The sequence below is a fragment of the Rhizobium sp. 2MFCol3.1 genome (genome assembly GCF_000377565.1).
Classification (GTDB): Bacteria; Pseudomonadota; Alphaproteobacteria; order Rhizobiales; family Rhizobiaceae; genus Rhizobium.
Window position 1 is genome coordinate 1 of the sequence record NZ_KB898365.1, and the last position, 115,343, is coordinate 115,343.

The 115,343-nt window shown below is 55.5% G+C and carries 98 protein-coding genes, 1 tRNA gene and 2 pseudogenes; 43 read left to right on the plus strand and 58 right to left on the minus strand.

Going from position 1 to position 115,343, the window contains the following annotated elements; translation table 11 throughout:
* The first annotated feature begins 171 nt into the window (after nucleotides 1-171).
* Entirely contained in the window at nucleotides 172-1,725 is a 1,554-nt protein-coding gene (gene istA / locus D460_RS0121915) for an IS21 family transposase (RefSeq protein ID WP_026282616.1), read from the plus strand.
* Between the two features lie 11 nt (nucleotides 1,726-1,736).
* On the plus strand, nucleotides 1,737-2,513 hold the full coding sequence (gene istB, locus D460_RS0121920) for an IS21-like element helper ATPase IstB (protein WP_018896424.1): 777 nt from the start codon (nucleotides 1,737-1,739) through the stop codon (nucleotides 2,511-2,513).
* Here istB and D460_RS36460 read toward each other — a convergent pair.
* The 7 genes and pseudogenes from D460_RS36460 to D460_RS0121955 all read right to left on the minus strand — a co-directional run bounded on the left by D460_RS36460 (nucleotide 2,500) and on the right by D460_RS0121955 (nucleotide 8,999).
* Complete coding sequence (locus D460_RS36460; protein WP_018900740.1) at nucleotides 2,500-3,270, minus strand: nucleotidyltransferase; 771 nt, start codon at nucleotides 3,268-3,270, stop codon at nucleotides 2,500-2,502. The genes istB and D460_RS36460 overlap by 14 nt on opposite strands.
* Before the next feature lie 2 nt (nucleotides 3,271-3,272).
* Nucleotides 3,273-3,779 (minus strand): SLATT domain-containing protein, encoded by a 507-nt coding sequence (locus tag D460_RS0121930; RefSeq protein WP_018900741.1) that lies wholly within the window; start codon nucleotides 3,777-3,779, stop codon nucleotides 3,273-3,275.
* 337 nt (nucleotides 3,780-4,116) lie between these two features.
* Nucleotides 4,117-4,833 (minus strand): peptide-methionine (S)-S-oxide reductase MsrA, encoded by a 717-nt coding sequence (gene msrA, locus D460_RS0121935; protein ID WP_018900742.1) that lies wholly within the window; start codon nucleotides 4,831-4,833, stop codon nucleotides 4,117-4,119.
* Nucleotides 4,834-4,840: 7 nt separating this feature from the next.
* A pseudogene (locus D460_RS33505) lies at nucleotides 4,841-5,818 on the minus strand (thioredoxin family protein); the annotation flags it as partial.
* Nucleotides 5,819-6,434: 616 nt separating this feature from the next.
* Nucleotides 6,435-7,316 (minus strand): ABC transporter substrate-binding protein, encoded by an 882-nt coding sequence (locus D460_RS0121945; RefSeq protein ID WP_018900744.1) that lies wholly within the window; start codon nucleotides 7,314-7,316, stop codon nucleotides 6,435-6,437.
* 49 nt (nucleotides 7,317-7,365) lie between these two features.
* Nucleotides 7,366-8,157, minus strand: coding sequence for an amino acid ABC transporter ATP-binding protein (locus tag D460_RS0121950; RefSeq protein WP_018900745.1), 792 nt, complete (start codon nucleotides 8,155-8,157; stop codon nucleotides 7,366-7,368).
* Nucleotides 8,154-8,999 (minus strand): amino acid ABC transporter permease, encoded by an 846-nt coding sequence (locus D460_RS0121955; RefSeq protein ID WP_245267783.1) that lies wholly within the window; start codon nucleotides 8,997-8,999, stop codon nucleotides 8,154-8,156. The genes D460_RS0121950 and D460_RS0121955 overlap by 4 nt, the downstream gene beginning before the upstream one ends.
* A 346-nt stretch (nucleotides 9,000-9,345) precedes the next feature.
* Between D460_RS0121955 and D460_RS0121960 the strand changes: the two genes are divergently transcribed.
* The gene (locus D460_RS0121960) at nucleotides 9,346-10,266 is read left to right on the plus strand and encodes a LysR family transcriptional regulator (RefSeq protein WP_018900747.1); all 921 of its coding nucleotides are present in this window, start codon (nucleotides 9,346-9,348) and stop codon (nucleotides 10,264-10,266) included.
* On the opposite strand, the gene D460_RS0121965 is transcribed toward D460_RS0121960, so the two are convergent.
* The 4 genes from D460_RS0121965 to D460_RS0121980 all read right to left on the minus strand — a co-directional run bounded on the left by D460_RS0121965 (nucleotide 10,263) and on the right by D460_RS0121980 (nucleotide 14,219).
* Nucleotides 10,263-11,237, minus strand: coding sequence for a hypothetical protein (locus D460_RS0121965; RefSeq protein WP_018900748.1), 975 nt, complete (start codon nucleotides 11,235-11,237; stop codon nucleotides 10,263-10,265). The two genes, D460_RS0121960 and D460_RS0121965, sit on opposite strands and share 4 nt — an antisense overlap.
* An 8-nt stretch (nucleotides 11,238-11,245) precedes the next feature.
* Nucleotides 11,246-12,025 carry an aldolase/citrate lyase family protein gene (locus D460_RS0121970; protein WP_018900749.1) on the minus strand — a complete coding sequence of 260 codons (780 nt, stop codon included), beginning with the start codon at nucleotides 12,023-12,025 and terminating at the stop codon, nucleotides 11,246-11,248.
* 202 nt (nucleotides 12,026-12,227) lie between these two features.
* Nucleotides 12,228-12,683: a RidA family protein gene (locus D460_RS0121975; protein WP_018900750.1), complete on the minus strand. Its 456-nt coding sequence runs from the start codon at nucleotides 12,681-12,683 to the stop codon at nucleotides 12,228-12,230.
* 21 nt (nucleotides 12,684-12,704) lie between these two features.
* Nucleotides 12,705-14,219 carry a M81 family metallopeptidase gene (locus D460_RS0121980; RefSeq protein ID WP_018900751.1) on the minus strand — a complete coding sequence of 505 codons (1,515 nt, stop codon included), beginning with the start codon at nucleotides 14,217-14,219 and terminating at the stop codon, nucleotides 12,705-12,707.
* Between the two features lie 189 nt (nucleotides 14,220-14,408).
* Here D460_RS0121980 and D460_RS33510 point away from each other — a divergent pair, with 189 nt between their 5' ends.
* From D460_RS33510 to D460_RS0122000, 4 genes are all read left to right on the plus strand, one after another.
* On the plus strand, nucleotides 14,409-15,323 hold the full coding sequence (locus D460_RS33510; protein WP_018900752.1) for a LysR family transcriptional regulator: 915 nt from the start codon (nucleotides 14,409-14,411) through the stop codon (nucleotides 15,321-15,323).
* 190 nt (nucleotides 15,324-15,513) lie between these two features.
* Nucleotides 15,514-16,797: an epoxide hydrolase family protein gene (locus tag D460_RS0121990; RefSeq protein ID WP_026283399.1), complete on the plus strand. Its 1,284-nt coding sequence runs from the start codon at nucleotides 15,514-15,516 to the stop codon at nucleotides 16,795-16,797.
* Between the two features lie 104 nt (nucleotides 16,798-16,901).
* The gene (locus tag D460_RS33515; RefSeq protein ID WP_018900754.1) at nucleotides 16,902-17,114 is read left to right on the plus strand and encodes a DUF3311 domain-containing protein; all 213 of its coding nucleotides are present in this window, start codon (nucleotides 16,902-16,904) and stop codon (nucleotides 17,112-17,114) included.
* 87 nt (nucleotides 17,115-17,201) lie between these two features.
* On the plus strand, nucleotides 17,202-18,431 hold the full coding sequence (locus D460_RS0122000) for an MFS transporter (protein WP_026283400.1): 1,230 nt from the start codon (nucleotides 17,202-17,204) through the stop codon (nucleotides 18,429-18,431).
* Between the two features lie 99 nt (nucleotides 18,432-18,530).
* Here D460_RS0122000 and D460_RS33520 read toward each other — a convergent pair whose 3' ends face one another.
* Nucleotides 18,531-19,328, minus strand: coding sequence for an SDR family NAD(P)-dependent oxidoreductase (locus tag D460_RS33520; protein WP_018900756.1), 798 nt, complete (start codon nucleotides 19,326-19,328; stop codon nucleotides 18,531-18,533).
* A 1,746-nt stretch (nucleotides 19,329-21,074) separates the two neighbouring features.
* Entirely contained in the window at nucleotides 21,075-21,812 is a 738-nt protein-coding gene (locus D460_RS0122015) for an alpha/beta hydrolase (protein ID WP_051110822.1), read from the minus strand.
* Nucleotides 21,813-22,139: 327 nt separating this feature from the next.
* On the opposite strand from D460_RS0122015, the gene D460_RS0122020 reads away from it, so the two are divergent.
* Complete coding sequence (locus D460_RS0122020; RefSeq protein WP_196809354.1) at nucleotides 22,140-23,342, plus strand: acyl-CoA dehydrogenase family protein; 1,203 nt, start codon at nucleotides 22,140-22,142, stop codon at nucleotides 23,340-23,342.
* A gap of 24 nt (nucleotides 23,343-23,366) precedes the next feature.
* Here the strand turns inward: D460_RS0122020 and D460_RS0122025 are convergent, their stop codons facing one another.
* Nucleotides 23,367-24,254, minus strand: a complete 888-nt coding sequence (locus D460_RS0122025) for a LysR substrate-binding domain-containing protein (protein ID WP_026283403.1) — start codon at nucleotides 24,252-24,254, stop codon at nucleotides 23,367-23,369.
* A gap of 105 nt (nucleotides 24,255-24,359) precedes the next feature.
* Between D460_RS0122025 and D460_RS0122030 the strand changes: the two genes are divergently transcribed.
* Nucleotides 24,360-25,544 (plus strand): PLP-dependent aspartate aminotransferase family protein, encoded by a 1,185-nt coding sequence (locus D460_RS0122030; RefSeq protein ID WP_018900761.1) that lies wholly within the window; start codon nucleotides 24,360-24,362, stop codon nucleotides 25,542-25,544.
* A gap of 77 nt (nucleotides 25,545-25,621) precedes the next feature.
* On the opposite strand, the gene D460_RS0122035 is transcribed toward D460_RS0122030, so the two are convergent.
* The 3 genes from D460_RS0122035 to D460_RS0122045 form a co-directional block, all read right to left on the minus strand.
* The gene (locus D460_RS0122035; RefSeq protein WP_018900762.1) at nucleotides 25,622-25,999 is read right to left on the minus strand and encodes a DoxX family protein; all 378 of its coding nucleotides are present in this window, start codon (nucleotides 25,997-25,999) and stop codon (nucleotides 25,622-25,624) included.
* Nucleotides 26,000-26,020: 21 nt separating this feature from the next.
* Nucleotides 26,021-26,560, minus strand: a complete 540-nt coding sequence (locus tag D460_RS0122040; protein WP_245267782.1) for a GNAT family N-acetyltransferase — start codon at nucleotides 26,558-26,560, stop codon at nucleotides 26,021-26,023.
* 215 nt (nucleotides 26,561-26,775) lie between these two features.
* Entirely contained in the window at nucleotides 26,776-27,879 is a 1,104-nt protein-coding gene (locus D460_RS0122045) for an FAD-dependent monooxygenase (protein WP_155947814.1), read from the minus strand.
* Between the two features lie 233 nt (nucleotides 27,880-28,112).
* Here D460_RS0122045 and D460_RS0122050 point away from each other — a divergent pair, with 233 nt between their 5' ends.
* Both D460_RS0122050 and D460_RS35285 read left to right on the plus strand, forming a co-directional pair.
* A complete protein-coding gene (locus D460_RS0122050; protein WP_018900765.1) occupies nucleotides 28,113-29,042 on the plus strand; it encodes a homocysteine S-methyltransferase family protein in 930 nt (309 codons plus the stop codon).
* A gap of 350 nt (nucleotides 29,043-29,392) precedes the next feature.
* Nucleotides 29,393-30,100, plus strand: a complete 708-nt coding sequence (locus tag D460_RS35285; protein WP_081619946.1) for a redoxin family protein — start codon at nucleotides 29,393-29,395, stop codon at nucleotides 30,098-30,100.
* Between the two features lie 81 nt (nucleotides 30,101-30,181).
* Here D460_RS35285 and D460_RS33525 read toward each other — a convergent pair whose 3' ends face one another.
* Complete coding sequence (locus tag D460_RS33525; RefSeq protein ID WP_018900767.1) at nucleotides 30,182-30,463, minus strand: hypothetical protein; 282 nt, start codon at nucleotides 30,461-30,463, stop codon at nucleotides 30,182-30,184.
* 177 nt (nucleotides 30,464-30,640) lie between these two features.
* Between D460_RS33525 and D460_RS0122065 the strand changes: the two genes are divergently transcribed.
* The 3 genes from D460_RS0122065 (at nucleotide 30,641) to D460_RS0122075 (ending at nucleotide 33,770) form a co-directional block, all read left to right on the plus strand.
* Nucleotides 30,641-32,080 (plus strand): IS200/IS605 family element transposase accessory protein TnpB, encoded by a 1,440-nt coding sequence (locus tag D460_RS0122065; RefSeq protein WP_018900768.1) that lies wholly within the window; start codon nucleotides 30,641-30,643, stop codon nucleotides 32,078-32,080.
* Between the two features lie 290 nt (nucleotides 32,081-32,370).
* A complete protein-coding gene (locus tag D460_RS0122070; RefSeq protein ID WP_026283406.1) occupies nucleotides 32,371-33,078 on the plus strand; it encodes a glutamine amidotransferase in 708 nt (235 codons plus the stop codon).
* Nucleotides 33,075-33,770 (plus strand): MOSC domain-containing protein, encoded by a 696-nt coding sequence (locus tag D460_RS0122075; protein ID WP_018900770.1) that lies wholly within the window; start codon nucleotides 33,075-33,077, stop codon nucleotides 33,768-33,770. The genes D460_RS0122070 and D460_RS0122075 overlap by 4 nt, the downstream gene beginning before the upstream one ends.
* Here D460_RS0122075 and D460_RS0122080 read toward each other — a convergent pair.
* The 3 genes from D460_RS0122080 to D460_RS0122090 all read right to left on the minus strand — a co-directional run bounded on the left by D460_RS0122080 (nucleotide 33,767) and on the right by D460_RS0122090 (nucleotide 37,821).
* Nucleotides 33,767-34,975: a cytochrome P450 gene (locus D460_RS0122080; protein ID WP_026283407.1), complete on the minus strand. Its 1,209-nt coding sequence runs from the start codon at nucleotides 34,973-34,975 to the stop codon at nucleotides 33,767-33,769. The genes D460_RS0122075 and D460_RS0122080 overlap by 4 nt on opposite strands.
* Nucleotides 34,976-35,070: 95 nt before the next feature.
* Complete coding sequence (locus D460_RS0122085) at nucleotides 35,071-36,384, minus strand: epoxide hydrolase family protein (RefSeq protein WP_018900772.1); 1,314 nt, start codon at nucleotides 36,382-36,384, stop codon at nucleotides 35,071-35,073.
* A gap of 114 nt (nucleotides 36,385-36,498) precedes the next feature.
* Entirely contained in the window at nucleotides 36,499-37,821 is a 1,323-nt protein-coding gene (locus D460_RS0122090; RefSeq protein WP_026283408.1) for an acetamidase/formamidase family protein, read from the minus strand.
* Nucleotides 37,822-38,122: 301 nt separating this feature from the next.
* Here D460_RS0122090 and D460_RS0122095 point away from each other — a divergent pair, with 301 nt between their 5' ends.
* The 4 genes from D460_RS0122095 to D460_RS0122110 are packed head-to-tail and all read left to right on the plus strand — an operon-like array spanning nucleotide 38,123 to nucleotide 42,668.
* On the plus strand, nucleotides 38,123-39,640 hold the full coding sequence (locus tag D460_RS0122095) for a sodium:solute symporter (protein WP_018900774.1): 1,518 nt from the start codon (nucleotides 38,123-38,125) through the stop codon (nucleotides 39,638-39,640).
* Nucleotides 39,641-39,651: 11 nt separating this feature from the next.
* Nucleotides 39,652-39,993: a hypothetical protein gene (locus D460_RS0122100; protein WP_018900775.1), complete on the plus strand. Its 342-nt coding sequence runs from the start codon at nucleotides 39,652-39,654 to the stop codon at nucleotides 39,991-39,993.
* Nucleotides 39,994-40,020: 27 nt separating this feature from the next.
* A complete protein-coding gene (locus tag D460_RS0122105; RefSeq protein WP_155947815.1) occupies nucleotides 40,021-41,340 on the plus strand; it encodes an LLM class flavin-dependent oxidoreductase in 1,320 nt (439 codons plus the stop codon).
* 8 nt (nucleotides 41,341-41,348) lie between these two features.
* Entirely contained in the window at nucleotides 41,349-42,668 is a 1,320-nt protein-coding gene (locus D460_RS0122110) for an LLM class flavin-dependent oxidoreductase (RefSeq protein WP_018900777.1), read from the plus strand.
* 22 nt (nucleotides 42,669-42,690) lie between these two features.
* Here the strand turns inward: D460_RS0122110 and D460_RS33530 are convergent, their stop codons facing one another.
* From D460_RS33530 to D460_RS0122130, 4 genes are all read right to left on the minus strand, one after another.
* The gene (locus tag D460_RS33530) at nucleotides 42,691-44,313 is read right to left on the minus strand and encodes an MFS transporter (RefSeq protein WP_018900778.1); all 1,623 of its coding nucleotides are present in this window, start codon (nucleotides 44,311-44,313) and stop codon (nucleotides 42,691-42,693) included.
* The gene (locus D460_RS0122120; RefSeq protein ID WP_026283409.1) at nucleotides 44,313-45,434 is read right to left on the minus strand and encodes an HlyD family secretion protein; all 1,122 of its coding nucleotides are present in this window, start codon (nucleotides 45,432-45,434) and stop codon (nucleotides 44,313-44,315) included. Before D460_RS0122120 ends, D460_RS33530 begins: the two co-directional genes overlap by 1 nt.
* Before the next feature lie 236 nt (nucleotides 45,435-45,670).
* Nucleotides 45,671-46,636 (minus strand): quinone oxidoreductase, encoded by a 966-nt coding sequence (locus D460_RS0122125; protein WP_026283410.1) that lies wholly within the window; start codon nucleotides 46,634-46,636, stop codon nucleotides 45,671-45,673.
* Nucleotides 46,637-46,684: 48 nt separating this feature from the next.
* Nucleotides 46,685-47,251 carry a TetR/AcrR family transcriptional regulator gene (locus D460_RS0122130; protein WP_018900781.1) on the minus strand — a complete coding sequence of 189 codons (567 nt, stop codon included), beginning with the start codon at nucleotides 47,249-47,251 and terminating at the stop codon, nucleotides 46,685-46,687.
* Between the two features lie 184 nt (nucleotides 47,252-47,435).
* Between D460_RS0122130 and D460_RS0122135 the strand changes: the two genes are divergently transcribed.
* Nucleotides 47,436-48,449 carry a 2-dehydropantoate 2-reductase gene (locus D460_RS0122135; RefSeq protein ID WP_018900782.1) on the plus strand — a complete coding sequence of 338 codons (1,014 nt, stop codon included), beginning with the start codon at nucleotides 47,436-47,438 and terminating at the stop codon, nucleotides 48,447-48,449.
* A 38-nt stretch (nucleotides 48,450-48,487) separates the two neighbouring features.
* Complete coding sequence (locus tag D460_RS0122140) at nucleotides 48,488-49,372, plus strand: alpha/beta hydrolase (protein WP_018900783.1); 885 nt, start codon at nucleotides 48,488-48,490, stop codon at nucleotides 49,370-49,372.
* Between the two features lie 47 nt (nucleotides 49,373-49,419).
* On the opposite strand, the gene D460_RS0122145 is transcribed toward D460_RS0122140, so the two are convergent.
* Nucleotides 49,420-51,009, minus strand: a complete 1,590-nt coding sequence (locus tag D460_RS0122145; protein WP_018900784.1) for an ABC transporter substrate-binding protein — start codon at nucleotides 51,007-51,009, stop codon at nucleotides 49,420-49,422.
* Nucleotides 51,010-51,028: 19 nt separating this feature from the next.
* Complete coding sequence (gene msrA / locus D460_RS0122150) at nucleotides 51,029-51,502, minus strand: peptide-methionine (S)-S-oxide reductase MsrA (protein WP_018900785.1); 474 nt, start codon at nucleotides 51,500-51,502, stop codon at nucleotides 51,029-51,031.
* Nucleotides 51,503-51,956: 454 nt separating this feature from the next.
* On the opposite strand from msrA (D460_RS0122150), the gene D460_RS33535 reads away from it, so the two are divergent.
* Nucleotides 51,957-53,150, plus strand: a complete 1,194-nt coding sequence (locus D460_RS33535) for an efflux RND transporter periplasmic adaptor subunit (RefSeq protein WP_037111886.1) — start codon at nucleotides 51,957-51,959, stop codon at nucleotides 53,148-53,150.
* Between the two features lie 98 nt (nucleotides 53,151-53,248).
* Nucleotides 53,249-56,443, plus strand: coding sequence for a multidrug efflux RND transporter permease subunit (locus D460_RS0122160; protein WP_018900787.1), 3,195 nt, complete (start codon nucleotides 53,249-53,251; stop codon nucleotides 56,441-56,443).
* A gap of 617 nt (nucleotides 56,444-57,060) precedes the next feature.
* Here D460_RS0122160 and D460_RS0122165 read toward each other — a convergent pair.
* Nucleotides 57,061-57,570, minus strand: coding sequence for a cytochrome P460 family protein (locus tag D460_RS0122165; protein ID WP_018900788.1), 510 nt, complete (start codon nucleotides 57,568-57,570; stop codon nucleotides 57,061-57,063).
* Nucleotides 57,571-57,881: 311 nt separating this feature from the next.
* On the opposite strand from D460_RS0122165, the gene D460_RS0122170 reads away from it, so the two are divergent.
* Nucleotides 57,882-59,147: an MFS transporter gene (locus D460_RS0122170; RefSeq protein ID WP_018900789.1), complete on the plus strand. Its 1,266-nt coding sequence runs from the start codon at nucleotides 57,882-57,884 to the stop codon at nucleotides 59,145-59,147.
* Nucleotides 59,148-59,155: 8 nt separating this feature from the next.
* Here D460_RS0122170 and D460_RS0122175 read toward each other — a convergent pair whose 3' ends face one another.
* From D460_RS0122175 to D460_RS0122185, 3 genes are read right to left on the minus strand one after another with little or no spacing between them, the layout of a single operon-like run.
* Entirely contained in the window at nucleotides 59,156-61,702 is a 2,547-nt protein-coding gene (locus D460_RS0122175) for a two-component system VirA-like sensor kinase (RefSeq protein ID WP_155947816.1), read from the minus strand.
* Nucleotides 61,659-62,696, minus strand: coding sequence for a cytochrome c peroxidase (locus D460_RS35290; RefSeq protein WP_081619948.1), 1,038 nt, complete (start codon nucleotides 62,694-62,696; stop codon nucleotides 61,659-61,661). Before D460_RS35290 ends, D460_RS0122175 begins: the two co-directional genes overlap by 44 nt.
* Nucleotides 62,693-63,415: a winged helix-turn-helix domain-containing protein gene (locus tag D460_RS0122185; protein ID WP_018900792.1), complete on the minus strand. Its 723-nt coding sequence runs from the start codon at nucleotides 63,413-63,415 to the stop codon at nucleotides 62,693-62,695. The genes D460_RS35290 and D460_RS0122185 overlap by 4 nt, the downstream gene beginning before the upstream one ends.
* A gap of 483 nt (nucleotides 63,416-63,898) precedes the next feature.
* Here D460_RS0122185 and D460_RS35295 point away from each other — a divergent pair, with 483 nt between their 5' ends.
* The 7 genes from D460_RS35295 to D460_RS33550 all read left to right on the plus strand — a co-directional run bounded on the left by D460_RS35295 (nucleotide 63,899) and on the right by D460_RS33550 (nucleotide 69,878).
* The gene (locus D460_RS35295) at nucleotides 63,899-64,045 is read left to right on the plus strand and encodes a DUF1127 domain-containing protein (RefSeq protein ID WP_081619949.1); all 147 of its coding nucleotides are present in this window, start codon (nucleotides 63,899-63,901) and stop codon (nucleotides 64,043-64,045) included.
* A gap of 314 nt (nucleotides 64,046-64,359) precedes the next feature.
* A complete protein-coding gene (locus D460_RS0122190) occupies nucleotides 64,360-65,826 on the plus strand; it encodes a sodium:solute symporter (RefSeq protein WP_018900793.1) in 1,467 nt (488 codons plus the stop codon).
* A 461-nt stretch (nucleotides 65,827-66,287) separates the two neighbouring features.
* A complete protein-coding gene (locus D460_RS0122195) occupies nucleotides 66,288-67,328 on the plus strand; it encodes an alpha/beta hydrolase (RefSeq protein ID WP_018900794.1) in 1,041 nt (346 codons plus the stop codon).
* Nucleotides 67,329-67,465: 137 nt separating this feature from the next.
* Nucleotides 67,466-67,651: a twin-arginine translocase TatA/TatE family subunit gene (locus D460_RS0122200; protein ID WP_018900795.1), complete on the plus strand. Its 186-nt coding sequence runs from the start codon at nucleotides 67,466-67,468 to the stop codon at nucleotides 67,649-67,651.
* 35 nt (nucleotides 67,652-67,686) lie between these two features.
* Nucleotides 67,687-68,424 (plus strand): response regulator, encoded by a 738-nt coding sequence (locus D460_RS0122205; RefSeq protein ID WP_018900796.1) that lies wholly within the window; start codon nucleotides 67,687-67,689, stop codon nucleotides 68,422-68,424.
* Nucleotides 68,425-68,894: 470 nt separating this feature from the next.
* The gene (locus D460_RS36465) at nucleotides 68,895-69,542 is read left to right on the plus strand and encodes an ATP-binding protein (RefSeq protein ID WP_196809355.1); all 648 of its coding nucleotides are present in this window, start codon (nucleotides 68,895-68,897) and stop codon (nucleotides 69,540-69,542) included.
* A 120-nt stretch (nucleotides 69,543-69,662) separates the two neighbouring features.
* Nucleotides 69,663-69,878 carry a DUF3311 domain-containing protein gene (locus tag D460_RS33550; protein WP_018900798.1) on the plus strand — a complete coding sequence of 72 codons (216 nt, stop codon included), beginning with the start codon at nucleotides 69,663-69,665 and terminating at the stop codon, nucleotides 69,876-69,878.
* A 76-nt stretch (nucleotides 69,879-69,954) separates the two neighbouring features.
* Here D460_RS33550 and D460_RS0122220 read toward each other — a convergent pair whose 3' ends face one another.
* The 3 genes from D460_RS0122220 to D460_RS0122230 all read right to left on the minus strand — a co-directional run bounded on the left by D460_RS0122220 (nucleotide 69,955) and on the right by D460_RS0122230 (nucleotide 71,794).
* Nucleotides 69,955-70,500, minus strand: coding sequence for a cupin domain-containing protein (locus D460_RS0122220; protein WP_018900799.1), 546 nt, complete (start codon nucleotides 70,498-70,500; stop codon nucleotides 69,955-69,957).
* 166 nt (nucleotides 70,501-70,666) lie between these two features.
* Nucleotides 70,667-71,167 (minus strand): peptide deformylase, encoded by a 501-nt coding sequence (gene def, locus D460_RS0122225; RefSeq protein WP_018900800.1) that lies wholly within the window; start codon nucleotides 71,165-71,167, stop codon nucleotides 70,667-70,669.
* Between the two features lie 216 nt (nucleotides 71,168-71,383).
* Nucleotides 71,384-71,794, minus strand: a complete 411-nt coding sequence (locus D460_RS0122230) for a cupin domain-containing protein (RefSeq protein WP_018900801.1) — start codon at nucleotides 71,792-71,794, stop codon at nucleotides 71,384-71,386.
* A gap of 294 nt (nucleotides 71,795-72,088) precedes the next feature.
* Here D460_RS0122230 and D460_RS0122235 point away from each other — a divergent pair, with 294 nt between their 5' ends.
* Complete coding sequence (locus D460_RS0122235) at nucleotides 72,089-72,805, plus strand: TetR/AcrR family transcriptional regulator (protein WP_018900802.1); 717 nt, start codon at nucleotides 72,089-72,091, stop codon at nucleotides 72,803-72,805.
* 838 nt (nucleotides 72,806-73,643) lie between these two features.
* Here D460_RS0122235 and D460_RS33555 read toward each other — a convergent pair.
* The 3 genes from D460_RS33555 to D460_RS0122255 all read right to left on the minus strand — a co-directional run bounded on the left by D460_RS33555 (nucleotide 73,644) and on the right by D460_RS0122255 (nucleotide 75,983).
* Nucleotides 73,644-74,534, minus strand: coding sequence for an alpha/beta hydrolase (locus D460_RS33555; RefSeq protein WP_018900804.1), 891 nt, complete (start codon nucleotides 74,532-74,534; stop codon nucleotides 73,644-73,646).
* A gap of 102 nt (nucleotides 74,535-74,636) precedes the next feature.
* Nucleotides 74,637-75,059: a cupin domain-containing protein gene (locus tag D460_RS35305; protein ID WP_037111856.1), complete on the minus strand. Its 423-nt coding sequence runs from the start codon at nucleotides 75,057-75,059 to the stop codon at nucleotides 74,637-74,639.
* 90 nt (nucleotides 75,060-75,149) lie between these two features.
* A complete protein-coding gene (locus D460_RS0122255; protein ID WP_026283412.1) occupies nucleotides 75,150-75,983 on the minus strand; it encodes a class I SAM-dependent methyltransferase in 834 nt (277 codons plus the stop codon).
* Nucleotides 75,984-76,233: 250 nt separating this feature from the next.
* Between D460_RS0122255 and D460_RS0122260 the strand changes: the two genes are divergently transcribed.
* Nucleotides 76,234-76,626: a hypothetical protein gene (locus D460_RS0122260; protein WP_018900807.1), complete on the plus strand. Its 393-nt coding sequence runs from the start codon at nucleotides 76,234-76,236 to the stop codon at nucleotides 76,624-76,626.
* A 108-nt stretch (nucleotides 76,627-76,734) separates the two neighbouring features.
* Nucleotides 76,735-77,280, plus strand: coding sequence for a hypothetical protein (locus D460_RS0122265; RefSeq protein WP_155947817.1), 546 nt, complete (start codon nucleotides 76,735-76,737; stop codon nucleotides 77,278-77,280).
* 95 nt (nucleotides 77,281-77,375) lie between these two features.
* Here D460_RS0122265 and D460_RS0122270 read toward each other — a convergent pair whose 3' ends face one another.
* Together D460_RS0122270 and D460_RS0122280 are read right to left on the minus strand one after the other, a co-directional pair.
* The gene (locus D460_RS0122270; protein ID WP_037111857.1) at nucleotides 77,376-78,287 is read right to left on the minus strand and encodes a fructose bisphosphate aldolase; all 912 of its coding nucleotides are present in this window, start codon (nucleotides 78,285-78,287) and stop codon (nucleotides 77,376-77,378) included.
* A 206-nt stretch (nucleotides 78,288-78,493) separates the two neighbouring features.
* Nucleotides 78,494-79,249, minus strand: a complete 756-nt coding sequence (locus tag D460_RS0122280; RefSeq protein ID WP_018900811.1) for an alpha/beta hydrolase — start codon at nucleotides 79,247-79,249, stop codon at nucleotides 78,494-78,496.
* 937 nt (nucleotides 79,250-80,186) lie between these two features.
* Here D460_RS0122280 and D460_RS0122285 point away from each other — a divergent pair.
* Nucleotides 80,187-80,885 carry a LuxR C-terminal-related transcriptional regulator gene (locus tag D460_RS0122285; protein ID WP_018900812.1) on the plus strand — a complete coding sequence of 233 codons (699 nt, stop codon included), beginning with the start codon at nucleotides 80,187-80,189 and terminating at the stop codon, nucleotides 80,883-80,885.
* A gap of 93 nt (nucleotides 80,886-80,978) precedes the next feature.
* Here the strand turns inward: D460_RS0122285 and D460_RS0122290 are convergent.
* Nucleotides 80,979-81,054, minus strand: a tRNA-Ile gene (locus D460_RS0122290).
* A gap of 223 nt (nucleotides 81,055-81,277) precedes the next feature.
* Complete coding sequence (locus D460_RS0122295; protein WP_018900813.1) at nucleotides 81,278-82,783, minus strand: class I adenylate-forming enzyme family protein; 1,506 nt, start codon at nucleotides 82,781-82,783, stop codon at nucleotides 81,278-81,280.
* Between the two features lie 546 nt (nucleotides 82,784-83,329).
* Here D460_RS0122295 and tsaA point away from each other — a divergent pair.
* On the plus strand, nucleotides 83,330-83,821 hold the full coding sequence (gene tsaA / locus D460_RS0122300) for a tRNA (N6-threonylcarbamoyladenosine(37)-N6)-methyltransferase TrmO (protein ID WP_018900814.1): 492 nt from the start codon (nucleotides 83,330-83,332) through the stop codon (nucleotides 83,819-83,821).
* Nucleotides 83,822-83,925: 104 nt separating this feature from the next.
* Here tsaA and D460_RS0122305 read toward each other — a convergent pair whose 3' ends face one another.
* The 13 genes and pseudogenes from D460_RS0122305 to D460_RS0122365 form a co-directional block, all read right to left on the minus strand.
* On the minus strand, nucleotides 83,926-86,568 hold the full coding sequence (locus D460_RS0122305) for a hypothetical protein (RefSeq protein WP_155947818.1): 2,643 nt from the start codon (nucleotides 86,566-86,568) through the stop codon (nucleotides 83,926-83,928).
* Nucleotides 86,565-87,398, minus strand: a complete 834-nt coding sequence (locus D460_RS0122310; protein ID WP_018900816.1) for a hypothetical protein — start codon at nucleotides 87,396-87,398, stop codon at nucleotides 86,565-86,567. Before D460_RS0122310 ends, D460_RS0122305 begins: the two co-directional genes overlap by 4 nt.
* Before the next feature lie 42 nt (nucleotides 87,399-87,440).
* Nucleotides 87,441-88,319: a hypothetical protein gene (locus tag D460_RS0122315; protein WP_018900817.1), complete on the minus strand. Its 879-nt coding sequence runs from the start codon at nucleotides 88,317-88,319 to the stop codon at nucleotides 87,441-87,443.
* 57 nt (nucleotides 88,320-88,376) lie between these two features.
* On the minus strand, nucleotides 88,377-90,113 hold the full coding sequence (locus D460_RS33565) for an AAA family ATPase (protein WP_051110819.1): 1,737 nt from the start codon (nucleotides 90,111-90,113) through the stop codon (nucleotides 88,377-88,379).
* Nucleotides 90,114-90,227: 114 nt separating this feature from the next.
* Nucleotides 90,228-91,739: a hypothetical protein gene (locus D460_RS34645; RefSeq protein WP_018900819.1), complete on the minus strand. Its 1,512-nt coding sequence runs from the start codon at nucleotides 91,737-91,739 to the stop codon at nucleotides 90,228-90,230.
* A gap of 1 nt (nucleotide 91,740) precedes the next feature.
* Nucleotides 91,741-93,873, minus strand: coding sequence for a DUF87 domain-containing protein (locus tag D460_RS33575; RefSeq protein WP_018900820.1), 2,133 nt, complete (start codon nucleotides 93,871-93,873; stop codon nucleotides 91,741-91,743).
* Between the two features lie 5 nt (nucleotides 93,874-93,878).
* Nucleotides 93,879-94,892 (minus strand): DNA adenine methylase, encoded by a 1,014-nt coding sequence (locus tag D460_RS33580; protein WP_348625645.1) that lies wholly within the window; start codon nucleotides 94,890-94,892, stop codon nucleotides 93,879-93,881.
* A gap of 475 nt (nucleotides 94,893-95,367) precedes the next feature.
* A pseudogene (locus tag D460_RS36835) lies at nucleotides 95,368-95,518 on the minus strand (IS701 family transposase); the annotation flags it as partial.
* Nucleotides 95,519-96,107: 589 nt separating this feature from the next.
* On the minus strand, nucleotides 96,108-98,339 hold the full coding sequence (locus D460_RS0122345; RefSeq protein WP_018900823.1) for a DEAD/DEAH box helicase: 2,232 nt from the start codon (nucleotides 98,337-98,339) through the stop codon (nucleotides 96,108-96,110).
* Nucleotides 98,320-99,642 (minus strand): ATP-binding protein, encoded by a 1,323-nt coding sequence (locus tag D460_RS0122350; protein ID WP_018900824.1) that lies wholly within the window; start codon nucleotides 99,640-99,642, stop codon nucleotides 98,320-98,322. Before D460_RS0122350 ends, D460_RS0122345 begins: the two co-directional genes overlap by 20 nt.
* Nucleotides 99,639-102,740: a TerB N-terminal domain-containing protein gene (locus D460_RS0122355; RefSeq protein ID WP_155947820.1), complete on the minus strand. Its 3,102-nt coding sequence runs from the start codon at nucleotides 102,738-102,740 to the stop codon at nucleotides 99,639-99,641. Before D460_RS0122355 ends, D460_RS0122350 begins: the two co-directional genes overlap by 4 nt.
* 203 nt (nucleotides 102,741-102,943) lie before the next feature.
* On the minus strand, nucleotides 102,944-103,678 hold the full coding sequence (locus tag D460_RS0122360; protein ID WP_018900826.1) for a DUF3800 domain-containing protein: 735 nt from the start codon (nucleotides 103,676-103,678) through the stop codon (nucleotides 102,944-102,946).
* 207 nt (nucleotides 103,679-103,885) lie between these two features.
* Nucleotides 103,886-105,637 carry a sensor domain-containing diguanylate cyclase gene (locus tag D460_RS0122365; RefSeq protein ID WP_348625646.1) on the minus strand — a complete coding sequence of 584 codons (1,752 nt, stop codon included), beginning with the start codon at nucleotides 105,635-105,637 and terminating at the stop codon, nucleotides 103,886-103,888.
* A 424-nt stretch (nucleotides 105,638-106,061) separates the two neighbouring features.
* Between D460_RS0122365 and D460_RS0122370 the strand changes: the two genes are divergently transcribed.
* The 3 genes from D460_RS0122370 to D460_RS0122380 all read left to right on the plus strand — a co-directional run bounded on the left by D460_RS0122370 (nucleotide 106,062) and on the right by D460_RS0122380 (nucleotide 107,379).
* Nucleotides 106,062-106,304: a DUF982 domain-containing protein gene (locus tag D460_RS0122370; protein WP_018900828.1), complete on the plus strand. Its 243-nt coding sequence runs from the start codon at nucleotides 106,062-106,064 to the stop codon at nucleotides 106,302-106,304.
* Nucleotides 106,305-106,460: 156 nt separating this feature from the next.
* The gene (locus D460_RS0122375; protein ID WP_155947821.1) at nucleotides 106,461-106,745 is read left to right on the plus strand and encodes a hypothetical protein; all 285 of its coding nucleotides are present in this window, start codon (nucleotides 106,461-106,463) and stop codon (nucleotides 106,743-106,745) included.
* A 430-nt stretch (nucleotides 106,746-107,175) separates the two neighbouring features.
* On the plus strand, nucleotides 107,176-107,379 hold the full coding sequence (locus D460_RS0122380) for a hypothetical protein (protein ID WP_018900830.1): 204 nt from the start codon (nucleotides 107,176-107,178) through the stop codon (nucleotides 107,377-107,379).
* A 183-nt stretch (nucleotides 107,380-107,562) separates the two neighbouring features.
* Here the strand turns inward: D460_RS0122380 and D460_RS0122385 are convergent, their stop codons facing one another.
* On the minus strand, nucleotides 107,563-108,024 hold the full coding sequence (locus tag D460_RS0122385; protein WP_155947822.1) for a hypothetical protein: 462 nt from the start codon (nucleotides 108,022-108,024) through the stop codon (nucleotides 107,563-107,565).
* A 117-nt stretch (nucleotides 108,025-108,141) separates the two neighbouring features.
* Between D460_RS0122385 and D460_RS0122390 the strand changes: the two genes are divergently transcribed.
* The 3 genes from D460_RS0122390 to D460_RS0122400 all read left to right on the plus strand — a co-directional run bounded on the left by D460_RS0122390 (nucleotide 108,142) and on the right by D460_RS0122400 (nucleotide 109,943).
* Nucleotides 108,142-108,780: a hypothetical protein gene (locus D460_RS0122390; protein WP_018900832.1), complete on the plus strand. Its 639-nt coding sequence runs from the start codon at nucleotides 108,142-108,144 to the stop codon at nucleotides 108,778-108,780.
* A gap of 210 nt (nucleotides 108,781-108,990) precedes the next feature.
* Nucleotides 108,991-109,269, plus strand: coding sequence for a hypothetical protein (locus tag D460_RS0122395; RefSeq protein WP_196809356.1), 279 nt, complete (start codon nucleotides 108,991-108,993; stop codon nucleotides 109,267-109,269).
* A 113-nt stretch (nucleotides 109,270-109,382) separates the two neighbouring features.
* Nucleotides 109,383-109,943 (plus strand): nucleotidyltransferase family protein, encoded by a 561-nt coding sequence (locus D460_RS0122400; protein ID WP_018900834.1) that lies wholly within the window; start codon nucleotides 109,383-109,385, stop codon nucleotides 109,941-109,943.
* Between the two features lie 223 nt (nucleotides 109,944-110,166).
* Here D460_RS0122400 and D460_RS0122405 read toward each other — a convergent pair whose 3' ends face one another.
* Nucleotides 110,167-110,904, minus strand: coding sequence for a hypothetical protein (locus D460_RS0122405; protein WP_018900835.1), 738 nt, complete (start codon nucleotides 110,902-110,904; stop codon nucleotides 110,167-110,169).
* A gap of 65 nt (nucleotides 110,905-110,969) precedes the next feature.
* Between D460_RS0122405 and D460_RS0122410 the strand changes: the two genes are divergently transcribed.
* Complete coding sequence (locus tag D460_RS0122410; protein ID WP_081619953.1) at nucleotides 110,970-112,184, plus strand: IS701 family transposase; 1,215 nt, start codon at nucleotides 110,970-110,972, stop codon at nucleotides 112,182-112,184.
* Between the two features lie 154 nt (nucleotides 112,185-112,338).
* Here the strand turns inward: D460_RS0122410 and D460_RS35315 are convergent.
* Both D460_RS35315 and D460_RS0122420 read right to left on the minus strand, forming a co-directional pair.
* A protein-coding gene (locus D460_RS35315) for an IS5 family transposase (protein ID WP_245267785.1) occupies nucleotides 112,339-113,114 on the minus strand; the annotation gives its coding sequence in 2 pieces (ribosomal slippage) (nucleotides 112,339-112,788 and nucleotides 112,791-113,114; 774 coding nt in all).
* Nucleotides 113,115-113,178: 64 nt separating this feature from the next.
* Nucleotides 113,179-114,102 (minus strand): site-specific DNA-methyltransferase, encoded by a 924-nt coding sequence (locus D460_RS0122420; RefSeq protein ID WP_018900838.1) that lies wholly within the window; start codon nucleotides 114,100-114,102, stop codon nucleotides 113,179-113,181.
* 561 nt (nucleotides 114,103-114,663) lie between these two features.
* Between D460_RS0122420 and D460_RS33585 the strand changes: the two genes are divergently transcribed.
* Nucleotides 114,664-115,056 (plus strand): hypothetical protein, encoded by a 393-nt coding sequence (locus D460_RS33585; protein ID WP_155947825.1) that lies wholly within the window; start codon nucleotides 114,664-114,666, stop codon nucleotides 115,054-115,056.
* Nucleotides 115,057-115,343 lie beyond the last annotated feature (287 nt).

Genomic DNA, 115,343 nt, shown 5'->3' on the forward strand with positions numbered 1-115,343 from the left:
TGCGGGTTTCACAAAGTCGCGGACAGGCATTTCAGTAAGTCGCGGACACCGATTTCACTAAGTACGGGACAGTGATTTCAGTAAGTCGCGGACAGTTCTTGCGGCGGATTTTGATCGATTTTCGTGAGCGCCGATCTGGCACATTCCCCTCGTGGTTTGAGCGAGGACATGATGCCCAGGCGGAAGCAAGCGAGACATACTGACGTGAAGGATATCCGATCGATCCTGCGGCTTACCTTCGAGCAGGGATTATCGATACGTGCCGTTTCCGAGCGGCTGAAGATCAGCAAGACATCGGTTTCGACGTACCTACTGCGGGCAAGGGAAGCTGGGCTTGCGGTCTGGCCTCTACCTGCGGGCCTGGACGAGGACGACGTTCTCGAGCGTCGACTATTCCGGCGTATGGGACGGCCTCCACGCGATACCGTCGAGCCAAACTGGCCAAAGATGGCCAGCGAGCTGAAGCGCAAAGGCGTCACGCTCCATTTGCTTTGGCAGGAATATCGGGAAGCTCATCCGGATGGCTATGGCTATACGTGGTTTTGCGGCCGGTTTGCCGATCATGAAAGCCGAGCCAGGCCCACCTACCGCAGCCGTCACGTTGCTGGTGTCGCGATGGAATGCGACTATGCTGGCCATACGATCCCGATCATCGATCCATCGACTGGCGAGATCCGCGCAGCTCAGATCTATGTCGCGGTTCTGAGCGCGTCGCAACTGACGTTCGCCTATGCCAGCTTCAGCCAAAAGCTGCCCGACTGGATTGAGGCCAATCAGCGGGCCTTTAGTTACTTTGGTGGCGTTACGAAGACGACGATCTGCGACAACCTCAGATCGGCTGTTGCCAAGGCTCTTTGGTTCGAACCCACACTGAATTCGACGTTCGCCGCTTTCGCCGAGCATTACGACACAACCGTTGTTCCGGCACGCCCGCGACATCCTCGCGATAAGCCGTCTGCTGAAGGGACGGTCTTGATCGTGGAACGGTGGGTTCTAGCGAGGCTTCGCAACGAGCGCTTCTTCAGCCTTGTCGATCTTAATATCCGCATCAGCGCTTTGATCGAGGACCTCAATACCCGAACCATGCGGCGATATGGAAAATCTCGCCGCGCATTGTTCGACGAAGTCGAACGCTCTCAACTCAAACCTTTGCCGTCAACGCCGTTTGAGTATTCGGAATGGAAAACCGCAAAAGTCCATCCCGACTACCATATCGAAGTCGACAAGACCTTTTATTCCGTACCGCATGGGCTGATCGGACGACGGGTCGATGTCAGGCTGACGTACCGGGCGGTTGAGATCTTCTTCGACCACAAACGTGTCGCAAGTCACATCCGGAGCTCGCAGCGTTCAGGCCACGTCACCGTCAATGAACACATGCCTAAGGCGCACCAGCGCTATGCAAACACGACACCCCACTCGTTGCGCAGCGAAGCAGCAAAGGTCGGGGTTAATACGGCGACGTTCATCGAGCGTCTCCTCAGTGATCGCCCCCACCCGGAACAGGGCTACCGATCTGCTCAAGGCGTTCTTTCCCTGGCGCGTCGCTACCAATCCGATCGGTTGGAGTTGGCTTGCGAACGGGCGCTGGTGATCAACGCGCTGAGCTATTCGTCTGTCGCCAACATTCTCAGATCTGGTCTCGATCAGGCTCCGGCCATGACCGAGGCTGTGAAGCCGGCCCCGCCGCACGGCAATATCCGCGGCAAAACCTACTATCAATAAGAGGACATCAGATGCTGACACATCCAACACTTGAGCAAATGAGTGCGCTTGGTCTGGCCGGTATGGCAACGGCCTATCGCGAGCTCCTGGAGCAGGCTCATGGAAATGATCTGAGCTTCGACGAACGACTGGGGTTGATGCTTGACCGCGAGATCGCTCTCAGAACGGACCGTAGACTGACAAACCGGCTCGCCACCGCCAAACTCCGTTTTGCCAATGCTTCCATTGAAGACATCGATTTTGGAGCGCACCGGGGACTGGATCGCCGAAACGTCCTGTCTCTGGCGCAGGGTGCATGGCTCAAGGCAAATGAAAACTTGATCCTGACAGGCCAGACGGGCACCGGAAAGACGTGGATCGCGTGTGCCTTTGCACGCCAGGCGGCCCGCCTCGACCACTCCGTTCTTTACGTTCGCATGCCACGGTTATTTGAGGACCTCGCGCTTGCCAGACTGGACGGACGCTTTCCGCGCCTCATCGACAAGCTTGCACGCGTTCATCTGCTGGTGCTTGATGACTGGGGAACCCATACCCTGAACGATCGGCAGCGCCTCGATCTGCTGGAAATCTTTGAAGAAAGATACCGTCGGAAATCCACTCTGATCACGGCCCAGCTTCCTGTGGCCGCATGGCATGAGATGATCGGCGAGGCAACTCTAGCGGACGCGATCCTGGACCGTATTGTTCACAATGCCCACCGTATAACGCTCGAAGGCGACAGCATGCGGAAGCGGAAAACACCAACGCTCTTGACCGGCGCCGAAATAAACGAAATCAATCACCCATAACAGCAACCAGGCTGGCGGAACTCGATCGAGCACGCTGTCCGCGACTTAGCGAAATGCTTGTCCGCGACTTGCTGAAATCGCTGTCCCGATTCATTGAAATCCGCACGCTGCCCGAAGGAAGTACCAAGTTGTCCATCAGCCTGAAGAAGTGCGACATTACAGTGTCTGCACATCCGCTATAGCTAATCCCGGCTGCTTGGCGCTCCATCGGATAGCTAGCAAAAGGGTAACCGCGATCTGCATTCCAAATCTTAGCAAGGCGAATGGCGGGCTTTAGCCTACTGTTGGTCGCCTTATTTTTTTCTGTCAGGGCAGTGTTGAAGGTGTTCGGGGTTGTCAGTATCCAACCGCCAGATCCATCAGGAATACTGTAGCCCGATGCGTGATCAAGAGCTGGCACCAACTCGAAACGGATGTGGTTCAGGTTCAGGACAAGAGTCGGACTCGACTGATAAATCTCTGATCGGTTGTAACGATATTCTGTGAAACGCTTCAAACGATCAAGATACGTCTGCGGGGTGTATCCGCCCTCCGCGAACACCGCCATGTAGTCGACATCGGATTCAGCATCCAAAGCGCGCGGGAGAATCGTGTTTCTAGTGTAGGAACCGAAAGCGAAATGTTGGAGCAAGTTGCCATCAAAATATGCATTCAATCGGCTCTTGAGCGTAGCGATCGATTTCACAATGCTCGACTTTTCATCATCAGAGAGCACAGCGTTTGTTGCGCGATTGTAAAGGTAAGATTGAGCGGTCATGACTAGCGGCCATCGACCGCATGCTTGGCTTCGCCAGCATCGATCCCTTTTTTAGCTTTTTGAAAGTCTCGCGCGCCCACTTGGGGGCTGGAGGCATTGAGGTCGTTCCTTCGCTTGACCATCACCTCCAGCGCAGTGACAGCCTCCTGTGAGTCATCTATGAGGCCAACTTTGATCTCGCGCATCAGTCGGGCGTCATTCCTAAGGGCAAGGAATTGGTCACCGGCCGCCTTATGAGCGGCTGCCTGCTCCGCCGGCTTCATGAAAGTTTGCAAAGCCGCCAACACAGCCACTGCAATGCTGATGAGCCCCGCCGCGATCTCCCACTGTCCCGAAAATGACGCTGCACCTGCAAGTGCGCTCAAGGCGGAAGCTGGGACACCGAGCCATACATGCCTTGAAGAGTAACGCTCGCCGGCGTTGTATTGAGACTTGCTGCTGTGAAGAGTGTCTTCTTCTATTCTGGACAACTCGATTTCGATTTTTTCCCGCAAATCTAAGTCGATCATGACCACCTCATAACAAGCAGATATTGGTTGGTTGCTCGGAACAAAAAGTCAAAGGTAGACTAGGTATATCCACAGCTTTAGGCCGCCTGATATGGGAGAAGCTAGCCCTGTCAGACGTTGAAATACTGCAACGTGAGCATATGGTTGCGGTGAACAAGTGCCGTGCGAGCCGACTTCGGCCTTGCGCTTCACGCCTCCGCGAGTTCACCGAACACATTGGGGCCAAATCTCCGCTCAAGGGCGGGGGGGGCGGGCTCCTGAGACACGGCATGCGAAAAGGTCGGCGGGCTTACCGAATCCTACCGACCTTGTTGCAAGCGCTTCTGTCCCTCTAGACTCAAAGTTGGGGCTCGTCTCGCCAGAATGCGGGAAACATGTCCTTGAGCGCGTTGACCTTAGGTTGTTCGACGAAGGCGATATAGGGCTGAGTAGGATTGTTCACGAGGTAGTTCTGGTGATAGTCCTCGGCTTGATAGAATGTCTTTCCTGGCTCGATTTTTGTGACGATCTTCGAAGCGAACGATTGAGCCTTATCGAGTTGACTGATGTAACCCGACGCCACGTCCGCCTGTTCCTCATTCTGAGGGAAAATCGCAGAACGATACTGGTTTCCGACGTCCGCGCCCTGGTAATCCAGCTGAGTTGGATTGTGCGCCACTGAGAAGAAAACCTGAAGCAACTCGCCGTAAGTCACCTTGCTCGGATCGTAGACGATCCTGATCGCTTCTGCATGCCCGGTTGTCCCTGTCTCCGTCAACTCATATACTGCGGTCTGGGCACTACCACCGGCATAGCCAGCTTTGACGGCGATGACACCGTTCACGTGCTGGAATACACCCTGTGTCCCCCAGAAGCAGCCGCCAGCAAACACGGCCGTTTGAGTAGAGGACTTGTCCACGACGTCGCTTAGCGGAGCGGGCAGGACTTTTGGCTGTTCGGCGGCAGATGGATAGCCGGTAAACCAAGTTGAATAGAAGATTGCGACAGCCGCACCAGCCGCGGCTAGCGGCAGTGTGCCAGTAGTTTGTTTGAGAAGTTTTCTGAAGTTGAACATGATTTTCCTATCCGAAAGTGAAGACGTAGGCACTCACGCCAGCGTCAAGGAATCTGATTGTGAAGGTACGTTTGGTGGGAACGCCGCTTTGTCGGACGAGTTGGTAGAGGCGCGTCTCTGTGACGGTTCCCACACCGTGCTCGTCGATATCCGCGCCGTGATCTTTGCCAGGCGGCGCGCCGTCGATCAGGACTTGGAACCGAATCGCCTTCTTTTCAGGTCCGCTGCCCATTACCAGGTGGAGATCGCGAGCATTGAACCGGAACGCGATCTCGCCAAATGACCGATCAAGGAAGGCGGAGTCCGCCCCGACAGTCCACTCGCCTGTTAGTCCCCAGTCATTGAGATCAAGGCGATCCCAATAATACTTCTTCGGGGTGTCCTGCGCCGCACCGCCAATGGAGGCGAAGTTCCGCGCCTGCTCGTAGCCAAGGTAGGTTTCATCAGATAGGGCGGGTTGAGCGCTCGCCGGGATCTCAGCGCCGGTGGCTGCTGAGGGAGATGAATACTCCGGTGATGGTCTGGAGCCAGCCTCGCGGATCAGGTCGCGGATGGCTGCTTCCATCTCCTCGTAGGATCCCTCACCAAACTGGTGATGGCGAATTCGACCCTCCGCATCGATCAGATAGAGCGCAGGCCAGTACATGTTTTCGTAGGCCCGCCAAATGCGGTAGTTGCTATCTAGGGCTACCGGGAAGTCGATCTTGAAATTCTCAACTGCATCCCGGACGTTATCCAGGCGCTTTTCGAACGCAAACTCAGGAGCGTGGACGCCAATGACCTCAAAGCCCATGTCCTTATATTTGTCCCGCCACGCTTTCACATAAGGCAGGGTACGGATGCAGTTGATGCATGAGTACGTCCAAAAATCGATGAGAACGACTTTGCCTTTGAGCTTATCGAGCGACAAGGGTTGAGTGTTAATCCAATCTGTTGCGCCGGCGATGGACGGGGCAGGGCCCTCGACGGGCAAGGCACTTCGAAAGGACGCTCGGATGTTCGACGTGACTTCGGTGTTGCCTGTACGGCTTTTCGCGGCGGGATTGCCCGGTCCGCGAACGTCAGCTGCCGCGGCAGAATTCAAGGGTATTACTGCAAGTAGCCCAATAGCCGCAATCGCCGAAGATGCACGGCTAGACGCAGAACCAGCGAGATGGCGTACTGGTACCAATCGCGTTGTTGCAATGACTTGCGTGAGAACAACGCAGAGGTTGACTAACGCTAGCGTCCATAACGGACCGTCGATACTTATCGGTGTCATCTTTGAACTCCTTCGTTGAATGGAGCTCACACCCTGGAAGTATCCCCAATGTGTCGAGTTAGGTGTGGTTTTGTAACGTAATGCAAATCTGCGACGGCGCGGAACTGCGGCGCTCCGCCGCCGATACACTGAAATGCAAATCTAGGCTTTTCCCGAAATACTGCGGATACAAGTATGCCGCTGAATGTGCCTGACGGCGCTACCGATCGGTATGCAGTGGAAGCGATAATTAAAAAACGAATTCCGGCCCGGCGTGTCTGGCGTTTGGCGTCGGTAAGGCTATCCGAGGATCACCCCTCCCTCCTCGGATAGCCACCCCGTTCCTCCGGCCTCGCCGAACCTATTTCGCTAGGTTGATGCCCGGCTTGGGCAGCATGTTCCCCTCGAGCCCCCACTTCTTCATCACGGCTTCGTAGGTCCCATTCTCGAATAGGACTTCGAAACCAGCGAGAAGTGCCGCGCTTAAAGGCGAGCCCTTGGGAGCGATTGTCCCTTGGTAAATGTCTCCGAAACCGTTGGGCAGGTTCGCGGCTGCGAGACCCAACTGGCTCGAAGATTGTGAGACAAAATATGTCAGCGGTGCCTGACCGGAGAAGAATCCATCTGAGCGGCCAGATCGAACGGCGAGGATGGAGGTGTTCTGATCGGGGAAAGACTGCACTTGGACAGGTTTTCCCGACGTCTCGCATTCTTGCGCCTTCGCTTTAAGCACCCGCTCGGCCGAACCGGCGGCCATAACCGCAATCCTCAAACCACAGACATCTTCCAGGCTGCCAATGTTTTTTGGATTCCCGTGCGGTACGGCAAACGCTACATACTCCTTAACCCAATCAATGAAGTCGATTTTACCGCGGCGGTCCGGGAAATCTCCGCTCGGACCGATGGCCATGTCAAAGCGACCGGCATCAAAACCAGCCAGCATTGCCGCTAGACCGCTTACCGTCTGGTGCTTCATTTGGACACCAAACAGCTCTCCGAAGGCCGTGGCAAGTTCGGCACTCGCGCCTTCTAGCTCGGTAGGGCTCACTACGATTTCATACGGTGGGTAGGAGCCCCAGTTGACTGCAACTATGTAGCCACGCTCCCGAATATTCTCGGGCAGCATTGCCCGTAGCTTCTCATTCAATTGTTGTTTGGGAATTGTGTTATCGGTTGCCGACGCGGGTATGGCTCCCGCCATGAGCGCGAGGATCAACGCAGCACTAATGGTCTTCTTCAACATGATCTGTTCCCTTGGTTAGGCGCGATGCGCTCTTACTTTTCTTTTGCCTTCAGATGAAACGATTGAGAAACGCGCGTGTCCTTTGATGCTTTGGATTGACGAGGACATCCTGCGGGCTTCCCTGCTCGACGATTTTGCCGCCGTCCATAAAGACCACGCGATCGGCCGCCTCTTTCGCGAATCCGATCTCGTGAGTGACCACGATCATGGTCATCCCCTCTTTCGTGAGGTCACGCATAACCGCCAACACCTCTCCTACCAATTCGGGATCTAGCGCTGAGGTCGGCTCGTCGAACAGGATCAGCTTCGGCTTGATGGCGAGCGCTCGCGCGATCGCAACTCGTTGCTGTTGCCCGCCGGAAAGCTGACGGGGATACGCGTTCGCCTTGTGTCGGAGACCGACCCGCTCCAAGAGTGTGTAGGCGTATTCCTCGGCATCCGACCGTCGCTCCTTGTATACGCCGATCGGGGCCTCGGTAATGTTCTCGAGTGCGGTTAGATGCGGGTAGAGATTGAACTGTTGGAACACCATCCCGATTCCCTTGCGCTGGCGCGCCAAAGTGGATGGAGGTGCATGATACACACGGCCGTTGCGAACCTCGTAGCCGACCTGAACGTCACCTACTCTGATGGCTCCTTGCTGTATTCGCTCGAGATGGTTGATACACCGGAGAAATGTGGATTTCCCAGAACCGGAAGGGCCCAGTACTACAATCGTTTCGCCCGCCCGAACTTCGAGATCGATCCCTTTTAGAACTTCCAGGTCGCCGAAGGACTTGTGGACGTTGACTGCGCTAACCAGCGGCTTGGATGTCTCTGGACTGACTGAATGCGTGATCATCGTACACCCTCCTCGTTCAACTCAGCTATCTTTTCGGTCGCAATCGCGCTTCTGCTTCGATCACCACGGCCGTAGTAGGCCTCGATCCTGGACTGTCCGATGTTGAGTATGGACGTGACGAGCAGATACCAAAGCACAGCGACCAGCAGCAACGGGATGATCTCGAATGTGCGGTTGTAGATTGCTTGGACAGAATAGAGCAGGTCGTTCATGGCAATGACACTGACCAGCGATGTTCCTTTGATTAAGCTTATGAACTGGTTCCCTGTCGGCGGAATGATAGCGCGCATGGCCTGTGGGATTATGATGCGTCGAAGCGCCCGAGCCCTGGTCATCCCGAACGCCTGTGCTGTCTCCCGTTGCCCTGGATCAACCGATAGAAGTCCACCGCGAATGACCTCGGCCATGTACGCGGCCTCGTTTAGGGCCAGCCCCACGATCGCAGCGGTCAGAGGAGTGATAACGGTGTTGGTCTCCCAACTCAGAAATGTCGGTCCGAAGGGGACGCCGATCGACAATGTGGGGAAGAGGGTAGCAAGGTTGTACCAGAAGATAAGCTGCACTAGCATTGGAGTACCACGGAAAAACCAAATGTAGAGTCCCGAGAGTGTTCGGGCGAGTGTGCTTTCTGACATTCGTGCTATCGCAAGGAGAAGTCCGATTGCGGTTCCGATGAGCATAGCTGCTACGGCTAGACCAAGGGTTACGGAAAGGCCCTGCATCACGGACGGATCAAACAGCCAGTGGAGCACTGTTTGCCATTCGAGGTTCGGGTTTGTGGCTAACTGCCACGCGAATTGTGCCGCGAAGGCGATAACCAGCAAAAGAAGAATCCAACGCATCGGGTTTGCGCGCTCTGCCGCCCGCGACACATCGCATATTCCCTCGTTAGAAACCTGCTGCGCGGGTGTGTCTCCCGCTTGGATTGCTACCGACATGAACTGTCCTCCTCTGAAGCCGCACCCGCCTCTCTTTTCCTTAACTGTGGAGGCTCATCGCAGGTCGGCGTTTTCACTGTTGGTATTAGATGGATTCAACACAAATCTTGAAAGGCCAATTCTTTTGGAGCTACATAGGGAAAAGCTATGGGGCGTCTCGATCAATAGTCAGTGCGTTACTTGATCGGAAGCTAAATGCAGCGGATTGTGGGAACCATTGCTATCCAGGAGGCTGATAGGGGAGTAGGTGTTGGCTGCTATCGCATCTTTAGGCAACCTGAGTTTAAGGCAACTGGAGGTCTTCTATGCAGTTGTGGAAGCAGGCAGCGTCACCGCCGCGGCGGAGAACCTTCATGTCTCCCAACCTACTGTCAGTGCAATGCTCAAACGCATGGAAGATCAGCTTGGTCTTGCGTTGTTCAGGAAGGACCGCGGACGTCTGGTGCCGACGAACGAAGGAATGATCCTCCACGGCGCGTTACAGAGTAACTTCAGGTACCTGCATTCGGTATCCGACGCCATTTCTCAGATACAGAGAAACGTCTCGCAGCTCATGAGCATTGCCGCCATCCCGCCGCTCGGGAATGGGCTTGTTGCCGAGGCAGTGAAGACTTTCCTTGAAGAGCGCCCAGATGCCAGGGTACACTTGCTCGTCAGGCCAAAGAGAGCGGTTTATCACGCAGTAGCTGCGGAAGGTGTCGATCTGGCCGTCTCCTTTGGAACAGGCGAAGCCGAACAGGAGGGCCTGCAGGTTGAGACGGTTTCTTCGGGTCGGCTCTTCTGCATCATGCCTAAAGGGCATCCGCTTGAGAGCAAGGATGTCGTCAATCAGTCAGATCTCCAGCACCACGCGCTTATCTCCTATCCCCCCGGCCATCAATGGCTCGTCGCCCAGCTGGAGAAGGCTATCGAAAACGGGCTGCCGCGGCCCGATCAGATTCTAACTGTCGACAGCGTTGTGCACGTTTATCCCCACGTCGAGAATGGCCTTGGGATCGCATTGGTCGACGAATACTCGCTTTACTATCACTCGCAAGAACGAATTACCGCGCGGCCGTTCGTTCCTGCGATTGATGTCACCCTGCAACTCATTTACCCCAACCGCCGTCCATCTCAGCTTACCCAGATATTCGTGCAGCACTTCAAGGCAGCGTGCGTGAAATTCGGCTAGCGCGTGGCAAGCTTTTCGAAATCAGAGAACAGCGCTTCCGGATCTGCGGGAGCGGTGACCAGATTCTGTTGGAGCTGTTCGTCGCAGACCGCTCGAAGCATTCGGCGATGGGATGCCGACTGAGTGCCAAAGGGAAAGACGTCATCGGGAAACAGATTCAGCATGGTTTCAGCCTCCTCGATCGCCCACGGAGATGATTCACCGAAGTTTTTCGTCTTCGTCCACCACATATTCCAGGAGTCCTGAAGCGTTTGGTAAATCGCTCGGACCGCGTCGGGGAACGTTTCGGCAAACGAGCGCTGAACGGCCATGATGTGGAAAACCGGATAGATTCCAGTTTGGTGGTGATAGACAAGCTCGGCTTTTCGAAAGTCCGTAATCAGACGGCGGAACTCTCCGTTTCGCTCGTAAACGGCAGGCGGCATGAAGGCAGTCGTGACGGCGTCTAGACTGTGATCGCGCAAAGCACCTAGCAAAGTCTGTCCCTCGCTGAGGTAAAGAGTGTCGGCGGGAGGCTTGGCATCTGTCGGCGCTCGGGGCTTGAGCTTGGTGACGTCGTCGAGATCGCCAAGGACCCAACTGACATCGCTGACCCCCACACCAGATTCGCGCAGCGCGGCGCGGGACCACATTGTTCCGGTATCACCCCACGAGTTGGTACCAATCCTGCCGCCCTTTAATTCCGAGAGACTGGTGAGGGGCGAGTCACGTCGGACGATGTAGTTTCGGTGCCGGAAGCCGCGTAAAACGAAAGCTGGGAGTCCAATCAGGTTCCGTTCTCCTCTCGCATGCCCAAGAACATACCTGTTGAAGGAGATCTCCCGCGCATGAAAACCGGACGAGAAGTCGTCGGATAGTGGGGCACGGAAGTCTACATCGAACTCGAATTCGGGATGGCTGACAGCACCGTTGATCAACGGGCAGAATTGATCATAGGCGCGAAGGGCGATTTTTACTCTGGTTCTCGACATCGTATCCCTCAGCGTCCCGTGATCTTGCTGAAATTGGCAACGTCGGCAACGCACGCTGCACGAAGCCTCGTGGAGTCGCTCCCGGTTGCGACCATCAGGTAGCCGCGCGCGTACGCGTCTTCCAACGCCATGTCAGGACGAAGGACGGTACCAAGCGGGACAGCGGCAGCGTTAGCGTGGAACTCGATCTGGTCGATCAGAGCCAGCACTTCCGGGTGATCCATCTCACCCATTCTGCCCGCGGACGCGGATAGATCGTAAGGACCCACGAATATCATATCGACGCCATCGACTGCGGCGATTTCGGCGGCGTTCGTCGCGCCTTGAACCGTTTCTATTTGGCAGACCACCAGCACGTTCTCATTGGCTGTCTTGGCGTATTCCTTGGCCGCCGCACCAAAACCTGACGCACGTATCGTGCCAGGGGCCGCGCCTCGAATTCCACATGGGGCATAGTAGCTGGCAGCGACAACAGCACGTGCCTCGGCCGCGGTGCCAACCGCGGGAACAACGATTCCCTCGGCACCGAGATCAAGTACACGCCGGATGTAGCTAACATCGTGTCCCGGCACGCGAACCAAAGACGTCGCAGGGCTAGCGCCCAGCACCTGTAGCTGGTGCGCTAGCGTTCCGAGATCGCCGACGCCATGCTCGTGATCGATTATTATGAAATCAAAGCCCGAGTATGCCATCACCTCGGTTGCAAAGCTGCTAGCCAGAACATTCCAGCTTCCAAACGCCTTTTCGGCGTTCTTCAATCGGCGCTTGAGGACATTTTCTCTATACACTTGACGCTCCCAGTTCGGTTGTTAACCGTCACTGTAGTCATCGAGCCCGTGCGGAAAATCGAAATGATCTAGGGCAGGCATAGTCTCCGGCTATGTACCGCTGACGCATCGCCGGGCAAAGTTTGAAGGTGCGAAATTGACAACTCACAGCGCAGAAGAGGGCATCGGTTGCGCGATGCCCTCAGTCTCAGGTCGCTAAAAGTCAGGCAACCTGCGCGATCAGCTCGATCTCCACGCATGCGCCCAAGGGCAACTGCGCCACTCCGAAGGCGGAACGAGCATGGCGACCTTTGTCGCCGAACACCTCGGCAAGCAAGTCGCTTGCACCGTTCGTAACCAGATGCTGACTATCGAAACCACCTGTCGAGTTCACCATCGAAGTTAGCTTAACGATCATCTCCAGCTTGTTGAGGTCGCCGGTCGCGTGATGGAGTGTGGAGATCAGATCGATCGCGACTGCCCTCGCAGCTTGAGTACCTTCCTGCATCGAAATCTTGTCCCCAAGCTGCCCGGCCCAGACGAGGCCACCACGCTTCGCGAGATGTCCCGAGAGGAAAAGCAGCTTTCCCGATCGGATGTAGGGGAGATAAGAGGCGGCCGGCACCGCCACGTCACCAAGTTCTATATTTAGGTCTCTCAGCCGGTCGTAAACGCTCATTGCACCGATCCTTTGTCTGTCTTATTCGGCTGCCTGATTGGCCGCGACTTCTTTCGCAAATGCTTTTCCGTTCGGGCTCAGTCGAATGCCCTCACGCAGATTGCGCCAGGGCAAATCTGCAGGGTTCGCCGAAAACGGCCCCGGTGCTTCCACCACGATGATCTGTTCTGCTATCGCAGAGAAATCAGCGCGAAAATGAACCGAACTCTTATTTACCAGGATGCTCATATTTTCGGGCTCGATGCCTACTGCGCGATACATGTTTCTATCTAGCAGCTGAGCTTTGTTCGATGTGACCACGATGCGGACACCATCGATTTTCAACTGAGCCGATGGACCGAGCTCGGCCTGCTTTCCGTGCATCATAGGCCCTCCGTAGACGAGCTTTCCGTCGGAGAGATTTTCCACCGTGAAAGTTGCGACAAGAGGCGTGTCACCTGGTACTTGTGCGCAGCCGCCGAGCGCGATCTCGATCTGCGCACCAACGCCGGCTTTATGGGCTGCAGCAGCTGCAACAGGATCACACATCAATCCGAGAGCGGCATTTTTTGCACCGTTCCGGAGCAATGACTTCAAAATCCCGGTGGTATTGGAGGTCCCTCCCACACCTGGATTGTCCTGCGTGTCTGCCAGAATGACGGGTTTTCCTGCGGACGCCGCAACATGCATCGCGTGAAGTACCGCGTCATCGGGCTTCTCAAACTCGACACTCCAAGCAGTCTCGGCATCTAGGACGCGATTATATAATGCCTCGACAGCGGTATCGATTTTGCCGCTATCGTCGTCATATCCCCATACGGTAGGACCACACTCGGCGAAATCGGACGCAGGGAAGCCGGGTGCAAACGACAAGGAAACGACGTCGGTTTCGAGTTCTTCCAGAAAATCGTACATACCTCGTGCTGGTTGCAGCATCGTCGACATCGCATTGACAGGGATAAGGAATGGCAATCTCCGCGATGCCAGTGCCAAGGGCTTGCCCGACGCTTGCAGGTGGAGGAGAAGTTTTGCCGCACGTACTCCAGTCTCTGCCATATCCACGTGCGGATAGGTCCGATAAGCGACGACGGCGTCCGCAACCCTCCACAGAAGGTCGGTGACGTTCGCATGGGAATCCAGCGAGACGACGATTTTTACGTCCGGTCCCACAATACTGCGAACGCGTGATACTAGCTCACCTTCTCCGTCGTCCAGGTCCTCGGTCACTTGCGCACCATGGAGATCGAGATAAATCGCATCGTATGTGAGATGCTTCACACCTTCGATTATTTCCCCGGCAATACGCTCGTACGCATCGGTCGTCGTATGTGCTGAAGCACCCGCGCCCGCCCAGACGACCGGCGTTACGGAATGGCCAAGACCGGTTACATGCTTGATGAACCCTCCGATGGGGATATTGACATCTGCAAGCTTCAGGACGTCCTGTCCGTGAGCCATCGACGGAAAGTCTTCTCCATTCAAAAAGCTTGCATATGTCGCCTTCGTAGGTGCGAACGTGTTGGTTTCGTGCTGAAAGCCGGCAATCAGGATATTCACGGGTAATTCCTTTCTCTAGACTGGGAAATGCATTGTCCGAGGGCCAATAATTCAGTGGATAGATACCCTGGGGGCCTCGAACTCCTTAGAGGCGTCGGTTGATGGCAGGATCATGAGCCGAGCTCTCCGTTCCATCAATAGCAATTCAAGTGTAGAAGTGTTGCCTACAGAGCAACGACGGATTACGACATGCGGGAACTCAACCAAGCCAGGCTCAGGTACTTTCAGGCGGTTTTCGAACGGAGATCAATCCGCGGTGCGGCTGATATTCTCAATACCGCGCCATCGGTAATAACCCGTCAGATATCGCTGCTTGAAGACGAAATCGGACACGTGCTGTTCGAACGCCAAGCGCGCGGGATGAAGCCGAATGAGGCGGCACAACACGTCATGGATTACGTAAGAGGTTGCCGCGACCACCGTCACCAGCTCAGCGAGCGACTGGATGCGATAGACAGGCTCGACGAGGGCTCGGTGCGCATCGTCCTCAGCGAGGGTTACGTCGACCACCTCGTGCAGCAGGTCATTGGCCCGTTCTGCTCTGAGCATCCGCGATTGAACGTGACGCTCGAGGCGCTTCCTGTCCGGAAGATTATGAGTGAACTTGCGGAGGACAACGCCCACCTGGGATTGGCCTATAATCCCCAAGCTGAGGCGCAGATCAACTTCGTCGCGACCGTAGCTGCTCCGACAAAGCTTCTCGTTCGCGCTGGGCATCCCCTGACGCGAAGCAGCTCAGTTCCGCTGCTCGAGAGGATGGCCGAGTTCCCACTTGCTCTGATGCCATCGGGATACGGAGTATCCCAACTGATCGAAGCATTGCAATACTCGGAACACATAACGTTCCGCCCCGCCTTCACCAGTGGCTCCGTCGTTGCATTGAAGCAGTACGTGAAGTCTACTCAGGGGATGGCATTTATCGGAGCGGGAGTCGCCGTGGCGTCTGAGGTCGCCACTGGCGAATTGGCGCTGATAGATATCGACCACCAGCTTTGCCAGTCAGCCAAGTTGCGTCTCATGGTAAGGAGAGGGCGGGCTCTTCCGCCAGCCGCCGGCCGCTTGCTCTCCAACATCAAGGGGAAGCTCTTGTCTTTTGGCGGCTAGTGCCGGGCAATGGCATCGCCAAAGTCGCGAGTGGTCCCCCGGTTGCAGATAATGTCGTTCTTGTAATCCTATGTAGAACGACGTCCCTCCGACAACCAACGATACAAAAAGCTACCGTTCGAGACATACCACAGATACATCGCCCCAGCAGATATCGCGGGTACTTTCCGATCTCAAATGGAGCATCCCGATGTCATCCTCTTTAATGAATATGAACCGTCGCAATTTCATGGCCACGGCGGCCATCGCCGGGGCGGTCACGATGATCAACCCCGCACTTTCCTTTGCGACCGGCGCATCTTCAGACGAAATCAAGCCTTTCAAGGTGAACATCCCTGATAGTGCCGTCACGGAACTCAAGCAGCGTTTGGCAATGGCCAGGTGGCCGCAAAAAGAAAACGTCGCGGACGACTCGCAGGGCCTTCAGCTTGAGCAGTTCCGTTCCCTCGTCGACTACTGGCAGAATGGCTACGATTGGCGGAAGATCGAGGCAAAGCTCAACTCGCTTCCAATGTTCATCACCGAGATCGACGGACTGGACATCCACTTCATTCATGTGAAGTCGAAGCACGAAAATGCAATGCCGCTCATTATGACCCACGGATGGCCAGGCTCCATCCTCGAGATGATGAAGGTCATTGATCCCTTGACCGACCCGACTGCTCACGGCGGTAAGGCAGAAGACGCATTCCACTTGGTGGTTCCATCGATTCCCGGCTTTGGCTTCTCTGGAAAGCCAACGACCACTGGCTGGGGTTCGGATCACATCGGCCGGGCATGGGGAACGCTCATGAACCGTCTTGGATATGAAAAATTCGTCTCCCAGGGTGGCGATTGCGGATCAGTCATCTCGCAGCGTATGGCTCACCAGAACGTGCCAGGCCTTCTTGGTATCCACCTCAGCATGCCGGCCGTTGTGCCCAAGGACATTGCCCACAGCCTGGCCGCGGGTGATCCGCCGCCCGCTTCGCTTACCAGCGAAGAAGTGGCGACATACAAACAGCTCGCTGATTTCTATCGTGAAAATTCTGCCTATGCTGCCATGATGGTTTCCCGCCCGCAGACCATCGGCTATTCCCTCGTCGACTCGCCGGTCGGTATGGCAGCGTGGATGTACGACAAGTTCGTAACTTGGACGTACAGCAACAAGCAGCCGGAAAAGGTCCTCACCCGAGACGAGATGCTCGACGATATCTCGCTGTATTGGTTCACTGAGACGGGAACGTCGGCCGCTCAGATCTACTGGGAGGACAAGACCAACAACTTCAATGCGCTCGACAAGATCGAGTCAGTTCCCGTTGCGGTCAGCATCTTTCCAGGAGAGATCTTCCAGGCACCCAAGTCGTGGGTCGATCGCGCCTATGGCAATCTGATCTACTTCAATAAGGTTGCTAATGGTGGGCACTTTGCGTCCTGGGAGCAGCCGGTACTCTTCACTGAGGAAGTTCGCGCGGCATTCCGGTCACTTCGCTAACAACTGGTTCTCTGCGGCCGTTACTTTGGAGCGGTCGCAGAGAACCACCCAATCCTTGGTCATCGTTGTGCACTACGACGAGCGCGGCTGGTTAGGTCAAACGGATGAAGAAGAAGATCACGCTATTTCTAGTCGCCATGCTCTTTGGCGGTAGCATCATCTGCAATCGCGTAACACCGCTCATCTTTGGCCTGCCACTCTTTTTCGTGTGGACGATCTTCAGCGTAGTGCTGATTTTCGCGATGATGTGGCTTCTGTTCCAATCGGACCCGCAGAACAAGCGGCAGGACACTGACCACGAAGGCTGGCTAGGCTGAAGGCCGATAGCCGCCCGGCCATCTTTCCATTTTAAGTTCCTACAAACTCCGGCCTAGAAGCATAGGCCGATAGCGGAGGTCGAAGCCTTGCGTACGAAAACAACCCACAGCGACGCGGACAGATCGTCGCGACGCCTATTGCTGCTCTTAGGCGTCTTCCTGATAGCAATGAATTTGCGAGCTCCTTTCACGGGCGTCGCTCCGTTGCTCGACATGTTGAAAGACACCTTCGATCTCAATGCAGCCCAGGCTGGTCTCCTGATCACACTACCGCTTCTGGCATTCTCTATTGTCTCACCATTCGCAGCAGGCCTCGCTGGTCGATTTGGGCTAGAACGTACGCTGATGATGTCGCTGATCGTTATCGCCGGCGGAATATTCGTAAGGTCTTCGGGATCAGGGCTGGGCCTTTACATCGGAACCGCGATTATTGGTGGGGGGATCGCAATCGGAAACGTGCTTCTTCCAAGCATACTCAAACGTGATTTTCCCGATCGAGTGGCGTCACTGACTGCCGCGTACGTTCTTGTCATGGGGTGCACTGCTGCAGCCTTGTCGACGTTGGCAGTTCCGTTCGCGCAAATGGAAAATTCGGACTGGCGGCTAGCTCTAGCGGCATCCGTGCTGCTTCCGATTCTGGCGGCTCTAGCCTGGTTGCCCCAACTTCGTTCAAACGGCACAACCGTGATGTCTAACAAGAAGGCAGCAGTTCAGGGCCGCATATGGCATTCACCATTGGCATGGCAGGTGACGCTATTCCTGGGACTTGACTGCTTTCTTTATTATGTAGGCGTGAGTTGGTTACCCGCTATCCTCCGCGACGCCAGCTTCACCGAGGCACAAGCGGGTTCGATGCATGGAGTGCTTTTGCTTTCCACGGCATTGCCTGGATTGGTCCTGATCCCGCTAGCGCCCCGAATGAAGGATCAGCGCCATGCGGCCTGCCTGCTCGCCCTTTCGATTATGATCGGCTTAATGGGACTGCACATTTTGCCGAGCCTCGCCGTGCTATGGATCGTGTTCTTCGGTTTTGGCGCTGGTGGTGGTCTGATTCTGGCATTGTCATTCGTAAGTTTGCGGACAGTCAACGCCAGCGACGCGGCAGCTTTGTCAGGAATGTCGCAATGCATTGGATATCTGCTCGCCGCGACGGGGCCGACATTGGTAGGCTCAATCCATGATGTGTCGGGCGGCTGGGGTACCCCCCTTATCGTATGTGCTGCTCTCAGTATTGCAATGGCCGTGGTGGGCTTGCTCGCAGGTCGAAATGTCCAAGTCACGCTCGAAGTAACCTCGCGTCCGGGGAGTGCGAGGTAGAGGGCCGGCATCCTGCGTCAATTTTAAGCTGATGGTGGGGCGGAGCGTGTTGTATGTGCTCCGCCTGCATGTATGTCCTTAATTGGATACTGCCATCCGCTAGTGGGCAGCCCAACCCGCTAGCTTTTCCCCATAGGATTTTACGGCCCAATGCAATCCTGTGTCTCCAAGAAGAAGCCGCAAAGGTGGGGCACTTGCGTCGATTAGGTCCATAATCGGCTCCACTGACGAGCGCGGGTCGTTGACTGGCTCATTCGCGAGAGAAGCGCGAAGCTTCGCTCTTGCGGCGTCGTACGCGCCAATCGGGTTCGAGAGGCGCAAGGATGCCGCGGACTTGAACTCTGTCGCGAAAATGGTGGGCTCGACAATGGTTACGCTGATGCCGAGATCGGTGACTTCCTGGTGAAGAGATTCCATCATCCCCTCTAAAGCCCACTTTGATGTATTGTACATTGAAATGGTCGGTTGTCCCATCAGTCCACTTACACTCGAGACCGTAATGATATGACCACTCTTTTGTCTCCGCATCACAGGCAACAGTGCCTGCGACATCCACAACGCGCCAAACAGATTGGTGTCGAACATTGCGCGCGCGTCCCGTTCCGAAACCTCTTCTAGAGCACCTGCCAGGCAGTAGCCGGCATTGTTGATCAGCACATCGATCTTCTCAAATCGATCTTCAGCACTCTGGACCACGCGAAACGCATTCTCTCGGTCTGTCACATCATGTTGTAACGCCAAGAACTTCTTACCGTGCCGTTCGGAAAGGTCCGCGACCGTCTGCGTGTCTCTAACGGCGGCAATTACATTGTGACCCCTGCTTACCGCGGCTTCGGCCCACAGTCTCCCAAAGCCTCGGGAAGCTCCGGTAATTAAAATGGATTTTGTTTGCGTCATCGATCGACTCCTGAGGGTTTCCGAAAGCGCAAATCTAAGCCGCATTTTCGTAACTTGGGCTGCCGATATCGCTACAGCTGTAGCTTTGATGCGAAATTCGGCTTCGAGTTTAACATCGGCCCGTGGTTGTCGAGCGTCTTAGCGTAACCCAAGTCGGAGAGTGACCGTCGTAGCACTGGCCGCTTTATGTTAAACGTTCGGCTAGTCTGATGTCGTGTGCAAATGCCCTTTCGAGAGGACATGGCCACGTTGTAACGAGAAAGTCCGAACTACCGCGTCGGGCTCAACCGGCGTCACGATCGGCCGGAACAAACGTCCCGGTCGGTGACGCCTGCCAGGGCATCACCGACCGCATTTGCAAAGAACACACTCGTTCCATGCACATCGGAACTCCGAGCGACTATCGGCCCGTCGGGGTGCGGGCGGCGGTAGCCAATCTTCGCCGCTTTGATTGTCCGATGAACGTCCTGCCACGAACCGAGTTCGGTGGGCACCTTCCCATTCTTCCATGGACGGGAAACGCACCCTCCCGACACAGCCGGCAGGAGGTCCGGGTATTCATTACGAACGGTTGAAATGGGCTTGCGGCCGACAGTTTTTCGCCCGACCATATATCTGAGAGAGCATAAGAACTCGCCCTGCCGTTCCGAAGATGTCACCCTTTCGCGCCCGTAAGGGTGTAGCTGGGCATGTATCACGGAGACTGAAGCGGCTGTGCGAGGCTCGATCAAAAGGGGCGCTTGTAGCGTCTGTGCTGTCGGGGCGAGCAACGCTCCGATCCCGCCTCACGAGGCCGGGACGGCAATGGGAAACCGGGCCATGGCGCATTGGCGGAGGGAGGATGTTCCACCCAGATGCCACCTCGTCGCGATGCCCAGGGCTTGGCGTCGTGCCAGAAGCGAAAGCTTTTGAGAATGCAGTCGGCACCAGCGGCTTCAACCGTTTGTGACGAATAGCCGAAGTCCTTGATTCCAGCCAGACGCGCAATGCCGCGTAGAGCTATCTTTGTGGCCGACGCGCAGGCGCGTGACGCATCGCAAGACGGGCGCAACGCGTCAGCATCTGCACGAAATACTGTTCTTGCAAAGTAGTAAAACAACCTATTTAGCGAGCGGCTCTTGCCACTCGACCTCAACTTGCCAAGGCCCTTCTCCGGCACGATAGGGCCGCAGCGGTGCTCGCGCGCCTTGCAGATTACTCGGTCGCAGACCGCGGATCGGTTGCGGTGTCAGCTAGAAAGGATGCAGTTGCGATTAGTCGCGGGTTTTGCGTACCTGGCGGCATATAGACAGCTCGCAGGTTGTGTCGTCTGCGGTCTGGATCTGCTTTGGGACTATCTGGTTGGTGTCGCACTGATGTTCGTTTCGAACATAGCGATCGTAAAGCGTCAGTCCCGCAATCCGTTCAGAGGGATAGCGAAGAATGACTGCACCATCGCGGTCAACGATGTCTTTGGCCATTTCGCAAGTAAGCGACGCCGCAGGCCTCCTCTCGATAGCAGAGGCGACATTTGCGGCGAAGACAGACGTCCCCACTGCCGCGATCACGGTTGTCACCCGAGTTACCTTTGGTAGGCAGGCAATTGTTGCAACGCGGCGCGTAGCGGCGAGGGGGCTGGTTACAGCGTTCATGGTCATTGGGATGTGCCTTTTGTCTTAGCCTATAAGTTGGCGGTTTCGTCGATCGAGTGTCGTCGACACTGCGGCGAGTTGCTCCGGCATCCTAAATGAATGCCGGAGGATGACCTCACTTGCTGCTCGCAGCTGCCTTTTCGATAAGCTTAGCTACGGTGTCAGGGTGAGACACCATGAGGACGTGAGATGCGCCCTTGACGACGACTGTGTCCTTCGCCTTTGCCCGCTCCGCCATCCACGCCATCGCGGCAGCAGGGATATTCTTGTCAGCGTCGCCGTAGACAAACCACGACGGAATTTTCTTCCATGCGGGTTCGCCAGCCGGCTCTTTCAATGCCGCCTCGGTGATCGGACGCTGACCAGCAGCCATCAGCTTTGCTTCGGCTGCAGGCACGTCGGCCGCGAACTGACTGCGGAATTTCGACTGCTCGATGTAAAGGTCGTGTCCACCATCCGGCAGGGTCACAGGAGCCGCTAGGGTAGGAGCCAGAGTGGAGCCAGGAAATTTTCCGCTAAGTTCTGCCGCACTCTCCCCCGCGTCGGGGGCAAACGCCGCTACGTAGACGAGTGCCTTTACATTGTCATGGCCATTTGCAGCGTTCGAGATCACGCTACCGCCGTAGGAGTGACCTACAAGAATGACTGGTCCTTTGATGCCTGCGAGGATCGACGAAACGTAAGCCGCATCGCCCTTGACGCTGCGAAGCGGATTCGCGGCACCGACAACCGGATAGCCATCTGCTTCCAAGTCCTTGACAACACCGTTCCAGCTATTGGATTCGGCGAAGGCCCCATGGACCAGCACCACCGTTGGCTTCTGGTCCGCCACTGCAGGTCCGGCAAGAGCCATTGCTCCCAATGTGAACGCGGCGAGAATGTGAGGATTGAGGGGCATTGTGATCTCCTGTTGGTAAGAATGACCACATCATATGACCCTCGCCATGTATCCCCGTTATGTCGAGAAAATGCTACTGTGTAAGCAAGTATGTAGGAGGGCGCCTCTGTACAGATCGATACAATTAATTCGGTTCGGCTTGCACTCGATACCAAGCCGTTAAGAGCTTTGGACCCAGCGTTACGATCGTAACAAAGGGCGGGTCACATGAAACGAAATTGTAGCGTCAGTCGCGGAAACAGCGACGATCAAATCGTTGTCTTGAAAGCATTCGAGGTCGGCATGAGCGCACTCAACTATCAGTCTTCAATACACCCGTTGGTGCTCGGGGCGAGATCGCTAGGGGACGCGCTTATCGAACGAAGCAGCGAGACTGCTGATCTGCGCCGACTTCCAGAGAGTACGGTTGATGACCTCAAGCAGAGAGGGTTGATGAGTGCGCTCGTGCCAAAAGACCTTGGTGGTGCTGAAGTCGGTCTCGATGTCTTTTACGACATTGTTCAGGAGCTAGGAAAGGTCGATGGTTCGGTCTCCTGGACCTACTCGATTATGGGGTCCGCGAGCTGGATGGTTTCCACGTTCTATTCCGAGGCTGTTAGCCGAGAGGTATTTGAGAGTGACAACCCCCTCACAAGCGCTGTGCTCGCTCCCACCCGGATATCGGCGCAGAGAGTCGATGGTGGCGTACGCATCAACGAAGGCGAGTGGTCGTTTAACAGCGGTATACACCACGCAGGTTGGAATATCCTGGGGATTCCCATTATCAACGAGCAGGGAGTTCCAACTCATGTATTCCATGGGCTGGTGCCCGTCTCCGCACTTACCATTCTGGATGATTGGAACTCCATTGGTCTTCGTGGTTCGGGAAGCTCTTCGGTCCGGGTCGACAATCTGTTCATCCCCGACGAGAGGTTGATTTCACATGAGAATATTCTCTCAGAGGTGTATCCCAACGACCGCGTGAGCTTGTCGACGCTTTACAAGCAAGCTGTCGTACCGACGATCATGGTCAAGATGTCCTCGACCGCTATCGCGATAGCCAAAGGTGCGCTCGACCGCTTCATTGACAACTCAGTGAAGCGGAAGATTGCAATGACTTTCTATCCAAAGCAGAGCGACGCCCCGGTTACCCATCTCCAGGTGGGTGAGGCGACAGCGAAGATTGATGCCGCTGACACAATCGCGCGGCATTCAATCGACGAGATCGAGCGAGCTGCAAAAACTGGGCGTAGATTCACCAGAGAGCAGAAGGCACGAATTTGGCGTGATGCGGCTTTCTCGTCTCGTCTTGCGTGGGAGGCGGTGGATTTGTTGGCGGACGCGTCCGGAGGCAGTTTCGCCAGAGAGGATAACTCGCTTAACCATTGCTGGCGTGACCTTCGAGTAGCGGTCTCGCACGCCGGCCTGTCGATCAACACGGTCTATGAAGTCTATGGCCGGGTCATCTACGATCTTCCATCCAACACCCCGCTGCTTCCGGGTTGAACTCGCGGAAGACGCTTAGGTCAACTAAACCTCGAAGATCGAAAAACGCATCGCTTCCTCAACGAAATCGGAAACGATTTTCGATGGTTTGGAGTTCGCTGGGAGAAGCAGAAGCGATTTGAAATAGATCGCAGGCTCAAAGGCGTGGATGGAGAGACCTTTCCCAATATAAGGCTCCGCTGTTATGGGATTGATCAGTCCGATGCCCAACCCTGCTTGGACCATTGCGCAGACCGTGGTCGAGTAGGGCGTCTCGAGGATCACCCGCGGGTGTGAGTTCGCGCTCGCGAAGACTGCTTCAAGCGAGCGGCGTGTAGTGTCCTCCGGAGAGAGCGCAATGAACGGTTCTCCGTTGATATCCGCGGACGTTATTACGTCGACCGACGATAGGCGATGGCCCATTGGAACGGCAATTGCCGCCCGATAACGAGCGAAGGGGCGCGCATCTACTCCTGCGACATCGATTTCATCCGCGGCGATCCCGGCGTCAAGTTGGCCAGATGCGACGAGGTCGCGTATCACCGAGGACAACTGCGCCTGAAAGTTTACGGCGACACCTGGATGTCTCCGGGTGAAGGCGTGAAGGGCTTTTGGCAAGACATTCGTGCTAAGTGCCGAAAGGCTACCAACACGAATTTCGCCGGCACCGAAGTCTCTGATCCTCGCCGCAGCACTGTTTAGGTGGACTAGCCCCTCGTATTGCGCTTCGACTTCTTTCAAGAAGAGCCTTGCTTCTGCGGTGGGCCAAATTCTTCCCTTTTCCCGCGTGAACAAGCCGAACCCGATATCGTGCTCAAGTTCGCGGATAGCCTTGCTGACCGCAGGTTGCGAAATGCGAAGAATTTCGGCTGCTTTCGATGCGGTCTGGTTCCGCATGACGGCACGAAACACTTCAATCTGTCTGATGTTCACCTGTTGCCCCTATAACCAAATCGATGTCGCAGCCGTGGAATTGATATTGGACGGAATAGGACATCTCATGATGTAGTCCGTCAAACGATTTTCGCGGAGATGAAGATGAAGGACCTTACTCAGTGCGTTTTGACGCCGCACGTCAGGACGGATGGCTTCGATAGCCTCGGCGTCGCAACTTATCGGGCATCAACGATCGTGTTCAAGAACGCCGAAGAATATGCCAGACGCGGAGAGCGTGGGCACGATGGGTACAGTTACGGCCTTTACGGAACTCCCACGACCCGAACTCTAGAAGAGAAATTGACCGCACTTGAACAGGGAGTGCGGACCTTCCTCGTCCCCTCTGGGCAGGCAGCAAGCTCTGTGCTGATGCTCGCGTTTCTGAGTGCAGGGGACAAAATACTTATCGCTGACAGCGTCTACCCACCCGTTCGAGACTTTGCCAACACCGATCTCGCCCGGTTTGGGATTGAAGTCGAGTTCTATGATCCGACCTCGGTAGCAGATATCGAGAGACGGGTCGACGCAAAGTCAAAGATCGTTTGGTGTGAGTCTCCCGGTTCGACGACGATGGAAGTCCAAGACCTCCCACGCATTGTCCAGATCGCCCATCGCCATGGAGCTTTGGTTGGATGCGATAACACGTGGGCGACACCACTGAACTACAAGCCGCTCGCACTTGGTGCTGACATGGTGACCGAAGGGCTCACGAAATTTATCTCCGGTCATTCGGACATTCTGATGGGCTCGATAACCGTCAACAATCCTGATTTGATTGGGCCCATACGCTCAACGCTCGGGCGCTTGGGCGTTGGCACGTCGCCCGACGATGCTACCCTTGTTCTCCGCGGGATCGAGACTCTCGGCGTGCGGCTCGCACACTCGAACAGAGTTGCGTCTGTCCTGATCGATTTGCTCAAGGACAACCCACACGTGGCGCGGATTTTATCTCCGGCGCTTCCAGATTCTCCAGGCCACGAAATATGGAAGCGAGACTTCGCGGGCTCAAGCCCGGTGTTCAGTTTACAGCTGACGCCAGAAGCGACCAAACATGCGTCAGCCGCACTTGATGTCCTCAAGACTTTCGCGATCGGCGCGTCTTGGGGTGGGACTAGAAGCCTTATCGCGCCGATGTCCGTGAAGTCCAATCGAACGGTTAGGGCATGGGAAGGCGATGACCTATTGCTGCGTTTGAGCATCGGTCTTGAGGATATCGACGATCTCAAAGCCGACCTTGTCGCTTTGTTTGGCGAGATATCGTCCCGCACTGCCGGCACACTTGCGTAACATCGGCCGACCCTTAGTGCAGCCTCCCATACGGAGGCTGCACTAAGGGTCGGCCGAGGCTCGATGACGACGGAAGCTCAGTTTCGGTTCGCGGTGAACACTACCGATCGCAGCCTGGTGTCCTGTAAGTATAGGCCCAGCCAAGTAGCGGTGCCGAGGACAAGCGACACGAACTGGGGCGGCGACAGTATCTCGCCTACCCGGAGGTGCGTGCAGATAGCGCCACCCAGGAACCCCGTAATCATAACCGCTCCGAGAAACGCGGTAACGGGAACCGCGTATAGGAGTGCTGAGACTATGCAGAGAGCACCGATCATAGGCGCTAAATGTAAGGGAAATTGCGCTGCCTCCATTTCCGCCTGCAGGAGGTTGGGTGCGACGAGATTGACCGCACCATCTGCAACCAGGGCTGCAATCACAAAAACGGACAGAATACGACCGATCATGACTGACATCTTGTTTCCTATCGAATTTGATTATTGTGAAGGTGTGAGCCGACGGAGGTTCAGCTTCGTACGGAGTTCGAATCCAATTCCACCGAAGAAGGCTAGGGCGGCCTTGTTGGTGCCATGTACGTGCACGTAGGGAATGCGGCCGATCGAAACGATCTTGCCTGAAACGTATCTACTGAGCAGAGACGCAAAGCCGCGTCCTCGGAATTCCGGGTGTGTGCAGACACCGCTTAACTCGACGAAGCCTGGCTGTCTCATACGCTGTCCTGCCATGGCGACAAGTTTGCCCTGTGCCTTCACTCCCCAAAACGGCCCTAGTCGCTGAGACTGCAGCGAGAATGGGCCGGGCTTCGTCAGTTCGGCCAACTCCATCATCTCGGATGCGTCGGCCTCAGTCAGCAACTCTATCTCTGGATCGTGGATAAGCGGGAGGCGTTTGCTCAGAACCAACTGATGCAAGCTGAAATATCCGAGAGACGTCATACCCGCTGGAATCGGGATGTCATCCAGCTCGAACATAGCAATCATTTCGTCCGCAGACGGCATTTGTGCTAGGTCGTCCATGCTCTCTTTTGTGAGGTCCAGAGCTGCCGCAAAAGGACCTATTGCCTCCGGATATCTCCACGCGCGTCCGAGCCTTACCGCAAACTCGGCGTGATCCGTCTGAAGAGCGCTCCAAATGGGTCGATCTAGAATGTGTTTCATAGGTCTGTCCTAACGCACAGGAAGGGTGGCTTCTTCGTTTGAGGAATGTCCGCCAATATCTCCAGGTTGGACGTTCAGAGACTTTCGAGGAGGGGGCTATACGACCGACGATAAAGTTTTGTGCCGACGCTTCTGAGAATGAGGCCACGAACGAAGTCGGGCGCACTGCGAAGTTTGTCGCGGGCATGTGACTGCTCGCGAACCCATGAAACTCGCTCTCTCCTGCGGGCTTGGTAGCTCGAGAGCGCATCGGCGAGCGATGGGCGGCGCGACACGCATTCGCTAAGCACGATCGCGTCTTCAATTGCCAGCGCTGCACCCTGCGCCATGCTCGGCGAGGACGCATGAGCAGCATCTCCAATCAAAACGAGATGGTCGGCTATGTAGTCGCGAAGAGGCACTTCTTCTATCAAAGAGCGATGGGCAATTGTCTCGTCGTTCAGGCCTGCGACGACCGATCCAACGGGGCCAGCGAAGTTCTTGAAAAGGTGCCTCAGCCGGGAGATAGACCCACAGCGAAACATGTCGTGCGGGCAGTCGGCATATATGTAGAGCTTGGAATGTGTCAGCGGAATGCCAAGTAGCGTTAGCTTGCTTCCGAGCATTGCTGTCCAGTCGGTAACTGCCCCCCGATGGTCGATAAGCAGTCTCCATGCACCCAGCCCAAGGGCGACGGGGGCAGAATCGGGAAACTCCGCGGCACGTAGAGACGAACGAATTCCGTCGGCTCCAATAATCAAATCGTAATGTTCGAAGCTTCCGTCGGAGAAGTGGACCTCCCTCTTGCCTGCGCGCGCGAGGGTGTGCGTAACAGTCGTGTCGTATTTGATGGAACTGCTAGAAAGCGAGAACCTTAAAATATCGAGGAGCGACTGTCGTCGCAGCGTCACGCATGGACCGCAATCCGCCCATATTGACTGGGTCTCGACAGAGTTGAGAATGGAACCCCGCGGCGACGTAATAGTCTGTCGTTGAATAGGAAATGCAACGCTTGAGACTTTGTGCTCCAAGCCGAGCTGGCGTAGAGCGCGCATCGCGTTCCCTAGCAGGAATATGCTGTGGCCTGCACTGGGAGATGCACTTTGCCGTTCGACGATGTCTGGCGAGAACCCCTGCATTTCGAACGCTCTAGCGGCTGCAAGCCCCCCGATCCCGGCCCCCACAATCAAAATCTTCAAGTTCTGGCTCCGTTGATTGGCCGCGTTGTCGGCCGTCCAACTCCCCACTTAAAGGAGCCCCGTTGCAAATCGGCTTCAAATCCAATTGGTCAGATTTCAATTGTAAACGGCGTACGGGGCAAGCCTTTCGTCCGTCGCCGGTTTCAGGTGTAATCAGTTTTGGGACGCTTAAAACAGCGCGGTAATTGTCCGGAACGTAGAAATCTGCAGCGTAGCAATGCAGAGGAGACTGGATGATGTACCGGCATAATATAGCCAATTTGCATGGTGAGTTCATCACGGATGGAGGGATGAACACGACCCTGATGTTCCGGCACGGCATCGAAATTCCGCTTTTCGCAACTTTCGTCCTTATGGATACAAGCGAGGGTAGGCAGCAGCTCAGAGCCTATTATCTCGAGTACATCGAACTGGCGCAGAAATATGGAAAGGGGCTCATTCTCGAAACGCCAACATGGCGTGCAAATCGTGATTGGGGTCTGCGGCTTCGCTACGATCTGGCCCAACTGGACAGGGTCAATCGGGAATCTGTGCAAATGCTGATCGGATTGCGGGACGAATTCGGTGACGAGAGATCTCGGATAATAATAAATGGTACGATCGGTCCACAGGGTGACGGTTATAAACTATCTGACCTTTCGGTTGAGGAGGCTCAAGAATATCACAGCCACCAAATCGCGTCGCTGTCGAAAACTGACGTTGACATGGTGACTGGATACACTTTGACCACGGTCGCCGAGGCCACCGGTATCGCTCTTGCGGCAGCCAATCATGGGGTTCCGAGTGTGATATCGTTTACTGTCGAGACAAATGGCCGGCTACTCGACGGGACATCGCTTGGCGAAGCGATAAATCAGATTGATGCTGCGACAGGCCGATCCCCTGCCTACTACATGATCAACTGCTCTCACCCTTCCCACATTATGCCTGGCCTAGATCCTTCGGCGGAGTGGTCATCGCGCTTGCGCGGGGTGAGGGCAAACGCTTCCAGTCAAAGCCACGACAGCCTTGATGGGGCCGAGCAGCTTGACGCCGGCGATGCGCTTGACCTGGCCGAACAGTACAAGACCATGACGCGGAGTCTGCCGGCGATAAACATCTATGGTGGCTGCTGTGGGACCGACTGCAGCCATGTCGCGGCAATTTGCGAGGCCTGTCGCTAGGCTCGACGGTAGCGCGCTTGCCGAGGAACACTTCTATTGCCATGGTTGTAACTCGGCAAGCGCGTACGCAATGTCGAACCATAGGGCAGCAGGCGAAGTTCGGAACCAAAGCTACCCAAGGGCGTGAAGAGCGACGCTCGTCTTGCATCATCCCTTTACGGAAAGCAGCAACTACGACTAGCCCAGCAGCCTCGTATCTGATCGCCGCCAACACTCCGATACATCTCGGGGCGTTCACCGACACATCTCAGATACATCGCTAGCGCAAACATCTTTTGGTTGAACCGGACGAGTTCTCGGTTGCAGCGAAGTCGGCAGCATCGTGTGCCGACCACACGAAAGGCGTGGAGATGAGTCTCAAAACAACTACACTCACTGGCGTGGCCGTACTGGCAGCCGTTATAGGCTTCAAGGAGATCCTTCCGGAAACACTCGGACCGATTCCGTTTGTTTCTGACACCTCTGGTACTAAGCAAATTACGGGTTCGCCGTTGGCAGCGGGAACCAAAATCAAAGAGGTTGCTGCTCCTGGAGTAGGGCCACTTCCGGCCTTAGGCGAATTTCCCTCACTCGCAGGTGCTACCGGCTGGTTGAACTCCGAAGCTCTTTCGCCCCAAAGCCTCAAGGGCAAGGTGGTCCTCGTTAACTTCTGGACCTTCGCCTGCGGTGACTGTGTTAGTGCTCTACCGACCATAAAGTCGTGGGCGGAAGCGTACAAAAAAGATGGGCTAGTGGTGGTAGGTGTCCATTCGCCTGAATTCGCCTTCGAGAAAAAACGCTCGAGCCTTGAACAAGCCGTGAGCCGCTATGGCGTGGACTATCCGGTGGCGATCGATAACGACTTTTCGGTCTGGAAGGCGTTTGAAAATGTCTACTGGCCGGAACAGTACGTCATCGATGCAGATGGTATCGTTCGCTACCATCATCTCGGTGCCGCTGACTACAACACGACGCAGGCCGTGATCGAGGCATTGCTGAAGTCGCGGAAAGCGTCGCAGGCGGCCTCGACAACTCTTCCAACCACAAGCGGTACGGCCCAAGCAGCACCAACGGGCTAGACGGCCCGACACTTAGGTGTGTTAGCTGCCAAGTCCTGCGGCACTATCTGTTGTTTTTGAAGGTTCTGCCGCAGGTCGCTATCAGTGTTTGGGTTCGTTCAGTGACCGCTTCGCTGAAAGCATCGACATTAACGTGATCCCCTGCGCCAGGAGTTGTTCGACTGCCACCAGATCCAATTCGCCAAAGTGAAGCCGACAACCGCGCAAGGTGCATGCAATGCTATAGGCGTTTGCAATCAATCTGCTATCGCCGCTCTCCTCGGCATTCGCCGACGCGCTTTCGAGTGCCTCTACGACGTTAGATACAATTTCGGAACGCTCGCGAGCGCTCATCTCGGTGAGTGTCTTCGAATTGTCTTCCATTTTTAGTGTCTCGATTGAATGGGGGGCTATTCGGATTTGCGTGCGGAATTGGGAACTTCGATAATCTCCTCTTGATCGCACGAAATGTGGCCTTTTGGTTGCGCTCGATTTTCGCCGGCGATTGACGGTGATGAGGTTCTCGCAGTCTCATGGAGATATTGGCTCGCTGATGTCTCTTTGCAAACCATCTCCATTCCTTACCGCTGTAGTGACAACGATCGCCGGTTCCTTGAGGAACTCCGCCGCGTGCAGTCGGCTGCCATCAGGACCGCCTATTCTAATGCGCAGCATCCGGACGGAACGAAGCGGTCGGAAAAAGACGTCCGCGAGATCGTCAAATCGAGGTTCACCAAGCACGGTCTCCTCGATAGTTGGGCCATGCACTGCGCGACGCGCGTTGGCGTTCTGAAACGAAAGCTCCGGCCCGAAGGGCACATGGTGTTTGGCGGTCGGGCTGGGCTTGAGCGTCGACGAAAAGGTCTGATCTCAAACGACGAGTGGAAGCGGATGAGACTGCATCCATTTGTCAGTTACGGCGATAGTCAGAAGGTCCGTGGCAACCAGAATATCCATCTCCTTAACGACACGACCATCGTTGTGAAGATTGGCCGCAAAGAGGATGGCGGAAGGTCTGGCCGTACATTAACTCGAACGGCTTGTCTTGACCTCGCAAGGATGCGCGGAGCAGCGGCGACGATCATGCACCAACTGGCGGAAGTATGTGCGCAGCCGGAAAAGGCGCAACGTATCAATGTCAGTTACTCGATCACCGACACGCATGTCAGCGTGACTTTCGATCCGATCGACCTGCCGAACCACCCGCAACGACGCCGACCGGTGGCCGCGAAGAAGGGTCGCGCGCTCGGTATCGATCTCAATCCAAACTGGATTGGCCTGGCGGTCGCCAAAGTCATCGGTGATCCGTCGAGAACCGAAGACACTGAACTACTCGAAGATGCGCTTGTTAAGCTCGACATGGCCGTCGATGCGTCGCCGGAATTGGTGCGAGAGACGCTCGCAGCCGTCTGCGACCGTGCTATTTCCATGGCGCGAAAGCACCGCTGCGGCACGATCGTGCTGGAGAAGGGTTTGGGCAAGTTGAGGTCGAGTGGGAAGAGCCGCTCCCTCAACAGGCTCCTGAACTATTGGGCAAGAACGGTGTTTGTGCAGATGCTGACGCGTCGCGCGCGTCTTGCAGGGATCGATGTGCTTGAGGTTTGGGCGGGGTATTCCTCGACCATCGGCAACCTCGCCTTCGATGCCCCCGACGCTTGCGCGTCGGCCACAGAGATAGCCAGACGCGGAATCGCCCGTCTGGCTGGAATAAAGGACGTCCTGCCGGCTCTCGAGGAAGGGTGCGTTTCCCGTCTATGGAAGAATGGGAAGGTGCCCGCCGAACTCGGCTCGTGGCAAGACGTCCATCGGACAATCAAAGCGGCGAAGATTGGCTACCGCCGCCCGCACCCCGACGTACCGATCGGTGCTCGGGGTTCCGATGTCCACGGAACAAGCATGTTCTGTGGGCATGCGGTCGTCCGCCTTGGCAGGCGTCACCGACCGGGACTGTTGTTCCGGCCGACGCCGGTCAAGCCGGACGCAGTAGTTCGGACTTTCTAGTTACAACGTGGAAGTGTTCTCGCAAGCGAGCGTTTCCACACGAAAATCCGAATAGCCAATGGGGCTGATCGCTGCCAGAGAGCGCTGCCGTCGTATATGGCGATGCTGCCCGGCCCGACCAAGTCATGGCTGATGCCCAGCTGGCGCATGGCAAACCTGGCTCCTGCAGCACACCACATTGCGTTACAAATTTGGCTGATCGCGAAATATCCGAGACACTTGGGTTAATCACAAAGGGAGGCGACGAAACCTGTCGCCGCCAGTCGGCCAACTGTGAAGGGATGCTCTCAATGAGGAAGACAGCACTAGCGTTGCGGCATGTGCATTTCGAAGACCTCGGCTCGTTCGGTGACGCTCTAGCCGCGTGGGGGTACGAGATAAGATACAGCGACGTAGACGACGTGTCCTTCTGCGAGGGCGATCCATGCGCAAGCGACCTGTTGATTGTCCTTGGCGGTCCAGTAGGTGTGTACGAAGACTCTTACCCATTTCTGGATGTCGAATGGAAGTTCATCCGCACACGTCTCGAGGCGGGCTTGCCAACCTTGGGAATTTGCTTGGGCGCACAGCTCATCGCTTCGGCACTCGGTGAGAGGGTCTATTCGACAGGACTCAAGGAGATCGGCTTCTCCCCGCTGACTGTCACAGAGGAGGGGAAGGAGAGCCCATTGGTTCACTTTGACGGTGTGCAAGTACTCCACTGGCACGGCGACACTTATACGCTCCCCGTAGGAGCGCTAAACCTCGCATCGACGAGTGTTGTCGAACAGCAGGCGTTCTCCATTGGTCCGAATGTGCTAGGAATACAGTTTCACCCCGAAGTGGAGACGGATGGGCGGTTCGAGCGATGGCTCATAGGTCATTCGTCGGAACTAGCTGGTTGCGGAATTGACATTGAAGGATTGCGGACCGATGCCCGAATGCATGGACAACGACTCAAGATGGCGGCGCACATGATGCTCCAGGACTGGTTGACGGGGCTCGAGCTGCAGCAATGAGCGGATATCAACTCCTCAGTTTGCGCATCGGACCCTTAGCACCCCTCGGCCCTCGATGTGTCGAGAGCGGCATACGCAAAAAGCAGGTGCACGAGCCGTTGCGGCTGTCAGCTCTTGGCTTCGAGGGGGATATGCAAGGCGACCGGGAGAGGCACGGCGGGCCCGAAAAGGCAGTCCACCACTATCCTTTTGACCACTACAGCAAATGGAACGACGACCTGGGTGGGCATCAGATGCTTGAAGAGCCGGGGGCGTTCGGCGAAAACCTGTCGACCGTCGGCATCACTGAACGATCTGTTGCCGTAGGCGACGTCGTCTCGCTTGGCTCTGCAATCGTCGAAGTAAGCCAAGGTAGGCAACCCTGCTGGCGGCTGAACGAGCGTTCTGGTCGCAAGTCGATGGCGCATGAAGTCCAGTCGACGGGCAGAACCGGATGGTACTATCGCGTGCTTCAGGAAGGCGTTGTAGAGCCAGACGCACATCTGGCATTGATCGAGCGAAAGTCCTCCGAGTGGACGCTCGCCAGGATCTGGCGCGCCTTCTATGTGGATACGCTCAACGTCGAGGAGTTGCGAGGCATCGCGGCCATCACGTCGCTCGCCGACAGTTGGCGGAGCTATGCGGTGCGCCGTCTGGACAGCGGCAAGGTTGAGGACTGGTCCAGACGGCTAAATGGTAATCCAGGTCGTTAGGAGCTTGCCAAGACGGTGAGGGGACCCACTCGGCGAATTCCCGCATGCCCGTCCACTCTTGGAAACTCACCTACCACCGACATTCTCGGCATCGCCGTGAGTATCGCCGATAGGCCCTCCTCGAGCTCCGCCTTTGCTAGTGCTTCCCCTAGACACCTGTGTGGCCCGCCGCCGAAGGCCTGATGCCATTTTTGACGTGGACGATCGATTACAAAGCAATCCGGATCGGTGTATCGGTCTGGATCGCGCATCGCAGAAATCGATGACAGGGTGATGACTGAACCTCCGGGAACTGTCATCCCATCAAGAACGATATCATCTGTAGCAAAGCGAGTTATCGACGCAACCGAAGGCTCAAAGCGCAACGACTCCAGTACGGCAGAGGGAATCAACGATGGATCGTCGCGAACGGCCTGTAGCTGATCGGGGTGCTGGAGAAGAAGCGAAACAAGGATGACCATTGCTGCGCGCGTGGTGTCCGTTCCGCCAATAATCACCGTTACTAGCTGCTGTATTTCTTCCGCTGCAGAGAGGTTGCCGAGTTCATCGACTGCTCGGATGTACCTTGATATGAAATCGTCTTTTGGTCGTGCGCGGCGCGCGGCCACGAGTGATTCCACGTACGCCATCAGCTCGGAAGCTGCTTCGTTCAGGTCAGGGAGCTCGTCCATCGCCCATGAGGGGCTGATAGCACGCGAAACCCTGTATACCACGTTTGTGAAATGCGGAATGTCGCTCGGATCGATGCCCAAGATCGATGCAATTGTAGAGGCAGGCAAAAGCGACGCGAAACCGTCTCGTATCTCGAACGGACTACGGAGATCGGCTGCCTGAAGTATCGCTTCGCATTGCGCTTTGATCATCGGACGCAATTCCTCGATCATGCGGAAGGCAAATTGACGCGTCATTGGCGTTCTACGGTTACGATGGACCTCGCCGTTTGAAAACAGCATGCTGCCTTGGACTAGGTCGAATAGGCTACCGTGGGTCACGCCCCGTAAGGTCAGGGCCTGTGTTTCGATCTGTTTAGTCGCCGGATGGACTAGCAATTCGTCCACATCGTTTGCGCGAAGGATCAAATAGATGCCATCCGACCGGCGGAAGAACGGCATCTGGTTCCTCATTGCCCCAAGGATAACGTGAGGACTTTCATCGAGCTGAGCCATTGTCAGGTTCTCAGGTTCGAAATTTAGTGTGTTTTGCATCGTCGCCTCCATGATTGGGGACGACGATGCCTTCGCGATGTTCCGTATGCGTAACAAAAAGCCGCACGTTTGTTGCAGGTGTAATGTCCGAGGCTCTATCGGAGCGAGTTGAAGGCGGCCCTCAGGTCCCTAGTCAGCGCCTCTGGCTGCTCCCAAGCCGCGAAGTGTCCGCCCTTTTCGTGTCGATTATAGTAGATCAGGTTAGGGAATGCCTGCTTTGCCCAGCTTTCGGGAGCTTGGTACAATTCGTCTGGGAAGGCGCTGACAGCGACCGGGAGCTTAACGCCCTTAGGCGCAAAGAACGCCAACTTGTTTTCCCAATAAAGACGTGCCGACGACACCGCAGTATTGGTCAGCCAGTAGAGAGTGACGTTGTCCAGAACGTCGTCACGCGTCAGGCCTTCTTCATGGCCATCAAATACGCGAGCGATCAACTGATAGCTCTTCGCATCATGATCCAGCATCCACGAGGCTAGACCGATCGGTGAGTCCTCTACTCCGTAAAGGGTCTGTGGCCGCGCGGTCATCTCCTGTGCATAAGCCAAGCCGTGCTTGTAGAAGAAGTCCAACTGCCCATAGGCACGTTTCTCGTCGGCCGAGAGGTTCGCCGGGGCTGGCTTGCTCGCGTCCAACGATTTTTGGATTTCGTCTGGAACAGCGCCTGGCATGTTCGTATGGATGCCAAGAAGACCTGCAGGGGCTTGAACGCCCATCTGCTCAGTTACCGCATCACCCCAGTCGCCACCCTGTGCAACGTACTTCGTGTAGCCCAAGCGCTTCATGAGTTCGGCCCATGTACGGGCAATACGACCGGGCTCCCACCCCAGTTCGGTAGGCTTTCCGGAGAATCCGTACCCCGGCAAAGAGGGAATCACGACGTCGAACGCGTCAGCCTCAGTCCCGCCGTGGGCAGTGGGATTCGTCAGCGGATCAATGATTTTCAGTTGCTCGATGATCGAACCCGGCCAGCCGTGCGTGACGATCATTGGCAACGCGTTTTTGTTCTTAGACTTCACATGAATGAAGTGGATGTCCACGCCATCGATATTGGTGACGAACTGGGGAAGGCTATTTAGCTTCGCTTCCACGCGACGCCAGTCGTAGTCGGTAGACCAATACGCTGCCAGCTTTCTCATTGTTTCGCGCTGGACACCTTGGGTGTCGTCTTTGACCAATTCTTGGCTCGGCCATTTCGTGGCCGAGATACGTCGACGCAAGTCAGCAAGTTCTTCGTCGGTGGCGTGATACTGGAATGGTCTGATGGACTTGTCGTCCGGCCCTTTCATCGAGAGATCGGCAGCGGGGGTGGGCGTGGCGGCAGTCTCGGCGTGTGAGGACATTGGCAGTCCAGTGACAATGAGCAGCGCAGTGGTTGCGATGAGTCTGCTGAGATTGGAATTGGTCAACATTAGGTTCTCCAGTTTAAGTTGGGAGTTCGCTTTCCATGGCGCGCAAAGGCTCGCCCGATCGCCAGCGGCGATCGGTGAAGTTTGGTATCTGGCTAGGGCCGTAGGATGCCTTATCTAAACCCCATAAAGCCCACGTGGGAATGACCCAAGGCCAAGTCGGTCGAGGGCTGACAGCGGCGCGCGGAATGTGACCCTGACAACACCGGGATTACGCCCGATCTCGATTGCGCCCGCGACGGTCGCTCGATTTCTGACTTCATCGAAACTCATCCCAAGAACTTCGGCGGCGCGGGTAAGTCCGTTGTCGGTGGCCTTGTTGAGGTCGGCTCCGGTGCCGATGAAAGTGACCGGTGCATCTGCTTCGATCTCCGCAACACCATGTCGGGCGGCTACAGCTCGAGCAGAATGAAGCTCATTCTCCGTAAGCGGCCGAGCGAGATAGGGTAGGTCGTCAGCTACAGGGAAGAGTATCGGACCGTCAATTTTCAGTCCCTTGATCACATGGACTTCCAGGACCGCAGTGCCAGCCACGTCTGCCGTGTGTCCGGCGATTTCACCATCCCCTTGGAATGCGTGCATGTCGCCTAGATAAATGCCTGCTCCCGGTACTTTCACGGGGCAGATCAAGACCGCGCCTTCACGAACCGTATTCACGTCCAGATGGCCGTCTGTCTTGTTAGCCAGCAACTGCTCTTCGGTTAAAGAGTACTCGTGCGGTGCATCCAGAAGAAAAGCGCCGAAATCCCCGGCATTGTGTGAGTCCGGCATCGCGATAGACGGGGTAGTGCCGAGTTGGCCGAGGAACGGACGCAGGCGTGTGGCCACAGCAACCAAATCGGAGGGAGCAAAGGTCAGAACCGGGTTCTGGACGGACGTATCGGGCACGGCCATGACCGCTGCGGCTCGATGTGCCATTTCCTCTGCGGCGGACTTGCCGACAGTTAGACCGACCGTCCGCTCGTCGTCGAATGCGATTGTATAGCCGTGCGCGATCGTGAACGGTGTCGCGTCGGCACCGCATTTTACGCATCGGATAGCAGTTTGACCGATCCCTTCGATCCTTGTATCCGGCCATTTAGTGCCGCAGCCAGGGCAGACACCCGCGCAGAAAGGGTCTCCGTTGAAACGTCCCGCCATCGCCTCGTCACTTCCAGAGGCCGAAGCGGACGATGTGACTACCAGCGATCTGATTCTGATAGCGATCGCGTCGCCAACCTCTGCTCCCTCTACCGCTACAGGTCGGGTTACCTCATGGCCACCACGGATGGCAGGAGTGATCATCGGCCCCCAGCAGCCCGGTGCCGTGTTGGCAATGATAATACCGCCGTCGGCGACCGGCCCCAACATCGGTAGCGCAGGGTCCAAAACCCCGTTAGTCAACTCTGTAACAAAAACCGACCTCGCGCCGACCGTGCTGCTTTTCGATCTATCTGTCATCGCATCCTCCTCTATCGCACCGGCCATCTTCCGGGCCGGACGCTCAGAGGTGTATGAGGGATTCACGTATCTCCCATGTGTCTAACGATCCCTACATTTGTAACCGTGTGTAGATGGTGGCTCCTAAAGCAGGCCAATAAAAGACTATGAGATACAAAGCCGATACAATTGCTCGCATCAAAACTAGCATAATTTTCTACTAAAACTGTAGAATAATTATTCGAGATCTCTTGTTTCGTTATCGCGTTGGCTAACGTTCGCGCCTCACGCATTTGCGTCGCGTTACAGGGGACGGAAACCAATGGACAAAACTACACTACAGATTACACCGGGGCTGACGCCTTTTCTCGGTTACTCGCTCTTGATCGGGCTCGGCGTAGCCAGCTTGCTGCTCGCTTTTTTCATCAAACAAGTTCTTGTGCGAAACACGCACGACTTCATTATCTCCGGTCGAAAAATAGGCTTTGGTTTTGGCGTTGGCTCGGTCATCTCAGTCTGGACTTGGTCGATGGCTGTGATGATGACGTCCGCGATGACTTTTGAATGGGGGCTTTCGGGCCTATTCTGGTTTGTCGTGCCAAATGGTCTCGCGGTGATGCTCCTTGTGCCGTTCACCCGCATTCTACGTCGACAGATGCCGAACGGCTATACCATCTCCGAGTTCACTAGAAATCGGTTCAACCAATCGGGTGTCGCGACATCTATTGTTACCGCCACTATGATCTTCGGTATTGTTCTCGAGATCCTCATCAACCTCAAGGGCACGTCGGTTGTCATGTCGACCGTGTTTGGTATCGATTGGACCTACGCAGCTCTCGTTGGCCTACTCGCGGTACTTGCCTATTCATACTTTGGTGGTCTTTGGACCAGCGTCATGACTGGCACCATTAATTTGCTGATGATTACGGTCCCCGCCGCGATCATTGTCACATTGGCATTTGACGCCGTACCCGGAGGTAGCGTCGAGGTCATGCAGCGGGTTGGGCAGAGCAACCCCCATAACCTTTCTGTCCTTCGATGGGATGCCGCCGCGGGGTTTGGTATCACACTCGCACTCGGAATATTTGCAGCGGCTATCGCTGACCAGACCTTTTGGCAGAAAGCGTGGGCGATAAAAGCGGAATACGTGAATCGCACGTTCGTTTGGGCGGGGGCGCTTTTCTATCCCATCCCAATCGCGCTCGGAACGCTTGGTCTGATCGGCATCGCCTACGGACTGACCCCGGCTGACATCGGCGGTGACAGTGCTGCTATTGGCCCGTATCTGATTTCGCACTTAGGGCTACCGCTGTTCATCGTTGTCATCTACGTGTTGATGATCCTCGCTGCCTGCTACTCGACAATTGATGGCGCAAGCTCGGCTCTCTCGTCCATCGTCGCTATCGACATCGTCAAGCGTTTTGCTCCCCAGACCTCTGAAAGCACGCTGTTCCTTATCACGAAGGTTTCGATCCTGGTTGGCGGACTGGTTGCATTTCTTATTGTACTGTCGGGCGTGGATTTCACGACGCTGGTCCTGACTACATACGCTCTAAAAAGCTCCATCCTCCTTCCGCTCATCCTCGCGATCCTCTGGCCGCGCACGACGACGCTTGGCTTCGTGGCTGGCATCATCCTAGCGATCCTAATCGGAATGCCGATCCGTCACTTCTATGGCGATTTGATCGGAACGATTAGCATTGTTGGGATCAGCGGGCTGACGGTGGTTCTTGGGGCTGTGCTTCAGCCTCAACGTTTCGACTATTCTAAACTAAGGCAACAGAAAGACATCGACGTCGCACAGCCGTCGACGAGCCCAATCGCAACCCCGGCAGAATAAGGACAGTGAGTATGTCGACCATAACAATCGTAATCATTGCTGGAGCGGTTTTGTCCACTCTCTACTTTGCGGCTGGCTATCTACGTGGGGTCCAGAACGCAATTGCGGATTTCCGAAACGGCAAGGACGATGAAGGTGTAGTGCCACAACATGGGCATTGGATTGCCATCGCGCTGGCATTCCTCACGTCGATCATCAGCATCGTCGGGATCGGGTATGCTTCCTGGTTCATCTACGTGGGGCCTTTTCTTGTCCTCGTAACCACGCTCGGCGTTGGTCTAGCATTCTTTGTTGAGCGAAGGATCGACGCTGCAACGAAAGTGTCGACCCGGCAAACCGGAACATCAACTTGAAGACTCTCGCAGGCTTGGATGCAGTACATGGCTGAAAAGAAACGAGCCCACATTCTCGGATTTATCCAGAACGGCGTTAACAGCCACGCGACTGGGATGTGGCGGCACTCCAAAGATAAGGTCGGGTGGAGCTACACCCGGCCGGATTACTGGGAGCACATGGCACGGACGATGGAGCGCGGTCTCTTCGACGCAATTTTCATTGCGGATGAACTTGCACCATACAGCAGTTACGGCGACAGCTCCGATGCCACGGTAAAGTGGGCTGTACAGTGCCCTACGCACGAGCCGTCGACCATCGTGCCGATCATTGCGACTGCCACAACGAACCTTGGTATCGGAGTCACGCTTTCCACGGCGTTTGAACATCCTTATTCCATGGCTCGACGGCTTTCGAGTCTCGACCATATATCTGGCGGGCGCGTGGCATGGAACATCGTTGGCTCATACTCCAAAAGTGAGTGGGATGCATACGGTGCCCAAATGGATGATCGCAGCAGAAGATACGATCGCATCGAGGAGTACATTCACCTTTGTAAGCTTCTTTGGAATTCTTGGGAGCCCGACGCCATAATCGCTGACAAAGCGAGCGGCATCTTCGCCGATCCTGAGAAGGTGCGTGAAATCTTCCATGAAGGCGAATTTTTCAAATGCAGAGGTAGGCATTTTGTCGCTCCTTCGCCGCAGGGACAGCCCGTGCTTTGGCAGGCGGGGTCCTCGGACAGGGGAAGAGATTTCGCGGCACAGCACGCCGAGGCGATCTTTGCAATTCATCCCGACGTCGAGCAGATGCGAGCCTATTCGGATGACCTCAATGCCCGCGTTGCTAGGTCTGGTCGCTCACCGGGAAGCGTAAAAATGATCTACGGCGTGCAGCCCATCGTTGGTGAGACAAGAGCTGAAGCGGAACGGAAGTTTGACGAGATACGAATGTTGCTGCCTCGAGAGGGATCGCTCGCGATGTTGTCTGGACAGCTGAGCGTTGACTTCATGAAGTTCAATCCTGAAACCCCTCTGGAAGACATCGCGATACCGGGCATACAGGGTGTAAAGGATGCTCTGGTCCGTTCAGGAGCAGGTTCGACCGTGACCGTCGGGGAGGCGGCTGACATTTATTCGATGCGTTTCGCCATGCCAGCAGTGGTGGGGACACCCTCAGATATTGCGGATCAACTCGAAGAGTTCATGGACGAAGGTGGGGCGGATGGGTTTATGCTTCTGGCGACCTACACTCCGGGTTGCTTTGAGGAATTCACGGATCTCGTGGTTCCCGAACTTCAACGTCGCGGCCGCTACAGAACGGCCTACGCCGGAACTACCCTTAGGCAAAACCTCTTGCAAAATTGAAGGTAAACATGACAGCGAAAAAGGCTCATCTACTTGGGTTTGTCCAGCATGGCGTCAACAGTCATGCCACGGGAATGTGGCGACACCCTAAGGACAAGGTTGGTTGGAACTTCGCCCGGCCGGAGTACTGGCAGCACATGGCTCGTACCATGGAGCGGGGGTTGTTCGACGCGATGTTCATCGCGGATGAACTTGCCCCTTACAATACACATGCCGACTCCTCGGATTTGACAGTTAAGTTCGCTGTCCAATGCCCTACGCATGAACCTTCGACAATTGCACCGATCATTACGGGTGCGACAAAACATCTGGGCGTTGGCGTCACGTTGTCCACGGCTTTCGAGCATCCCTACTCGATGGCCAGGCGCTTATCGAGTTTGGACCACCTTTCGGGCGGGCGCATAGCATGGAATATCGTCTCATCGTACTCGAAAAGCGAATGGGATGCGTATGGCGCCGAGATGAGCGATCGCGGCCACCGCTATGAGCGCCTCGAGGAATACATGGACCTGTGCTACAAGCTATGGACTTCATGGGAGCCAGACGCCATCATCGCTGACAAGGAGAGCGGGATTTATGCCGATCCTGAAAAGGTGCATGAGGTCATCCATGATGGACCGTTCTTCAAGTCTCGCGGCCGTCACTTCGTCGCACCGTCACCTCAAGGTCAGCCAGTGCTATGGCAAGCCGGATCATCCGAGCGCGGACGAGATTTCGCCGCGAAACACGCTGAAGCGATTTTTGCGGTCTTGCCGACCGTTGCAAGGATGCGAGAGTACAGCGCTGACCTCAACAGAAGACTTGTTGAACGCTTCGGGCGTCCTAAGGGAAGCGTAAAGCTGATTTTCGGTGTGCAGACAGTCGTTGCCGAGACCAGGGAAGAAGCGCAGGCTAAGTACGATCGGATCAAGGCATGTATCCCGCCTGAAGGTGCCTTGGCTTGGATGTCTGGCCATTTCGGCCTCGATTTCTCTAAGTACGACCTCAACGAGCACATTCAGGACATCGAGGTGCCCGGGATACAGGGCTTGTTTGAATCGATACTGTATGCTCGTGATGGCGAGCCGGTCACTATCGGCGAGGCTGCGATCATTTACGCGCAAGGTATGGGCATGCCCGTCCTTGTCGGGACCCCCCAAGACATCGCCGATAAACTCGAGGTTTTTATGGACGACGGTGGTGCGGACGGGTTCATGCTGATCGCTACGTACACACCGGGGTGCTTTGAAGAATTCGTTGATCTGGTCGTGCCGGAGCTACAGCGCCGAGGGCGGTACCGTACTGAATACAGCGGTGCCACGTTGCGCGAGAACCTGCTGGCAAATTGAGCCGAAGTACGCCAATCCCGACTCAAGCGCTAGCGCCATTGCGTTCCGACGATGCGCTGGTGCTTTTGGGAGCATGCTTAAACTTGGGATGTAGAGGGCCATAAGGGGTTCTCCCGAGGCATGCCACCAGGAAAAGTGCCACAACAGCGAACCAAAAGGAGATCACGAAACCATCGGCGTAGCTCAAGACGTTGGCCTGCGTTCGAACCGCGTTGCCGACGTGAGCGAGCGCGCTCGTTTTGCCTTGCGAACTTGGCCCAAAGACACTTGCGAGCACGCTCACATGCGTGTCGAGACCCTGTGACGACGAAGTGATCGGTAATCCCAGGCTGTTCGAATGAAACTGTTCCCGGTGGCGCAACCAGGTATTCATGACACTGCCGGCAAACTCAACGCCGACGATCCTTATCACCTGTATGTAAGCTGACACTGCCGTAGAACGGTTGGGATCTGAGTTTGCGATCAGGTAGACTACGGTTGCGAAGAACGCGAATGTTTGCCCGACGCTGGCTAAGAGCACGACGGGTGCGAATGACCAAGGGTACCAGGAACTGGTCAGGCGGCTGCCGATCAGCGCAGCCAAAGCCATAGCGAAGAACCCGATGACTATGCATATCCGAGGATCCAATCGGCGCTGGAGTATAGTCGCCAATACGGTTGCGGTGATGACAGGCAACGCGCCGCAAAGCACGTATACACCACAAAGTGAGATCGGACGGAGCCCCAACACGTTCTGAACATAAGCAGGGATGGAGATCGAAGTGCCGGCAGTAGACAGAGCAAACGCGATGATGACCGCGTAACCTATTCCAATATTTCGCGACAGTATGACTGACGCGTGCGCCCAGGGGTGCCGTACAAGCCCCTCGTTGATCAGAAACGCTATCAGGAGAAATATGCCAGATATAAGCAGCGACGTGATTGCTCCGGACTGCAGCCAGTCCAACCGGTTGCCTTGATCCAAGGCAATGTACAACATCGTCATACCTGATCCGAGGAGAAGCATGCCGCCCCAGTCGGCGCGCGCGAGCAATCCACGGTTCACATGTTCGTGCGGGGCTGCAATGATCAGAAGGAGTGCAATGACCGGCGCTATGACAACGTCCTGCCAATATAGCCACTGCCAGCCGAGGTGGTCCCCATAGACGCCCACCAAAGCGAGGCCAAGATACTGGGAGAGGGGGACTCGTAGAGTGTATATGGCGATTCCAATGATCCAATATTTTGATTCAAGATTCCGGAACGTCACCATTATAGTCGCCGGCAAAAACACTCCTAGTAGCAGTGCTCGACACGCATGGAGGAGCAAGATCGTCTCGCTCGCATGCACGAGCGGTATTATCAAAGAGATGCCGGTGTATACGAGCGTCGAAGGTATCATCACCCTTCGCACTCCGAATACCGTAGCAAGCCAAGCGACAGCGGCGGAGATGAGGATCTGCGGAGCGTTGGCTATGGTATTTAGCCAAGATGCTTCGTCAACGCTCAGACCGAATGGACCGCGAAGATCGTTCAGCCCCACGCTAAAAACTCGGGTATCCAGACCGACGACAAAGGATGCGAGCAGCAGCGCGGCTACGAGGAGGAGCGGTTGTGTCGCTTCTATACCTTTGGTCAGGGGACCGAAATCGCGCCGCGACCCCATTACTGGCTTCCTGGCGGCGTTTCGACACTTACAGTTGCCGACATGCCAGGCCGCAGACGCTCCGTGACATCTTGGCCAGCGTCAATTTCAATCCTGACCGGAACCCGCTGAACGACTTTGGTGTAATTGCCGGTGGCGTTGTCGGGCGGCAGCAGGGCGAATACGGAGCCACTCGCAGGCGCGAGCCGCGATACGCGACCTGACAGCTGCACTCCTGGGAATGAGTCGACAGAAATTTCGGCTCGACCGTCAGGCCGCATGTTAGCGAGTTGAGTTTCTTTGAAGTTGGCCGTCACATAGACTTGGGGAAGTGGGACCAAGGAGACGATGCCGCTGCCTGTAGCGACGAGATCGCCCTCATGCACCAGTCTCCGCCCCACGACGCCGTCAAACGGCGAAAGTATACGAGTGTAACCGAGACGAATTCGGGAAGTGTCCAGGGTCCCTTGCGCGCTTCTCACCTGGGCCGTAAGCAGCGGCTCTTGCCCACTCAGGACCTTCAGTTGTGCTTTTTGTTGCTCTATCGCGGCGTCGGCGATCCGCTCGGCGGCTTGTGCTTGTAAAAATGCGGATTGAGCCTGTTGCAGCATCTGCTGCGTCGTAGCGCCGCCGAGGCTCGCCTGTCGTTTGAATTCCTGCTCGGCCTGCGCCAATTGCGCATTCGCCGATTCTCGTTGTGCTTGGGCAGCGAGGATCGCGGCCTTCTGAAGGTCGATCTGGTTGGCCAGATTTGCCAGCGCGGCCTCCGCGGACGCCAGACTAGCCTCCGCGATTTTCACCGACGCCAAGTATTCGCGATCATCTATCTCAGCCAAGAGGTCGCCCTTTGCGACACTTTGATAATCGGAGAACTTCAGCGCTCTAACGGTGCCTCCGACCTGTGCGCTCAGCGTTGAAACGTCAGCGGTTACGAATGCGTCGTCCGTTGACTGCGAAGTTGAGCCGGAGGTCCAACGGTTCCAGTCGATCGTCACGATACCAACGCAAATAATGGCAATGGAAACAGCAAGCACCGGAATTCCAAGGCGAGTGCGCAATGGAATCTCGCTCTGTTCCTTCGGAGGCGGTTCCTCTGCCGGGGTCGCTGTGCGCAAGGTTGCGATCTTTGTATCATCAGGCACGTCGAATCCCCCAACCGGCTCGGTCCATCGGCTTGCGGTAACCGGATGTCGAGGCTCTTGGGCAAAACGGAACCTGTCAGCCGGTCAAGCTTTTCGCATTGATTGAGCGTGATCGTGAACAGCGAATTTTGATTGCTTGCTAGGTGATTACAACTGTCATCGACCGCCGACCCGACAAGCGGTGATGTGGCATTTTAACGGGAAAGGGGCATGCCAACGACATGCCCCTCCGTCGATTATGGCATCAGAAGGAGCTTTCCAGTCGTCGCGCGGCTTTCCATAGCAACATGTGCCTGCCTCGCATCTGAAAGGTGATAGGTATTCCCGATATTTACTTTGATGTCCCCATTTTGGATCCACTGGAACAGGTTCTCGGAGCGGGCTCGGAGCAGTTCGGGGGTGTGAACATGGTCCAGAAATACGGCGTATCCTAGCTTGATGCTCTTCGGCAAGCTCATGATGTCGAGCGCTCCTGGGCCACCAAGTACAGGGCCATACCAGCAGAAAGTGCCACTACGACGGAGAGCATCCAGTGACCCTTGGAACGTAGTCGGGCCAGAGCCGTCGTAAACAACATGTACACCCTCTCCACCGGAAAGACGTACAGCCTCTGCAGCGAAGTTCCCTTCGGAGTCCACGATTACATGGTCAGCGCCCGCTTCCTTTGCGATCGCCACTTTGCTTTCGCTTGAAACACGGCTGATGACCGAACCGCCTCTGAGTTTGATGATCTGAGTCAACAGAAGGCCCAGCCCTCCCGCACCGGCGTGCACAAGCGCCACGTCACGAGGTTGAACAGGATAGAAATCAGTCGCAAAGTGACTGGCAGTGAGACCCTGCATCATTGCTGCTGCAGCAGTCTTGTCATCGATCTCATCGGGTACCTTCACGAGCGAAGACACGGGAGCTACGATGCGTTCCGCATAGCTCGATGGAACGAAAACCCAGGCGACTCGATCACCTACGCTGAACTCAGTAACCGCCGGGCCAACCTCAATCACGCGCCCAGCGCCTTCGACACCGAGAATCGAAGGCTTGTACCCGCGGGACGCCATGCCGCGTCGAGCGCCGATATCCATGAAGTTGACACCTGCGGCAGCTACCTCAACAACCACCTGATTTTCGCCGGCTTTTGGCTCGGCTTCGTCGTAGTATTCCAGTGCGTCCACGTCACCGACGTGGGTCATTCTTACAGCTTTCACGCTTTTTCTCCTTAGTTGAATGATCGTTCCAAAACGGGGTAAAAAAATTTAGCGCAGGGCTCGCAAAGCTATCTCGCCCAGAGCTTTGAGCTTGCCGTCGTCCGCACCGCCCCTGGCTGCGATTCGAATCCCTGAAAATGTCGTAACAAGGAAGTCGACAACCGCATCGGGCTCGAGCTCAGAGGTCAGGTCTCCTGCCAGCTGAGCTTCGCGAATACGTTTCACGAATGGTACCCGGAGCCTCTCGGCCGCGAGCGCATGTTGAGCGCTCAGTTCCGTTTGTCTGACACCGAATTCACAAATCGAGTTGACGCCAAGACACGGCATTCTCGCCTCGGCAACAACTCGCTCAACAACGGCCCGGATACCCTCGAATGCATTTTCTTTGCTGTTGAGAGTCGAGATGTGAGCCGACGTCTCGAGCGTTGAATAGCGGCTGACTGCAGAGAGATAGAGCTTCCACTTGTCACCGAAGGTGTCGTAGAGGCTCTGCCGCCCGATGCGCATCCGTTTTGTGAGCATCGCGGCTGAGGTGCCCTCGAAGCCATGCTCCCGAAACACCTGAACCGCTGCATCCAGCGCTTGCGCTGTATCAAATTCTCTAGGTCTTGCCATGGCAATCAGATAGTCATTACGGAATGATCAGTCAATAACGAGTTTCATTTTTTTACTACAAGGATCGAATTTAGGAGTGACGGCTCGGCTGCATAACAGATGTAGTCCGTCTGCAGAGCAGCTGTAATCGAGCTGAAACCGAGACGAGCCACCTATTTCCAATCTAACACGATGGAAACCCCATATGGCTGAGCATCTCGATGAAACACACACGCGCCCACGCATTTGCGTCGCCGGAGCTGGCGCGATTGGCCTAACGCTTGCCGCGCGGTTGCGCCTGAGTGGCCTCCAAGTTGACTTGGTTGCCAGAGGTGAGAGCCTGGACGTCATCAGGAAGCAGGGAATTCGGCTGGTCGACCGCGAAGGAGACCACCAAGTAGTGGTTAACGTCGGTACCGCGGGAGATTTCCAACAGCCAGACGTTCTCTTCATGTCCCCAAAGTCGCAGGACATGCCCGCCTTGGCAACGTCGATCAAACACCTGATCGGCCCCCGCACGACAGTGGTTCCAGTCGTGAACGGCATACCTTGGTGGTACTTCGACGGAATTGACGGTGGATGGGCTGGGCAAGAAATTCAATCAGTCGATCCAAATGGAATCCTCAAGGAAATCATTCCATCTAGACAGGTTGTTGGGACTACAACCATGATCACCGTCGAGCGAATACAGAAGGGCACCGCAAGGACGTTCAATCCGTTGCAAATGACCCTTGGAGAGCTCGACGACACGAGTTCAGAGCGATTGGACGGTCTGGCCTCCCTCCTCGAAAAGGCAGGCCTCGTTGTGCGGAAGGCACCTCGCATCCGGGATGCGATATGGAGCAAAGTCGTACGGAATCTAATTTCCAACCCGGTCTCCGCCATTACCGGCGCTACGCTTCGGCAAAACTTCGGTGATGCACACCTAGTCGATATCAGTCGTCAGATGCTTCACGAGGTCCTCCCGGTGATCGAGGCTTACGGTGCGAAGCTCGAAGACGATCCGCAGGCAATCCTGGACACCGGGCGGCTGCTGGGAGACGTAAAAACCTCGATGCTTCAGGACCTTGAGCGAGGAAATCAGCTTGAGTTGGCGTCGATTTGCGATGCTGTGCTGGAACTGGCGCACCTTAGAGGGATCGAGATGCCGGTGACGCAAGCGATCAGCAATCTCGCACACTTCAAAAGCAGTCAAAGCGGAGACGCTTTTGCGGCGTAGGTGCAATCGCGACTTGGCTATGTACGAATGGAGTCCTCTTGTACGCCCGAATTAACGAAACCGAGATATTTTTCGACACCGAAGGTAGCTCCCTGCGCAAGGTCAATGGAGGTCTATACGAAGTACCGACGATCGTCGTTGTACACGGCATACTCGGACTCGATCACCGATACCTCCGGGAAGGTCTTGGGCAGCTTAGCGAGGTTGCTCAGGTCCTCTTTGTAGACTTACGGGGGCAGGGGCGATCCGCGCATGCACCTGTTGAGACGGTGACATACGAACAGATGGCCGATGACATTGCAGCGCTAATCGGAGCACTCGGGATACGAAAGCCCTACGTTTTCGGTCATTCGCTGGGTGGGTTGGTCGCGTTGCATCTTGTGCTTAGGCACCATGGCTTAGCGCGTGGCGCTATCCTCGCTGCTGCCACGCCAACCGCCGCTCCCATGCAAAACGAAGTGACGCGGACAGCACCATCGTTGACAACCCGGGCATCGCCTGCCGCGATGGAGGCAGCTGCCAAGCTATTCGCGGGTGAGCTGAACACGGCTAGTATAGCAGCCTACTTTGAGAAAGTCGGTCCACTCCTCGCAGCCCCAATGAACGCAGGTCTGGCAGAGCGTCTCATCAAGGGTATTACGCCAAACATTGAGTTGATGCGTCACCTGTTGATGCACTTGCCGTCGGATTTCGACATATCTAGTCGACTTAACCAGGTAAACGTCCCAGTGCTGCTACTAGCGGGAGCGCATGACTGGGTTAACCCACCACGCACCAGCCTTGCGATGGCGAAAATGATTCCGAGAAATCGATACGTCGAATTCGAGAACTCCGGACATCTCCTCTTCTCTGAAGAACCCGCGAACTTCCGATCGGTTGTTGAGGATTTCCTCGCAAGCGATGCCGCGCCGGGTTGGTACTGACAAAATGGGGGAGGCGGCTTTATAGGCCGCCAACCTCGACACGTTAGTCAATCACCGATGTCCACACCGTCGAACCGATGGGCGTCGGACGGTTCAATTTGATAGCCGGTGACTCGCTTCGACGTCGCAACCGTAATCAATCCGTTTGCAAGCGGAATCCACGGGCTCTCGTCGGCGGCGATCTGTTGAGCGCGCTCGTACAGCGACGAACGTTTTGCGGAATCGGTCTCCGACCTCGCCTCCTCAAGCAACTCGTCGAAATCCTTGTTGCACCATACGGCCTTGTTGTTGCCCCCGACCGACGCGCATGCCAGCAGCGGAGTCAGGAAGCTATCCGGGTCTCCATTGTCGGCGGTCCAACCTGCTAGGACCGCTCCGTCATGTTTGGGATCATTTGACCGCTTCAGGTATTCGCCCCATTCGAATGAAATGATCTCAGCGTCTAGACCGATGTCATGGAGATTGGCCTGTAAGAGTTCGGCCGTACGTCGACCGTTAGGATTATAAGGACGAGATACAGGCATGGCCCACAACGTCGCCTTCGTTCCCGAGAGCCCTAACTCTTGAATTGTGGCCTTTGCAGCTTTTGGATTGAACTCAATGGTTTTCAGCGATCTGTTGAAGCCTGCCATATCAGGAGGAAGAACGCTCTCCGCAATTACGCCACTGCCTTGATACACGGCGTCAAGAATAGCCTTCTTGTCGACGGCTTGCGTTATGGCGCGTCGAACACGGACATCATCAAACGGCTTCTGGGTGGTGTTGAAGGCGAGATATCCGACGTTCAGACCAGGCCGTTGCAATACGTTAAGGGATGGGTCTTCTTTGAGAGCGGCGATGTCCGCGGGTGTAGGGTAGACGGCAATCTGGCACTCGTCCGCCTTCAATTTCTGTATGCGAGTCGATGCGTCGGTTGTGATCGCAAACACCAGGTCATCGACGGGTTGCTTGCCTCCCCAATAGTCAGCGAACGCCTGATATCTGATGACGGCGTCCTGTTGATAGGCTACGAGCTGGAACGGGCCGGTACCGATGGGCTTGTGGTTGAGATCATCCACACGATGAGATGCTGCCAGTTGGTCGGCGTATTCCTTCGAGACGATGGACGCGAAATCAAGAGCGATTAGGCCAAGAAACGGAGCGTTGGGTTTTTGAAGCGTGAAGCGGACCGTGAGATCGTCCACTTTATCAATCGCCGCAACGGATTGCGGTAGTCCGACGTCGTTGTAGTAGGACCAGCTTGCACCTTGGGAGTAGGCGGCTAACTCTTTCTTTCCGCTCTGGCGTTCGAAGCTGAAGACGACATCGTCTGCATTGAGATCGCGGGTTGGTTTGAACTCTTCGTTCGTCTGAAATTTCACGCCGGGACGGAGGTGGAACGTGTATACCTTGCCATCATCGGAGACCTCCCACCGCTGTGCCAGTGCGGGTACAATCTCGGTTGTCCCTCGCTTGTATTCCACAAGCCGATTGTAGATCGTCTTTGAAGAGGCATCGAACGTCGACCCTGATGTATACCGTGCCGGATCGAACCCTTCTGGGCTGGCCTCGCTGCAGTACACTAGAGACTTCGCGTGCGCGGCGTGCGCTAATCCGAGCGACAACGCCAGGGCCGTTCCAATAATTAGTGGCTTCATTTGTTGAGTATCTCCTGGATCAAGTCGTTGGCCGTGTCGAGGCGGCGGGAATTGAACACGCGTGATATCCGTTCTTCTCGACGTATCGCTGGTGCTTCTCGTCGGCTAGCTCGAGTTCGACGAATGGGATCACCTGGGTGGTGGCAGGCAAAGGCGAGTTAGCGTTGAAATGCGCTTTCAGTTCGGTTGCCGCGGAATACTGCTGGCTGTCATGGGTGAATATCGCAGAACGAACTCCTTCACCCGCCTCATCGCCTTGCCTGTCGAACGCTGTCGGATCGTGGCTCTTCCAAAAGAGCTCGATGAGCGTCCGATAACTCAAGACAGTCGGATCGAAATCCACCTGGACCACCTCGATGCGACCAGGATCGGTTGAACCGTCAGTGCCCGTCGAATGGCCGACGCGCGTGTCGATCACGCCATCTATACCCCGGAAATAGGCCTCGGATCCCCAGAAGCATCCTGCTCCGAACGTTGCTAGTTGGTTTGGCATTACAAAACTCTCTTGAATGAAATGCGGCGCACGATCGGCTTGAGCCGATACACGTCGGTATAAGTGTTTCAGATGACGATCACGCCTTGTTGTCCGCGCAGTCGTTAGCTCAAAGCGAGCGAAACAACTATAAACATAGCAACTCGACTGGGGAGAAACGCGTTTGTGAATTGAACCCGTTTTTCGAACTTTTGTTTGTCGAGATGCGGGTCTGAAGGATTGCTTTTACAGATTTAAAATCAGCCGGTTAGCCGCGTTTAATTGTACAAGTTTGTATCAATCACCCCTCACGTTACGCTGGAAAATAAAACGATCCATCTTCGAAACAATCCAGACAAACTGAGCTGTTTATCTCTGTTCATTGAGGAGCACTCGTGTCGGAAGGTTGGACGTCCGATAGCCGCACGGACGGCATCCAAGCTTGCCCAGCTGGACAGGCGGAAAACAGATGGAGATGACGATGCTAAATTCTTTTCGGCTGGCCTGTGCGGGATTTGGCCTGGTCGGGGCGACGTTGGTTACCGCGGTAGCAGTTTTCGGTGAGCCGCCTATGAGCTTTGCAAACTCAGCAGCGTCTGCGAAGGCGGCAGAGCAAGCGGTACCTGTGTCAGTCATCACCGTTAAGAGCCAGAGCGTAAGGCTTTGGGAAGAATTTTCCGGAAGGCTGGAAGCGGTTGACAGGGTGGACATCAGGGCACGGGTATCCGGGGCGATCAAAGCGGTCCACTTCCGGGAAGGGGCCTTGGTAAAAGCTGGAGACCTTCTCTTCTCAATCGATCCGGCACCGTATCAGGCGGTGGTTGCCCAAGCGGAAGGACAGGTTGAGCTGGCGCGAGCAAGGCTCAGCCTAGCCGAGACGCAACTTGATAGAGGTCACAGGCTATCTGGAAATCATACCATTTCGCAAAGCGACCTCGACCAACGGCAAAGTGCGCTCGCGGAGGCAAAAGCTTCGTTGAGTTCAGCGACTGCAAACCTGCAGGCCGCACAGCTCGACTTGGGTTATGCGGAGGTAAAGGCACCCGTGGCCGGGCGTATCGGGAAGATTGACGTGACGGTCGGGAATTTGGTTGCAGCTGGTTCAACCTCTGCCGTCCTCGCGAAGCTCGTTTCTGTCGATCCAATCTACGCCAGCTTCGACGCAAGCGAGGAGTTGGTAACTATGGCTCTAGCAGAGCTCCCACCACGGACGGGTGGCCTTCCGGCGATTGAAGACATTCCGGTTGAAGCCGGGACCTTGGCTGACAAAGAAACGCCGTTAAAGGGGACCCTTCAGCTGGTCGATAACGAAGTAGACGCGGCCAGCGGTACGATCACCGTCCGAGCTGTCTTCCCCAATCCGAGGGGTACATTGATCCCCGGGCAGTTTGTACGAATTCGAATGGGGGAAGCCATGCCTCAAAATAGGCTATTGGTTCCGGACCGTGCGATATCAACCGACCAAGACAAGAAGTTTGTTTATGTGGTCGATGGTCAGAGCCACGTTGCGTACCGCAGCGTTACGCTTGGCGGCTTGGTCGATGGAATGCGAATTGTAAAAGCCGGATTGAAAGACGGCGAGACGATCGTGGTCGCGGGCTTGCAAAGAGTGCGTCCAAATGCGCTCGTTGCAGCAACGCCCCTAAAGCAAGAATCCAATAACGAATAGCTCGGCCTCCCACCGACCTAAGCCCTTCCCGTGGATCGCCGACGGCCGGGACGCTATCCGACAAATACAATCCCTCAGGGATAATAAAGGTACCTGACATGAACATTTCCCGCTTTTTCATTGACCGCCCGGTATTCGCGGGCGTCATATCGGTGGTGATCGTCGTAGCAGGCCTTATCGGACTGCGAGCGCTGCCGATCTCCGAGTACCCTCAGGTCGTACCACCGTCCGTGGTCGTGAGGGCGACGTATCCCGGGGCAAATCCCCGAGTGATCGCGGAGACTGTAGCGACCCCGCTCGAAGAGCAGATCAATGGGGTCGAGGGTCTACTTTATATGTCGAGTAATTCGACGTCCGATGGCGCGATGACGCTGACGGTCACTTTCAAGCTTGGAACCGATCCCGATCAAGCACAACAGCTTGTCCAGAACCGAGTCTCCCAAGCTGAACCGCGCTTGCCAGAAGAGGTGAGGGCCCTCGGCATCACGACTGTCAAAAGCTCGCCTGATTTTACCTTGGCGGTCGATTTGGTCTCCACCAACGACCGTTACGATATCACTTACCTGCGCAACTACGCAGTTCTGAACATCAAAGACCGCCTTGCGCGTATCGAAGGTGTTGGAGATGTGCAGATTTTCGGCGCGGGCGATTATTCGATGCGCGTTTGGATAGATCCTCAGAAAGCGGCTCAATACGAGCTTGCCGCAAGCGATATAACGAGTGCCATCCAGGGCCAGAATGTCCAGGCCGCTGCCGGCACCATAGGTGCTTCTCCGAGCCCGATGGGAGTCGATTTGCAGCTCAACGTAAACGCCCAGGGACGTCTTGAGACACCAGAAGAGTTTGGCAATATAATCGTCAAAACGGGCGCAAACGGCCAAGTGACGCGTCTACGTGATGTCGCACGCCTGGAGCTGGGCGCAGCCGATTACTCCCTTCGTTCCCTCCTCGATGGGAAGCCGGCGGTCGCCATCCCCATTTTCCAGGCCCCTGGCTCTAACGCACTCGAGATTGCCGACGCCGTACGCAAGACGATGGACGAACTGCAGCAGTCCATGCCTGATGGCGTGAAATATTCTATCGATTACGATACCACCAAGTTCGTGGAAGCTTCGATCGAGAAAGTAGTTCACACGCTCTTCGAGGCGATTGCGTTGGTCGTGCTTGTGGTAATTCTGTTCCTACAAACGTGGCGTGCCTCGATCATCCCATTGATAGCGGTTCCGGTCTCGATCATCGGAACCTTTGCGGTCATGTATGTGTCCGGCTTCTCACTCAACGCGCTCAGCCTGTTTGGTCTTGTCTTGGCCATTGGTATCGTCGTCGATGACGCTATTGTGGTGGTCGAGAACGTTGAGCGCAACATCGAGAATGGTCTAAGCCCGCGGGATGCCACCTATAAGGCGATGCGAGAGGTTTCAGGTCCGATCGTGGCCATCGGACTGGTGCTGGTCGCGGTGTTCGTTCCGCTCGCGTTCATTTCGGGGCTGTCTGGCCAGTTTTATCGGCAGTTCGCTCTGACGATCGCCATCTCGACGATTATCTCCGCCTTCAACTCCTTGACACTATCACCCGCGTTGGCAGCGCTTTTGCTCAAGGGGCACCACGAGCCGAAGGATCGATTGACGCGCTCTATGGACTTTGCCTTTGGTTGGTTTTTCCGAAGCTTCAATCGAGCCTTCGGATCAGCCTCGAGCGCTTATGGAACAGGTGTCGGCCGACTTGTCTCCCGAAAAGGCATCGTGATGGTCGTGTATCTTGTGCTTGCGGGTGCTACATACGCGTTGTTCAACGCAATTCCGGGTGGGTTCGTACCGGCTCAAGACAAGCAGTATCTGATCGGATTCGCCCAATTGCCTGATGCTGCAAGCTTGGATCGAACTGAAGACGTAATAAGGCGGATGAGCGATATTGCCGTAAAGGAACCCGGAGTCGCTCATTCCATCGCTTTCCCCGGCCTCTCAATTAGCGGCTTCACCCATTCTTCGAACGCCGGTCTGGTTTTTCTTACTCTCAAGGATTTTGACGAACGAAAGACGCCCGAACTTTCCGGGCCAGCGATCGCCGCGTCTCTGAACCAGAAGTTCGCCGCTATCCCGGATGCCTACGTCGCCATGTTCTCACCACCCCCAGTCAACGGTCTAGGCACTACAGGTGGCTTCAAACTGCAGTTGGAAGACCAGGCCGGTCTTGGCTACAAGGCGCTCGATGATGCGAACAAGGCGTTTCTCGCGAAAGCCGCGGAAGCTCCGGAACTGGCCGGCATCTTTTCAAGCTACCTGATAAATGTTCCGCAGCTCTATGCGGACCTCGATCGAACAAAGGCTGAGCAGTTGGGGGTTTCGGTGTCTGATGTATTTCAGACCCTGCAGATCTATCTCGGCTCGCTGTACGTGAATGACTTCAACGCTTTTGGTCGGACGTATAGTGTGCGGGTCCAGGCAGATGCGAAGTTTCGTGCTAAACCGGAAGACATTGGCCAGCTCAAGGTCAGATCGATGTCTGGCCAGATGATCCCACTGGCCGCGCTGCTTCGAGTGGATGCCACTACAGGCCCGGAGCGTACGAACCGCTACAATGGCTTCCTGTCTGCGGATATCAATGGAAGTCCAGCGCAAGGCTATTCATCAGGGGAGGCGCAAGCTGCGATCGAACGGATTGCCACCGAAGTGCTGCCAAAGGGTATTAGCTACGAGTGGACGGATTTGACCTACCAGCAGATTATCGCCGGCGACTCCAGCTACGTTGTCTTTCCGCTGGCTCTGTTGCTTGTTTTCCTGGTCCTCGCGGCGCAGTACGAGAGCCTCTCGCTTCCAATCGCGATTATTATGATTGTCCCGATGGGCGTCTTGGCGGCTCTTGCGGGTGTCTGGTTGACAGATGGCGATAACAACATCTTCACTCAGATCGGCCTCGTAGTGTTGGTCGGGCTGTCCGCGAAAAACGCGATCTTGATCGTAGAGTTCGCTAGAGAGCTTGAGTTGGAAGGGCGCTCGCCCCGTCAAGCTGCCATCGAAGCCAGCCGTCTTAGACTACGGCCAATTCTTATGACGTCGATGGCGTTTATCATGGGTGTTGTGCCCCTGGTTACGTCAACAGGAGCGGGAGCTGAAGTCCGTGCCGCTCTTGGTATTACGGTGTTCTCAGGAATGATTGGCGTCACCCTCTTCGGTATCTTTATGACGCCAGTCTTCTACGTCCTTGTGCGAAAGGTAACGGGTAATCGACCTCTGGCACACAAGGCTCCTGCCAACGATTATGGGAAGAAGATGATCTCCCACGCTGCCGAATGATACGAGCTTGTCCAAAAGCACCGACACATACCGGAACTCAGCCTGGAGGGCGCGCCCTCTAGGCTGAGTCCGACTGCTGCCGCTGGGGACTTGGCCCTTCAGGCCGGGTAAAAAGAGGCCTGGTCACTCCAGGGCGAGGCCATCCAAGCTCACTTCTTGTGAGCAACTAGAATACGCAGCGAGAGTGCGAAAGCCAAAATATCAGCCTGAAGCGCGGTAGAGGATAGGATTTAACATGCCCTATAGTTTTTGCATGCGGCGGGCAAAGTCATTGATTTAGAATCCTGCCATTAACAGCGCACGGATTGAGATGTTCGTGCGTAGCTAGCGATTGGTCGGCTGACGTGCAAAACGGATAGCGCTAGCCCATCGAACTTCGGTTCGGTCATACGGTTACGCCGGTGGGCCCCGAGGCTTGGTAGGCCGAGTTGGGAATAGAGCGGCTTGGGCCGCTCTATTTTTCCCCGAATACAATTTCCTCGGCGGCGGTTCCAAGGGTTGGCAATCGCCGGAATTCGTCATCTGGACGGCAAAAGTCTCGCAAGTGTGGGAAACCTGCGAGACTTTACGAAACGAACTGTTTGGCGAGATCTGGAGATCCGGCTTGGCCGACTATCTCAAGGGGCATACCGCGTGAAGACATAGTCGTGGTCAACGACGTTGCCAACGTGACAGGCGAGACAGGTCTCATGCTGTTTAACATCGACCGGCTTTCCGTTCACGAAGCGTCCGAAGCCCCAACCATGGCTGTCAGGATACTTCTTGGAATCCTTGACCATGACCTGGACGGTCGTCGGCGCACCGGGAACCGTGGCCGGTGCGAACTCCGTTGACTGTTTGCGCTTGTAGGCGAGCTTAACCAAGATCGAACCGTCTGGGAAAGGCAGCGTACCCTTCTTGTACGCATCGATCGCTATGTCGTTTCCGAGCACTGCCCTGAGCTCATCAAGCGGCGGAGCCTCCTGCGCTGGAGCGATGAATTTCCAGTCTCGGTAGCCCTCTGGGATACTGACGCCGTAAATGGGGGAGACGTCTTGCGCGGCAGGCTCGTCCGCCCATGAATAAGAAACGAAGGCTCCGACAGCCAAAGCTGACACAACCAAGCCGGAAGCGATGGCAATCTTCATCGAATGACTCCTATTACAGGGATAGTTATCCGAACAGGGTCGCTGGGAATTGTATCTGCCGGATTTCAGAAGGTGCCGTTTTTGTAACGGAGTGTAAGTCTCACAAAAACGTGTCTCGGTTCTCGTCAGGGTCAACTACCTGAGCGTCAATACTTGAACGATCGTTCTTTACAGTTGTAACTCAGTTTTTGACTATCGGACTTTTGGTGAGGCACTCGCGCGGTTACTATAAAGAAAAAGTTGGTAACCGTTAAATGTCCTGCTCAGAAGCCCCCGGCGTCGCGAATGCTGCTTCCGTTGACGTCCCCCATATGAATTGGAAGGAGCAATATCGTGTTAGCGGCATTGTCGCACTGGGCGGCTGTCTCGAATTCTACGACTTTGCAATCTTTCTGTTCTTCACTGAGGTCATCGGGCAGCAGTTCTTCCCAGTTGGTATGCCACTCTGGCTGACCACTGTTCAGACATGGGGGCTCTTCGCAGCCGGATACCTGTTCAGGCCGCTCGGGGGGATCGTGCTGGCTCACTTTGGCGATCTGTTCGGCAGACAACGGGTATTTGCGTTCTCTATCCTGCTGATGGCGGCGTCTACACTAGGCATCGGTCTCCTGCCTACCTATCAAGCTGTCGGGATCGTAGCGCCGTTTCTGCTGCTCTTTTTCCGCATTCTTCAGGGCATCGCAATTGGCGGTGAGCTACCTGGCGCTTGGACTTTCGTCACTGAGCATGTGCCACCTCGTCGCGTTGGTCTGGTGTGCGGTATAGTTTGTTGCGGGCTGACGCTCGGTATACTCTTGGCGACATCCGTCGCCGCCGCAGTGACATCGTCTCTTTCCCCGGACGATACGCAGCAATGGGGCTGGCGGCTGCCCTTTCTACTAGGTGGCGTTTTTGGGTTGGCCGGGATGAAACTCAGGCGGATGTTGAATGAAACACCGGTTTTTGTAAATTTGCGCCGGCGGCGGCTACTGGTTCCGGAACTCCCCCTTAGGGCGGTACTAAAGACAGAAATACGAGGCGTTGTCAGATCGGCGTTCGTTACATGGGTCCTGTCAAGCGTTGTTGTCCTGACACTCATGCTACCGATGACCCTCCATGGTACCTTTGGGTTTGATAAAGAGGGCGCACTGTGCGCCGCGAGCATCAGTACGGTATTCCTCGCAATCGGTGTTGTTATCGGTGGCGCACTTCTCGATCTGATCGGAGCCGCAAGGTTTTATATGCTTTTTAGCATTTTGCTACTCGCCGCAGCCGCCTGTTACTATTTCATGGCGGGTGCGTCAGTGCTAGAGCTTAACCTGATGGCTGGAATGATCGGTCTGGCAGGCGGAGTCTGCGCGGGGACACCGTATGTGATGGTCTCGTCGTTTCCTGCGAGGATTAGATACACAGGAGTGTCGTTCGCATACAACGTGTCCTACGCACTGTTTGGCGGCCTGATCCCGTTGATTGTGAACTCTCTTTCGCCGCTGGGAGCTATGGCCCACGTCCTCTATTTTTGCGTCATCTCCCTCTTCGCCTTTGCTTTGGGTGTCTCGCTGCTGCTGCGCGGTGAGCAATTGTGTCAGAGCGATTGACATAGTGGTTATTGCTCTGCACTTTCCGCGTCTAGCGAGCGCGGAAGCCCACTCAAAAGATTATAAAGCGTAGTTGCTAAGCTGATTGAGCTAACAGGTTTGCGTAGAACCATGGCATCCTTAATCGATCTCGCGTCCAACATCGTCGTTTCGTGATCAGCGACAAACACAACAGGGACGGGGGCAAACTCTCCGACAACCGAGCGACAATCTGGCGATTTCTGCCAGATATCCAGATCAAGAACGATTAGGTCAGGCTGTACACTGTGACGGTCGATCCATTCTCTCAAGGCCGTAAGCGATGAGAATCCGATGGGCTCATACCCCAGCGCTGCGATCTTTTCCTCAAAGAGTAGACGCAAAGCGCTGTCTCTCTGTCCCAGGAGGACGGTCTGACCTGACCCAATGGGGACGGTGCGCTCGTTGAAAAACTCAGCAAGAGGAATAGCTTTACGGAAAGAGGCGGGGAAATATAGTTCGAAGCGGGTCCCTACGTTCTGTTCACTGCTCACATTGATCTTTCCGTTCATGCCCACAACGTGACCATGCACGGCCGCCAACCCCAACCCTGTTCCGCCACGCGTGGATTTCGTCGTGAAAAAGGGCTCGAAAATGTGCGGCAACACCGTGTCGGGAATACCGGATCCGTGATCCTCAACGGAAACGATTACATAGTTACCGGGCGAGAGCTCTCCGTGTGAAAGACTGACGCGAGAATGGAACTCGCGAGCTACCACTGAAATATCGATCTCGCCCGCGTCGCCGGAAGCATGTGACGCGTTTGTGCATAAGTTCATCACAACTTGTTGTAATTCGATTGGATTTCCCATCATTGCTGGCACTCTCTCTGAGAAATCGAGGTTGAGTGTAAATCGATCCGGGATTGCCATTTTAACCATTGGAATAATGTCGTGAAGCGCTGCGGTGGCGTCGAACGGGTTGCTGACCCGATCACGCTTCCGGCTGAAAGTCAGAATCTGGTCAATGATAAACTTCGCCCGGTGACCGCTTGAAACCATCTCTTGAACGTAGCTCCGAGTTTTTGCAGAGTTTCGTCCAAGCTGGAGTGCCATTTCACCGTATCCGAGAATCGCCCCGAGAGCATTGTTGAATTCATGAGCGATGCCTCCTGCCAGAGTGCCGAGGGCTTCAAGCCTTTGCGCATGCTCAAGGCGCGCTTCCAGGGTCTCGAGTTCGGATTTATCTCGTTGCCCCTTGAGGCACTGCGAAAAAGCTATCAACGCCTGGCCCAGCAGCCGAACCTCGTCACGGTCAGGCTTTTTTCTTATCTCACGATGTTCTAGAAACAGAAGCCCGATAGAATTGTGCCCGATGTCCGTGGCAACCACCGAGCCCGCGCTCAGTGAGCCTTCCGGGAAATGCTCCAAGTCTCGCTGTTGAAGGTTTTCATAGTGAAATGGGTCCCATTTCTTGGGGGTTGTTCCCTTCTGCCCCTGAACTTCCGCGCGAAAGGTTTCGCGCAACGCATCGAAGCCTGGAAGGCCTGCGTCACCATACGTTGTTTCCGTTGCGCCAGTCTCACTATTCAAGGCAGCGAAGGCATAGCGGCTGGCATCGAAAAAGTTGGCAATCATGGAAAGTGCTTCGACAAGCGGGACAGAATGATCATCGGTGCCGTTGGTGAAGCGCTTCTGCATATCGGTGATCATCGTTTCCAGCTCTAGCTGCTGGGCGAGCTTCTGTGTCTGACGCCGCAGGCGGTAAATCAACGACGCAACATAGACGCAGAGCAATACTGCGATCGATCCCAACAGGAGCCTGCTCCATGAGGAGCGGACACTCAGTTCACCATAAGCATCGAGATACACTTTCTGGAGTCTGCGTGCGTCTTCCGAGGTCTGCGATGCCTGGATCGCCTGTATTATGTTGTCGACTGCCGGCAGAGTATCGAGGATCATACGAGCATGAACGACATAAGCCTGAACATCTTTCAGATCACCAGCCGGCAATCTCAACATGCGTTGGAGTTGCGCACGAATTATCTCGTCCAGGGCTTGGCTGGGCTGGTTCGAAAACCTCATCATGAGGTTTCCCAGATCATAGGGTACGTCCATCGACGCAGTTCGGGTTTCCGGCGATCCCTCGTGCAACTTGGTGAGCATCTGGGTGGCGATGGAAAGGGAATTCTGGAGGAGCGCGTTGTCTGTTTTGAATTCCTCGACCAACAGCTCGTCGTGGTCGATGGATGCGGAAAGCTTGGCAAGCTCCGATTGGAGTGCCGCTGGCGCTTCAACGCCGCTTTCTTCGAATAATTCTCCTAGCCGGGCGACTGTGAAGTGAAGCGTTTTCACAGGTTCAACCAGAGGATCATAGTCGCGGAGCAGCCCAGCGCGAGCCTGCAACACGTCACGCTGTAAGGATGCATGATTAATGTCGATCGCGCGCAGTGATGTCAGGATGTCTTCATGCGTCTCACGCGACGGAACACGACCAAACGCAAAAAGTGCGAAGGTGAAAACCCCCGCGACCAGGATCATTATCCTCCAGAGCTCAATAGTGTTTCGCCGGGGAGGGCGCTTGTAGCTTGCTTCCATTGTACTCGCCGGTAAGAGTTTTCAGGAACGCCAGCAGCGCCTTTATCTCATCTGAGGTTAACTTCCTGCCAAGCTGACTCACTCCCATGATCGCGATCGCTTCTGACAGGTCTGTTACCCGTCCATCATGAAAATATGGTCCGGTGAACTCAACGTTTCTCAGGCTGGGCACACGAAATACCCCTTTGTCGGTAGACTTTTGTGTAAGGGTAAACCTGCCAAGATCACCATCACCTGAGGAACTGCCGTGAGGAGGGCTTGTGAAAATGCCAAAGCGTTGGAACATGTTCCCGCCTACGTTCGCACCTTGATGACAGGATGCGCATCCATAGTCTTTGAAAAGGCGATATCCTTCCACTTCCAAACTGGAGAGAGCGCCAGTGTCACCGGAAATATACCGATCAAATGCCGAGTTGGGCGTGGCCAGTGAACGTTGAAACGCAGAGAGCGCATCAAGAACGGATCGTTTGTCTGGCTGGCGACCATAGACCTCCTCGAATGCTCCCGTATAGCCTTGGTTCTGGCTGAGGCGGTCGATAATGACAGGCCATGTGACTCCCATCAAATCTTCGTCGAGCAATATTTTCTCGTTCTGGCTCTCCAAGGAAGTAAAATCTCCACGCCAGCCTAGTCGATAGATACTACCAACATTGAACACAGTCGGGGCATTGAACCGATAAGCCTGCCCGTGCTGACCTATCGGACGCGCTGTATGCTGCGTTCCGCCAGATGTTAGGTCATGGCAAGTCATACAGGACTGGTTCTGGGCTGCTGACAGAATATTATCCGAAAAGAGCCTCTTTCCAAGAGCGACTGCGCGTTCGTCCAGCGGTGGAGGTGGTCTCAATGGAGCAAGCGGCTCTCGTCCGTCAACTGCCGCCTTGTTAGCAGCGATTGCACTAATTCCAAGTGACAGAACCAACCCAGCGGTACAAAGAGCAAAATAGCGCCAAAGCCATTGTGGCGTCAGACCGTGTGTTCCGCGTCGACTCAACCGGGGCGTCTCCGCTCTTCAACGGCAACCTCCGTGTCGAACATGTAGCCCGCTCCGCGCTCGGTAAGAATGAGCTTGGGGTTCGATGCATCTTCTTCCAATTTCCGCCGTAGGCGAAGGATCAAGACGTCAATGCTTCGATCGAATATCTCCTCGTCGTGCACGCGGCTTGCCGACAGCAACTGTTCGCGTGAAAGGACCTGCCGTGGAGTGTCCAAAAACGCTGTCAGGAGATTAAACTCGGCGGCCGTGAGCTTGACCTCGTCGCTACCGTCACGGATCAGCTGACGCCTTTTCACGTTAAGCTCCCAAGTAGCGAAGGAGTATATCTTTTGATCTCGCCGCTCCTGAACCTGTGGCTTTACACGCAGCGCTGCCCTCACTCTAGCCAGAAACTCCCGCAACCCAAACGGTTTGGTCATGTAATCCGCAGCACCGAGCTCTAAGCCGAGTACCTTATCGGTTTCCTCCAAGCGATCGCCGCTGATTATGATGCTCGGAGCATCTGTCTTGGCAGAGAGCGTTCTCACGATCTCCAAACCGTCTTCGTGGCCGAGATTGAGATCGACCACCACAAGGTCGACGGTCTCAGCCGCCAGAATCTGCCCGAGTTGATGACTATCCTTTACGCCGGTGACTCGAAACGCATGCTGCGACAGGAAGTCAATCAGGAGCGACCGCAGTTTGCTGTCATCATCGACGATAAGAATGTGCTTCACGGTCTATTCCACCAAGGGCTGATAATAGGAAAGGAGCTGCCCCGCCTTCGAGTCGCAGGATCTCGCTGCTTGATGTTGTTTTCGCCACCCGACGCCTTATCTCCCTCACCATCTGTTTGCCGACTTTGATCGCATCCGAGCTTGTTTTTAAAGCGCTGAGTTGTATCAAGTTGTATCAATGCCATCATCCGACACATTCGGATACAAAACTACAATTTTTTTGTCGTGCGCGCTACAAAAAGTGTGGACACGGACGCAGCATTCTTGGGGTGGCTTGACAAGCATGCCGACGTAGCGAGGCGGTTCGAGGAAAGCACACTTCATGTAGCGGCTTCTGAACCCCTCGGGGAGGTCATCCGGATTTCAATCAGTTTCGTTCGTAGTCGGTCGAGCCCCTAAAGACATTGCTCGGTAATACGCCCGCAACATTGTCCTTCGCGGCCTAAGGGGCTTAATCCGAAGGAGACTGGCTTGAGATATTTAATGCGACTAATAGGCGGCAAACTCCGAAAGATCAGACTACGTCGCGCGGCATCGGAATTGCTCGAACTCGACGATGCTCACCTTTCAGATATCGGAATTTCGCGCGGGATGATTGATTACTGCGTAGCTAATGGCAGAGAGCTATAGAAATTTCGATCGTCGCGTGTTGGTTGGTTGCTCGCCGGCCGATCGGCCGGCAATTTTTGAGGTGTCAAAGTTACAAATGTCACTATCTGACCGCTGGTTGTCATTGGTCTGTAACTATATAAGTTCGCAATGAACGTGGGTTAGGCCGGCGAATTCTTGCCGGTGGAGCAGGGGCTAATATTGGCAGTAGCGAAAGACGTTTGCATCCGGCCCAACCGCGCAGCTGTTTTATTGACGCCTCTTCTGGATCGGTTGTCGGCGCGCAGCCACGCAGTCAAGATGCGGCTGCGTTCAAGGTTTGACGGAGACGTCAAATGCTGATCATGATTTCAGTAACCGGGACGGTTGCTCTAGCTGTCTTGTTGGCGGGATTATTCGAGAAAAGCAAGCGGGCCGTTACCGTAGACCAATGGGCGCTCGGCGGGCGTCGGTTTGGCGCATTGCTAGTGTTCGTGCTCATGGCTGGCGAAATTTACACCACATTCACCTTTCTCGGGGCGAGTGGCTTTGCTTATGGCCGCGGTGGCGCGGTATTCTACATTCTCTCGTACAGTTGCCTTGGGTTCGTTATGTCCTACTGGCTACTTCCTCCCATCTGGCGGTACGCAACAGAGATGCGGCTTGTAACCCAACCGGATTTTTTCGCAAAGAAGTACAATAGTTCTTTGCTGGGAATCGTGGTGGCGATCGTCGGCCTCATCGCGTTGATTCCATACCTTATTCTTCAACTCAAAGGCCTTGGCATCATCACGGAAACCTTGTCCCAGGGCAGGGTCAAGACACCGGTGGCGGTTGGAATCGGTGCGGTGGTGATGTCTCTATATGTTGTCATGTCTGGCATGAGGGGATCAGCTTGGGCGGCCGTGGTCAAGGACTGCACCACGTGGGTCGTCTGTGCGTTTCTCGGTATCTATCTTCCCTACCACTATTATGGCGGGATCGGGGAGATGTTTCGTCAAATCGAAATTGCGAGGCCCGGCTTTACCGCTTTGCCGGAGACCGGACAGACCATTGTTTGGTACTGCAGTACGATCTTCCTGTCCGCTCTAGGCCTTTATATGTGGCCCCATACATTCTGCTCGGCCTATACCTCGAAGTCTGCGATTGCGTTTCGCAAGAACGCTGTGGTGATGCCAATCTATTCGCTGGTCATGATGTTCGCGATGTTAGTCGGCTTCGCGGCGGTTCTCCAGGTGCCGGGCCTAGAGGGGCAGCAGATCGATCTGGCTCTGTTGAAGCTGTCGATCGCGACCTTCGATCCGTGGGTGGTTGGTCTGATTGGAGCGGCAGGTGTCCTTGCCGCACTGGTACCAGGGGCCACCATCTTGATCACAGGCGCTACTGTCATCTCAAATAACATTTGTTGGAAGCTGTTTCCGGGTCTCAGCCCATATCAACTGACGAACTGCGCAAGGATTTCTGTTTTTTTTATTACGGCTGTTGCGGTCTACTTCACTCTTACGGGTGGCGAGAGCATCGTTGCGATACTCATAATGGGATACAGCATCGTCACGCAGCTCTTTCCCGCTCTGTTCGCGAGTTTGCTTCGTCAAAATCCTTTTACCAAGGAGGGCGCAATGGCCGGCATCGTCGTTGGCGTTGGGACCGTTGGCATCGTCAGCACAACGGGCTTGAACATTGCGACTTTCTTTCCAGACGCGCCAACTTTCGTGAAGGAAGTCAATACTGGCTTCATTGCAATGACTTTGAATGTCATGGTCGCGCTCTTGGTCAGCATCGCCACCGAACAATGGCCAGCTCCGTCTGAGCGCCTGCGTTAAGGCGGGCATGGTTGCCCGGCGATCACCCTGTCCGGGTCTGGTGTAAACATCACGATGCGCTTCATTTCTGAAGTATGGACGTCGTATACGGCGTTCTGGTTTCGCATGGATTCTACGTGTGAGTGTGTTTTGCGTAGCTTTACGCCGTACGGTTCTCGCTGAAGTGATCCGATTGTTTCTGCGGCCCTTGGTCGGAAGGGACGGTGTCTGAACTCGCAATCGATAACGTCAGAGAAGGGAGACAACTCGTGGCCCCGGCGAAATGAATGCACTCAGGTCTGAGGGTGCAAATGCGCAGCCTCACTCAAGCAGGCAGGCTACGCATTTCGCTTCAAGACATTTCTGTATCGAACTGTATCTTTAGGCGTCTCCGGTACATCTGGTTTCAAATTGGAGATTTTTGGACATACCGTCGATACATGCCGAGCGCTTCATGTGTTCATCAAACCACGGAGGTGTTCATGACTAAGTCCTTTGAGTTCAAGCGGAGAAGCTTCTTCGCAGTCGCAGCGGCATCCGCTGCAGCAGTGCAGTTCGTTGGAGTAGGAAAGGCGCTCGCTCAGACTTCGTCCGCCGCGAGCGCCGCCGCGGGCGGCTCGTCGGCGAGTTTTGGTCCGCTCAAGGAGATCAAGGCCGGCGCATTGAACGTGCAGTATGCCGAAGTCGGGCCTGAAAACGGTCCTCCGGTTATCCTCCTTCATGGCTGGCCGTATGATATCTACAGTTACGTCGAGGTCGCGCCGATCCTCGCGGCAGCGGGGTACCGGGTGATCGCTCCGTATTTCCGTGGTTACGGCGGCACACGTTTCCTCTCGGAGAAGACGCCTCGCAACGGCCAACAGGCCGCGATCGCTAAGGACATCATCGACCTGATGGACGCCCTAAAGATCGAACGCGCCGTAATCGCCGGATATGATTGGGGTGCGCGTACTGCTGATATCATCGCCGCTCTGTGGCCGGAGCGCTGCAAGGCACTGGTGTCGGTGAGTGGCTATCTGATTGGAAGCCAAGAGATTAACAAGAAGCCCCTGCCACCCAAGGCAGAGCTGGCGTGGTGGTATCAGTTCTATTTCACGACTGAGCGTGGCCAAGCGGGTTATGACGCCAACCGACACGACTTCAACAAGCTGATCTGGCAGCTTGCGTCCCCAAAATGGAATTTCAGCGATGCGGTTTATGACCGTACTGCGGCCTCATTCAAAAATCCGGACCACGTTGCGATTGTCATTCACAACTATCGTTGGAGGCTCGACTTGGCCAAGGGTGAAGCCAAGTTCGACGCCCTCGAAAAGAAATTGGCTAAGCTGCCTACCATCGGGGTACCTACCATCACGATCGAGGGTGATGCCAATGGTGCGCCGCATCCAGAGCCGGCCGCGTACGCAAAGAAATTCACGGGCAAGTACGAACACCGGCTGTTTACCGGCGGTGTCGGTCATAACCCTCCGCAAGAGACACCGGCAGAGTTCGCCAAGGCAGTTATCGACGCGGACCGTCTCTAGCAATTGCGCGACGTCACGTGAGGTGACGTGCTCGTATACCGGCGCGCAGTTCTCCCGCTCGTCGCCGGTCGGCTATCCGGAATCCGCCCCCTCATCCGGATAGCCGCCCCCCTTTTCTTTCATACGGAGTTCGATCAATGGGATCGTTTAGCGCCTGGCACTGGCTGATTGTACTGGCAATAGTCATGCTTCTATTCGGCCGGGGAAAAATACCCGCCCTCATGGGGGATGTCGCTTCCGGGATCAAAAACTTCAAGAAGGGCATGCAGGACGAGACCGAGGATCATGCTCGGTTGGCCACATCCGAGCATGATCCGCAGTAGCGTCCCCGCCGCACAGACAGCGGCCCGAGGTATCGATGGAACATACAGACCACATCCTTATTGTCGACGACGATCGCGACATCCGCGAACTCGTGCAGGGTTATCTGACGAAGAGCGGCCTCCGCGTATCAGCGGCTGTAGACAGCCGGCAAATGCGTACTCTTCTAGAGACCAATATATTTGACCTTATCGTTCTCGACATCATGATGCCTGGCGACGATGGGTTGGTGCTCTGTCGGGAGATACGATCGGGACGGCACAAGAACATTCCGATCATGATGCTAACCGCGCGCGCCGATGAGGCTGACCGCATACTCGGCTTGGAAATGGGCGCGGACGACTATCTCGTTAAACCTTTTGCCGCGCGCGAGTTGCTGGCAAGGATCAACGCGATCCTAAGGCGGACGCGAATGATGCCGCCCAATCTGCAAAAGACCGAGACTTCCGAGATAATCAGCTTTGGTGATTGGAAGCTGGACACTGTCGGGCGGCACCTTGTGGATCGCAAGGGCACTGCTGTCGGACTAAGTGGTGGCGAGTACCGCCTGATACGCGTGTTCTTGGATCACCCTCACCGTGTACTCAATCGGGATCAGCTGCTCAACCTTACACAGGGTCGTGAGGCAGACATTTTTGACCGATCGATTGATCTGCTGGTGAGCCGCTTGCGACAGCGCCTCAACGATGACGCACGCGAACCTGTTTACATAAAAACGGTAAGAAGCGAGGGCTATGTCTTCGCTTCCGCGATAGATAGCGTCGAGCCGAAATGAAGCCATTGTACCAGCGGTTTCGCCTCGGCGGTGTGTACAGCACACTGGGTGCGCGACTGTCTGGACTCCTGTTGTTAGGGGCCACCGCTGGATCGATTGTCCCGATCGGCGCCATTTCAATTGGCTCCGTCGTTAGTCTCTCAGTCGATAGTGCAGTGCCAGCTTCGAGACTGCCGTACGACAAGCTAAATCGCCAAAATTTCAGGGCGGACCTCGCGCCTGAGATGCGGTCGTTCTTGGCAGCCCCTTGTTCGCGATTGATATCTTGGCCCGCGGCCCGTGTTGTAGCGACTTGGATGATTCAGCTGGCAGGGGTAGTGACACTGGTATGCTTTGCCGTTCGGAGGTTTTGGAAACCCAGGTCTGCAGTAGTCGCTACTAAAACGGGTGACACGAACTGTAGTGATCCGCTCCTACAAAATCGTGAAAATGTTGAGGTTGGGAGCGCGGCAGACCTCCGCACCGGAGGTGTGACTGAAGCTGCACTTTTCGCACTGGAGAAGGCAGAAATGCTTGCGGCGATATCACATGATCTGCAGACGCCAGTCACAAGGCTTCGTCTTAGGATTGACACACTGATGGAAGGGGAGATGCGGGACCGGCTCCTTCGGGATCTGACGGAGATACAAAAGCTGATCGAGCAAGGCATACTTTACGCAAAGGCTGCCAAGGTTATCGAGGCCAATGTGAACGTCGATTTGGCGGCATACACATTGACGATCGCTCGCTCATATCAGGCTAAAGGTGCATCTGTTGTCGCAGAACAAGCATGTCCGCTGATGGTGTCTACTAAAGCGGCTGCCTTGACCACGATCATCTCCAGTCTGGTTGACAACGCGTTAAAGTTCGCCGGCTCTGCGGAAATAGTCGTAGCTCGAGACGAAAGTGGCAATGCGGTCATCCAGGTCCTAGATCGCGGACCGGGAATCCCGGAAAGTGAGCTGGAATTGGTACTCCGGCCGTTCTACAGGCTCGAGCCATCGCGAAATCGAGACACCGGTGGCTCGGGCTTGGGTTTGGCGATCGCGAACGAACTGTCTCGCACGTTGATCGCGCGCATCACACTCCGCAATCGCGAAGGTGGCGGGCTCGTCGCTCAGATTGCTTTCTCGGATTGAGCTACTCCGACCCAGGGACGTTCGTAAACCAACCTATTGCGATGAAACAATATTCGTGCACAGTAATAGCATACCGAATGACCGATCTGCGGTTGTTCTCAGAAATGTGAAAGCGGTGCCATGAAGATCGCAGTTCCACTTGTCCTGGTGTCGCTGGTGTTCATTGGGAGCATTACAAGCAACCGCGTGACGCCTCTGATTTTTGGCTATCCGCCTTTTTTCGCGTGGCATGTTTTCAGTGTTTTTCTCCTCGCGGGAGGCATGTGGTTGATTTTCAGGATGGATCCGCAGAACCATGTGAAACGAACTGACCGAGACAAGGATAAGCGCCAGTAGCGAGGTCGTGCAAGCCACACCCGGAGAATTCGGGTGTGGTAAGAGTTCGTTTGAAGGCCTATGGCCTTCGCTTCGCCTAAACCGGCGGAAGCTCGAGTCTTTTTGCATGGTGAAAACCTGGAAGAAGCTCCTCGATCTGTGAGGGCGTCAAAAATTCAAGACCGAACTCCACTCCCTTGTCGATTGCATCTTGGACGTCGGCCATTGAATAGTTGACCGCGCCCGTGGGCATGTCGAGCTCAACAGCAGGTGAGGACATCATCGCTCTAAAGTAGCCTTCTGCGCCACCAGGCTGGCAAAAGAAAAGCATTCTGAAGCGGTCAGTGCGCACGATGAACGCATGCGCCTTAGCGCGCGGCAGGAAAATGCAGTCGCCGGGCGAAACCAGAAATTCTTCTTCGCCAATAAAGACAGAGGCGCTTCCTTCAAGCACATAATACAACTCGTCTTCGCTGTGGTGAATGTGGGGTGGCGGCTCGTTGCCTGGCCTCATGAGCAGTTCAAAAAGGGAGAATGTTCCTCCAGTATCCTTGCTCTCCGCAAGGAATGTAAGCAAGCTCCCCATGTAATAGACTGAAGATTCGCGCGATTCACGCCGTTGGAACGGTTTCAGATCACTCATTGGGATTTCCTTTGTTTGAACGTTGTTCTCGAGATTGATTGCTTGAATGTCGATTGGAGAGTTCCCTTCTTTTGAAGGGGGTGCGACGCGACGGTACAGCTTCCAACACACTGGGCCCCGCAACGAGGGTCGGAGTCTGATTGGTGGCGAGCGTCTGGCTCGACAGTTAGGGGGCTGCCGCGATTGATCGGTTGAATGCATCGAAGTCAGATGGCATCAGGTAATCGACAAAAAGAATTCCGTTAAGGTGGTCAATCTCGTGCTGCAGGCAGGTTGCCAGCACGCCCTCGGCGTCTACCACATTTGATGCGCCATCGAGATCTGTATATCGCACGGTTACTTCCGCAGGTCGTTCGACGACAGCCATGTAGCCCGGAATTGAAAGGCAGCCCTCTTTAAACGACTTCAAGCGGATGGAATGAGAAACCACCTCCGGATTTACCAGCACCATCGGCTTTTTGGGTTCTTCACCCCGTGATAGGTCAATGACCACAACGCGTTTAGGCACCCCGATTTGCACCGCTGCTAACCCAACGCCGCCGGCTGCATACATCGTCTCAAGCATATCGACGGTCAAGGCCCTGATGTCCGCATTGATCGTGTCAACCGGAACCGACCGTCCCCGCAGCGTTTCATCCGGTACGGTTACGAACTGTCTCACTGTCATACTAACCTCCTCGTGACGCCTTAACGTCGAGTTCCAGCAACGGAAGCGACGGCGAGGGTTAGGTTGGTTTGTGGAGAAGACAAAGCTGTTACAGTTCGGCGCGGATTAATCGCATTTGAAACGAAGTTTCAACGTCGATGACAAGATGTCGATGGGGGCAAGTCGCAGCCCGAGATGTGACCGCGGACATATCCTGTCCACGGTCGTTTACAGTGTTTACTTTCTGACCTCAGTCGTCTGCGCCCCTGCTGGCGCTTCGTCGATCACCAGAAGCTTCAATGGCTCGCTGCCCGGGTTGGTGCCGCTATGCCATTTTGCTACTGACTCTACGATGACATCTCCCGGCTTGAACGTCTGCGAGACCTTTGTCTCCTCATTATACACTGTGATCTCTCCAGAGAGGACATATCCTAAGCGTGTGTAGGCATGCCGATGCACGGGTAGTGACGCACCGGGTTGAATGGTAAAGATCGAAGCCGTGATCTCAACGGGTCCGCCGGGCAACTCTACCGGCTGCTTCGCGATTGTCGTCCTTGAGTCGAATATGGGTTCGACAGTGACCTGAGAGTCGGCCGACGCATTCGTGGCGAAAGCCAGAGCTGCTGCTGCGATAGCTAATCTAAACACATATGTCTCCGTTCTTTGTTTTTAAACGGCAGTCTTTTCTCGAGGGCGGATTTCTCGCCGATGTGGAAATCGCGCAGTTTCGTTGCATGTGAAAGGTCGGCTATTCGGATTTCTGTGTTGACCAGTCCCAAGCAAGGCGACGGCTGGTCTGTGACTGCCAACCTTTGCGTAGTCTTACAGAAGCAACAATTTTATCGGCTGGGGCGAAGAAGTCGTAAATACTAGGTAACATTGAGCCTGTCTGTTTGCGGTCTACGACAAGTGCACGAGCATCAAAGTGGAACCGAAAATCCAATGACAGTGACCATATCCTCGCAGGCTCAAGATGGCCTGCGTTTTTCCCGTCGTCAGGCGGTAGTCCTCGAACACGCGTTGCAACTGCTTGCTGACGGCGGAGAACGGGCTTTGACAACCGGACGACTGGCGAGAGCGGCATGCTGCTCGAAAGAGAGCCTATACAAGTGGTTTGGTAACAGAGCTGGGATCATAGCATCAATGATTGCCTATCAATCCACAAAAGTTCGGACGTTCCCGTTCGGAGGACGACGGCTTTCTGCCAGAGCTCTCTTCGATCACTTATTAGTCTTCGCAAACGACCTTTTGGAGGTCCTTGAAGGAAACAATTCACTAGCGCTCAATCGGTTGGCGATCGCCCAGTCGGCAGATGGAAGTTCCGAGTTCTCCAGCGTGCTATTGGAGCAAGGGCGAAGTCAGGTCGAGGGGCGCGCTAAGTCCTTGTTGGATGCTGGAAGGGTGTCTGGGTTACTGTCGTTTCATAGCGTAGACGAAGCCTTCCACGTCCTATATGGACTGGTCGTTTCCGACAGGCATGTCCAGGCTCTATTGGGCGCGGTAAGCAAACGAGACCGAAGGAAAGTGGCTAAGTTGGCCGTGCGGCTTTTCCTGAGCTTGTACGGCTCCGACAGGTTGTTTCAAACACTGTCAGAAGATGAATACGGCACTTTCGATGGCAAGAGTGTCTGCTCGCGCCAGGTGGGGTACAGCCAGTGATGGCGATCGTTTCAAAGAGAGGGGCCGCAATCGCACTTGGAGCATCTGTCGTAGCTTCGATCGCTTGGTATGCGTTTCGATCAAATCCTAACGCGTTGTGGTCCATCATTCAGGATCGCTGTCTAATTGACTTTGCGGATCGAAATGGCTCGCCGCCCTGTATCAAGGTGGAACGACCGCAGGGTTACGTTGTAATCAAGGATCGCAAGGGATCACACCACTTCCTGCTGCTTCCTACCGAGAAGATTTCCGGGATAGAGGATTCCAGGCTTCTAGACGCACGGTCGCCAAACTATTTCGACCAAGCGTGGGGGAATCGTGAGCTACTGTCTGGCGATAGGGATGTAAGTGATGAGCAAATCCTTTTGGCAGTCAACTCGGAGTATGGGCGCAGCCAGAATCAGCTTCACATCCACATCTCGTGTACGCGGCCGGACGTTAGACAGAAGTTGCTCGAGCTAGAGACCGGGATTTCCGACACGTGGGAGCCCTTAGGCGTTGAATTCTCGGGGCATGCTTACTGGGCACGACGGGTGACGATGCCTCAATTTGCCGAGGTTGGGCCCTTCCGTCTCTTGGCATACGGATTGCCAAGGTCGGTTTCTTCAATGGGCAGGTATTCCGTCGCAATGACCGAATTGAAAGGCGAGGTCATTCTACTGGCGACCGAGCGGGACCTTTATGACTTCAATTTCGCGTCTTCAGAGGAATTGCAAGACCACGAGTGCGCGCCGTCCGCGCGATAGCTGTGAGCCGTCGGGTCAAACGCCCGGCCGGCTTGCCGCTCTTCGTGCGCTGATGACGGCGGCCATGTTTCGACGAATGGGCTTAATCGACGCTATCGCGGATGGATGGGGTAGGAATCGAGAAACTCATCTACCGCCGCAGCGAATGCCTTCGCAATCTCCAGGAAGGCAAAGTGCGTACTTCCGGGGCCGTCGAAGATAACGGTCCGGGAGTTAGGGATCATGGTCCCAACAGATGCCATTGCCTGCCAGGGCACGACACTTTCCTTTCCACCAAGAACAAGGGTAGGCATGTCGATACGACGAACTACGTCGCTCCAGTCGTGGAAAGCGTGGTCTGCAAGGAGCGCGGCCGCCCTGTCACGTGGGAGAAGCATATTATCCGCAACAAGCTGCTCAAACACCCGCATCGGCAGGTCAGCGCTCACCATCGACCGCAGGGTTTCCCGCGTTGCTAAATCTCCCTTGCGCGAACGGAGATCGTCAATCAGACGACCCAGCTGCTCGAATGTGAAGACGCCTCCCGTTTCAAGCCTCTGGTATGGATCGGATGCATTGGTCGCCGTGAGGGTGACGCTTTGATCGGCGAGAATGATGCGCGATACTTTGCTCGAACCGTAAAGTTCCAGGTAGCACCAAACAACCGAACACCCCATTGAGTGGGCCAAGAAGGTAACCATATCTAAACTCAGCGCCTCAAGCACTTCTTTAAGGTCGGCAGCTAGCCTGGATATCCGATAGCCATGCCCAGGCTCGCTACTTTCACCATGCCCGCGGTGATCAAGCGCGAGCACACGATATCGTTTCGAGAGGTGAGCAATCTGTTCCTCCCAAGCGGAAGCGGTTTGCGACCAGCCCGGCAGAATAATGAGGGCAGGGCCCGAGCCCACGTCTATCAGTGAAAGTGACGTACCATCTTGAATTTCGATTACCTTGCGGTGCATGGCGTGATGAGAGGGTAGGTAGCTGGTCGGCTGGTCCATTTCGTTTCCTTCAATGCTTCGGCTTATGCGCACTCGCTCCGACGTTTGCCGAAACGGATTCCTAACCGAACAAGAGCACGGTCCACTGGATGAATGACGGGATCAGGGTTGGAGGCCATCGGGATAATAGATCGAATAGAGCTTCACGTAGGAGCCGCTCTCGAACGTGCCGGTCCATCCTTTGGGGATCGTCACTGATTGGCCGGGCCCGACAATTGTCCGGGTGCCGTCAGTTGCAGTCATCGTAATCTCGCCGGCGAGCAGGTAGATCAGCTCGTGGTTGGCATAACCTATGGGGCCTGTGATCACCTCCTGTATCGGGCCTGAGCTGTAGACTCCGGTTTCGAACTTGCGATCGGGTGACAAGTATGTCTCCCGATCTTCGTCCGGGCCACTTTTAACGCGCCTGTCTTTGACTATCCGCTCCAGCTCATTGGAACGCAGCGTGGAAAGCGAGGGCGACTCGGCGTGGACAACAGACACGGCCAGTAGAGATGGCACGATAAGAAGCGCGGTGGGTTTCATATTCACAGCCCAATCAGGAATAGAAGCATGGCTGCGTCCTCGGTCACGGGGTCTCGGTTTCGCGATCAACCGTGACCGGAACGTCGGCGATCAAGCCTTTTTGATTACGATGACTTGCAGATATTCGCTTGGCACGACCATGGTGCCGTCCTCGGCCTCATTGAAACGCCCGATCAAGTCCAGGAGGTCTGCTTCTAGTTTCAACTGCTGGTCGGCTTGCAACGCAGCAAAGGCCTTGTGGACCGGCCCGTACCAGCTGCGAAATACATCAACCCAATGACTTGGCGACCGATAGCGGAATCTGAAATTAGCAACCTCGGTGGAGATGGTTGCCGCATCTCCGAAAAGGCTCTCCAGATGCGAGGGATCGCCCCACAGCGACGGAGGCTTAACGCCCGCGGGAGAAGGGACATGACGGCCGATGGTTTTGAAAAGTTGTCCAATGAACCCATCTGGCGTCCAGTTGGCCAAGCCAATTTTCCCGCCCGGGCGGCAAACACGAATTAGCTCGGCGGCAGCCTTGTTCTGATCCGGTGTGAACATGACGCCGAAAGTGGACAGAACGACATCGAACGCATCGTCTTTAAACGGGAGGGCCTCGGCGTCTGCCTCTTCAAAGCTGACCGACAAGCCTTCCGCCAACGCGCGACGCTTGCCTTGCTCGAGGAGCGTCGGCACGTAGTCCGTAGAGGTCACTACTCCCCAACGTCGCGCGGCAGCAAGAGTAGCATTTCCGTTTCCGGCCGCAACGTCTAGAACGCTCTGGCCAGACCGCAGGTCTACGGCTTCACAAAGCTCCTCTCCGACAATCTGCAGCGTGGTTCCCACGACAGCGTAGTCGCCTGATGACCAAGCACCTTGCTGGCGCGCCTTGATTTCAGAAAGGGTAGGCGCTTTCGCTACGGGTGCTGTTTCGTTCTGCATTGGTATCTCCATGATGTCGTGAATGACATCGATGGTCCGGGGACATTGCATCCGGATTACATGCGCAGTGGTTTGCATTTCAGTTGTGACGAATGCTCCGTGTTAGAGCGGGGCATCTTCTTGCTTCATCCACGGTACTCGCCATGGCTCTGCCGCTGACAGACCTTGTCCTTCGATTGGAAAGGCGTATCGATTGACACTTTGCTTTGTACGGTACAAGACAAAATGCCGATCATTGTAGGAGACATCTATGGCCGACGAAAATTCTGAAAGTTTAACTGCTCCGGTAACGCCGACACCTGTTGCAGAACCCAAGAAGCAGCGAGCTCCGCGCCGCAGCAAAGAGCAGATCGCCGCTGAGCTCGCTGCAAAGCAGGCTGCAAAGGGAGGTCCAAAGAAAAAGGAAGCTCCATCTGCATCTGCTTCCACGCGAGCTGTAAAGAGCACTTCTGTTCCCAAAAAATCAGAAGCACCGAAAGCAGTGTCTGCTGCCAAGACTGCGCCGAAAACGACGGCACTGGCCAGCGATGAATTTGCAGACCTCCTGGCTCTGGAGGAAGAGAACCGTAACCTCCGGAAGTCACTGGCGGACAAGCTACGTGCTGAGAATGTCGATCTCAAAAAGAAGCTAGGCCTTTCCTAAACTTGCCGATACTTGCGACCTTTATGGTCGACATCTTGATCTGAGTTCCGGGCCTCTTTGGCCCGGGATTGCCCGTCCGATACTGTACATTTGTCGAGGTATACGACGATGAGATCTCCGTGGCGATTGGCTGCCGGGCTTTTCTCCCGAAAGCAGCCGCTCGATAGCAACGAGCCAAAAGCCGATACTGCTGAAGCATTCGACCCTCAAGAGGTGGAGCCACGGTCTGACAGAGCGAGCGGGTCGAATGCCGCGCTCGATGATCAAGGTTCCGCCGAGAGAAGAGTGGGAAGCAATGACACGGTGCCATCTGAGCCGTCGATCCCGGCAACAGCAGAGAGCCGGACCTCTGACAGCGCCGATCTGCACCAGGAAGTACGGGAAGGGGACACCAAGGTGGACGCCTCCGAGTATTTAGAAAGGCCTGGGATTGACGACGACGGCGCGAGCAATGCCGACAGTATTCTCAAATCCGGGCGTCGCACGCGCGAGGAGTCCAAGGGAGTCGGTATTGAACACGAGAATGCTGAGCCTCGGCAACCCAACGAAGCGCTTGCTTTGGACGCAGAAATCCAAGATCTCCGCGCCCGCCTCTGCGAAAAGCTTAGAGCACAGAATGAGGTTATGACCCGGCTCCTGGAGCGCTATCAGTAGCTCGGTGTTGTCAAACATAGCGACCTTTACCAATACGCCACGTATTGCTTGAAGCAAAAGGCCGACACGGGTCAGCTACAGATTAAGACTTGCCCTCATACGGTGTTCAGAGCCTTGTAAACGCTCGCTGCATAGATTTCGTCGACGGATCCGGCCAGCCGTTTGTTAAACTCGACATCACTCATTCCTACCCTCAAGTCCTCGGTCAGCGCTCGTAAAAAGCTGGCGATCATCCCTCGATTGTGGCTCAGTCTCTCGCACGCCTCGGCACGATCATATCCTCCTGAGAGGGCCACGACCCGAATGACTTTCGGATGCTCGACTAACGGAAGGTAGGTGTCGGCGTGTGTCGGTATCGACACTTTAATGATGACCTGAGCTTCACTTGGGAGGTGGTCGAGTCCTCGGAGAACTTCCTCAAGGAGCACGCTTTCGGCGTGTGCTTTTGTAGGGCTTGTAACAAGTACTTCCGGTTCAATGATCGGAACCAGTCCTTGCGACAGTATCTGCCTTCCCAGATCAAACTGTTGTCTAACCAACATGGCGATCCCGGTGTTGTCCGAATTTGCGATGACCGAACGCATTTTAGTCCCGAACACTCCTTTCTTGGTCGCGCGAGCAAGAAGACTTTCCAGATCGGGAATAGGTTTCAAAAGCTGAACGCTGTGTCGTTCTTCTTCAAGGCCCTGATCAACTTTGACGAACGGAACGATTCCACGTTCTTCCCATAGATAGCTAGGAACCGACCGTCCACTTGCTTGTCCATCCATTGTCTTTTCGAAGAGGATTGCTCCGAGCACCTTGTCACCTGAAAAGGGCGGAGCCGTTATCAGGCGTACGCGCATCTCATGCACAAGGCGAAACATCTCTTCGTTGGTGGCATATTCAGAATCTTCAATGCCATATGTATGCAAGGCTTTTGGGGTGGAGCCACCGCTTTGATCGAGGGCGGCAATGAAGCCGTCTCCATTTCTCATCTGAGACAGCATTTGAGGATGAAGCTTCATTTGGAATCCCTTCAACGTGTGACCACAGAGGTTGCCGAAACGCCAATCATTAGGCGGAGGGCTATTGGTCTTCTGCAGTTTAACTCTCGCGCCCAAATGTCCTTGGACTTTAATGATCAGGAGGGTGCGCCTCGCCACAACGGGACTAACGCGGTGCGCACCCATCTAGAGAACAGGACCGATGGTCACGTTCGCGGCTCGAGCACTTAGTTGCCTGCTGCTTCTGCTGCCTTTTGAATAACGTCCGCCACCTTCTCCGGCTGCGACATGAACACGGCATGGCTGGCCTTGATCTCGGTCACCTCGCTACCTGCCCGTTTTGCCATCATGCGTTCTAGATCGGGGTTGATAGAGCGGTCTTCCGTAGCGACGATCGACCAGCTCTTTTTTGTCTTCCAAGCGGGTTTGCCAACTGCCGCGGAGAAAGCTTCTTTTGAAGCGAACACCTGTGACTTCGCGAGGAAGCTGACCTGATCTTTCGGAAGATCAGCAGCAAAATCGGAGGCAAACGCGGCAGGATCCAAATAGAGGTACTTGCCGTCTGTCGTCTCGCGAATATTCATCTTTCCGGCTGGAATTGCGCTCGCAGCTTTGATGAGGCTCTCGCCCTCATCCGGCTGAAACGCGGCAACGTAGACCAGGCCAGTGACCTTGTCATCGCGTCCGGCTTCCGTGATGACCATGCCTCCATAGCTGTGACCAACCAGCAAAGTTGGACCGTCCTGTAGGTCCAGGATTCTCTGGGTTGCAGCGACATCGTCAGCCAGTGAGGTGATCGGCTCCTGAACGATCGTTACATTGAACCCACGCCTTTCAAGGATGTTGGTCGCGTCTCTCCAGCCGGAGCCGTCAGCAAGCGCCCCGTGGACGACAACGATATTTTTCACTGATGCGGCGTGTGCTCCGAATGCGGCCATGGAGCTGGCGGCGGCAATGGCGAGAATCGGCAGATAGTTTCGCATTGAAATCCCTTCCGTTAAAATCAACGAGGTCTCGCGCGCTATTCGCGCGTCTCGCGATCCCCATATCCGTCTGCAGTGCGATCGAGACCGAGGACCCATGCACTTAGCCATGAGAACGTGTCCGGCGTATTTCCGCCAAAGACCCAAAGCGTATCGGCATGTAACAAGCCTACCTCGTATACACTTAGGTACACTTAGAGATGTCACAGTCCCGGTCGGTGACCCCTGCCAAGGCGGACGACCGCATACCCACAGAACATTTTCGTTCCGTGGACATCGGAACCCCGAGCACCGATCGGCACGTCGGGGTGCGGGCGGCGGTAGCCAATCTTCGCCGCTTTGATTGACCGATGAACGTCCTGCCACGAACCGAGTTCGGCGGGCACCTTCCCCTTCTTCCATAGGCGGGAAACGCACCCTTCCTCGAGATCTGGCAGGACGTCCTTGATTCCAGCCAGACGGGCGATGCCGCGTCTGGCTATCTCTGTGGCCGACGCGCAGGCGTCGGGGGCATCGAAGGCGAGGTTTCCGATGGTCGAGGAATACCCCGCCAGACCTCAAGTACTTCTATCCCTGCAAGACGGGCGCGACGCGTCAGCATCTGCACAAACACCGTTCTTGCCCAATAGTTCAGGAGCATATTGAGGGAACGGTTCTTGGCACTCGACCGCAACTTGCCGAGACCCTTCTCAAGCAAGATCGCGCCGCAGCGATGCTTGCGCGCTATGCATTTTCTACGGATTAGGCTTATACATATACCATAGTGCAGTAAGCACTGAGCGATACGTCTGATAGTACTAGCTCGAATTATCGAGAAACCCCTCAAGTCACTCTAGTCATTTCGCGATTTGTTTGGTCCGATTGTAGGCAAGCTGCCCACGATCGGTACCGGAATTTGGCCGGAGCGCTTTGTGATTAGTCAAACGCGGATAGCCAATTGAAGTTAGTTTTTGATCGCGGCGCGAGTGGTACCAGTAAACACTCGAGTGATGTAGGTGAGCCGTTCAGGTACCTCATAAGAGAGTTTGGCCTACAGCATTTTCTCTTTGCCCATTTCCCAAGCGCAGACCGTACTGGTTTAGCTGAAAACGTCATCGCCTCCAATTGGCCGGCCGATATCCTGCTTCGCGTCGAGCGATCCGGGGAGTTTTACCGCGGTAGATTTCTCGCGGAGCTCAGACGTTCGATCCTTCCCGCTTTCGCGGAAAGCACCGGGCTAGGCCGCATGGAGAAAGAGGGTGATGATAATGAGCTCTTGGACTCTTGCTATGGTGAGGGATTTGCAAACACGATGGGCTTCCCAATTCACGACGCCCAACACCGGCATTATCTGATCATGTTGTCAGGTCAGCACAGGATTTCCGATGAAGCGCGGCTGGGTTCGCTTGTGCTGAGCGTTATGAAAGTCGTGAATGTGTATGCTCCCCTCGAACGGCCGGAATCGACCCCATTAAGTGGGAGGGAGCTCGACTGTCTCAAATGGGCGGCAGCAGGCAAGAGCAGCGAGGAGATTGCCTTGATCCTCGGTTTGAGCTCACACACCGTAAACGACTACCTCAAGACCGCGATGCGCAAAATGAACGCTGTGACCCGAATTCAAGCAGTTGCGATCGCTTGCCGATTGAGGCTCCTCTAACAGCGTCTTGATCCGCATGATGATGTGGCCTCTTCACCGAGACACGTAGCCATCGAGAGTCTAGTGAATTCACGTATAGGATCGTCTGTGCAGTGGTAGGCCCGGCAGGACTCGAACCTGCAACCAATCGGTTATGAGCCGACGGCTCTAACCATTGAGCTACAGGCCTGACAAGCATTCGTAGACCACACTAAGGCAAGACAGGCAAGATGGGTTGCGGCCTAAGCCGCGTTAGCGCAGTTCGAAAGTCGAAACTCGCCGGTTGGCTTCTTTAGGGCCGCAATCTCAGGAACTACCGCCGCCGGCACCAATCACGCTTCAGATCCTAAACCTTCCAAACGAAATTCGCCCGGCTTACGCAACGGGGGACATGTCGGTTGGCCCTGTTCCGTCTAGTTCACCGACGCAAAATCGGCCAAGCCGCTCTGGAACAGCGGAAGCAAAGCTGCGCGATCGATCTTGCCATTCGCACCTCGCGGCAATGCGCTTACAGTCGAGTAAATCTCAGGAACCTTGTATTCACTTAGGTTGGCGCGGGTGCAGGCGAGGGCCTCCTCCAATGTTCCTTCTCCCGCCGTTGACAGCTCGATCAAGGCTCCGACCTTCTCGCCGAGTACGGTGTCCGGGATCCCGAAGACCGCGGCGTCTTTGATGATGGGGCTTAGCTTCAATGCTGCCTCGACTTCGGCCGGCGAAATGTTCGAACCGCCACGTATAATCAGGTTCTTCTTGCGTCCGACGAACTCGAGCCTACCGGACGGCAGACGCCTCATCAGGTCGCCAGTGTGAAATCGACCGTCCGTGTTCTCAAGGATTTTCCCTGAAACAAGCCAATAGCCTGGCGAGACGTTCGGCCCGCTGACGACTAGTTCCCCTTCGTCGCCGGGCGTCTGCGACGCGGTTCCATTTTCTAGGGTGACGCAGCTGGCATCGGGAATCTCGAATGCAGACCTTTCTACGTCGCTTATACTCAGGCTCGTCGCAGCCTCCGTCGAAGCCCAAGCCGAAAACATCCGGCAACCAAACACGCTCTCAAATTCTCGCTGAGTACGTTTGGGGCATACATCACCTGAGCTGATTGCAAACCGCAACGACGATGTATTCCGCGGATGATCCACCTGTGCTGCGATCAGCTGCTCGAACATGAAGGGGAGCCCCTTGAACCAGGTGCAGCGGTGTGTTTGCAGAGCCTCGAGAACTTTGTCTGGCTCGAAACTTCCAATCATTACCATCGGTCCCGGCCGAGCAAGACTTGCAAGTAAGTTGAAAAGACCGCCAGCATGTACCATCGGACTTGCATTGAGCATCACATCGTCAGGAAGCAACCCGAGCCCCTCGTATCGAGTGATGATTGCAGAGAGGGTTGACGCCGTGTGGACGACAATCTTCGGATCGCCGGTGGTTCCGGATGTCGGGAGAAGTAGAGCCGGGGCATTACGGTCCGAGGACGATACAAACGCGGTGTGTCCTAACGCAGGTGTTGGAGGCCAATCGCAAGCTTCGCCCAGACACTTGAGGAACAGCCTCCGCTCTAGTGGCAGAATTGCAGTACTGATTTTGCCGATCTCGAATTCGAACGACAAGCTGCCGATATAGTAATGGGGTCTCGCACGCGCCAAGACTACCGAAACCTCTCGCGCTCTAAATCGATTGTTGAGAGGGAGGGCTATTGCTCCAATGCGAAAGCACCCCAGTAGACCCGCGATGAGCTCTGGCGAATTAGGAAGATGTAAAACTACGCGGTCCCCCTTCTGAACGCCTTTTCGTATCAGAAAGCTTGCCGCCGCATCCACCTCGCCAATTAGTCTTGAATAAGACCACTGGTCGTTTTGAAAATAGTAGGCGATGTCGTCCGGGCTCTCGGCGGCTCTTTTCAACAGAATTTCAATGGGATCCATTTTCGCTCATCTTTTCATTCACAAGAGGCGATGATTTTGGCTGGTGAACGTTCAACCCTGGATACAGTACCCAGCGAAAAAGGTTACGATCGCAACATTGGAAGGTGGACTGGCAGGCGATGCGCGGAGAACGCCCGTCGATAAGCCAAGCACTACGCTCCTAGCAAGCTATCTTCCCGCCCGGATATGCGAGTTCGAAGTCGTAACGCCGCTCACGCTCGGCCGGGGGCTCACCGACAGCACAATCTCGCATCGTTGTAGTCGTCGCTCACCACGAAACGCTTGTGTGGTGTCCTGCAATCGCCCGTCATTTCAAATGTAGTCGAACGCATTCGACAGGAAACCCACGCGTCACAATGATCGCCGATAACACACAGGTCCCCGCCATTTCTGTCGGGCCATAGGAGCAACGGTGCCAGGTTCAGGAGCAGAAAGATGAACGCTGCTCCGATGCGGCTTGATCGACAGACGACGAGCCCCGCGAGTATGGCATAGCGAGTCCGCCTCGCTGATAGACCGAAGATTTCGAGATTTACGGAGCTTACCATGTTGCAGGAAGCAGTTCGCCGCAATGAAATCGCCATCTCCCTCCCACCCGTCGGAGACGCCGAGCTGCACTTTATCGGCAGGATCCTAACCCCGTGGCAGCGTCGCGAAGACGCTCCGCGGCAGGGCGACATGGACGGTCCACAGTGCACTATTGAAGTGTTTAGCCCTTGGAGCAAGGCACTAGAAGGAATCGAAAAGTACTCGTCTCTGGAGGTCCTGTACTGGTTGCACCAGTCGCGCAGAGATATCTTGCTACAAAGTCCGGCTAACAACGGCGAGGTGCACGGCGCTTTCTCAATACGGTCGCCGGTGAGGCCCAACCCAATCGGGACGGCGATTGTGACAGTGGTTGGTGTTTCTGGCAATCATGTCGTGGTCCGCGGATTGGACTGCATTGACGGCACCCCACTGATCGATATCAAGCCGGAGCGCTCTCTGTCGGTTCCAATCGCTCCTCCGAAGGGGGGGCATCCGATGGATGTCGAGTAGCGGAGTAGCGGTGGCTTTGTAAATCTGAAATATCGGACCGACGCGCGGCTGTTCCAAAGCTGTCCTTGACGACAGCCGCAAACGAACGTCGCTGGCTTGAACTGTCAGTACGGCTTGATCGTGTCACTCGCCATGAGCAAGGCTTCTACCAATCTGATCTCGGATTCTGTACCGTCGAGCCCAAACATGGTCATCGCGGCGCGTGTCAGATATTCGCGGTGTTCAGGGTCAACCTCTCGACGGAGTGCCTTCGGAGAGAGGTCTTGGAAATCCAGTGTGAGATTTTCGATGCGTAACGAACCGCAGGCCGATTCAAACTGATCCGTCGGTGCGACGCAGCGCACTTCATTCCCCTCCCGAACGAAACCCTCAGGCCACGGAAATTGGTCCATCGTTGCCTCGGTCCAGCGCCTTTCCGAGCCGGTGCGTCGTCCAGTACCCATCCGCATCCAAACATCGAAAACGTTGCTTGTGATCATTGCCACCGAATACTCGTCCCCGTCAAAAACCGTCCAACCCTCGCCAACAGTATAACCTCTCGGTAGCCTCCACATTACGACCGGAGACCTTCCCGACCGAAATACCCACCGGTCGCTTTCCGGAGTTTGGTGTTCAGGTTTGAGCAGGATACGGCCAATGCCAGTCCGGGCCGAATTTTGTAGCGCCTTTTCGCGTAAAAGGTCGACGCCTTCATCGGTCGCGAGTGTGAACGTGTCCAAATCGCTGTGGGATATGGCGACTACCCTGCTACCGCTGTCTCGTCGAATACCTGTCGGAACGACGATCCGCGCTTGCGAGGCCAGAGAGTGGTTAGGAAATCGATCCAGCCAACTGTGCCACTCGTCAAGATTTACAACGAGACCTGGAAGTCCATCTGCTTTGCTAAACGGTGTCCGCTCATCCACTGGAAGATGGGGGCCGAGAGGCTTGATATCGGCGGGTAGAACGTGTTTGAAGCGCCCCAACCCGTTGGCTGCTACTACCCTTTGCAACGTCTGCTCATCGGAGTAACGGACCACTTGTATTCCGACCCGCTCGAATGCAACAATAGTCGCGATCGACGGTGTTTCCACAGTCACAAGTAGGCAAACCGTCTCATCGAGTTCGACGTTGATAACAGCGGTGAGATGTGGGAAGTCGAGATCGACGCCGGGCGGAAAGACAGTATCCCCGACCTTTCTAGCGACCTCGCCCATTCCATTGCGCTCGAGGACTCGCGTGACAGCAGCAATGGCTAGATCGGAAATGTCTTTGTAGCGAAGTTGGTGGATCGTGAGCTCGTATAGGTTCCCTGCCGTTGCGGACGAGCTGCGGCGGCGTATGGGACTGCCGATGGGGCTGATCAGCTTGCGTACAGTCAGTTTCTGTTTGGGCTCGCGGAGCATGACCGCCTCCGAAGGGAGGTGAATGCCACGAGCCAGGTCACCGTTGTCTACGAGAGTTACTCGCAGACAAATATCCCGCGATTCTCCGAAAACCCGCGCCACTCGCTGCAAGCTATTTGCGCTTGATAAAAGTAAAAGGCTCGTCTGCACTGCAAGATCGGCAATACGCCGTGAAACCGAGGAAGCGCTGTCGCCGGAGAGTGCAGGTGATCGCAGAACAGATGTATCGAGCAACATCGTGCCGGATGCGAATTCAACCATTTTCTGCCTGTCAGCGGGAAAGAGATGGTCGGACGGACCGTAGGTTGGAAGACTCGGTACCACTAGTACCGGAAGACCGAGTCGCCCTTCGGCTAATGCCATGAGATGATCGTAATCACGCCTATCTTGTATGGTCAGGTCGTCGCCCGCCAAAACCATGATGAAGCTGAAATCATTTGGAACGACAAACTGCAATTCTGCGGCCGTCGTTCTAACGAAAAGTCTGGTTGGCCAGTTCGCGTCAATGATGAACCGGGGTTTGCCTCCAGCGTTCATTATAATACGTGACAGCTGCTCACCCGCTCTGCCAATTGAAACGACGAGCACTTCTTTTGGACGATACAGAGGGAGCAACTTTCCATTCTGTACGCGGCCTGCCAGGCTCGCTTTACCAAGTTCTTCCGGCAGATCCGACAACAACGCGTACGCCTCGCGATCACGATCCAACGCAAGCAGCGGCGCTACATCACCCTCGTCAAAAACATGAAAGCCAGGCAGGACCACCTCGATTTCTCTCAAGTCCTGCGTGTGCTGGATTTGTATGTGGCGCAGAGCCTCAAAAGTCGTCGGTGACGCATTATGATGATGCAGCTTGCGTCTGAGATGCGTCAAAATCTGGGTACGGAAGTATGTTCCGAGTACCCAAGATCGCGCTGAACTCCGGTCAAAGGTTGAAGAAATCCGGTCGAAAGCCTTGCCGATCGCAAACCTCCTGACACCGTCTTTGCGATCACGAACCAAATCGATCGCGGTGAACGGAAAGTCGGCGACAAGTTGTTTGATAGAGGCTCCGACCTCCTCGTAGAGCTCATCGCGTGTCCCGAAAAGAAGCTCTCCGTCTATGAGAAGGACATCTTTCCAACGATCTCCAATCGAAAGTGCTCTGCCGACATCCTTCTCCCCTAGATAAGTTGCATGGCGAGGGAAGACGGGTGTAAAGGCTGCGACCGAAGAGTCAGCGGCTCCCTCTATCGACGGAAGGGCGACGAAAACCTCATTTGACTTTCCGAGTGGCGTGTAAAGCCCGGTACAAAATCCGGTGAGCTCTTCGGTTACCTTCTCGTAGCCGATTAATTGCATAGTCCGATGATTGGCATTCACGATTTAACCCGATCCCTGAAGTGAGCAAGCACTTTGGCGTTGATCTCCGCTCGGAAATCTGCGGGCGAGCGGGTGCTTTGCCAATCGTAAGGAGCGATGTTGATCCCAAGCGCCTTGAGGCGTTCGATCAGCTTGTCGTTCTTTTTGCCGGTTTCGCCTTCTAGATATTGCTGCGGCATGATGACAAGCTCGACTGCGCCTTTAAGGCTTAGGTGGTCCTCGCTTGCTATTTCGATTGCCGAGGCTCGGTCGTCGTATGTCCCCGGATCATTGATTCCGCGATTGGCCTGGTTAGCAATCGAGACATAGCTATGGGTCGCCTGTTCGAAATGTGGGACATCGTCCGTCAAGCCGGGCTTGAGATGACCTTCAAAGTAATCTTCTACGCTCTCGAAGGCGAAACCAAGTTGCTGACGGGCGCTCTCATAAGTTCCGTCCAGCAAATAATCTTTGATCCCGAGGTGAGGATCGGCGCTGTCGTAAAATCCGGCTCGAGCAGCACCGGTGTCGAAGGGATAAACCTGGACGGGCTTCACACGCTTGGGATCGACGACAAAAACGCAAGGATATCTGGATATGTAACGCGAAGTTTCAGCTTCGTCATGGAGCCGGTAAGCCGGGCGGCCGAGAAAAAAATAAAGTAGCTTTCGGCCGAAAACCTTGCATTGACGAGCCTGAAGCTGACCCGAAAAGATAATTTCGTTCCCAATGCCCACCTCGGTGACGTGAACCAAGGGTAAAGCCTCTCCCATTGCGCTGTCGGCTACCCGGTCGCGAAGGTCGGTGCTTGGCTCACTAGGACCGCGAAGTTCCATCGGCTTTCTTGTCATAGTCCCTCCGTGTGGCGATCTGAATGCGACGGCATGTCCAACTTAGGTGCCTAATATGCCTGCGATCAATGCGAGCGCTCCGGTGGCAAGCAAGCTGCCCGTAGCTCCAGATAATGCCGCGCGTGCGTCGGAGAGTAGCGCTCGGATGATCCCAGTGTTGGGCTCGGACTTCCTCATTTCGGTAGAGAGGCCGTCCAGTGATCGAGAAAGGAGCGCCTCGTTCGCACCAGCCTCCACGAGGCTCGCATGGTACTGTTGGAGTTGTTGTGTCAACTCGCGGATTTGCGCTGTGTCGACCGAGCCTCCGCCGATATTGCCAACTGTATTGTGGCTCCCTACGACGCCAACCAAAGTTCCAACAGATCCAATTGTGATCGCCGGGCTGTTCTGGGCAGCGACCTGTTCTTCGCGTTTGAATGACATGCCCATCCCCGTTATTCCTGATTTTTCCAAAGCGATCGCCCAATCCAAGATCATGGTTCGGACCCTTTCAAGGATGCCAGCGATATCTGCCCGCTCGATGAAGATCGACATCTCGGCGAACGGCACCCTCATCTGCGAGTTGATCAGATCGATCATCTCCGGCTGCATAGGTACATGGATGGTACCCTTGCGCGCCAGAATGTGTTCAATCTCTCCGACCGACTGGCCGGTGGCTGCCACGCTAAGACTTCGCATCAGTTCGGCAGGCCCTTGGATCGGTATCCATCCGCGCATCGGATTGTTCGCGCGGGGGCGACCGTGAAGTTTGCGATAGTCGGGAACCTCATCGGGATATCCGTTGAGCTCTAGATCGACCCAAGCTTCGACCGAGGGTAGGTCCAGTTTCGCGGCAGCCAGCCGAACCTTCCTAAGGAGAGATGATAGGCTTGTGGTGGGATCGAGCGCGTCCCGCTGTATTTCCTCAACCAAACCAGCCATTTTTCTCTCCATCCACAACGCAGTTTTCCGGCAGGTGCGTGCTTACTCACGTCGAACTCAAGCCACCTGCGCTTCAGACGTAATCGAAGGCGGGGCTGATGGCTTGGCAGTCGACGCAAGCTGGGGCCATATCCGACTGTCAATCGAATGGTATGCGGCTGTTTTCTTAAACACCGAGTACAGATCGCTACGGAATTTCCGGATCGTCGGTTGTGACTTCTCGTCGACCAACCAAGCTCTGATCACCAGATCGTAAAAATCTCGGTTGGCTTTGAAGTGCTTTTTGCTCAGTTCACGCTGCATACCATGAGTGGAGTTATCGCTTGCCTTCTCTGCCGAGATCTTCTTTGCGATATCATCAAAATCCTTCAGGACGTCTTCCGCAATCAGTTTTGAGAACCCCTTATGTTGAACCTCGTTCCAAAAGCTATCATAGGCCTCGTTTTCCATAAGCTCCCTCAGGAACGCCGAAAACATCCGGTCTGGTGCCTGGCCGCCGGGCAGGGCAATAATGTGATGGCCGAGGTCGGGTTTCTCATCACCGTCGAGAATGCATATCGACCGCATCGAGGATTGGTCCATCTTTCGATCGCAGAACAGTGCACGCAACGACTTCGCACCGATGCTCGCGCCAACAAAATGCAGCAGATTTCGCGCGGTGACGAAGCCCGGGTCTAGCTCCTTGCTGATGTAATCCAAAAGCTGCTCAAGAAAGAAGCGAGCCTCCTCATCCTCCGTAAAAACTGGGATGAAGACATTCCGGTAGAGTTGCGATGCCTGCAGTCCGCTCAGATGCATCTCAATATGTGACGGACCGGGATCAGGCATCATGGTGACCCTGTCCAATTGGTCGACAAGGTATACGATGCGCTGCTTCAATTCGTATGCATGTTTCAGGATGTACAGGCTGTGCGTCGTCATGAACACCTGAATCCGGTATTTTTTAGCGTAGCTGGCTATAAGATCAAAAAGCTTCTTCTGTGCCGTAGGATGCAGCGTGGCATCGAATTCGTCGATCAGCAGAACGCTTTCGACGTCTCGTTCCTGTCCGGGTACTACACTCTCGGTTAGGTAACGGAGGCAGTTCAGCGCGGTAAGAATGATGCTGATGTTGTCCTCGCCCGAGGAGATCGTGTTTGAGTCGATACCCTGAACCGTGGTCGTGAAATCGCTGCGCTTTTTGACATCGGCAATGTTTTGGTTGAGTGCCTGCACGATCTCCATTCGTGTCAGGTCCGCATATTGCTTGACGAAGGCGGCATGGATTGCTTCGGGCAACTGACCGCGCGGCTTGTCGATTTCCCTGGCGTCGCTGAGTTCGCCGTACGGGTATAGTCGCGATAGCCCTAGATAGACAACTGGAACCGAAGGAAGTGTATCTTTCTTAGCTCGGGCATATTGGGGCTTGATCGAAAATCTGAAGTTACTAACCTGCTGCTGGTCCTTGGAGTTGTGCCGCCTGAAAGCAATCGTGTCGCCGTTCACATACTTGACCGAAAACAACGTGCCCGAAGTCCCTTCGGCCGGGTTGCTGTAACTGCCCTTGTCTCCGCGAGAGACAGTCTCGATCTTCGGGTTTACCTTGTCGACGAATTTTCCCAGGATAACGGTCGCGTCGCTGGAGGTGAACCGCGGATCATTGCGCTTCAGCGCCTGGAAGGAGTTGCTGACGATGTGCATCAACGTCGACTTGCAGGTGCCATTCGTACCCGAGATCAAGTTCATTCCTGGCTCAAAGCCGATCTGAATCTTCTTGAGTTTACGATACTGAACGAAATCGATTTCACTGATCATTTGAAAAGGCTCCCCAGCCTTGGTGCTCATCCGAGTCTTTTGAAATTGGTATTTAAGTCGGCCTTACCGACGGGATTGCTGATGGCGACTATCGGCGTCGTGATTGAATGCTGTTCATTGGGTCGCCTGCTTGCTAGCCAGTACCTCGCGGATGAACCGATCCAGTGACTTGCCGCCCGGTGAATGCGCAATCGAAGCGTAACGATGAGCGAGATGCACCGGGATCAAGGCATTCTGAAACAGATCTGTCTGCATCATCTCTATAATTGAAACCATGTGAGAGATGTCGTCGGCGTAGTTATCCAGATCGACTTTTGCGTCGCGGAATGGAGTTCCCCTGATGCTCGTCTTTCGCGGGAACGGGTAGGCAAGCGTGACGTCGAAGAGTTTCCGTCGAGACGTGCGAACTATGAAGGTCTGACCGTAGTAGGTCTCGTCGCCGAAGTTCTTGCTCGACTCGATCTTATCTGGCTCGATGAATGTCGAACGGTACTCGTCGCTCACCGGGAGCACGAAGGTGCCTTCGAGCGGGTTGTCGTCGGAGTCGCGAGATAGCAAATTCTCGATGAGCTGGGCATGCTCGACGACCTTTCCAGTTTTGGAAATGCCCATTACGATGGGCCCGCGCATATTTCGATCACTGCATTTCTGCCTGATCTCGTGGAGAAGCGACATGATGCTTCTATGAAAACGTGCACCTTCCCCGAAAATCGCGAGCGGTCCGTCTATGATGACGTTCATGTTCGCGACGATGGAGGGGTCTGACTCGAACGAGCACCTTATGATGTGGATCACGAGCAGGTGCTCGAGAACCGACATCAGACGGTTGAAGCACTCGGTATTGCCGCCTTCTTCGTTGAAAACCTCCTGGATACGGAGCGCGTCGGTAACGTAAACGCGCTGAGCAGGATCGCCACCGATATCCACGTATCCCGGATCAAGGGGAACGAAGAGGTTCTCCTTCAATTGCTGGCCGTCTACAGGCGATCGGTTCTTGAATTCGATACCTTCCCGTCCGTGTTTGATGACGATCGAGCCTATCGCCTTGGCATCATCGCCATAGGGCCTCGGCTCTTCGCCGGAAAGGTCGCTTTTCCCGGTCCGCCTCAGCAGCTCGATGAACGTGTCGTAGAGACTTATGCCCTTGCAGTGAAACTGTTCGGCATGAAACACATTCTCAAACACCGATGCGCGGAAGAAGGATCTCGTCTTAGGGTGATCGGCATGCGTAATGCCAGCGCCAGGCAGGATGATCTTGCTTTGATTGGACTTCTTTTTTAGGTCAGCAATGTCAGCGGGGTCCACGAATGCCGTGTTTCTATCCCGTAGCCGCTTGTACTGATCGACGAATATAAGGACGTTCGACAGTTTGATAACGCCGACGCGGACAGACGGAAAGTCTTGGCGAACCACGGATTCGTATGGAGAAGCGTCGCTGGCCATGACAACGCCCTCCTCAAGTTCACGTACGCGATCGGTCACGTCGATCAACCTCTGGCGAATTAGGTCGATCTTGCCGCTGTGGTCTTTGACGGTCTGCACAGACTTGATGAAGCGCTGAACTTCCGGATCGTTAAGGACGTCGAACCCTCCGCCCGCGGATGCCCTCTCATTCGAATAAGGCATGTCAGCCCCCGACTTCCAACGGGGCGAACCAGTAAGACGCGCCAGCTTTGCACTGCCGGTACTTCGCGCCAACCTGAGCGGGATCAAAGAGCATGATCTGTGTGGGTGTCGTGAAGTTGGAGCTTAGCGTCTTGATCCTCGCGAAGCCGACGTCCTGGCAGCGCTTGAGACTGGGAGCGAAATCTTCGAAGTCGTAGTATTTCGACAGTGTCCTAATTTCGTCATCGTTGTTGAGGTGGGTGACGAAGAAGTTTTCGGTATTTGACAGTATGTTCGGATGGATCGAAGAGGGCTCCTGCGTCGCATAGACGAGGGACATCCCGTACTTCGCACCTTCTTTTGCTATCCTGGGCCACGTGGTGTTCAGGTCTGCCTTTTTGCCGATGAGGTTGTGTGCCTCTTCAACGTAGAGCACGATCCGGGGCGCAGCTCTGCCCGACGTGAAGAGACCGGATGACGTCTGAAAAATGCCGCTCGCTATCCGTTCGGCCATGGTCTCTCTGATGGAGGGTTTGCCGACGGAGAGATCCACAATGACTATCCTGCCCGCGGACAGCAGCTCGTAGATCTCGCGCGTGATATTGAAAGACCCGGTTGCCGAATGGAAATCGCCGGCGGCGGACTTGATGGCGTTGAGAGCGCGGATCAGACCGTCGGTCTTGCTGGACCGGCCAACAAGCACCGCCAGCATGGCGACGTCTTCCGTGTTGAGCCACTTCTCGTCTTTCGCTTTCTCAATACCATTGACCTTGCGATCGACTTCGCGAACAGCAGACCAGAACCTGGCGGCGCACTGCGGTGACACGCGATGACCATCCCTGCCTGCCGTCAATTCGAAATGTCCGATCACTGCGGCCGCACGTTGATCGACGTTAGTCGATCCGGCTTGTTGATCTACTGGAATGACGTGTTCGAACATTTTAGCCAGCGCGGCTTTGTTGGTTTCAAACTCGATGGTGAAGCCGTCGGGGTAGGGGAAGCCGGCTTCTGCCAGAATTGTTCTGTAAAGCGCCACGCGACGCTTCCAACGCTTGTAAACGCTCGGGTTTGACCTGTCCGGCTCCAGCAGATCGCATGCCGCGAACGTCTTGAGGTCATCGTTTAGACTTGCTCCATCGGAGTTCAGATTGTCGACGATAAACTGATGGCCAACCTCGAGATTCTGATAGAAGTTCACCCTGACGTCTCGGAACCCAGGTTTGGCACCGATCCGGTAGCGCACGGTGTTATCGAAGAAGACGTCCGCGATCGAACTCCCTTCGTCTTGATTGTTTGCGTTCGAATACTCGCCGTTGATGTCGAGGATGAGCTGGCCGATGGGGGAGTCGGACTCGAACGCGGAAAGCGCAACGGCGGAAACCATCGTCTTCGTGGTGTTGGATTTACCTGTTCGCGTCATGCCGAACACAGCGGTTCGTCGTGCGAGGAAGTCGCCGGGGAAGATCTTCACCGGAACGGACGCTTGTCCTGGTCGCAATGACAACTGATTGGATGACGTGAAACGCACGGTTCCAATTTCGAAGGGTGCTGGCGGGCGCTTCATTCCCAGAGCGAGCGCATCCTTCTCGGCCTTGGCCTTTCTGATGGGATCAACGAAGTTGACAATTGTGGAAAGCGCTTCAGGCCCCGGTTTCCGAACCGTCATATGTCTAGCCGCAAAGAAGTCTTCTGCGTCAGCGCCGAAGTTCAGCTTCGAGGAGGCATCAAGATAGAACGTGCCAAGAATCTTGCATTCGACCCCACTCCACTGAAGCATGGAAAACGATATCGGCTCGTCCATCCGGAAGGCCGGGTCCTTGGTGGCGGGGTTGTCCTGGAAGTGTTCCATGACCGCTCGAACCACGTCACGATCCGTTGCAAGTTCTGCCCGGCCGACGACCCTCAGCAGCAATATACGGCGATCGATGGGATGAGCCCCTACCATGTCCTTGGGATCGGCGCTGCAGGCGAGGAGGTAGCTGTTCATCGGAATGCCGCCGGCGTTTTCGCGCCATTTGTCATTCGTCATCACCGTCGTGGCGTCATACGAGGTATGTATCGTATGCCCGACCAGAGCGGAGCCTGCACTATCGTCTAGAAGTGCGCTGAGCGGGTTCGTTCCCGCAGACATGGCTGTAACAAGACTTTCGATCATCTGATCTATCCAACCGCAAGATTTCGATCGACCGCTTGGATCTGGACGGTAGCGTTCTGCCGGCGACGGGGGATCTGAATGATCTCCGCACCGTGTTGGAGCGTGCCAGCCTTCCTGAGGTCGGAAATGATGTCCGAGACTACGATTTCTTTCGCAACCAGCCGCCGCTTCTCGTCTATGCGTGCTGAGTACTGAAGATTCACAAGGGCGTACCCGGGATGCGTTCCGTAAAGCCGTCGGGCATCAGAATGATCATCATAGGAGAGCAACCATCGCCCCGGCAGGTTTTCAGTGGCTCGAGCCAACTCTTCGTGGTCTTGGGAGCCGAAATGGTATCGGTACAGCTTGTCCGCCTTCGCGAAGAACGGCGGATCGAGGTACCAGAACAGCTTCTGCGGGCTGTCGCGATATAGCGCGGTCCTTCTGACGTCGCGTACCGTCTTCAAGTACGTTTCGTTCCGAACAAAGCGAACGCGGTGACGGAGAAGCGATAGCTCCAAGATACGCTCAGCCAGCTTCTCCTGATTGAATCTGCAATTGATTTTGTATTGACCAGATTGCGACATCCCGCCGATCGGGCCCGCGCCCTGATTCAGCGAACCGGAGAAGCTTGTTCGGTTCAGGAAAATGCATTTAAAGGCAGTCTCCAAGCCGGAGCCGAAATTGGAGTGTTTCAGGCGTTTCCATTCCTTCAATGACACTCTGGCGTCGTAGACCATATCAGCGAGAGCTTCAGCGTCAGGCGAGAAAACGGTCCTCCAGAACGAAGCCAGGAGTGGGTCGGCGTCGGCCAAGGCAATCATATCGACATAGTCCGCTTCCAAAAGGGAAATGGACACCGACGCCCCACCCGCGAACGGTTCAATAAATAGAGCGGGCCGCGTCCCGGCTTTTGAAATGAGATCGGCGATGAGTGGAGCCAACTTCCGCTTTCCACCGGGATATCTGAGTGGGGAAATGTCTGATCGGGTGCACCAATTGACCACGCTTGCCGCATCACCGACGCTTTCCTGTCCCACGAAGTCTTTCCCTAATGCTACCTGGTCGCGAATCTTCGCGTTATGGTAAATGCTAGAACGACAATGTTACTTTCACAATCACAGATATGCTGATTTTGAACATTCGTTCAAAAAAGTTGCTTTCAGCTTGGACTGGGGGCGGACGAGCGACGCAGAGCAGTCAGCCCCGTGGTTGCTGCAACGTCGAGTATTAGCCTACGACAATAGCGAGGTAACAGTCGAGGCATATGCTAAGTCAAAATCTGCTCTGCCAGCCATTCCGGCTGCTGGTGGTTCCGCCATTGTAGTTCTTAAAAGATCAGGTGCCCCGAAAAATCTTTGGCAAAAAGGCATCCAAGGAAAACGCCGATCCTCGCTGGTAGCTCGGTTTGATCGAAGTGCCGGCAAAACGCTTGTTGAGCCGAGTTAGGCGACAGACTAAGGTGTGGTCAATGGCGAGCGTTGGAGGGTGCTTTGGCACATGGGCTGCCACGACGCTTGGATCGAGATCGCAGGCGATAACTTTGCTGTGCCGGCGACTGGAGGCTTTCTCGACCAACCGCCGAAATGGTGTCCAATATGATCCCACGAATGTGCCCTTTGCAGGCTCGGTGCAGGGCACTCTCGACGTCCCCAACGGCATACAGGACACTATTTAGAGTCAAAACGGCTTCCCCATCCGCCTTTGATCACGAAATCAACGCGCGCCGACGCGTCTTCCCACCTCATGAAATTGACGGTTCGATCAGATTTTGCCACCGGCGCAATCTTTAAGACCGAAAAGCGGCTCGTGCGGTTTGCTTTAGACGTCGCAACCGCCTTTTTAGTGGAACATGACTGTTTTTTAGTCCTCATCACAACTCCGAAGGCTCTTGCATTTTCGAGCACTATTGAGCGCATAGCGTAATGCGTCTGTCCAGCCGTCCCACGTGAGGGGCAATCTCTAGCGCGTGTGGTTCAGCGAAATCTTCAAAAATTTCGTCTCGTCAGGCCAGGCGGTTGCCCGCTTCTTTAGCCGAGTTTTTCGCGTGTTCGCCGCCACCCCGGTGCCGCGGTCATCCGCTAACGCTCCGTCAAATTCCCAGAGAATCCACCCTGCGAATGCCCAGTTTGGAGAACCTCGTTCGTGCCGCTTCGAATATCCCATCGGCCAACAAAGCGCGGGCCATCGGACGAGAAGGATGGAAAACATTTGGACTCAAGGTTAGCCAACTGTCACGCGGCTCAGTTCCCAGCTCAGTAGCAATGAACACCTGAGATTTTGGCTGCAACGTCCTGCAGTGTTCCGACGTCCAAGCGTTCCCTGACTGTCACGAGTGTCATCAACTCCCACGATAGGTGGTTGTCGAAGCGAGCGATGTTGGGCTTAGCCACGCCCGACATCAAAGTTTCGACCGACGGAACATCGCCGGATGCCCAACTCTTCAAACATTCCTCGACGCCATCGGGGTCACAATTCTGCAGCTCGATCGCATACTGCAACTGAGCCGTCCGAAAGTCCCTTGTCATGAAAGCCAGCGCAAGTGTGGTCAGCTTTCGCGTCCCGATCCAGGGAAGAACGAGCGTGCCATCCGCATACGGCAGGATGGATCGTGTCTCAAGCCCAAGCTCGGAAAAGCACCGACGCGCACTGGCCAGCATGTCCGTCGCGACGCGGTCGATGTATGCATACTCCTTGTCGCTGGCGAGCACACGCTTCATTTCGTCAGCTATGCGGTCGTGCAGGCCGCCGCCATTTCCACTGAAGCGCGGCGGCTTTCCTCCGCGGGTCGATCTCACTGTTATGACCCGAGTGGCGTCATCGACTTCGAGAACTTGCCAGCGTCGTCCAGCGAAAATCAGCGTCTCACCCGATTTGATCGCCGAGTCCAGTGGATACGTCCCGAGGGTCCTGGCATCGTGCATGATCCGGTATTCCCGCTCAGAGGAGAAGACGGGATAAAAGTCGTGCGCCTCGGTAATTCTCTCACCGAACTCGCCGACCATGAGCAGCCCTTGAGGGGATTGCTCAATGAGCTTGTTTTCCGGCGATGCCATACACCGAAGAAGATCGGCGAAAGTCGCGCGATCAATTGCTTTGAACGGCCCGCGGTCGCAGAGGACTTTCCAGGCAGACTGCGGAGAGACGCCACCCTTCTGCAGGATAAGCGCTAGAACCTGGTGAAGAAGGGTCGAGAGATGCACTCCGGTTGCCGTGGGCGGCTCGCACCAGCCGTCTTTAAGGCATTCTATCATAGCGATCGACTGAACTAAGCCCAGATTCAGGCGTTCGAGAGGATGCTGTCCACGGCCCGGACTGCGTTCAATGACGAACATCCGCATGACTGCCGGACTGCCGGCACGGCGTCCCGATCGGCCGAGACGTTGTCGCAGCGACGAAACTGAAAAACCCGGGCCGATCTGCGCGACCGATTCCACGTCTCCGATATCGATCCCTAGCTCAAGGGTGGTGGTTGCAACAGCGGTCGTCGGGCGCGGATCGTCGCGAAGCCTGATCTCGACATCTTCGCGCTCGGCCTTGGACAGGCTGCCGTGATGTGGAAAGAATTCGTTAGGGACACGGCTCTCCTCACACATCAGCCGGAGGCGGTCGGCATAGAGTTCGACCCGCTCCCGCGAGCCTCCGAATAGAAGGTTTCGACGCCCTCGGAGTAATCTGAACAGATCGTCCGCCAGGCGTTCGGGGATACCGTGCCGTTCGTCCGGCTTCTCGTTTGTGTCCTCGTCGGTGTCTCCATCTCCATCCTTCGGGGCTTCCTCGTTGTCGTAGTACCCGCGGATCTGCAGCTTGAGACCGTTTCCTTCATCGTTGCCCTCGATGATGGTCACGTTCGCACCGGCAGAGGGACGCAGTGCATCGGCCGCGAGCCGCATGTCGCCGAGCGTTGCCGAGAGACCGATGCGATCGATCCGTTCGCGGCCGCACTCGATCTCGATGCGATTGAGGATGGATTGAAGCTGCATGCCGCGCTCGGTGCCGATGAAGGCGTGGAGCTCGTCGATGACGACGGCCTCGAGCGACGCGAATAGGAACCGCACTTCTTTCCCGCGGCGAACGAGAAGCGCTTCCAGAGATTCCGGCGTGATAAGCACCACGCCGCTTGGGTTCTTGCGCGCCCGCGACTTGGCGTCCGCAGATACATCGCCGTGCCATTTATGGAGCGGGATATCGCAGGCTTCGCACAACGGTTCGAGCCGACGATACTGATCGTTGATCAGTGCCTTGAGCGGACTGACGTATAATATGCGGAAACCGTCCCTGCCAGCGCCGCCCAAAACGCGGGTCAGTAGCGGCAGGATAGCGGCCTCGGTCTTTCCTGCCGCGGTCCGAGCTGACACGACAACGTCGCCACCCGCCAGAACGGCAGGGATCGCCTTCTCCTGGACGTCTCGCAGGCGCTGCCACTTCTGCGCCCATATCCAACGGCGGACGGGTAGCTCGAGGCGATCAAAGGCGGAGGGTTGCAAGCTCGTCGTCCGCTTCGTCGCCGTCCTCCGGGATTTCTGTCTCGTCCGCGCCTTGGCGGTCCTCGCTCACTTCCAGGCGGGTCAGTAGATCGCTCCATTTGACATCGGGGTTCTGCTCAAGGACCGCAAGAAGATCGACAAAGGCCTTCACGGTGTTTCGCGGCGTGCGGAAATAGGCGTCGCCGATCGTGTTTGAGCAATGCTCCATGAAGGCGACAAGCGCTTCATCGGGAACGAGATGTTTGTCGTTGTCGCCACCCGCGAACACGTCCCTCAGTCGTTCCAACAGATGGAATAGTTCCTCGGGCGTAAGGCTGGGGAGGTTTATGACAGGCCCTGAATAGTCGGTGAGGCCGTTCACCGCGAAGCTGTTCTCTGCCAACCTGCTCTGAAGCGCTTCATAGGAGTAGAGGCCCCGGCGGGTGTCGAGCAGGAATTCCGGTGTGCCGCCGAGAATGAAACCGATGCCCTCTGTCGTGCCCTGGAGGACGTCGTTCAGGATGCGGAGTATCTGCTCGTAGTTCTGTTTGCGCGCTTGGGCGCTTTGAAGCTTGTATAGATTCACCAGTTCGTCGAGGCAGACAATCATCCCGCCGAACCCGGCAACACGTACGAACCTGGCCAGCAGCCTAAGACCGTCGTAAAAGGACGCGTCATCCAGGATCGTCCTGACGCCGAGGTCCTGACGAGCTTCGGTCTTCGTGGTGTATTCGCCGCGCAGCCACCGCAGGGCCGCATCCTGGAGGACGCTATTGCCGTCCTCGTAACCGCGGGCATAGGCGGCTACTACAGTCGCGAAGTCGTACCCCGCCACCATTTCACGGATGTCACCCAACCCGTCCTTGACCGCCGACTCGATGGGGACACCTGTCGCGGCTGCTCGTTCGGTCGCCTTCTGGATATAGCTCTCGAGGATGTTGCGCAGGGCACCTCCGTCAGGCGCGGTCCGGGTCGACAGGCTTCTCGCTAGCTCGGCATAGAGCGAGCGAGCTTGGCCGTTCGTGGCATGGATGCGGCGATCCGGCGACAGATCCGCTTGGCAGACGGCAAGCTTGCTTTGGAGCGCAATCTGCCGAACGAGGAAAAGGAAGAAGGTCTTACCCGCTCCGTATGCCCCGATTACAAAACGGATGCTTGACCCGCCTTCGCCGACGCGGCGGATGTCACGTATGAGAGCTTCGATCTCGCGCTGACGTCCGACCTGGATATGCTGGAGGCCAAGGCGGGGGACGACACCTGCTCGGAGCGCGCTGATGATCGTGTCTCGATCACGCGGCTTAATCGCGGGCTGCTTTGTGGTCATGCGGGTATGCCTTCTTTGATATGTGCGGAATTGGTCGGGACATCAGGCAGGAGGTGGCGGTTGATGTCCAATTCATCGTCGCCCTCGATCATGAGTTCGTCGAAGCGGTCGAGTGACCAGTCGTTGATCGCTTCTTTAGCGGCACCAGCCATAAGGGAAGCATCACGGGCCAGGTGCTCGAAGTCGTCTTTCGACCAAGTCGAACGCTGAAGAATCTCGGCGAGAAACGCGCCATACCGCTGCTCAAGACCCTCGAAGAGTTCGCTTTGCGGGACTTCTTGGTGAGGCTCAGGGAGGCCGACTGCGACTTCGTCTTCCTCGACGAAAATGTCAGCGAGAACGCTTGAGGTAACCCGCGTCTCCGAACGTATGCTTTGCAGCCTCGACAGGTCGATGCGCGTAGGGGAGGGGGAAGCCGCGCGTGTCGTTGCGTCAGCAGTCGGGAGCAAATTGTCCCCGGGAACGCGAGCATTGCTCGTTCCTGCATGAAGTCGTTCATAAAGCGACTTGGCATCCATACCCATGCGCTTGAAGATTGTTTCCAGCTTTCTGACTTCGTCTGCGTGCAACTCACCGTCGGCCGAGGCGAGCAATACGAGCTCGGATGCTATGACGTGTCGGGCACCCTCGGGAACGTCTTTCAGGCGCTTGAGCCAATCATCGAGGCGCGAAGCATCGCCCTCATTGAGCTTGATCTCGGCTTCCAAACGGCGTTTCTCGTCGACTGACAGGTCAGTGGCTCCGGCAACCCGATCGAGAAGAGCCTGCCGCTCGAGTTCGTGGAATTCACCGTCGGCGTGCCCCACCAGCATTCCGAGCATCACCGAAAGCTGCTGGATCCGATAGGCTTCCGTAGCCTCGCCGGGGAGAGGCGACGAGATTGGAAACAGGATTGCCCGATCCTCGCCTGCTGGTGGTTTCACGGAAAAGGCCGGATCGAACGTCGCACCTATGCCGAAGCTCGATAGAGCCTGGCTCAGGTCCCGAAGCTTGGCCTTGCCGGGGTTTATCCCCATGTCCAGCCCGAATTCGGTAGCGATGTCCGAGATTTTCGTCTCGACCGTTTGGTCTGCGATGCGGCGAATTCTCGTGAGCGGATCACCGGGCAAATTTTGGGCGGCCGTTGATCGCAGAGCCTCGGGGAGTTTGGCGATCGCGAGCAGGTTCGGCTCAAGGCCGGGAAGACGACCGAGGGTACGGCTGTAGTCGTCGAGCTGCTCCATGCAGTCATTGAAAACCCGGCGGGCGACTTTGATCGGCTCCTCCCGATCGGTGATGTCAGGAATATCGCCTCCCAGAACAGCAATATCGATGTTGAAACTGCCGCTACAGGCCTGGTAGCTTTTCTTGAGTTTCTTTGTCCGCCCGCCTCTTGGCCGATAACCGTCAGGATAAAGCTTGGCGAACTCGAGATGATAAAGCTCTCGCAGAAGGGCGGGGGCACGCTTGGCAGGCGTACGAACGCTGGTCTCCGGATGTGTCTGCGCGAAGCGCAGCATCAAATCGGCTTCGATCGGGCGATCGTCCCGGACGCGGATACCCAATGCGATCTTTACCGCCGTGGGCACTTCATAGCCGTTCGGTTCAATTCTCGCGAGGAATTGCGCTGAAGGTTCGCCGCTTTTCAGTTCGGCGGCCGTCAGCAACTCGGTCGCATACCTGTTGAACGAGCCGTTATGCCCGTAAATTCCATGGAGACGCCTTACTTCCGTCAGCACCGCCGCAGCGTCGTTCGTGTATTGGTCAAGCAGAAGCCGCCGCTCGAGACCGTAGAAGTACAAGAAGACATAGCCGATGTAGTCGTCCGGATTTGACCGCGTGCCAGCGAGCCATTCCAGATACGATCGCCGGGCATCTGGAGACATGCCGCCATAAGATGGCCAGTAACCCATTGAGATGCCTGCAGTATCCCGGCCTCTGCCCACAGTGAGCGCTGGATTGACGAGGCAATTCTCATTCTCGTTGAGGCGTCCTTGTTTTCCAAGAAAGCCGCCGAGGTAAAAGAGACCGCCAGCTATGTGCACGGAGCTCACCGAGACTGACTTGCCTGGAGCCATCCATTCCGCGCCGGCCATTCTGTTGGCAGAGGCATCGATTCGAGTGGTGAAAGGGGCGGCCTTCGCTTCTGAAGACGGTCGGCGGTGAAAATTCAGAAGCGTGCCGAACTGAGGTGAGATTGTCCCGCCGGTTGTGGCTGCTTTAGGTGCTTGTTCGATAATTTCGGTGAGGTCGTCGTTGCTATCGACGGACGAGGTCTTGGCCTTGGATGCGTTCGAGTTGACCCAATCGACAACGTTCCTGTTGTGAACTTCCAGGGACGTCAGCTGGCCCGTTGTCGTTGAGGGTGACGTACCGGACAGGTCCATCAAACGCCCTGGTGTAGGCTGAGGCGCGCTCGGTTTCCCTATTGGCTCCTGACCATGCTGGCTCCGGAAAGCCTTGATATCGTTGTCCATTTTGACGGCCTCCCGCTTTCGCTTGCGCCTGCTCCGAAACATCATCACACCGCCAATTGCAATACCCAGAAGCGCGAAGGTCCAACGGCTGTTGGTTTCGGAGGGTGGAGCTGCTGAAGGCTGTGATGTTGCAGTTTCGCTGGGCGAGTTTTGGGTGATTTCCGTTCGAGACGTTTTTCCGGTGATGGAGTCGACAGACTGCGCTTGACCCGGCTCATTGGCGCTCGCTGGCGCATTGCTTTGATCGTTCTGCTCGCTTGGGCTTGGAGGGTTGCTGACAATCGGATCGAGCGGTTTGGTTTCTACTGCCAGACCGCGTTGTCCAGGTATTTCGCCTTTGGAATCAACCGCGTTCACTGGTTGTTGAGTTGCCAGCGGTGGTGGTGGCGGGAAGAGGCGGTCGATGGTCGACTTATCTGCGGATCCCGTCACAGGAAGACCGTTGACGGATTGATACGCTCGTAGTGCCGCGATCGATTTCTTGCCCCAGACTCCGTCGGGCAACCCTGGTTTGAAGCCCTGCTCGGCCAGTGCCTTCTGAATATCGCGGACCGATCTCTCGGCAGCCATGGTCGGAACGGCATTTAACTGACCGAATAAACTCGCGGCAACAACCAAGACAACAACCGGCCGATACTTCACGAAAACCTCACCCCCAAAGTAGATTCTCACTATACACGGAGTGCTTGTGTGGCCAAGAGGGCGATTGCATTCTTTGACGAACTTCAAACGCCTTCATAAGGCGAAACCCGGGAATGAGGGAGAGCCTTCATTGTCCGATTGGTGCCAACCTGTGATCGCGTGAGATTTTTCGGGATACGTAATGCCCCTGAGCATGGCGACGCTCAGCTTATGCATCCTATCCAGACAGTACCAAACCGTTTATTGGCAGCTTTTGCCACACGAGGATCACAACCATCGGACAGTTCCAGTCCAAATGGAAGACGAGTGGGATCCTCAAAAAATGGGTCGTCCGAATTCACTGCGATTCCGCTGGATAATGCGTAGCGCATCGATGCCCACAAAAACCAGCCAAGCGCGATGTCGCCCACGGAGTCATCGTCGCGACTATCGCTTGCCGCCTTTTTTCGCTTGGCGATCCCCATCTCATCGAGAAGAATCGTAGCAACCGCATGGGCGCAGCAATCGGCAAGTTGAACTCCGATGACCGAGCGTGAGTCACATCCTGCAACAAGATGGAAACCGGGCGGGAGATCGACTGGTTGCTGCTTCATGCCGCCATCTAGGTAAACCCTTCCGCCTATTCCGGGCATATTCGCTGCCATCTTCTGAGCAAGCCTGGCTGCAAGGGTCATAAGGAAGTGACGTTCGTCGAGGGCACAGATCGCGATGCCAACCTTGCACTGACTGATTATGCCTCGATATGCTTCGCGCAAACGCTGAGCGTTCTCATTGCCGCTCATAGTCATGCTACTTTTGAATTCATCCCTACCGGGAGTGAGGCCACAGCTTATCAGAGCTTCTTTAGCCAACTCGATGTGTTCCGGCGTGGCGCTCACGGCCGCCAAAACAATGAAGTTGCCGCGGTCGTGAATGCTCTCGTCGCAATAGATATCCATTGATCCTGTCTGCCCGTGCGGAGTTGGGATATCGAAAGACCATAACTGTGAGGCTGGCTTTTGCGAAGGCCCGCGTTCTGCGTGCACTCGAAGTTGAAATCCAACGAACGTGGTAGCGTAGTCACACCCCGAAAGACGATCAATGTGGTGCTAGGGATGACCCGGTACCATCCAGGAATGGGGAATAACCGATGTCAACGAATAGCGCTATCCCACAAGTCTACCCGCCCCGCCGCTGTCGGTCCAATCCGCGACGGTGACGTTGCGACCGGATGATTTGGCACGAAGGAGCGCTGCGTCCGCCCGCTGCATCAGCGTCGTAGGCGGCTGGTTAGCCTCTGTCGATGCTACCCCGATGGAAACCGTTACCGTACCAAGTGGTCTCCCGAGGTGGTTGATTGGCGTGGACTCGATCGCATGCCGGATGTTCTCTGCGATCTCGAATGCCGCCGAGCGCCCTACATTGCGCAGGACAACGGCGAACTCTTCTCCACCATAGCGGTGCGCGAGTCCCGCCGTGCCGGCTAGGTCCGCCATGATCGCGGCTACCTGGCACATGACGAAATCGCCGGCGTCATGTCCGAAGTCGTCGTTGAACCGCTTGAAGTGGTCGATATCGACCATCAGAAGCGCGGCCGGGAGATCTGTTTCCTCCCGACGGAGACGGTTAAGGCTTTCGTCCAGTGATCGCCTATTCAGCAGCCCTGTAAGGGCGTCTTTGGTGGCCAGGTTAGTCAGGCGGTTTCGGAGCTGCAGATTTGCGATTGCTAAGCCGAGGTTCTCTGCAATCAGCTCAATGTACACGCGGGCCGCGATGAGCTTGGTACCCTCGACGCTTTCGAAGTAGAGCATGCCGACGATGTCGCCATGGGCTGCGAGGGGTACGCAGAGGCTACCACCTGGCAGCGCGTCATTCAGATGTTGGCAGAGGACGTCGCCTTCCGAGCTGTCGCTCATATGTGGTCGTCCGCGCCGTAGACCCCAGCATTCAAAAGTCTGAAACTCTTGCGACGAGCGTACCGGATCGTTCCAGGTGCCCGCTGCGGTCAAGGCCGTTCTTCCGTCGTTCATGATGTAGAGCCGGCCGCTGAGTCCAGGAAATATCTGCACGGCAAACAGAGGGACGACATCGGCTAGCTCAGCTTCGTCGCGGCAGGCCTGCAACCGATGCATCAGTTGAAGGATGAGGTCCTTCGTCTGCTGGTCCATCCTGCGTTCGGCGTCGAGGCGATCCCTTTCGATGCCATTGTCGCGGAATACCTGGATTGCGGCATTCATGTCGCCGATCTCGTCGGTACGGCCATCGGGCAACACCTGCACATCGTAGTCCTGCTTGGCAAGCCTGCGCACGATGCCGCTCATTTCGAGGAGGGGACGTGCTACCCGTCGCTTGAGCACGAAATAGAGGACACTGAGGAATAGCAGCGCGGTAGCAAGGAGAAGGGACTTGGCAACCGCGCCCCAGAGGTCGGCCTTCGCCTTCGCACTGGCAAGTTCCTGCTCAGTTCTCGTGGCTACAAGGTCTGTGAAGTGGGCAACGCTGGCCAGCAGGCCAGACTGAGCCTCTTCGTGCTCAGCGGAGAACACCGCCGCACGGGCCTTTTCCTGCTCGCCGTTCGCGAAATCCTTAACGGCTCGCTCTTCGATTTCATCCAGGAGTTCGGCATCGTTCACGATGATCGACAACGCTGCCGCTTCCTGCACACTAAGTCGTGATTGATCCAGGGCCCTAAGAGATTTTCCCCGCGCTCGTTCATTGGCATCGGCTTCTTCAAACGCCTTGAGATACCGACTATCCCCCTTCTGTATGTAAAGTCTCGCGTCCTCTGTCGTCCGCTCCGCAGCGCGTGATAAAGCCTCAACTTGCTCGTCGAGCCTCCATGCTCTCTCGGTGGCCAAGCGCTCCTCGTCGATGCTCTTAGCTGAAATGATGAATGCGCCGCCGGAGAGAATCGTCATTCCGACGGTTATCGCATATGCCCAATTCGTGATCGTGCTTATTCGCATGGGTCTTTCCCGAGTGCATCTATGAGTTATTCATGGCACTGCTAATGCTACCCATGATAAACCACTTCCTTAAAGTTCGCTTTAAGGGCTCCAAGGATCGGCTCACTTATTCGGCGTCTTCAACCTACATCATCGGTCGCGTCGGAGCGGCAAGTGGACTTTGGTGATGGCTTCGCAGGCGTGGTCGCTGGCTCCAAGCAGAAGCGCTGGGTCATACGATTTTATCTAAAGTCACCGGTTATGACTCCGAATTCGCAATGGTGTGTCATCATTTGCCTCGCCTGAAATCGTACAAAACGAATGCGCGGCTTTCCGAAGCCGCTTTCTCTCCTAGTTATTGTCGCACAGGACAGATATGCGTCGTTGGGAGGATTAAATGCCGAATAATGTATGGAAGGCACCGGTGGACGTCAGTTTTCCGCATCAGGACAGGCAGGTTGTTAGCGGTCCATTCGAGGCTATGACGTGCCTGACGAACCGGTGGCCAAACATGAGTGGTCTGAAGTTCCTTCGGGCGCGCATGGCATGCAAGGCGGCACTGGACGGTCGGGTAAGTGCCGATGACGCTCGGGTGGTGTTTGTCGAGGCCGTTAGTGAGGCAGGCGGCAACGCTCACTGATTGGCGAGGCGACAACAGGGGATCATTGTCGGCCTGAGTTGGTCTTTTGGTGGCTCGCCTCTTTCCTGGAGAACGCGGCGTCATACTTCCAATGGTTTGAAGGGTCGTATCCAAGTTTCGTCCGAGCGCGTGCGGACGTGTTTCGACGGTGCTGACATGTCTGAGAGTTTGAAGCCTTTTAGTTTGACCCCTAGTCAGGTCACTGAAGTTCTCATCAGATTTGCTGGATTGCTTGAAGGCTTCGCTGCGGAGCTACCGGGTGCTAACGATTCCTTGGCCAAGCTGGTGCGTGACGCTGCAGCGTCAATCAGGGATTTGGCTTTCGATGTGGGTGAGGGCGACCAAGATGTGGCAGCCGAAATCGTTGCCTCGACGGCTCGTTTGGTTGGCGCTATACGCAAGCTAGCTGACGACGAGTCTCCGCGCGCCACGATTCATTGAAACCAATCGAGGTCGACTCTCAATAAGACCAACAACTAAGCTCGACTTCTCTGTCCCATGAAGTCGAGGTTGCTGGCGTGGGCACCATTGCGATCATTCTTCAGTTTCGGCCAAGCTACCGGTCATACCTTGAACCGCCGGTTTCCAGCGGAGACGGGTGGTAAAGAATAGTGCCGTAGCATGAGAATGCGCTTCTGAAGCATGGTCAGATTTCCATTCGATACACGGGACATAGGCAGACGGCGCTGTCGCGAGGGACGAAGTCAGCGCCTCGTTGGTATCGATATAAACGTAAGCTTTCGGATGCCCGACTTCTCATCAAGTGCAGAACGTCATCCGGGCGAAATCGGCCAGCGGAATCTTCGCTTTACAAGCTGGACAGCAGTTCTCCCCCAGGTCAATACTGTTCTGAACCACTGGAGCTTCCTATATGGCCAAGCATCTTAATGCCGCTGCGGTGCAGTCTTTGCTAGAGCTTGAGGCTCCGGTTAAAGCGGCCCTTACTAAGATATTCGAAAAAGCGGAACGTGATCCAGCATTAATCGATCTCTGGACGCAGGAGATAATTGCGAACTCCTACGAGCTAGAAGGGGCTGCCGGCGCATCGCCCCCCCCGATCAATAGCTCGCACTGAGGACTTGAACGCTACATCTCTCTAATTTTCGTTGCTGATCGCACCGATACTGTTCGAGGAGAAGGCTGCTAAGCTTTAGCGATACTTTCTTTTCGGGCATGTAGAGATTTGTGGTACCTGCCCACAACGACGCAATCTCGGGTGACGTCACACGGGAAGGGTGCGGGAGACCTATTAGTGCGATCACTTGCCCCGCGCCGCCATTTTCTCCTCCCACTGACGGTACTGATCGGCAATCATCTTGCGGCGCTTCTCTTTCGCGCTTTGAAGCTCCGCTTGAACATGTCTTTCTCGCTTCTGACCCTTGGCTGTCGAGTGGAAATGCCACTCGACATTTCCGGGAGTAAATCCAAGCTCCGCTATTTTTGGGGCGAGAAAACGCCGTCCGGGCATGGTAGGGGTCACGTGCTCGAGGTCCTCGAAGAAATTATTGAAGCCAACTTGCCAACGCTCGCAAACGAATAGGCCAGACGCCAGCATGTCGAAATACTGGTCTTTGAGAAATTGCGTTTTGGTCATGCTCGAAATGTAATTTCCGGGGGGCGGCGCATCAAGAGTCAGACGCATTTTTTCGCGGCATGTTCCATCGATCGAGGCAATGGCTTTGGTTCGAAATCGATACAGCAGAAAGGAGGCTGCGGGCACGGGACCGCTCCTGAAGCCCGGGCTGCTTGCGAGTTTCGACAACACAGTAGCCGGGAGAATCTGGTTGTCACTTGCGTACTCTAGCAGCACGCTTGGATAAACCTCAGGACCTCGAACATGACAAACGAACTTGATCTCCACCCGTATCGCTTCCTACTCCTTGATGATGCCTTTGAGGCGAGCTTGTCGACAGACGAGGTGGCTGACTTCGGCTCGATGTCGGAGGTCGAATTCCGGTGCCGGATCGAGTTGATAGGAATAATGAAGTCGATGTGGTGCCGCTGGCGCTCGGCTGGCGCAGAGGTTTTTGACTTCGCGCCCGAAATGAGTGTGATCACCGGATCGCAGGTTGTTGACATAGAGGGTGAAACCGCACGATGGTTGGAGGGTACAATCTATGTCAATTTCGGGAAAGCAGCGGGCCTGAATGTTGACGGAAGTGACGTCTGGATAGACGGCGCTTACTTGGAGCCAGGGGATGCAGCGGGTGCGATCAACGTGGTCTTTGTTTGCGATGCGCCTCGTCCACCCAGCCAGACCTTGCGTACGGCCATGATAGCACAGAGCCGAATAATCAGCGCCGTGCTTGACACCTCTGACGCTAAGCTTTCCGAACTTACCGGCGATGCGGAAATACTCGACAGAGCACCGATCGCTTCTCTTGCGGCAAGTGTCATGTATGGACTGTCGGAGATGCAGTGTCTCTCACCCGCTGATGTGCTGCCGTCTCGGACAGCCCGCAGTTTCCTTCACTAAATCCGTCTAGTGCCACGCGTCGGCGTGAGGTACGAGACGGCCGACTTGTACCGCTGGAACAGGACATTGCAGTGCGTATATCTACGCACGCGCAGCTTGGGACAAACAACTTTGCGGCATTAGCAGTTGCCACAAGATGCCGATAAGGGCTGATGTTATCCCCTGAGGGTTAGCTCAGGAACGTTACGTATGGTGGATGTGGTTGACGGATTGAAGGCGAAACTCTCCGAGATCAACTCCAAGATTGAAGAGCTGCAGCGCGAACTCGTCGTTCTCGACGATCAGAAGGTGGCATTCGAAACGGTGATCAAGGTCTACTCCTCCAGTTTTGAAATGGCTGCGCCGCCTTCGGAGGTACGCCGCGCCTCGTCCACGATGGGAATTCGCTTCTGGAGCATGTTCAGGTTTCCGGTCGATACGCGGCACATAGGCGGACAATTCCGTCAGAAGACGAAAGCTAAAGGTCAGCGCCTATTCATATCAATCTGAACATGGAAGGACCCATACCAGGGCTGTTCGGTAATGTCGAGTAGGTGGTCTGGCTACATTGACACACCACCAAAACGATCAGAACATTGGGCGAACATAGAGGCGCTGGATTCATGTCATATTCTGAACAACAGTTTGTCGAACAGATAACGAGAAACGAGACAAACCGATGGCTTCTGGACGTTCTTCCCGAGCTAGGGCTGCCTCAAGCAACCCTGACCGCAGGCTGTTTGTTTCAAACCGTATGGAATCTTAGAAGCGGGAATAAGCCAGACCAGGCTATCAAGGACTACGACGTGTTCTACTTCGATGCTAGCGATCTGTCGTGGGAAGCAGAAGACGCCGTCATTCAGAGAGCACGAGAACTGCTTGGCGATCTCGCGGATAGAGTTGAAATCAGAAATCAGTCCCGCGTTCACCTCTGGTATCAACAGAAATTCGGATCGCCTTGTCCGCCGCTGACGCGAGTTGAAGACGGGATTGACCGCTACCTGATCGCCTGCACGCAATTGGGTATCGGCATCGGGAGTGGCGAGGTCTATGCGCCCGATGGATTTGACGACATGCGAAATGGCATTCTGCGCATCAATCCAAACAACCCTCTGACAAACCTATTTCTCAAGAAATGCCAGGACTACCAGACGCGATGGCCCTGGCTGTCAGTGGCTCTGTGATCCTGGTTTTTGGCAGATGTCGAGCTTTGTGGCACTTGCCCCAAAGCCGCAGATTTGCGCCATCATGAAGCGCATACGAGTTGCATCGTCATGCTTGAAATTGTGCCGCTCGCCTTTTTTCAAATTTCGGCGGTTTGAAGAGAGAGAAGGGGTAAACGTGCGCGCTTGCTCAAATCTCTGTCACGACCCCGTCCCCCCGCGGTGGATTGCGCGACACTCTACGTTACACTGAGCCAGCAGCCGCGGCGGCCTTTGCTTCTCTCATTCTAAGCCGCTCTGTCTTCCCTACTGCGTATTCGACCAGGACCGGATAGCCTGACTTTTTCGGCGGCGACCACACGACGCCAACGGGCATCCAGGTCAACATGCTTTTAGGTATCTCGTCGTAGTTGATTTCCATCTCGGTGCTCGTTTCGAACACTAACTTTGCCTGTGCGCCGGTATCGCCGGAGTTGAATTCCAACCAGAAATCGTCACCAAGTTTATAGCCGTCCAACGGAAAAATCCGATACCGATATTTGTTGAGAACTGTTGGCTTATCGAGGAATACGGTGCGCACGAGGTAGGGCTCAAAAGCAAACGCGTCGCCATTCTCATGCCACCTGCCGATAATCTCCCTCCGGACGACATCGGCAGCACGATTTCGTCTCAGCGCCCGACGAATGTAGAAACCATACTCTTCTACCAGTGCTGCCATCGGATGATCTTTGTCAGCGAGGCAGCCGTTTATTTTCAGAACCAGACCCTTGGCAGTCTCTAACGAGATGACGACGTCGTCGCCTGGAAGCAAGAGATGGCCTGAATAGCAGACAGGGGAAGGCGTGTCGTTCGCTCGCGCTTGGTCAAACTCGGTTAGAAAATCAGCCAGTTCAATGCGGTCCACGTAAAGCTCCGTCGTCAGTACTATGAAAGGGTCTCCTGGATTTTTGTGGGCGGCAAGGGTCAGAAAATTGCCGGCCATGGCTTTATCGTGCACGCTAGCATTACAGTTGCATAATTCTCTGTAGTCTGAATCTATAGGTCTCCATGATTCGGAGGTCATGGATGGCAAGTGCATCAATCGAAACGACGCTTGAGCTATGGGCATCATCGTTGCGTGACGTTAAGGCCCGTATGCGCGGTCTGTTTACGCAGGAGCGTGTCGCATCATCTGCGAACCTTTTCCTAGACGGCTTGCTCGGTGACGAGCGGCGTAAGACGGGTTGGATGCGTGCTGAGGCGGCCGGTGATCCCGGCCCGTGGCGGCAACAAGCCATTCTCGGGCGCGGGCGCTGGGACGCCGACGCACTTCGCGACATCGTGCGCGAGTATGTCGTGGAAAACCTCGCCACGGATGATGCAGTCCTAGTCATTGACGAAACAGGCTTTCTCAAGCAGGGCAAGACGTCTTGCGGTGTTGCACGTCAATATACAGGATCGGCTGGCAAGATAACGAACTGCCAGATCGGTGTGTTCGCCACCTATGTGTCCGTTCGCGGTCATGCCTTTATCGATCGAGCCCTCTACTTGCCCAAGAGCTGGGCCGCGGATCCGGTAAGGCTTTCGGCAACCCATGTTCCTCAGGGTACAGCCTTTGCTACCAAGCCAGGCCTGGCTGTCGATATGATACGGCGAGCATTGGCAGCCGATGTGCCGTTTTCATGGGTGGCCGCAGATGCGGTTTATGGCGTTGGGGACGTTGAGAGAACACTGCGCCGAGCCTGCAAAGGGTACGTTCTTGGAGTCAAATCGGACCACCATTTCGGCTCTTGGTCCGGAAAGCCTCCGGTCGCCGGCACAGCGCAGGAGATCGCCCGTGATCTCGATCCAAGCGCATGGCAACGTCTTTCCGCTGGTGAGGGCACCAAAGGCGCACGGCTTCATGACTGGGCCTACTGCGAACTCGCCGATCTCGATGCCGACGAATATAACGAGACGAAGTCAGGGCTTTGGACCCGGGGCCTACTGATCCGGCGCAATATCAGCGATGGTGAGCTCGCATTCTTCACAACATGGTGCCCTGCCGGGACGGACATCCAGACGCTCGTTTCCGTTGAAGGCCATCGCTGGGCGATCGAGGACAGCTTCGAGACCGCCAAGAACGAGCTAGGACTCGATCACAATGAAACCCGCTCATGGCATGGCTGGCATCGCCACGTCTCCCTCGTCATGCTGGCCTTTGCCATGATGGCGGTGATCCGGTATCGCGCTAATGACGCGACGCCCCCAAAAAGACCGCGGATGCCGACCATCAGGATTTGATCCGCTGGTCTATCCAGGAAGTCCGGCGCATCGCCAACAGACTCGCTCAGCGTCGCATAAACCCCGCCTATGTCATCGCATGGTCATGCTGGCGGCGCGCCCATCAGGCGACCGCTCGGCGAGCTCATCTCAAAACTAAAATGCAACTGTAATGCTAGGACGTGGACTCGCAAACTGAATTGATCCAAATTCGTGTCGCAACGAGTTTCAGTGCAGCAAGGTAATTGTCAGGGCGGCGGTCGTAGCGCGTGGCCAGGCCCCGCATGTGTTTGATACGATTGAAGAACCTCTCCACTTGGTTTCGCTGCCTATAGACCCAGCGACTGAAGCTGAAAGTCTGCTTCCGATTTATCTTTGTTGGGATGTTAGCCCAAGCCTTGCGGCCTTTCACAAACGCTCGGATCGCGTCGGTGTCATACGCTTTATCTGCAAGTAGCGTCGTGCCTGGTTCGATGTCAGAAATCAGCCTCTCAGCGACCGGAGCATCCGCTGCCTGGCCCGCTGTCAGCTCCATTCGTAACGGTCGGCCATCCGCATCGACCATGGCATGGATTTTGGTCGTCAGGCCGCCGCGCGAACGTCCCATGCAAGGATCGGTAGAGCCCCCTTTTTTGCGTTGGCACCATGCTGGTGAACGCGCACACACGACGCGATCATAACTATATCGCCGTCGTAACGCCTTGATACCGCTTCAAGAAGTCGGTCCCAAACGCCGGCTTTACGCCAGCGCGAGAACCGATTGTAAAGTGTAGTACGAGGGCCGTAGCGCTCAGGGATATCCCGCCAAGAGCAGCCAGTTCTGAAACGCCACAAAATGCCATTGATCACCCGGCGGTCATCAACACGTTCGACACCACGGCTCTTATTCGGCAAAAGTGGTGCGATGATCGCCCACTCTTCATCGCTAAGTTCATGACGGCGCATATCAATCTCCTTTCAAGGGACATTGAATCATCATCCTGACTAAAGCGAAACCCTTTTATGGGGACGCGGCCTAGCCCGAAAATGGAGACATTGACGGATCACGGGCTGCCGAACCTGCGGTCCAGACGCTCTCGGTGAACAAGTCATCCGTCGTTGGTGCCAACGGCACGACCTCAGAGACAGCTCTCCGACTACGCGGCTCAGCCCCACCGAGACGATTACGGATTATATCGACATATTCGGGAGCTCTCTCGACCAGCACCGACTTTCGATCCAAGCGGTTGCAGACAGCTCCGACAGTGCCTGATCCTGCGAAGGGATCGAGAACGGTCTGACCGGGTTTGGTCAGGCTCCTTACAAAACGCTCGACCAACTCTTCGGGAAACTGGCAGGGGTGGCTGGTTTTCTCGGGGTGTCGGTTTTTCACGTTGGAGATGTCCCAAACATCACCGGGGTTTTTCCCTAGCGGGTTTCCGCTCAGTTCACCCTTGTTTGGCCCTTTATAGTGCCGCTTGTTGGGATACTTCTGAGGGACGCGAATGCTGTCCAGATCGAAGTGATAGTCGTCCGACTTCGTGGCCCACACAATCGTTTCGTGGCGGCCCGAAAGGCGCCTTGTGCAGTGCATGCCATGGCCGAACGTCCAGACCACGCGACTTCTGATTTTCATCCCAAGGCTGCGGAAAATGGGGATGACGATGCTGTCCAGCGGGACGATTTCTCCGGCGGCCACCCAGTTTCCAACTTGCCAGCAAATTGAACCGTTTTCACCGAGAAGCCGGAAGCACTCGTCAATTATGGTGGTTTGGAAGTCTACATACGCGTCGAGCGCGGCGCGCTTCTCATAAGCTTTGCCGATATTGTACGGCGGGCTCGTTATAACGAGGTCTACCGATCCGGTAGGGAGTTTTGGAAGAACTTCGGCGCAGTCATCGGCGTAGAGCGCGCAGAGGCCGATAGCCTCCGCGTTTCCGCGAGCAGGTTGATTAAGCATGAAGATTTGATTTCCTTAGGCCGGGACACCGTCCCAACGGATTGATGTATCAATGGTCATCTGAATTTTCGCGATGCTCAAGCCCCTGATAGAAAAAATCGACAAGCTGCCTTGACGGGCTGGTCGGGCGCAACAAACTGCGGTGAAGTCTTCTTCCACCAGCGTTCGAAAAATACCGAATGCTTATGCGCTGGTTGAGAATTTGGGCTATGTACTGCTGACATTTGCAGGCGAACGGGGAGCGATACAGATAGCCAGTCAACGCTTGAAACGTGAGAACTGGCGCAGTCTCGCAGTACTTGCGCTCGCCGGAAAGGGCGCGCCTTAGTACGATGCGCGTTGCCGTCGCAACGCTCAGAGGATGCTTCATGCTCGAAAAGGAGCTAGCAGGTCATTACTCGCACGAGCACTGCGATACGTGGGAGGTCCGCTTGGGATTCATCGTTGGGCTATCCTAATCCTATGGGATTTGACAAGCCAGGTTCTTCGGCGTCTCAGAACGGTTTGGAACCCCTTGGCGTAAGCCCGCTCCCATTGCGCCGGTGGAAGTTTGAGGTGACGATGACGGAAGCATCAATGTGGAGACAGAAAACCATGCAGCATCCATCATCGTTCATGGGGGAGAACTCGACAGCCGCATCATTCATACTGAAATGCATGAAGCTTTCGGAAGAGCGCGGCGCTTATCACGTACTCGCGACTAGATTTCGCGAAAATGACGCGGAGCTCCGGGCGACTGCGACACCCGAAGAACTCTCCGAGTACGAGCGTTTGAAAGTGCGCGCAGCATCTGCATTCCGGTTCGAGCAAAAGCATGGGCGCGGATCACTATTAAGGATGGACCATCCGCTCAATCGCGAGCTCATCACTACAGGCGTGATCAAACTCGCTCAGGTCGTCGGGCCGGTCGATACGCCTGGTACTGTGTTCGTGGGACGCAGCGCCGGATTGTGATCCCACCAGTCTTCCCATGCTGCGTCTGCAGCAGCTTCTGGAGTAGCATAGACGCCCGGCAGTATTCCGTAGGGCCCCCAAACAATAATTCCCAAAATTTTTCCGGTCCGGTCGAAATCTACGAAGAAGTGATATCCAGCTGGCCCGCCTGATAGCGCTCGCCACGCATATCTACGTTTGTCGACATTAGCCCAGTCTTTCTTAGGCACATCAGTGGCCAAGAGAGCTTGGACTTCATCGATGTAGGGAAAGAAGCGTACTTCGTTGCCATCGTGGAGTGCCCAGCA

Bases quoted from the DNA above. Each gene is read 5' to 3' on its own strand.
- D460_RS33530 (WP_018900778.1), bottom strand. From the start codon at position 44,313: ATGGGGTCGCGGCGCGATTTCGGTCCCCTGACCAAAGGTATAGAAGCG.
- D460_RS33535 (WP_037111886.1), top strand. From the start codon at position 51,957: ATGACGATGCTAAATTCTTTTCGGCTGGCCTGTGCGGGATTTGGCCTG.
- D460_RS0122020 (WP_196809354.1), top strand. From the start codon at position 22,140: ATGAGCGCACTCAACTATCAGTCTTCAATACACCCGTTGGTGCTCGGG.
- D460_RS0122050 (WP_018900765.1), top strand. From the start codon at position 28,113: ATGATGTACCGGCATAATATAGCCAATTTGCATGGTGAGTTCATCACG.
- D460_RS35285 (WP_081619946.1), top strand. From the start codon at position 29,393: ATGAGTCTCAAAACAACTACACTCACTGGCGTGGCCGTACTGGCAGCC.
- D460_RS0122040 (WP_245267782.1), bottom strand. From the start codon at position 26,560: ATGGACGACCTAGCACAAATGCCGTCTGCGGACGAAATGATTGCTATG.
- msrA (WP_018900742.1), bottom strand. From the start codon at position 4,833: ATGTTCAACTTCAGAAAACTTCTCAAACAAACTACTGGCACACTGCCG.
- D460_RS0122095 (WP_018900774.1), top strand. From the start codon at position 38,123: ATGGACAAAACTACACTACAGATTACACCGGGGCTGACGCCTTTTCTC.
- D460_RS0122220 (WP_018900799.1), bottom strand. From the start codon at position 70,500: ATGAGTGATCTGAAACCGTTCCAACGGCGTGAATCGCGCGAATCTTCA.
- D460_RS0122190 (WP_018900793.1), top strand. From the start codon at position 64,360: ATGCTGATCATGATTTCAGTAACCGGGACGGTTGCTCTAGCTGTCTTG.
- D460_RS0122105 (WP_155947815.1), top strand. From the start codon at position 40,021: ATGGCTGAAAAGAAACGAGCCCACATTCTCGGATTTATCCAGAACGGC.
- D460_RS0122235 (WP_018900802.1), top strand. From the start codon at position 72,089: ATGACAGTGACCATATCCTCGCAGGCTCAAGATGGCCTGCGTTTTTCC.
- D460_RS0122380 (WP_018900830.1), top strand. From the start codon at position 107,176: ATGGCCAAGCATCTTAATGCCGCTGCGGTGCAGTCTTTGCTAGAGCTT.
- D460_RS0121975 (WP_018900750.1), bottom strand. From the start codon at position 12,683: ATGAGCGTTTACGACCGGCTGAGAGACCTAAATATAGAACTTGGTGAC.
- D460_RS0122070 (WP_026283406.1), top strand. From the start codon at position 32,371: ATGAGGAAGACAGCACTAGCGTTGCGGCATGTGCATTTCGAAGACCTC.
- D460_RS0121990 (WP_026283399.1), top strand. From the start codon at position 15,514: ATGTCATCCTCTTTAATGAATATGAACCGTCGCAATTTCATGGCCACG.
- D460_RS0122310 (WP_018900816.1), bottom strand. From the start codon at position 87,398: ATGACAAGAAAGCCGATGGAACTTCGCGGTCCTAGTGAGCCAAGCACC.
- D460_RS0121955 (WP_245267783.1), bottom strand. From the start codon at position 8,999: ATGCGTTGGATTCTTCTTTTGCTGGTTATCGCCTTCGCGGCACAATTC.
- D460_RS0122175 (WP_155947816.1), bottom strand. From the start codon at position 61,702: ATGGAAGCAAGCTACAAGCGCCCTCCCCGGCGAAACACTATTGAGCTC.
- D460_RS34645 (WP_018900819.1), bottom strand. From the start codon at position 91,739: ATGCCTTATTCGAATGAGAGGGCATCCGCGGGCGGAGGGTTCGACGTC.
- D460_RS0122200 (WP_018900795.1), top strand. From the start codon at position 67,466: ATGGGATCGTTTAGCGCCTGGCACTGGCTGATTGTACTGGCAATAGTC.
- tsaA (WP_018900814.1), top strand. From the start codon at position 83,330: ATGTTGCAGGAAGCAGTTCGCCGCAATGAAATCGCCATCTCCCTCCCA.
- D460_RS0122100 (WP_018900775.1), top strand. From the start codon at position 39,652: ATGTCGACCATAACAATCGTAATCATTGCTGGAGCGGTTTTGTCCACT.
- D460_RS0122405 (WP_018900835.1), bottom strand. From the start codon at position 110,904: ATGGCCGGCAATTTTCTGACCCTTGCCGCCCACAAAAATCCAGGAGAC.
- D460_RS0122375 (WP_155947821.1), top strand. From the start codon at position 106,461: ATGTCTGAGAGTTTGAAGCCTTTTAGTTTGACCCCTAGTCAGGTCACT.
- msrA (WP_018900785.1), bottom strand. From the start codon at position 51,502: ATGCCAAACCAACTAGCAACGTTCGGAGCAGGATGCTTCTGGGGATCC.
- D460_RS33550 (WP_018900798.1), top strand. From the start codon at position 69,663: ATGAAGATCGCAGTTCCACTTGTCCTGGTGTCGCTGGTGTTCATTGGG.
- D460_RS0122205 (WP_018900796.1), top strand. From the start codon at position 67,687: ATGGAACATACAGACCACATCCTTATTGTCGACGACGATCGCGACATC.
- D460_RS0122350 (WP_018900824.1), bottom strand. From the start codon at position 99,642: ATGACCACAAAGCAGCCCGCGATTAAGCCGCGTGATCGAGACACGATC.
- D460_RS0122315 (WP_018900817.1), bottom strand. From the start codon at position 88,319: ATGGCTGGTTTGGTTGAGGAAATACAGCGGGACGCGCTCGATCCCACC.
- D460_RS33510 (WP_018900752.1), top strand. From the start codon at position 14,409: ATGCGGGAACTCAACCAAGCCAGGCTCAGGTACTTTCAGGCGGTTTTC.
- D460_RS35295 (WP_081619949.1), top strand. From the start codon at position 63,899: ATGCGACTAATAGGCGGCAAACTCCGAAAGATCAGACTACGTCGCGCG.
- D460_RS36460 (WP_018900740.1), bottom strand. From the start codon at position 3,270: ATGACCGCTCAATCTTACCTTTACAATCGCGCAACAAACGCTGTGCTC.
- D460_RS0122365 (WP_348625646.1), bottom strand. From the start codon at position 105,637: ATGACGATTCTCTCCGGCGGCGCATTCATCATTTCAGCTAAGAGCATC.
- istB (WP_018896424.1), top strand. From the start codon at position 1,737: ATGCTGACACATCCAACACTTGAGCAAATGAGTGCGCTTGGTCTGGCC.
- def (WP_018900800.1), bottom strand. From the start codon at position 71,167: ATGACAGTGAGACAGTTCGTAACCGTACCGGATGAAACGCTGCGGGGA.
- D460_RS33575 (WP_018900820.1), bottom strand. From the start codon at position 93,873: ATGATCGAAAGTCTTGTTACAGCCATGTCTGCGGGAACGAACCCGCTC.
- D460_RS0122160 (WP_018900787.1), top strand. From the start codon at position 53,249: ATGAACATTTCCCGCTTTTTCATTGACCGCCCGGTATTCGCGGGCGTC.
- D460_RS0121930 (WP_018900741.1), bottom strand. From the start codon at position 3,779: ATGATCGACTTAGATTTGCGGGAAAAAATCGAAATCGAGTTGTCCAGA.
- D460_RS33565 (WP_051110819.1), bottom strand. From the start codon at position 90,113: ATGATCAGTGAAATCGATTTCGTTCAGTATCGTAAACTCAAGAAGATT.
- D460_RS33525 (WP_018900767.1), bottom strand. From the start codon at position 30,463: ATGGAAGACAATTCGAAGACACTCACCGAGATGAGCGCTCGCGAGCGT.
- D460_RS0122170 (WP_018900789.1), top strand. From the start codon at position 57,882: ATGAATTGGAAGGAGCAATATCGTGTTAGCGGCATTGTCGCACTGGGC.
- D460_RS0122075 (WP_018900770.1), top strand. From the start codon at position 33,075: ATGAGCGGATATCAACTCCTCAGTTTGCGCATCGGACCCTTAGCACCC.
- D460_RS0122080 (WP_026283407.1), bottom strand. From the start codon at position 34,975: ATGCAAAACACACTAAATTTCGAACCTGAGAACCTGACAATGGCTCAG.
- D460_RS0122390 (WP_018900832.1), top strand. From the start codon at position 108,142: ATGACAAACGAACTTGATCTCCACCCGTATCGCTTCCTACTCCTTGAT.
- D460_RS0121965 (WP_018900748.1), bottom strand. From the start codon at position 11,237: ATGTCGAGAACCAGAGTAAAAATCGCCCTTCGCGCCTATGATCAATTC.
- D460_RS0122145 (WP_018900784.1), bottom strand. From the start codon at position 51,009: ATGAAGCCACTAATTATTGGAACGGCCCTGGCGTTGTCGCTCGGATTA.
- D460_RS0122135 (WP_018900782.1), top strand. From the start codon at position 47,436: ATGGCTGAGCATCTCGATGAAACACACACGCGCCCACGCATTTGCGTC.
- D460_RS0122030 (WP_018900761.1), top strand. From the start codon at position 24,360: ATGAAGGACCTTACTCAGTGCGTTTTGACGCCGCACGTCAGGACGGAT.
- D460_RS0122165 (WP_018900788.1), bottom strand. From the start codon at position 57,570: ATGAAGATTGCCATCGCTTCCGGCTTGGTTGTGTCAGCTTTGGCTGTC.
- D460_RS0122265 (WP_155947817.1), top strand. From the start codon at position 76,735: ATGAGATCTCCGTGGCGATTGGCTGCCGGGCTTTTCTCCCGAAAGCAG.
- D460_RS0122195 (WP_018900794.1), top strand. From the start codon at position 66,288: ATGACTAAGTCCTTTGAGTTCAAGCGGAGAAGCTTCTTCGCAGTCGCA.
- D460_RS35305 (WP_037111856.1), bottom strand. From the start codon at position 75,059: ATGAAACCCACCGCGCTTCTTATCGTGCCATCTCTACTGGCCGTGTCT.
- D460_RS33585 (WP_155947825.1), top strand. From the start codon at position 114,664: ATGACGGAAGCATCAATGTGGAGACAGAAAACCATGCAGCATCCATCA.
- D460_RS0122085 (WP_018900772.1), bottom strand. From the start codon at position 36,384: ATGTTGACCAATTCCAATCTCAGCAGACTCATCGCAACCACTGCGCTG.
- D460_RS0122420 (WP_018900838.1), bottom strand. From the start codon at position 114,102: ATGCTTAATCAACCTGCTCGCGGAAACGCGGAGGCTATCGGCCTCTGC.
- D460_RS0122015 (WP_051110822.1), bottom strand. From the start codon at position 21,812: ATGGCTCTTGCCGGACCTGCAGTGGCGGACCAGAAGCCAACGGTGGTG.
- D460_RS0122270 (WP_037111857.1), bottom strand. From the start codon at position 78,287: ATGAAGCTTCATCCTCAAATGCTGTCTCAGATGAGAAATGGAGACGGC.
- D460_RS0122280 (WP_018900811.1), bottom strand. From the start codon at position 79,249: ATGCGAAACTATCTGCCGATTCTCGCCATTGCCGCCGCCAGCTCCATG.
- D460_RS0121950 (WP_018900745.1), bottom strand. From the start codon at position 8,157: ATGATCACGCATTCAGTCAGTCCAGAGACATCCAAGCCGCTGGTTAGC.
- D460_RS33555 (WP_018900804.1), bottom strand. From the start codon at position 74,534: ATGGACCAGCCGACCAGCTACCTACCCTCTCATCACGCCATGCACCGC.
- D460_RS0122090 (WP_026283408.1), bottom strand. From the start codon at position 37,821: ATGACAGATAGATCGAAAAGCAGCACGGTCGGCGCGAGGTCGGTTTTT.
- D460_RS0122295 (WP_018900813.1), bottom strand. From the start codon at position 82,783: ATGGATCCCATTGAAATTCTGTTGAAAAGAGCCGCCGAGAGCCCGGAC.
- istA (WP_026282616.1), top strand. From the start codon at position 172: ATGCCCAGGCGGAAGCAAGCGAGACATACTGACGTGAAGGATATCCGA.
- D460_RS33515 (WP_018900754.1), top strand. From the start codon at position 16,902: ATGAAGAAGAAGATCACGCTATTTCTAGTCGCCATGCTCTTTGGCGGT.
- D460_RS0122260 (WP_018900807.1), top strand. From the start codon at position 76,234: ATGGCCGACGAAAATTCTGAAAGTTTAACTGCTCCGGTAACGCCGACA.
- D460_RS0122410 (WP_081619953.1), top strand. From the start codon at position 110,970: ATGATTCGGAGGTCATGGATGGCAAGTGCATCAATCGAAACGACGCTT.
- D460_RS0122370 (WP_018900828.1), top strand. From the start codon at position 106,062: ATGCCGAATAATGTATGGAAGGCACCGGTGGACGTCAGTTTTCCGCAT.
- D460_RS0121945 (WP_018900744.1), bottom strand. From the start codon at position 7,316: ATGTTGAAGAAGACCATTAGTGCTGCGTTGATCCTCGCGCTCATGGCG.
- D460_RS0122360 (WP_018900826.1), bottom strand. From the start codon at position 103,678: ATGGATATCTATTGCGACGAGAGCATTCACGACCGCGGCAACTTCATT.
- D460_RS0122255 (WP_026283412.1), bottom strand. From the start codon at position 75,983: ATGCAGAACGAAACAGCACCCGTAGCGAAAGCGCCTACCCTTTCTGAA.
- D460_RS0122110 (WP_018900777.1), top strand. From the start codon at position 41,349: ATGACAGCGAAAAAGGCTCATCTACTTGGGTTTGTCCAGCATGGCGTC.
- D460_RS0122035 (WP_018900762.1), bottom strand. From the start codon at position 25,999: ATGTCAGTCATGATCGGTCGTATTCTGTCCGTTTTTGTGATTGCAGCC.
- D460_RS33520 (WP_018900756.1), bottom strand. From the start codon at position 19,328: ATGACGCAAACAAAATCCATTTTAATTACCGGAGCTTCCCGAGGCTTT.
- D460_RS0122130 (WP_018900781.1), bottom strand. From the start codon at position 47,251: ATGGCAAGACCTAGAGAATTTGATACAGCGCAAGCGCTGGATGCAGCG.
- D460_RS0122400 (WP_018900834.1), top strand. From the start codon at position 109,383: ATGTCATATTCTGAACAACAGTTTGTCGAACAGATAACGAGAAACGAG.